Below are 115,343 nucleotides of genomic sequence, written 5' to 3'. Positions count from 1 at the left end.
GGTGCAGCAGCAGCGGCTGGCTTCGTTGGCGCAGGTCGCCGACTCTTGGCTCCTGGTGTGGCCGCTGGCATTTATCCTGTCCGCCGCGCTGGCGGCGCTGGGCTATTACCTGGTGCGGCGCTTTGCGCCTGAGGCGGGCGGCTCGGGCATTCCGGAGATCGAAGGCGCGCTGGAGGAGCTGCGGCCGGTGCGCTGGTGGCGCGTGATCCCGGTGAAATTCATCGGCGGCATGGGCACGCTGGGAGCGGGCATGGTGCTGGGGCGCGAAGGGCCCACGGTGCAAATGGGCGGCAACGTCGGGCGTATGGTATTGGACGTGCTGCGCATTCGCGGCGCCGAGGCGCGTCATACGTTGCTGGCGACCGGGGCCGCCGCCGGGTTGTCCGCCGCGTTCAACGCGCCGCTGGCCGGCATCTTGTTCATCATCGAAGAGATGCGGCCGCAGTTCCGCTACAACCTGATCTCGATTAAAGCGGTGTTTATCGGCGTTATCATGTCGAGCGTGGTGTTCCAGCTGTTTAACGGCCAGGGCTCGGTGATCGCGGTCGACAAACTTTCTTCGGCGCCCATCAACACCCTGTGGCTCTATCTGGTGCTGGGGGCGATATTCGGCGCGGTGGGCGTGGGGTTCAACGCGCTGATCTTCCGCACCCAAGACATGTTCGCGCGCCTGCACGGCGGCAGAATGTGCAATATCTTGTTGATGGGTGGGCTGCTCGGCGGCGTGTGCGGCATTCTGGGGCTGATCCAGCCGGAGGCGGCGGGTGGCGGCTTTGGGCTGATCCCGATCGCCGCGGCGGGCAATTACAGCGTCGGCATGTTGATGTTTATCTTCATTACCCGCATCTTCACCACGCTGCTGTGCTTCGGTTCCGGCGCGCCGGGCGGCATCTTTGCGCCGATGCTGGCGCTGGGCACGCTGTTCGGCACCGCCTTCGGGCTGGCTGGGGCGCATCTGTTCCCGCAATACGGCATCGAAGCGGGCACCTTCGCCATCGCCGGTATGGGGGCGCTGTTCGCCGCCACGGTGCGCGCTCCGTTGACCGGCATCGTGCTGGTGCTGGAAATGACCGACAACTACCAACTCATTTTACCGATGATTATCACCTGCCTCGGCGCCACGGTAGTGGCGCAGCTGCTCGGTGGCAAGCCGCTGTATTCGTCGATCCTGGCTCGCACGCTGCAAAGGCAGGAGGCGCAGCTGGCACGGGAAGCGGCGGAGAAAACAGGTAAGGAAAATACAACAAATGCGGTGAATACTTGAACGCAACACTCAGGTATCGGATAATCGTTAATATTAATCAGGCAGCCATAGTAGCGATCTGATGCTGAACAATGTTGGGAGTAAAGAGTATGAGTGATCAAACGGCACTGCCCCTGCAATTTACCGAGGCAGCAGCAAACAAGGTTAAGTTCCTGATTGCTGACGAAGAAAACCCGAACCTGAAGTTGCGGGTTTACATTACCGGCGGCGGCTGCAGCGGATTCCAGTACGGCTTCACTTTTGACGACAAGGTCAACGATGGCGACATGACCATCGAGAAGCAGGGCGTGGCGCTGGTGGTCGATCCGATGAGCCTGCAGTATCTGGTTGGCGGTTCGGTGGACTACACCGAAGGGCTGGAAGGGTCGCGCTTCGTGGTGACCAACCCGAATGCCAAAACCACCTGCGGTTGCGGTTCGTCGTTCAGCATCTGAGTTTGCCTGTCAGAACATCAACCCGCTCGCCTTACGGCCGGCGGGTTTTTTTTTATGCCTACCATTCCACGAGGATCACTTCCGCACCGTTCTCCTGCGTCGGTGGGGTGCGGATGATGTTCGGCTGCGCCGTCGCGTGGCTACATTCGGCCTGTGGGGCGGTGGCCTCGAGGCGCACGGCGCATTGCGGTTCAATGGTCAGGGTAACGCCGATCTGGCCGCTGACGGCATCGGCATACGCGGCGCCACTCAGCAGGGTGCCACAGCAGGCAAGCAGAATTTTTTTCATCATTGCGGGAATAGTCATCCGTAAGCCATCTTGTGATGACTTATCGGCAAAAAGTTAAAAGTCTTAACAGCGCGGGGAAGGGATTAACCTGCGGATAACAGAATTTTACATCGTCACTACGCTATTTTTTGGTCGAAAATAATACCATTAACCCCGTTAATAGTCTAATAAATCACCTGGTGCGGCGTTGCCAAGCGTCGCCCCGCAGGGCGACGGCTCAGCGTTCGAGAATAAAGGCGGGCAGTTTGAGGTGCCAGCGGATGGCCGCCAGCCGAATGGTCAGGGTGATGATCATGCCCAGCATCATGGCCTGTTGCAGCGGCATGTGGAAGGTGTAAAACGCCGTGGCGTGCACGATGCCGCCGATGATGCAGGCGGTAGCGTAAATTTCGGTGCGCAGGATCATCGGGATCTCGCGCGCCAGCACGTCGCGGATAATGCCGCCGCCGACGCCGGTGATCACTCCCATGCAGATTGCCACCAGCGGGCCGGTGCCGGCCGCGAAGGCCTTGTTGACGCCGATGCCGACGAACACCGCCAGCCCGACGGCGTCCAGCACCGGCAGCACCCACTTCGGCAGCCGGCGCGGCTGGCGCACCAGCAGCAGCGTCAATATGCAGGTGATCATCGCCACCACCAGATCGGTGGGATCCTTGACCCAGAATACCGGACCGTTGGCCAGTGCCATATCGCGGATGGTGCCGCCGCCGACCGCGGTAACCACGCCCAATACCAGCACGCCGAACGGATCCATGCGCAGCTTGCCGGCCAGCAATACACCGGAGACGGCGAACACCGCGGTGCCGAGAATATCCAGCCAGAACACCAGCATCAGCGGATCTCCGCCAGTTGGCGGCACAGCTGCTGCGCCGCCAACAGGATGCGCGGCCCGCCGCGGTTGAACCAGTCTTCGTTCAGCGCGATCACCGGCACCTGCAGCTGCGGGGCCCAGAAGGCTTTCACATTGGCGGCTTCTTTCGCGCCCCCGGTGATGACGATGGCCTGCGGCTGGCGCGCCAACACCTGCTCGCGGCTGATCTGCGGCCAAGGGGTGCGGCTGTCGGCGAAGACGTTCTGCCCGCCGCACAGCGCCAGCACCTGGCTCTGTAATGTGGCGCCGGCGCTGGTGAACAGCGGCTGGGTGCCGAACTGCAGCAACACGCGCCGTGGCGAGTTAGCGGCGTATTGTTGTTTGAGAGCGGCGAACTGGCGGCGAAGGCCTTCCGCCGCCTGATGCGCCTGCTCCGGGTGCGGGCTGTATTGCGCCAGCTTGTCCAGCAAACCGGCGATCCCTTCGAGGGTATCGGCGTCCGCATAGAAAATCGGGATGCCGAACGCGGCGAGCTGATCCAGCACGCGCTGCGGATTGCCGCCGCGCCAGGCGAGGATCAGATCCGGCTTGAGCGCCAGCACCCGCTCCAGGTTGATGCCCTGCCAGGAGGCCACCTGCTCCAGCTTGGCGGCCTGCGGCGGATAATCGGAATAGGCGCTCGCCGCCACCAGCACATCGCCCATGCCGGCGGCATAGGCGAGTTCGGTGGCGTTGGGCGCCAGGCTGATCACCCGCTGGGCGGCGCCGACCGGCAGGGCCAGCCAGAGCGCCAACAGACAGAGCATCGAGGTGAAGCGCAGCCTCACATCAACCGCGCTTGGCCAGGGTTTGCAGCATGGCATTGACCATCAGCGTAGACTGCTTGGCCGCTACCACCAGGAACTCGTCAAAGCTCATGTGCGACTCGCTGTCGGCGACGTCGGAAATGGCGCGCACCACCACGAACGGCGTGCCGAACAGATGACAGACGTGGGCGATCGCCGCGGCTTCCATTTCCACGGCGGCGACGCGCGGGAAAGTGGCGCGGATGCGCGCCAGCGGCTCGGCGCCGTTGATGAAGGCGTCACCGCTGCAGATCAGGCCGCGCACCGCGTGCAGCTCCAGCTGTTTGATGCAGCTTTCCGCCAGCGCGATCAGCGCGTCGTCGGCGACGAACGCCGCCGGGCAGCCGGCCATCTGGCCCGGCTCGTAGCCGAAGGCGGTGACGTCGGCGTCGTGGTAGCGCACTTCTTCCGACACCACGATATCGCCCACGCGCAGGGTGCTGGCCAGGCCGCCGGCGGAACCGGTGTTGATCACCAGATCCGGGCTGCAGTGTTCCAGCAGCAGGGTGGTGCCCATGGCCGCAGAGACTTTGCCGATGCCGGATTTCAGCAGGGCCACGTCAACGCCGCCGATCTGGCCGGTGTAGATTTCGCAGCCCGCGCGCTGGATAGTTTGACGGTTTTCGATTTGATCGCGCAGCAGGGTAACTTCCTGCTCCATTGCGCCGATGATGCCTACTTTCATAAATAACACTCGCTGATTGGCCGTGAGAATTGCGGCATAGTCTATCATGGCTGTGTATCAGAGATAATGCGTTGCATCCGCCGCCGGGAATTGTTATCACGGGGGCAGGGCGCAACGGCGGAGAAACAGATGTCCGGGATCGACTTCAAGCAAAAAATCAGCTTTCAACGGCCTTTCAGCAAACCGATCGAGGCCGAGGAAGAGTACGACATCGTGCGGCAGTTCGAGAGCGATCGCGGGCGCATCGTCAACTCGGCCGCCATTCGCCGTCTGCAGCAAAAAACCCAGGTGTTTCCGCTGGAGCGCAACGCGGCGGTGCGCAGTCGCCTGACGCACTCGATGGAGGTGCAGCAGGTTGGACGCCACATCGCCAAAGAGATCCTCAATCGCTTCAAACAGGCGGGGAGAATTGATGAGCTCGGCCTGACCCGGCTGCTCGATCCGTTTGAAAGCATCGTGGAAATGGCCTGTCTGATGCACGACATCGGCAATCCGCCGTTCGGACACTTCGGCGAGTCGGCGATCAACGACTGGTTCGCCCAGCGGCTCGATCCCGCCAGCTGCGGCAGCGAGCCGGGCAGCCACGATCGCTGCCAGGTGGCGACGCTGCGCCTGCATGAAGGGGAGAGCGATCTGAACCGGCTGCGCAGCCGGATCCGTCAGGATCTCAGCCACTTCGAGGGCAACGCCCAGGCGATCCGCATGGTGTACAGCCTGCTCAAGCTCAACCTGACCTACGCGCAGGTCGGCTGCATTTTGAAATACACCCGCCCGGCCTACTGGGCGAGCGACATCCCTGCCAGCCACAGTTACCTGATGAAAAAGCCCGGCTACTATCTGGCGGAAGAGGCCTTCGTCGATCGGTTGCGGCGCGAGCTGCACATGGGCGAGTTCGATCGTTTCCCGCTGACCTATATTATGGAAGCCGCCGACGATATCTCGTACTGCGTGGCCGATCTGGAAGACGCGGTGGAGAAGAGCATTTTCACCGTCGAGCAGCTGTATCAGCACCTGATTCAGGAGTGGGGCGAGGTGGTGCCGGGCGATCTGTTCGACAAGACCGTCGCCAGCGCGTTTCGCAAGATCGATCGCGGCGGCGCGCGGCGCAGCGCGGAAGATCAGTTCTTCATGTATCTGCGGGTGTTTACCGTGGCGCGGCTGGTGCCGCATGCGGCGCAGCGCTTTATCGACAATCTGGACGCGGTCTATCAAGGCAGTTTCAATCAGGCGCTGCTGGAGGATTCCAGCCCGGCCTATCGGCTGCTGAAGATATTTAAAAATGTGGCGTTCAAGCACGTGTTCAACCACCCTGAGGTCGAGCAGCTCGAGCTGCAAGGCTATCGGGTGATCAGCGGCCTGCTGGACATTTACAGCCCGCTGTTGGCGATGTCGCTGGCGGACTTCAACCAGCTGGTGCGCGAGGACAGCCATCGCGCTTATCCGATTGAAACACGCCTGTTCCACAAGCTGTCCACCAAGCATAGGCTGGCGTATGCGGAGGCGGTAGAAGGGCTGCAGCATTTATCGCCGGAGCAGCAAGCCATTCGGGAATATTATTTCCGCGCGCGTTTATTGCAGGACTATATCAGCGGAATGACCGACCTTTACGCCTATGATGAATATCGTCGATTGATGGCGGCGGAATAATTGAGCTGAAGAATAATTATCAGCAATTCCAACCGGTTGGCTGTCTCGAGTTTTGTAAAGACGGACAATATTTGTTTACTATTGCCAATCATCTGTGCCGGAACTTCGGGCTATTAATTAACTCTGAATAAGCACGCAAGACAGCCATTCTTTTTGAACGACTTTATAAGAGACACACAGATGAAAAAAACCGCATTAGTTCTGAGCGTACTGGCATTCAGTATCGGTATGGCGATGGGTCCGACGACGGCCAGCGCCGCTGAAACCGCCTCTTCCAGCACCCAACAGCTGCCGAGCCTGGCACCGATGCTGGAAAAGGTAATGCCTTCCGTGGTGAGCATTAACGTTGAGGGCAGCACCACGGTTAATACGCCGCGCATGCCGCAGCAATTCCAACAGTTCTTCGGCGAAGATTCGCCGTTCTGCCAGGACGGTTCGCCGTTCCAGGGCTCACCGATGTGTCAGGGCGGCGAACAGCCTGGGCCGGATGGCCAGCCGCAGGGCACGCAGCAGAAATTCCAGGCGCTGGGCGCCGGGGTGGTTATCGATGCCGCCAAGGGCTATGTGGTGACCAATAACCACGTGGTGGACAACGCCAACAAGATCCAGGTGCAGCTGAGCGACGGCCGCCGTTTCGACGCCAAGGTGATCGGCAAGGATCCGCGTTCCGATATCGCCCTGATCCAGCTGAAAGACTTCAAGAATCTGACGGCGATCAAGATGGCGGATTCCGATCAGCTGCGCGTCGGCGATTACACCGTGGCGATCGGTAACCCGTACGGGCTGGGTGAAACCGCCACGTCGGGTATCGTATCCGCCCTGGGGCGCAGCGGCCTGAACATCGAAAACTACGAAAACTTTATCCAGACCGATGCGGCGATTAACCGCGGTAACTCCGGCGGTGCGTTGGTTAACCTGAACGGCGAGCTGATCGGCATCAACACCGCGATCCTGGCGCCGGACGGCGGCAACATCGGTATCGGCTTCGCCATTCCGAGCAACATGGTGAAAAACCTGACGGCGCAAATGGTCGAATATGGCCAGGTGAAACGCGGCGAGCTGGGCATCATGGGTACCGAACTGAACTCCGAGCTGGCCAAGGCGATGAAGGTCGATGCGCAGCGCGGGGCCTTCGTCAGCCAGGTGATGCCGAAGTCTTCCGCGGCGAAGGCGGGCATCAAGGCCGGCGACGTGATCGTCACCATGAACGGCAAGGCCATCTCCAGCTTCGCCTCGTTCCGGGCGGAGATCGGTACATTGCCGGTCGGCAGCAAGATGTCGCTGGGCATTATTCGCGACGGCAAGCCGGTAACGATTGACGTCACGCTGGAGCAAAGCGCGCAGACCCAGGTGGCCTCGGGCAATATCTACACCGGTATTGAAGGCGCCGAGCTGAGCAACACCCAGGTCGGCAACGTGAAGGGTGTCAAGGTTGACAGCGTGAAAGCCGGCAGCGCCGCGGCGCGCATCGGCCTGAAAAAGGGCGACGTGATCCTGGGCGTGAACCAGCAGCCGATCCAGAACCTGGGTGAGCTGCGTAAAATCCTCGACAGCAAGCCGTCGGTGCTGGCGTTGAATATTCAGCGCGGGGAGAGCCAGCTTTACCTGCTGGCACAGTGATAAGCGTCGGGCGTTAAAAAAAACAAAGGCACGCTATGGCGTGCCTTTTTGCGTTATGGCCAGAGGATTCAGGCGGGTTGCGCCAGATGCGCGCGCGCCGCGTGGATCACCAGTTCAATCTCATCCAACAGCTCCAGCCACTCCGGCTCCAGTTCGTCGTTGGTGATGCCCTGGCGCAGCTGCCGCTCGAGGTAGAAACACAGCTGCTTGAGGCGCGGTACGCCGCTGTAGCTGCAACTGCCGTGCAGCTTATGGATCAGATCGAGGATCTCGTCGTCGTGTTGCCCCTCCAATAGCGCCTGTACCCGTTCGCGCACCTGCGGCAGGAAATCGAGCAGCATTTGCAGCAGATCGCGCGCCAGGTCCGGTTTGTTGGCCGCCTGACGCAGCGCCAGTGGCCAGTCGAGCGACAGCGGCGCGTCGTCGGCGACGGCGTTTTCCACGCCGCCGCTGTGGTAACGCGACAGCACGCGGGTCAGCATTTTCTCGTCGATCGGTTTGGCCAGATAGTCGTCCATCCCGGCCTGCAGCAGGTGCTCGCGCTCGCCGCTGGCGGCATGGGCGGTAACGGCGACGATCGGCGTGGAGTTGTGATGCGGCAGCTGGCGGATCAGCTCGCTGGCGTGAATGCCGTCCATCTTCGGCATCTGAATGTCCATCAGGATCAGATCCAGCACGTTGTCGCGCGCCAGCGCCAGCGCTTCCTCACCGCTTTCGCACAGCAGGGTTTTTTCTACCTGTTCCCCCAGCAGCGTGCCGATCAGCTTCAGGTTGGCCGGGTTGTCGTCCACCGCCATCACGGTCAGCGGCAGGCGTTTACGCTCAGGCTGCGCGGTGAGACGTGCCGGCGCTTCCATTCGGAGCAGCGGGAACAGTCGTGTGCTGGTGATCGGCTTGATCAGGCAGCCGAGCGCGCCTTGTTGTTTAAGCAGCTCGGCGTCGATCTGCGCCTGGCACGGCAGCGCCAGAATCACCCGATCGGCCAGCTTCAGCGACGCCAGCAATTTGTCTTCGTGCTGCGCCATGTTGTCGCGGAACGGGATGGGCACGCCGGCCAGCAGGAAGTCATAGTGGCCTGGCGGCAACTGGCCCAGCGTCGGCGAGTGGGTGATCACCAGCTGTGTGATGCTGAGCATGTTGAGCGTCGCCTGCGCCGCCGTCGGGTTGGACTCGATATAGGCGAGCGTTTTGCCGCTCAGATCCGGCAGGCTCGGCGCCAGCGACAGCATGCCCTCGTTCAGATCCAGCGTGATGTGGAACCAGAAGGTCGAGCCGCGGTTCAACTGGCTGTGGAAGCAGATATCGCCCCCCATCTCCTTCACCAGTTTTTGCGTGATCACCAGCCCCAGCCCGGTGCCGCCGTGGCGGCGGGAGATGCTGGCATCCGCCTGACGGAATGCCTGGAACAGCTGTGACTGCTGGCGTTCGGAGATGCCGATGCCGGTGTCGTGGATCTGCACTTCCACTTCAACCCGGCGATCCAGCTGTTTGCGCAGCTCGACGCGAATGTCGATATTGCCGGTTTCGGTGAACTTGATGGCGTTGCCCAGCAGGTTGGTAATGATCTGCTGCAGGCGCAGCGAGTCGCCGATTACCTGCTCCGGCACGTCGTTGTGCACATCCAGCGTCAGCTCCAGCCCTTTGTCGTGGGCGCTGGGCGCCAGCAGCACCACCACTTCGTCCAGCGTTTCACGCAGGGCAAAAGGAATATGCTCCAGCACCAGCTTGCCGGCCTCCAGCTTGGAGAAGTCCAGCACGTCGTTGATGATGGTCAGCAGGTTGTTGGCCGAGCGTTCGATGGTCTGCAAATAATCGGTCTGGGTCACGCTCAGATCGGTTTTCAGCATCTGACGGGTGAAGCCGATCACGCCGTTGAGCGGAGTACGCAGCTCGTGCGACATGTTGGCCAGGAATTCGGACTTGATGCGCGCTGCCTCCTGCGCGCGTTTTTTCGCCAAATCCAGCTCGACGTTCTGGATCTCCATTTGCTCCAGCGTTTCACGCAGGTCGGAGGTGGCCTGATCGATGTTCTGCTGCATCTCTTCGTGATAGGCGGTAAGGGACATCGCCATCGAGTTGATGCCGTTCTTCAGCATGTGCAGCTCGCCGAGCATGTAGCCCTCCACGCGGCTGTCGAGCTGGCCGCGGCGGATGCGGTCGACGGTGTTCACCATGTTGCGGATCGGGCCGGTCACGTCACGCATCAGCCGGTAAGCGAACAGGATGGCGATGCACATGCACAGCAACAGCAGCAGGGTGGAGACGAACACCTCTTTATATTGCTGCAGCCGCACCGACTGCAGATCCAGCTCGATCGCCACATAGCCCAGGTTGTTGTCGGGGTGGCTGCCGCCGTCGGCGGTTTCATCCGGATATTGGTTTTCCGACAGGATCGGCGTGCGCAGGATCAGCGAATCGCCGCGTCGGGTGAGCATCAGCTCGGTGGGCAACGGCACGCCTTTCGGCAGCTGCAGCTGAGCGAAGTTGTGATGATAATTGGAGGTGACGAACAAATTGTTCTGCGCATCGAACACGGTGATCGAACGCACGATGTCCGAATGGCGGCGGTGCAACAGGCTGACCAACTGCCTGACCGATTCGCGGCTGCGGAACGTCATGCCGTACTCGCTGGCCACCGCCAGCGGCTCGATGATGCTGGCGCCGGCGTCGACCAATTGCTCCTGCAGCTCGTTATAGCGGTGCACCACGAAGAAGGTGCTGAGCAGCAAACCAATCAGCAAGGTCGGGGCCAGAATCAGGATCATCATGCGCGCACGCAGGCTGTATTTGGTCATGGGATTCCAATGTGGGAGAATTGACAGCTGACACTAGCTTAATGAACCAGCACACAATCGACAAATATGGCGCAATTCTACTCTCCCAAACGCCGCGTGACGACCCGGCAGAGCTCACAAATCTTCACCGTGACGGTGAGCGATCTCGATCCTTTCGGCCAGGGCGTGGCGCGCCACGACGGCAAAGCGGTGTTCGTGCCGGGCGTATTGCCGGGCGAGCAGGCGGAAATCCAGCTGACCGAAGACAAGCGCCAGTTCGCCAAAGGCAAGCTCAAGCGCCTGCTGAGCCGCAGCCCGCAGCGGGTGGCACCGCGCTGTCCGCATTTCGGCGTGTGCGGCGGCTGCCAGCAGCAGCATGCGGATGAGGCACTGCAGCAGCAGAGCAAGGCGGCGGCGCTGGTGCGCATGATCGCCCGCGAAACCGGGGTGACCCCGCAGCAGGAACCGGTGATCGCCGGCCCGGAATACGGTTATCGCCGCCGCGCCCGCCTGAGCCTGGCGTGGCAGCCGAAGTTGCAGCGCCTGATGATGGGCTTTCGACAGGCGGCCTCGAGTGAGCTGGTGGTGGTGGAGCACTGTCCGGTGCTGCGGCCGGAGCTGGAACAGCTGCTGGCGCCGGTGCGCGCCTGCCTGAGCGGGTTGCAGGCGGTACGGCGGCTGGGGCACGTGGAGCTGGTACTGGCGGATAACGGCCCGCTGCTGGTGCTGCGCCATCTCGACGCGTTGAAAGAGGCGGATCGGCAGGCGCTGTTGGCGTTTGGCGAGCGGGAAAACGTCGCCGTTTATCTGGCGCCGGACAGCGATCGCGTGGAGAAACTGTGCGGTGACACGCCGTATTATCAGGTTGACGGGCTACGCTTAGACTTCAGCCCGCGCGACTTTATTCAGGTCAATGACGCCGTAAACCAACAAATGGTGGCGCAGGCCCTTGAATGGCTCGATATTCAACCCAATGATCGGGTGCTGGATCTGTTCTGCGGCATGGGTAACTTCACCCTGCCGTTGGCGCGCCGGGCCGCTGCGGTGGTGGGCATCGAAGGTGTTGCCACGCTGGTAGCGAATGGGCAATATAATGCACATAAGAATAAGCTGAATAATGCATCGTTCTTCCACGAGAATCTGGAGGACGACGTTGCACGGCAACCTTGGGCAGCACAAGGGTTTGATAAGGTGATGCTGGATCCCGCCCGTGCCGGTGCGGCCGGGGTGATGTCACACATTGTAAAACTGGCGCCGGCGCGGGTGGTGTATGTTTCCTGTAACCCCACCACGCTGGCTCGCGACAGCAAAGTGCTGTTGAGCGCCGGTTATCGTCTTGCGCGCGTGCGGATGTTGGATATGTTTCCGCACACGGGGCATCTTGAATCAATGGCGCTGTTTATCAACGAGCGTGCGCCAGAGGTCGCTGCAAAGTAGGGAGAAGTTATGGTTGCGGTAAGAAGTGCACATCTGAATACGGCGGGTGAGTTCGCTCTTGATGAGTGGATCGCCGGCTTGGGGCTACCTAACCCGCAGTCATGTGAGCGATTGGCCGCAACCTGGCGTTATTGTGAGCAGCAGACCCTGAACCATCCCGACGCCTCGCTGCTGCTGTGGCGCGGCTTGGAGATGGTGGAAATCCTCTCGACGCTGAGCATGGATAACGACAGCATGCGCGCCGCGCTGCTGTTCCCGCTGGTGGACGCCGGCATCGTGCAGGAAGAGACCCTGACCGAAGCGTTCGGTAATGGCATCGTCGCGCTGGTGCACGGCGTGCGCGACATGGACGCCATTCGTCAACTGAAAGCCACCCAAAACGACTCGATGGCCTCCGAACAGGTCGACAACGTGCGCCGCATGCTGTTGGCGATGGTGGAGGATTTCCGCTGCGTGGTCATCAAGCTGGCGGAGCGTATCGCCCACCTGCGCGAGGTGAAGGACGCGCCGGAAGACGAACGCGTGCTGGCGGCGAAAGAGTGTTCCAACATCTACGCCCCGCTGGCCAACCGGCTTGGCATCGGCCAGTTGAAGTGGGAGCTGGAAGATTTCTGCTTCCGCTACCTGCATCCGGAAGAATACAAGCGCATCGCCAAGCTGTTGCACGAGCGCCGCATCGACCGCGAACAGTTCATCGACGATTTCGTCGCCGGGCTGCGCGCCGAGATGGCCAGCGAAGGCATTCGGGTGGAGATTTACGGCCGGCCGAAACACATCTACAGCATCTGGCGCAAGATGCAGAAAAAGCACCTGGCGTTTGACGAACTGTTCGACGTGCGCGCGGTGCGCATCGTGGCGGAGCGTCTGCAGGATTGCTATGCGGCGTTGGGCATCGTGCATACCCACTTCCGCCACCTGCCGGACGAGTTCGATGACTACGTCGCCAACCCGAAACCCAACGGCTACCAGTCTATCCACACCGTGGTGCTGGGGCCGCGCGGCAAAACCGTCGAGATTCAGATCCGCACCCGGCAAATGCATGAAGACGCCGAGCTGGGCGTGGCCGCACACTGGAAGTACAAAGAGGGCGCTGGCGTGACCGTGCGCTCCGGCTACGAAGAACGCATCGCCTGGCTGCGTAAGCTCATCGCCTGGCAGGAAGAAATGGCGGACTCCGGCGAGATGCTCGACGAAGTGCGCAGCCAGGTATTCGACGATCGGGTCTATGTGTTTACCCCGAAAGGCGACGTGGTGGATCTGCCGGCCGGCTCTACGCCGCTTGATTTTGCCTATCACATTCACAGCGACGTCGGTCACCGCTGTATCGGCGCCAAGATCGGCGGCCGCATCGTGCCGTTTACCTATCAGCTGAAGATGGGCGATCAGATTGAGATCATCACCCAGAAACAGCCGAACCCGAGCCGCGACTGGCTGAACCCGAACCTGGGCTACGTCACCACCAGCCGCGGGCGCTCGAAGATCCACAACTGGTTCCGCAAGCAGGACCGCGACAAGAACATTCTGGCCGGCCGCCAGATGTTGGACAACGAACTGGAACACCTCGGCATCAGCCTGAAAGAGGCCGAGAAGCTGCTGATCCCGCGCTACAACATGAACTCGCTGGACGAGGTGCTGGCGGCGATCGGCGGCGGGGACATTCGCCTGAACCAGATGGTGAATTACCTGCAGGGTAAGTTCAACAAGCCGAGCGCCGAAGAGCAGGATCGCGAGGCGCTGCGCCAGCTGGTGCAGCAGAAAGCGCCGCCGCCGACCCGCAACAAGGATAACGGCCGCGTGGTGGTGGAGGGCGTGGGCAACCTGATGCACCACATTGCCCGCTGCTGCCAGCCGATCCCGGGCGACGACATCGTCGGTTTTATCACCCAGGGGCGCGGTATTTCGATCCACCGTGCGGACTGCGATCAGCTGGTCGATTTGCAATCGCACGCGCCGGAGCGCATCGTCGATGCGGTATGGGGCGAAAGCTACTCCAGCGGTTATTCGCTGGTGGTGCGCGTGATGGCCAACGATCGCAGCGGGCTGTTGCGCGACATTACCACCATTCTGGCCAACGAAAAGGTCAATGTGCTGGGCGTCGCCAGCCGCAGCGATACCAAGAAGCAGTTGGCCACCATCGACATGGATATCGAAATTTACAACCAGCAGGTGCTGAGCCGGGTGCTGGCGAAGCTGAACCAACTGCCGGACGTGATAGACGCCAAGCGTTTGCACGGCAACTAAGCCCACATCGCCTTTCGGGCCGTATCGATAGCGGATGCGGCCCGAAATCCATGAATTCTGCGGGCGCTCCCCTGCGCCCCCATTCTTTCTCAGAGATTTTTTATGACCCAATCCACTCCGCTGCAGCGTCTGCTGAATATCATGAAAACGCTGCGCGACCCGCAGCTCGGCTGCTCGTGGGACCGCAAGCAAACCTTCGCCACCATTGCGCCTTATACGTTGGAAGAGACTTACGAAGTGCTGGACGCCATCGAACGGCAGGACTACGCCGATCTGCGCGATGAGCTGGGCGACTTGCTGTTTCAGGTGGTGTTCTACGCCCAGATGGGGCAGGAGCAGGGGCTGTTCGATTTTGATGAGGTGTGCACCGCCATCAGCGACAAGCTGGAGCGCCGACATCCGCACATCTTCGGCGACGCCGAGGGCGGAGACAGCGAAGCCGTGGCGGCGCGCTGGGAGCAACTGAAGGCCGGCGAGCGCGCCGAAAAAGCGCTGCACTCGGTGCTGGACGACATTCCGCAGGCGCTGCCGGCGTTGATGAAAGCGCACAAGATCCAGAAACGCTGCGCCTCGGTCGGCTTCGACTGGAACACCCTGGGGCCGGTACTGGACAAAGTGTACGAAGAGATCGACGAAGTGATGCACGAAGCCCGCCAGGCGGTGGTCGACGAGAGCAAACTGGAAGAGGAGATCGGCGATTTGCTGTTCGCCACGGTGAACCTGTCGCGCCATTTGGGCCACAAGGCGGAGAACGCATTGCAGGCGGCGAACCGCAAGTTCGAGCGCCGCTTCCGCCAGGTGGAAGAGATTGTCCAGCAACGCGGGCTGCGGTTGGAGGACGCCACGCTGGAGCAGATGGAAGAGGCCTGGCAGCAGGTGAAACGCCAGGAAAATTGAATCGCTGCAACGACAATGTTGATCGCCGACAAGGTTCACTCAAGCTGAAACGGTTAAGCTTGCGGTCAGATCGGCGGCGCATGGCTGCCGGCGGCAGCAAAAGGGCAACAAACTGAAATCTAAGGCGTTTTATCGCTCCTGAGGGGCGGTAAAAAGAAATTTTCTCTGCTAACTCTTTGTTTTACCTGGAGGGTTTATGCGGCGCCGGCGGAGTAAACCCTGATGAACACGCGAGGGCGGCCGAGATGATGGACAGCAAAACGATCGTTTGTAGGTCAGGAGAGGTTCGGGTATACTACTTTCCCGTCCTGGTTCTTCCATCGTCTTTAAACCTAAACTCTCAGGTTCAGCATGACAACTAATTATATTTTTGTGACCGGCGGGGTCGTATCCTCTCTGGGTAAAGGCATTGCCGCAGCCTCTCTGGCGGCTATTCTTGAAGCCCGTGGCCTCAACGTTACCATCATGAAACTGGACCCGTACATCAACGTGGATCCGGGCACCATGAGCCCGATTCAGCATGGGGAAGTTTTCGTCACCGAAGACGGCGCAGAAACCGATCTGGATTTGGGTCACTACGAGCGCTTCATCCGCACCAAAATGTCGCGTCGCAACAACTTCACCACCGGCCGCATCTACTCCGACGTGCTGCGTAAAGAACGCCGCGGCGACTATCTGGGCGCGACCGTGCAGGTCATTCCGCACATCACCAACGCGATCAAAGAACGCATCATCGAAGGCGGCGAAGGCCACGATGTGGTGCTGGTGGAAATCGGCGGCACCGTCGGCGATATCGAATCGCTGCCGTTCCTCGAAGCCATCCGTCAGATGGCGGTGGAAGTGGGCCGCGAGCACACCCTGTACATGCACCTGACGCTGGTGCCTTACATGGCGGCGGCGGGCGAAGTGAAAACCAAGCCGACCCAGCATTCCGTAAAAGAGCTGCTTTCCATCGGTATTCAGCCTGATGTGCTGATTTGCCGTTCCGATCGCGCGGTTCCTGCTAACGAACGCGCGAAAATCGCGCTTTTCTGTAACGTGCCGGAAAAAGCGGTTATCTCTCTGAAAGACGTTGATTCTATTTATAAAATCCCAGGCCTATTGAAATCTCAGGGGCTGGACGATTATATTTGTAAACGATTCAGCTTGAACGCACCGGAAGCCAACCTGGCCGAATGGGAACAGGTGATCTACGAAGAAGCCAATCCGGGCGGCGAAGTGACCATCGGAATGGTCGGCAAATACGTTGAGCTGCCGGATGCCTACAAGTCGGTGATCGAAGCGCTGAAACACGGCGGGCTGAAAAACCGTTTGACCGTGAACATCAAGCTGATCGACTCGCAGGACGTAGAAACCCGCGGCGTGGAAGTGCTGAAAGGGCTGGATGCGATCCTGATCCCGGGCGGCTTCGGCTACCGCGGCGTGGAAGGCAAAGTGATGACCGCACGCTATGCGCGCGAGAACAACATTCCTTACCTGGGCATTTGCCTGGGCATGCAGGTGGCGTTGATGGAGTTCGCTCGCAACGTGGCCGGCATGGAAAACGCCAACTCCACCGAGTTTATGCCAGACTGTAAGTACCCGGTGGTGGCGTTGATCACCGAATGGCGCGACGAAGACGGCAACGTCGAAGTGCGCAGCGAAGAAAGCGATTTGGGCGGCACGATGCGCGTAGGTGGCCAACAGTGCAACCTGAGCGACAACAGCCTGGTGCGTCAGCTGTACGGCGAACCGACCATTGTCGAGCGTCATCGTCACCGTTACGAAGTTAACAACATGCTGTTGAAGCAGATCGAAGCCGCAGGGCTGCGTGTCGCCGGTCGTTCCGCCGACAACAAGCTGGTCGAGATCATTGAACTGCCGAATCACCCGTGGTTTGTAGCCTGTCAGTTCCACCCGGAATTTACGTCTACGCCGCGTGATGGGCATCCGCTGTTCGCCGGCTTCGTGAAAGCCGCAGGCGAGCATCAGAAGCGCCAGGTGAAATAAAATATTTGGTGGGCGGCGCGCGGTGAGAACCGCGCGCTGTTTGTCTGGAGTTTTAGTTTAACTTGTACTGAGGAAAACCTAATGTCCAAAATCGTTAAAGTCATCGGTCGTGAAATCATCGACTCCCGCGGTAACCCGACTGTTGAAGCCGAAGTTCATCTGGAAGGCGGTTTCGTCGGCTTGGCTGCTGCGCCGTCAGGTGCTTCTACCGGTTCCCGCGAAGCGCTGGAACTGCGTGACGGTGACAAGTCTCGTTTCCTGGGTAAAGGCGTACTGAAAGCCGTTGCTGCAGTAAACGGTCCGATTGCTCAGGCAGTACTGGGTAAAGATGCCAAAGACCAGGCGAACATCGACAAGATCATGATCGATCTGGACGGCACCGAAAACAAATCCAACTTCGGCGCCAACGCCATTCTGGCGGTTTCCCTGGCAGCAGCGAAAGCGGCCGCAGCCTCTAAAGGCATGCCGCTGTACGAGCACATCGCTGAGCTGAACGGCACCCCAGGCAAATTCTCCATGCCACTGCCGATGATGAACATCATCAACGGCGGCGAGCACGCTGACAACAACGTCGACATTCAGGAATTCATGATTCAGCCGGTTGGCGCGAAAACCCTGAAAGAAGCGGTGCGCATCGGTTCTGAAGTGTTCCACCACCTGGCGAAAGTTCTGAAAGCCAAAGGCATGAACACCGCCGTGGGCGACGAAGGCGGCTATGCGCCAAACCTGGGTTCCAACGCCGAAGCGCTGGCGGTTATCGCTGAAGCGGTAAAAGCGGCGGGCTACGAGCTGGGCAAAGACGTGACGCTGGCGATGGACTGTGCGGCTTCCGAATTCTACAAAGACGGTAAATACGTGCTGGCCGGCGAAGGCAACAAAGCCTTCACTTCCGAAGAGTTCACTCACTTCCTGGAAGAGCTGACCAAACAGTACCCAATCGTGTCTATCGAAGACGGCCTGGATGAATCCGACTGGGCGGGCTTCGCTTACCAGACCAAAGTGCTGGGCGACAAAATCCAGCTGGTGGGCGACGATCTGTTCGTGACCAACACCAAGATCCTGAAAGAAGGCATCGAGAAAGGCATCGCTAACTCCATCCTGATCAAGTTCAACCAGATCGGTTCTCTGACCGAAACGCTGGCGGCTATCAAGATGGCGAAAGACGCCGGTTACACCGCGGTGATCTCTCACCGTTCCGGTGAAACCGAAGACGCGACCATCGCCGACCTGGCGGTAGGGACTGCGGCTGGCCAGATCAAAACCGGTTCCATGAGCCGTTCTGACCGCGTTGCCAAGTACAACCAACTGATCCGTATCGAAGAAGCGCTGGGTGACCGTGCGCCATTCAACGGCCTGAAAGAAGTTAAAGGCCAGTAAGTTCGACCGATTCGGTTGTTAAATAAAAACCCGCTGCGGCGGGTTTTTTTATGGCCGGCGTTCGGCCAAAAGCGCGCAATAAAAAAACCCGCCGCAGCGGGTTTTATCAACAGCAAGCGTTACATCTGTTGCGTTGCCGCGCTCACCGGCGAACCCCCGCCTTTTTTGCGCACCCACAGCCAGTAAGCCACGGTGAGTAAAGCGATCCACACCAGCCCGACGTACAGGGCGATGCGGCTCTCTTCGAAGTAGCCGAGCAGGCCGATGACGAACGCCATAAAGGCGGTCGCCAATGCCGGCGCTACCGGCCACCACGGCACCGGGAAGCTCAACTGACGAGTTTCTTCCGGCGACAGCGTGCGGCGCATGACGATCTGCGACAGCAGGATCATCAGCCACACCCAGACGGTGGCGAAGGTGGCGATCGAGGCGATGATCATGAAGACCTTCTCCGGGATCAGGTAGTTGAGCACCACCGCCAACAGCAGGGCGACCGACATGACCAGCACCGTCATCCACGGCACGCCGCTGGCGGTCAGTTTGGTGAAGCTGCGCGGCGCCTGGCCGTCCTGCGCCATGCCATACATCATGCGGCCGGCGCCGAAGATGTCGCTGTTGATGGCCGAAATGGCGGCGGTGATCACCACCACGTTCAGCACGTTGGCGGCGGAGCTGATGCCGAGGTTGCTGAAAATCTCGACGAACGGGCTGCCATTCTGGCCGATGCTGTTCCACGGATAGATCGCCATCAGCACCGTCAGCGTCAGCACGTAGAACAGCAGGATGCGCACCGGCACGGCGTTAATCGCCTTCGGCAGCACTTTGGCGGGGTCTTTCGCCTCGCTGGCGGTAATGCCGATGATCTCAATGCCGCCGAAGGCGAACATCACCACTGCCAATGACGCGACCACGCCGCCGATGCCGTTAGGCATAAAGCCGCCGTGCTGCCACAGGTTGCTGATACCGGTGGCGTGCTGGGTTTGGCCGAAGCCGAACAGCATCACTGCCGCACCGCCGACGATCATCGCCACGATGGCGGCGACCTTGACCAGCGACAGCCAGAATTCCAGCTCACCGAACACCTTGACGCTGCACAGGTTGAGCGCGCCAATAAACAGGATGATGCTGAGCACCCAGACCCACTGGGCGACCTCCGGGAACCACAGCCCCATATAAATGCCGAAGGCGGTAACGTCCGCCAGGGCGACGATCACCATTTCGAAGGTGTAGGTCCAACCGGTGAGGAACCCGGCCAGCGGGCCGAGATAGTGGCTGGCGTAGTGGCCGAACGAGCCGGAAACCGGCTGGTGCACCGCCATTTCACCCAGCGCGCGCATCACCATGAACACCGCCGCGCCGCCCACCAGGTAGGCCAGCAGCACGGCCGGGCCGGCCAGCTGGATGGCGCCGGCGGAGCCGTAGAACAGGCCGGTGCCGATCGCCGAGCCGAGGGCCATGAAACGGATATGCCGCGCGTTTAGTCCGCGTCTGAGTTGTGTCGTTTCGTTACGCATGTTGCTTCCCGTTAAGTGTTTGCCGAACAGGCACGCGCTGCCCGCGCCGGGTGGAACGCACCCGGCGGGGCAGAACAAACTGCGTGATTCAGTGTGTGATGATTATGCCTGGCTAGGCAGCAGCGCCGCAGGCAGCAGCGATGTCAGGTGACCGGCCGCCAAGAGTTGGCTGGCGGCTTCAATGTCGGGGGCGAAGAAACGATCCTTGTCGTAGAAACTGACATGCTCGCGCAGCAGACGGCGCGCCTGCTCCAGACCTTCCGAGGTCTTCAGGCCGTTGCGGAAATCCAGGCCCTGACAGGCGGCCAGCCATTCGACCGCCAGAATGCCGCGCACATTGTCCGCCATGCTCCACAGGCGGCGACCGGCGGCCGGCGCCATGGAAACGTGGTCTTCCTGGTTGGCGGAGGTCGGAATGCTGTCGACGCTCGACGGGTGCGCCAGCGCTTTGTTTTCGCTGGCCAGCGCCGCGGCGGTCACCTGAGCGATCATGAAGCCGGAGTTCACGCCGCCGTTCTCCACCAGGAACGGTGGCAGCTGCGACATGTGCTTGTCCATCATCAGCGAGATGCGGCGCTCGGACAGCGAACCGATTTCGGCAAACGCCAGCGCCAGGTTATCGGCGGCCATCGCTACCGGTTCAGCGTGGAAGTTGCCGCCGGACAGCACGTCGCCCTGTTCGGCGAACACCAGCGGGTTATCGGAGACGGCGTTAGCTTCGATTTCCAGCACTTCGGCGGCCTGGCGGATCTGCGTCAGGCAGGCACCCATCACCTGTGGCTGGCAGCGCAGGGAGTAAGGATCCTGCACTTTTTCACAGTTGCGGTGCGAGTCGGAGACTTCGCTGCGCGCGCCGAGCAGGTGGCGATAGGCGATGGCGGCGTCGATCTGGCCGCGCTGGCCGCGCACCTCGTGGATACGCGCATCGAACGGGCTGCGAGAGCCCAGCGCCGCTTCCACCGTCAGGCTGCCCGCCACGGTCGCAGCGGCGAACAGATCTTCGGCATCGAACAGGCCGCGCAGCGCGAAGGCGGCGGAGACCTGGGTGCCGTTCAGCAGCGCCAGACCCTCTTTCGCCGCCAGCGTCAGCGGTTTCAGGCCGGCTTTGGCCAGCGCTTCGGTCGCCGGCAGCCATTGGCCCTGATGGCGCGCCTGGCCTTCGCCCAGCAGCACCAGGCTCATGTGCGCCAGTGGCGCCAGGTCGCCGGAGGCGCCGACGGAGCCTTTCAGCGGAATATGCGGATAAACTTCGGCGTTGACCAGCGCGATCAGCGCCTGAATGACTTCCAGACGAATGCCGGAGAAGCCGCGCGACAGGCTGTTGATCTTCAGCACCATGATCAGGCGCACCAGGTTGTCGTCGGTCGGCTCGCCCACGCCGGCGGCGTGTGACAGTACGATCGAACGCTGCAGGTTTTCCAGATCGTCGCGGGCGATGCGCGTCGAAGCCAGCAGGCCAAACCCGGTGTTGATGCCGTAAGTGGTGCGGTTTTCTTCAACGATACGTTCCACGCAGGCCACGCTCTGTTGGATAGGGCCGTAGGCGTTGTCGTCCAGCGTCAGCGTCACCGGATGTTGATAGACGTCGCGTAGCTGGGCCAGCGTCAGTTTGCCTGGGCGAATAGTCAGCGCTTTCATGCTTTTTCTCCTTGGGTCGCGGCAACCATCGGCAGGTTCAGGCCTTGCTCGCGGGCGCAGTCGATAGCGATATCGTAACCGGCGTCGGCGTGACGCATGACCCCGGTAGCCGGGTCATTGTGCAGGACGCGGGCGATGCGCTCGGCGGCCTCGTCGGTGCCGTCGCAGACGATCACCATGCCGGAGTGTTGGGAGAAGCCCATGCCGACGCCGCCGCCGTGGTGCAGGGAAACCCAGGTGGCGCCGCTGGCGGTGTTCAGCAGGGCGTTCAGCAACGGCCAGTCGGAAACCGCATCGGAACCGTCTTTCATCGCTTCGGTTTCACGGTTCGGGCTGGAAACGGAGCCGGAATCCAGGTGGTCGCGGCCGATGACGATCGGGGCGGACAGTTCGCCGCGGCGCACCATCTCGTTGAACGCCAGGCCCAGCTTGGCGCGCTGGCCGAGGCCAACCCAGCAAATGCGCGCCGGCAGGCCCTGGAAGCTGATGCGCTCGCGCGCCATGTCCAGCCAGCGGTGCAGGTGTTCGTCATCCGGGATCAGCTCTTTCACCATGGCGTCGGTTTTGTAGATGTCCTGCGGATCGCCGGACAGCGCCGCCCAGCGGAACGGCCCGATACCGCGGCAGAACAGCGGACGGATGTAGGCCGGCACGAAGCCCGGGAAGTCGAAGGCGTTGTCGACGCCGGTTTCTTTCGCCATCTGGCGAATGTTGTTGCCGTAGTCGAAGGTCGGCACGCCCATCTGCTGGAAGGCCAGCATGGCTTTGACGTGATCGGCCATCGACTGCTTGGCGGCGGCGACCACTTTAGCCGGCTCGGTCTGGGCGCGCTGGCGATACTCTTCCCAGCTCCAGCCCTTCGGCAGGTAGCCGTTCAGCGGATCGTGGGCGCTGGTCTGATCGGTGACCATGTCTGGGCGTACGCCGCGGCGCACCAGCTCTGGCAGGATTTCAGCCGCGTTGCCGCACAGAGCGATGGAGATGGCTTTGCCTTCTGAGGTGTATTTTTTGATGCGGGCCAGCGCGTCGTCCAAATCTTTGGCCTGCTCATCGACGTAGCGGGTTTTCAGACGGAAATCGATGCGGCTCTGCTGACATTCGATGTTCAGCGAGCAGGCGCCCGCCAGCGTCGCGGCCAGCGGCTGTGCGCCGCCCATGCCGCCCAGGCCGGCGGTCAGCACCCAGCGGCCCTGCAGGCTGCCGTCGTAATGCTGGCGGCCCGCTTCGACGAAGGTTTCATAGGTGCCCTGAACGATGCCCTGGCTGCCGATGTAGATCCAGCTGCCGGCGGTCATCTGGCCGTACATGGCCAGGCCTTTGGCGTCCAGTTCGTTGAAGTGTTCCCAGGTGGCCCAGTGCGGTACCAGGTTGGAGTTGGCGATCAGCACGCGTGGCGCGTTGCTGTGGGTTTTGAAGACGCCGACCGGTTTGCCGGACTGCACCAGTAGGGTTTCGTCTTCTTCCAGCGTTTTCAGGGTTTCGACGATCTTGTCGTAGCAATCCCAGTCGCGCGCGGCGCGGCCGATGCCGCCGTACACCACCAGTTCGTGTGGGTTCTCCGCAACTTCAGGATCGAGGTTGTTCATCAGCATGCGTAACGGCGCTTCGGTCAGCCAGCTTTTTGCGTTTAATTGTGTGCCGCGTGGCGCGCGTACATCGACATTGCGAACTTTGTTATTTGTAGTCACAGCAGTTTCCTCAAACAGTATCGGTGCAGATTTCATGCCGCGGTGGGGATGAGTACCACGGCATAACAATGCGTAGGGCTTATTAACATATACTTGTATGTACAAGCATATGCAACACTGACCAGTTGCCGATGAAAAATGGCATAAGAAAAAGTTATTTTCTTTTTATATCAGCTTGATAAGCGTTTTTTTTATCACCGGGCTCATGTGCGATAGGCCGGAGAAAAGTGAGCTGTTCGGCAAAAATGAATTAAAATTGACTCATTTTTGGGCGGCTAGTCACAATATTTTTACAGACTGATTACAGTTGGCGGCGGAGGATAAACAAGCCCTATCACCGCAAGAACAAAGCCCGCCGTGGGCGGGCTTGCAGGGGTCAGGCGGCCGGTTGCAGCATCGGCTTGCGGCTCATCTTGCACACCGTGGCGATGGCGGCGATCAGCGCCGGTACGCACAGGAACATCAGGATGCTCTGCACTTCCCACTGCATCGCCAGCAGTTGGGCGCCCATCATGGTGCCGGCGACGCCGCCGAAGCGACCGATGCCCTGCATCCAGGCGATGCCGGTGGCGCGGCTGTGGGTGGGGTAGAAGGTGGCCGCCAGCGTTTGCAACCCGGACTGCGCGCCGTTCATGGTGACGCCCATCAGGAAGATGAAGGCGCCCAGCAATACGATCTGTTTATCTTCGGTCGCCATCGCCACGATCAGCAGGGCGGTGACGACAAAGCCGCTCGAGACCACCTTATGCGCGTTCCAGCGATCCATCAGCCAGCCGGCTACCAGGATGCCGAGCGTGCCGCCGAAGGTGAACAGCGAGGTAAGCATCGCCGACTGTTCCAACTGGTAGCCCAATCCCTGCATCAGGATCGGCATCCAGCTCAGCAACACGTAGTAGATCACCAGCCCCATGAAGTAGGTCACCCACAGCATCAGCGTGCCGAGCAGGTAAGGGCGGCTGAACAGCAGGCCGACGCTGGTCTTGGCCTGCGTCAGCTTCTCTTCATACAGGTAAAAACGCGTCACGCCGTCAAGGCTCTGGCTGACGAAGCGTTGCGCGATGCGCTTGATCTTCGCCGCATCCTGCCCGCGGTTAACCATATATTTGACCGATTCCGGCAGCAGCAAAATCAGCAAGACCGTCAATACCAGCGGCGCAATGGCGCCGAGCAGCAGCACGCTGTGCCAGCCGTAGCTCGGAATCAGCCACGATGAAATGGCGCCGCCGCCGGCCGCGCCCAGCGGAAAGCCGCAGTACATGGTGTTGATCGCCAGCGAACGGCAGCGCTGCGGCGCGTATTCGGAGATCAGCGTGATGGCGTTGGGCATCGCCGCCCCCAGCCCGAGGCCGGTGAGGAAACGCCACAGCGTCAGGCTATTGAGCGAGCCGGCGTAGGCGGTGGCCAGGCTCGACAGGCCGAAGAACAGGCAGGAAAACACCAGCACGCGCTTGCGGCCGATGCGGTCGGAGATTGGCCCGGCGATCAGCGCGCCGAGCGACAGCCCCAGCAGCGCGGCGCTCAGCACGGGCCCCAGATCCTGTTTGACGATGCCCCAGTCTTTGGCGACCGAGGGGGCGATATAGCCCATGGCGGCGGTATCGAAACCGTCGATGGCGAGGATCAGGAATCCGAGAATGATCAGGGTCCAGTGAAACAGCGAAAACTTGCTGTCGTCGATGGCCTGCTGAATGTTCAACTCGCTGGTGGAATGAGTCATGGCACCCTCTAAACGCAGATGTAGTCGTGATGGATGGAACGTGGCCGAAACTGGCGCTCGGCTTGTGTTTGCTTGTATATACATCTGCGCGTCAGCGCTTTATGTCAAATATAATTATCTTATTTGTTAACTGCGTGTTGTTTTCTGTGGAGCAGGTTGCACCGCCGATGAAAGGCCTAAGGCCGGTTAACAAATTAAATGAAGGCCATTGGCGGTGAGATATGCTGATGGCGGCGCGGAGGATAAAATTTAATACAATTTTGGCCGTTTGGTCGCCGGGCCGGAATCTGCGATAATCGCTTTTTACTTTTCCAGATTGAGAAACCGATGCAGTACCCGATCAATGAGATGTTCCAAACCTTGCAGGGCGAAGGCTTTTTCACCGGCGTGCCGGCCATTTTTATCCGCCTGCAGGGCTGCCCGGTAGGGTGCAGTTGGTGCGATACCAAACATACCTGGGAAAAGGAAGCCAATCGGGAAGTCGACCTGCAACGGATCCTGGTCAAAACAGAGGAAAGCGACGCCTGGGGCAATGCCAGCGCCGAGCAGCTGCTGGCGGTGATGCGTCAACAAGGTTACACCGCGCGCCATGTGGTGATCACCGGCGGCGAACCCTGCATCTACGATCTGACGCCGCTGACAGAGCTGTTCGAACAGCATGGCTACGGCTGCCAGATTGAGACCAGCGGCACCCACGAAATTCGCTGCTCCGCCAACACCTGGGTGACGGTTTCGCCGAAGGTGAATATGCGCGGCGGCATGAAAGTGCTGGATCAGGCGCTGCGGCGCGCCGACGAGGTGAAGCATCCGGTGGCGCGCGAGCGCGATATCGAGGCGCTCGACGCGCTGCTGGCGACGCTGCAGGACGACAAGGCGCGGATTATTGCGCTGCAGCCGATCAGCCAGAAAGAAGAGGCGACCCGCCTGTGCATCGAAACCTGCATTGCGCGCAACTGGCGGCTGTCGATGCAGACCCACAAATATCTGAATATCGCCTGAGTTTATTGGCAGGAAGCGTTAGAACGAGACAGGAGTTGCCGGTGAAGATTTTATCGCGTGCATTCGAGGCGGTGACGGAAGCGGAATTGCGGTCGATTCGCTCACTGTTGTCCGACGCTTTCCCCGAGATAACCGACGGATTTTATCTGCAGCATGCGCCGGTTTGCCTGGTGATCGCCACGGAAGGTGAAGCGATCGTCGGCCAACTGGCGGTGCATGAGCGGCCGGTGCTGATTGACGGTGAGGCCGAGGTGATTGGCATCATCGGGCTGGTGGCCGTGGCACAAACGCATCGCCGCCGCGGCGTGGCCGCAAAAATGCTAGTGCAGGCGCATGACTCTCTGCGCAGTAAAGGGATCGCATATTCCATACTGTTTGCGGTAAGCGAAAAATACTATACCGGCGCCGGCTATCGGGCGATGGAAAACGAGACGGCGTTCATTGAGGATGGCGAGAGCAAAACGTTTGTCTATCGCGGGGGAATGGCGTTGAGCCTGTCGGAAAGGCCCTGGGCGGCGCGGCACCTGGATCTGCAAGGCGAGGTAGTGTGAGGGTATCTGCACATACCCTCACGGCATCAACCTTTATATACGCATCCCGCCGTACAGGTCTCTTTCACCATCACCGCAGTCAGTTCCGGTAACTGGGGCTTGAGCTGCTGCCAAATCCAGGCGGCGAGCACTTCGCTGGTGGGATTTTCCAATCCTGGAATATCGTTCAGATAATGGTGATCCAGCCGCTCCCAGATCGGGGAAAACACAGCCTTGAGCTCGGCGAAATCCATCACCCAACCGGTGTGGGGGTTCACTTCACCGGTCACTTCCAGACGCACCATAAACGAATGCCCATGCAGACGGCCGCATTTGTGGCCCTCCGGTACGTGCGGCAAACGGTGTGCGGCTTCAAACTGAAAATCTTTAAACAGCGTGGTTGCCATTATTACGGCCTCATTGACTCAAAAACCGCCGCATAGTACCGGAAAGCGCGCCTGCTTGCCATTTATACCGTTATGGTCTACCGCCACGGCAAACGCACCCGGTTAACACTTTTTTTGTTTGGTGTTTGCGGCACCTATCGGCTGGGGTAATGAGCCGAAATGTTGAACGGTGAAAAAATGATGAAAAAAAGTGCTTTATTTTCATCTGGATAAAAAACTTTGTTTAACGGTTTAAGCGTTATCCCTTACCAGAAAAACAGCTTAGTCATTTTGGTTATGATTTATTGCTATCCCTTATTTAATCGTTGCTATTCTGCTCGGTAACCTTACAAACTCTCCTGATCTTTTCCGCACACCCGACGCAGCGAAGAGACAGCGACTGGCACTGGCGCGCGCCTGGCAGGAAAGGCGCTAAGTATAGGAAATAAGTACAGCAATGACGACTCAGGCTCCTCCAACATCTTTGCTCCCGCTGACGCCCGAACAGCTGGCGCGCTTGCAGGCAACGATCGGCGACTATTCGCCGACGCAGCTGGCGTGGCTGTCCGGTTATTTTTGGGGCATGGTCAATCAACAGCCCGGAGCCGTGGCCATTGCGCCTGTCGCCCCTGCGGCTGCGGCCGCTATCACCATCATTTCCGCTTCGCAGACCGGCAATGCGCGCCGCCTGGCGGAGCAGCTGCGCGACGATCTGTTGGCCGCCAATCTGAGCGCCACGTTGGTCAGCGCCGGCGACTACAAATTCAAACAGATAGCGCAAGAGCGCCTGCTGGTGATCGTCGCCTCCACGCAGGGGGAAGGCGAACCGGCGGAAGAAGCGGTGGCGCTGCATAAATTCCTGTTCTCGAAGAAGGCGCCGAAGCTGAATGATACCGCTTTTGCGGTGTTCGGGCTGGGGGACACCTCTTATGAGAATTTCTGTCAGTCTGGTAAAGATTTCGACGGCAAGCTGGCCGAACTGGGCGCCGAGCGCCTGGTGGAGCGTGTGGACGCCGACGTGGAGTACCAGGAGCTAGCGGCCGCCTGGCGCAAACAGGTGGTGTCGGTGCTGAAGGCGCGCACGCCGGCGGAAATCGCCGCGCCGGGCGTGTTGGCCAGCGGTGCGGTCGATCTGATCGACAGCAGCCCGTACAGCAAGGAACAGCCGCTCACCGCCCAACTGGCGGTTAAGCAGAAGATTACCGGCCGCGCGTCGGATAAAGACGTGCGCCATATCGAGATCGATCTGGGCGATTCCGGCCTGCGTTATCAACCGGGCGATGCGCTCGGCGTATGGTTCGACAACGATCCCGCGCTGGTGGACGAGCTGGTGCAGTTGTTGTGGCTGAAAGGCGACGAGCCGGTCGAGGTGGAAGGGCAGACCCTGCCGCTGGCGCAGGCGCTGCGCAGCCATTTCGAACTGACGCAGAACACCACCCCGATCGTCGATAAATACGCCGCGCTGTCGCGCGACGAAACGCTGATCGGCCTGTTGGCGGATAAGGCTGCGCTGCAGCAGTACGCACACAATACGCCGATCGTCGATATGGTGCGGCAGGCGCCGGCGGATCTGAGCGCCGAACAGCTGGTTGGCCTGCTGCGCCCGCTGACGCCGCGCCTGTATTCCATCGCCTCTTCGCAGGCGGAGAACGAAAGCGAAGTGCACATCACCGTGGGCGTGGTGCGTTACGACATCGACGGGCGCGCCCGCAGCGGCGGCGCCTCCGGCTTCCTGGCGGATCGCCTGGAGGAGGACGGCGACGTGCGGGTGTTTATCGAACACAACGACAACTTCCGCCTGCCGGCCAATCCGGAAGCGCCGGTGATCATGATCGGCCCGGGCACCGGCATCGCGCCGTTCCGCGCCTTTATGCAGCAGCGCGACGCCGACGGCGCCGGCGGCAAGAACTGGCTGTTCTTCGGCAACCCGCACTTCACCGAAGATTTCCTGTATCAGGTCGAATGGCAGCGCTACGTGAAAGACGGCCTGCTGACCCGCATCGATCTGGCCTGGTCCCGCGACCAGCAACATAAAATATACGTACAAGACAAACTGCGCGAACAGGGCGCGGAAGTGTGGCGCTGGATTCAGGAAGGCGCGCACATTTACGTCTGCGGCGATGCCAATCGCATGGCGAAAGACGTGGAAAACACATTACTGGAACTGGTGGCCGAGCACGGTGGCATGGATACCGAGCAGGCGGATGAATTTTTAAGTGAGCTGCGCCTTGAGCGCCGTTATCAGCGAGATGTTTACTGATGAGTGATAAACACCCCGGGCCTTTGGTAGTCGAAGGCAAACTGGCCGATGCGGAGCGCATGAAGAAGGAGAGCCACTTCCTGCGCGGCACCATCGCCGAAGATTTAAATGACGGCCTGACCGGCGGCTTCAACGGAGACAACTTCCTGCTGATCCGTTTCCACGGCATGTACCAGCAGGATGACCGCGACATTCGCGCCGAACGCGCCGAGCAGAAGCTGGAGCCGCGCCATGCCATGATGCTGCGCTGCCGCCTGCCGGGCGGCATCATCAGCCCGCAGCAGTGGCTGGGCATCGACAAGTTCGCGCAGGAGAGCACGCTGTATGGCAGCATTCGCATCACCAACCGCCAGACGTTCCAGTTTCACGGCATTCTGAAAAGCAACGTCAAACCGGTGCACCAGCTGCTGAACCGTCTGGGGTTGGACGCGCTGGCGACCGCCAACGACGTGAACCGCAACGTGCTGTGTACCTCCAACCCGGTGGAGTCCGAGCTGCATCAGGAAGCCTACGAGTGGGCGAAGAAGATCTCCGAACACCTGCTGCCGCGCACCCGCGCCTACGCCGAGGTGTGGCTGGATCAGGAGAAGGTGGCCACCACCGACGAAGAGCCGATTTTGGGGTCGACCTACCTGCCGCGCAAGTTCAAAACCACGGTGGTGATCCCGCCGCAGAACGACGTCGATCTGCACGCCAACGACATGAACTTTGTGGCGATCGCCGAAAACGGCAAGCTGGTAGGCTTCAACCTGCTGGTGGGCGGCGGATTGTCCATCGAGCACGGCAACAAGAAAACCTACGCGCGCCAGGCCAGCGAGTTCGGCTACATTCCGCTCGAGCATACGCTGGCGGTCGCGGAAGCGGTGGTGACCACGCAGCGCGACTGGGGCAACCGCACCGATCGCAAGAACGCCAAAACCAAATACACGCTGGAGCGCGTCGGGGTGGATGTTTTCCGCGCCGAAGTGGAAAAGCGTGCCGGCATTACCTTCGCACCGATCCGGCCGTATGAATTCACCGGCCGCGGCGATCGCATCGGTTGGGTGAAGGGCATCGACGATCAATGGCACCTGACGCTGTTTATCGAGAACGGTCGCCTGCTGGACTATCCGGGGCGCCCGCTGAAGACCGGCATGGCGGAGATCGCCAAGATCCATAAAGGCGACTTCCGTCTGACGGCGAACCAAAACGTGATCATCGCCGGCGTGCCGGAAAGCGAGAAGGCGAAGATCGAAGCCCTGGCGCGCGATCATGGCCTGATCGACGACGAGATCAGCGAGCAACGCAAGAACTCGATGGCCTGCGTATCGTTCCCGACCTGCCCGCTGGCGATGGCGGAGGCCGAGCGCTTCCTGCCGCAGTTCGTCACCAAGGTGGAAGGGATCATGCATCGGCACGGGGTGGGCGACGAGCATATCGTGCTGCGCATCACCGGTTGCCCGAACGGCTGCGGCCGCGCGCTGCTGGCGGAGCTGGGGCTGGTGGGCAAGGCGGTCGGCCGCTATAACCTGCATTTGGGTGGCAACCGCGAAGGCACGCGCATTCCGCGCATGTACCGCGAAAACATCAACGAAGACGAGATCCTGAGCGAGATCGATCTGTTGGTGGGGCGCTGGGCGAAGGAGCGCAACGCCGGCGAAGGCTTCGGCGACTTCACCGTTCGCGCGGGCATCGTCAAACCGGTGCTGGATCCGGCGCGAGATTTCTGGGAGTGAGGCCGGGCGGCCCCTGGGCAGAGGGGCCGCACAGGTAATTTCAAGTAGCAGGAGAGACAACATGGCTGAATTCGATCTGGCGGCGCTGAACGCGTTGCCCAAATCCGGGCAGGCGCTGGCATTGGCGGTGGTCAACGGCCAACTGGAGACCCTCAGCGCCGAGCAGCGCGTTGCATGGGCGCTGGAGCATCTGCCCGGCGAGTTCGTACTCTCGTCCAGTTTCGGCATTCAGGCGGCGGTATGTCTGCACCTGGTGACACGCATCCGGCCGGATATCCCGGTGATCCTGACCGACACCGGTTACCTGTTCCCGGAAACCTACCGCTTTATCGATCAACTGACCGACCAGCTGAAGCTGAATCTGCAGGTGTTCCGCGCCGAACAGTCTCCCGCCTGGCAAGAGGCGCGCTATGGCAAGCTGTGGGAACAGGGCGTGGAAGGGATTGAAAAGTACAACCAGATCAACAAGGTTGAGCCGATGAACCGTGCGCTGGAGACGCTGGGGGCGCAGAGCTGGTTCGCCGGCCTGCGGCGCGAGCAGTCCGGCAGCCGCGCCAATCTGCCGGTGCTGGCGGTGCAGCGCGGGGTGTTCAAGATCCTGCCGATCATCGACTGGGACAACCGCAAGATTTACCAGTATCTGACCGAGCACGGGCTGAGCTATCACCCGCTGTGGGAGCAGGGCTACCTGTCGGTAGGCGATACCCACACCACCCAGAAATGGGAGCCGGGCATGAGCGAGGAAGAGACGCGTTTCTTCGGGCTGAAGCGCGAGTGCGGCCTGCACGAAGGCTAAACGAGACGAATCACACGACAGGGCTCAGCAATGCTGGGCCCTGTTTTTTTGCGGGCTACTTTTTCTTCTGTGCTTTCGGCGGGTGCGCCTGCGCCAGCTCTTTGATCAGCGGCAGCAGGATCTGCACGCTGTCGCGGCTGCGTTTGTCGATCCGCCCCGGCAGGTAGCGATCCAGGTACTGCAGGTTGTCATACTGCGGGCGGTGCCAGGTGACGCCCTGCGGGAAGTGCGGGCTGACGGCGCGCTGCTGGTAGCCGTCCTTGTCGCCCAGCGACCAGTTGGTGGCCTCCACCGACAGCACCGGGATGCCCGCCGCGTCGAACACCTCTTGATCGGAGCAGCAGCCGGTGCCCTTCGGATGCTGCGCGCTGCCCGGATTGCTGGCGGCGGCGATGCCGTAGCGATGGGCGATATCCAGCGCGCGATCGCGGGAGCGTTTCGCCATCTGCGGCGGCGTGTTGCGCCCGGCGTTGAAGTACAGACGATCGCCGGTGATCAGGCTGTCGAGGTTGATCACCAGCACGGTGTTGTTTTTCTCTTCCGCGCTCATACGCTGCAGGTAGTTCTGCGCCCCCAGCGAACCGATCTCTTCGGCGCTGGTGGCGACGAAGCGCAGGCCGTAGGCGGTGGGGATGCTCTTCAGGCGCTCCGCCAGTTCCAGCATCACGCCGATGCCGGAGGCGTTGTCGTCGACGCCCTGTAGCGTCAGGCCGCCGAGGTTGTTATCCAAATCCTCGTCGCTCTGCGGCGTGTAGGTGTCGAAGTGAGCGACGATCACGATCTGTTTCGGGCTGTCGCCGTTGCGGGCGGCGATCACTGAACTGGCGGTAACGTTATTCCAGTTCTTCTTGCCGTCTTTGCTGGTGTAGAGATAGCGAGTGTTGACGCTGCGAATATCGCTTTGGTAACCCATCTTGCTGAACTGCTGTTTCAGGTAGTCGGCGGTGAGCAATTCTGCCGGGCTGCCCGCCATGCGGCCGGGGAAGTAAGTGGCGATGTGGCGGGTCTGTTCGGCGGCGAAACGGCCCATTGGCGCGTCTTTTGCGGGCTGTGCGGCACACACGCTGAAGACGCCGCCGAGTGCGAGGGCCAGCAGGCTGCTCTTCAGGTAAAAACGGGAAAACATACCGAAAAATCCTTCTTTGCTATCGGCGCTGCCGATCATTTTTCTGCGGCACCCAGTATGAGACGCCGGGCGGCATTACACAATTTCCCTGTCTCTTAATTTTCGCGCGAATGCGCAAACAACCGCTGCAGTTATCACCGTTTGCCTTTGGCGTTGCGGCCTATATTCCATAAAGGAACTAATCATTCCTTTTCGTCATTTCAGAGGCTAAATCTCAGCCCGTATAGTCACACTATCTTTCTGTTATATGAAAAGGCTGTTGTGGACTATCTACCAATATTTGCCGACCTGAAACAACGTCCGGTGCTGGTCGTTGGCGGCGGTGACGTGGCTGCGCGAAAAGTCGATCTGCTTCAGCGCGCCGGGGCTGAAATACGGATAGTTGCGCAGTCGCTCTCACCGGAACTGGAACAACAACGTCAGCAAGGGCAGGTGCTCTGGCTGGGGAAAACCTTTGATCCGCAGCAGTTGGACGATGTGTTTCTGGCTATCGCCGCCACGGACGACAACGCGTTGAACGCCGCGGTATTCGCCGAGGCGGATAAGCGCCGGCTGCTGGCCAACGTGGTGGACGATCAGCCGCGCTGTTCGTTCATCTTCCCATCGATCATCGATCGCTCGCCGCTGGTGGTGGCCGTATCGTCCAGCGGCCAGGCGCCGGTGTTAGCGCGGTTGCTGAGGGAAAAGCTGGAGGCGTTGCTGCCCGCCAGTTTGGGGCAGATGGCGCAGGTGGCGGGCCGCTGGCGCGGCCAGGTCAAACAGCGGCTGGCCTCGATTGGCGAGCGTCGCCGTTTCTGGGAGAAAACCTTTGGCGGCCGTTTCGCCACGCTGGTGGCCAACGGCCAGACGGCGCAGGCGGAACGGCAGCTGGAGCAGGATTTGCACCGCTTCGCCGCAGGCGATGAGGGCGCGCAGGGCGAGATCGCTCTGGTGGGCGCCGGGCCGGGCGACGTGGGGCTGTTGACCCTGCGTGGGCTGCAGGTGATGCAGCAGGCGGACGTGGTGCTGTATGACCATCTGGTCAGTGGCGAAATCCTCGATCTGGTGCGTCGCGACGCCGAACGTATCTGCGTGGGCAAGCGCGCCGGCGCACACTCGGTGATCCAGGAAGAAATCAATCGGCTGTTGGTGGAACTGGCGCAGCAGGGCAAACGCGTGGTGCGCCTCAAGGGAGGCGACCCGTTCATCTTTGGCCGAGGTGGCGAAGAGCTGCAGGTGGCCGCCGCCGCCGGCATCCCGTTCCAGGTGGTGCCGGGCGTCACGGCCGCCGCGGGGGCGACCGCCTACGCCGGCATTCCGCTGACGCACCGCGATCATGCGCAGAGCGTGACCTTTATCACCGGCCATTGCCGCCCCGACGGCGATGGCTTGGACTGGGCCGATCTGGCTCGGGCGCGGCAGACGTTGGCTATCTACATGGGCACCATGAAGGCGGCGGACATCAGCCAGCGCCTGATCGCCCACGGTCGCGCTGCCGCGACGCCGGTGGCGGTGATCAGCCGCGGCACGCGCGCCGATCAGCAGGTGCAGATCGGCACGCTGGAACAACTGGAACATCTGGCCCAACGGGCGCCGCTGCCGGCGCTGTTGGTGATCGGCGAGGTGGTGGAACTGCACCATCAAATCGCCTGGTTCGGGCATCAATCGCAGACGGAAGGGGCAGCGCGCCCGGCCGTCGTGAATTTGGCATAGGCAAGGCTTTTAAGGACCTGTTATGGACGAAAAACGACTCACTCATTTGCGGCAATTGGAGGCGGAGAGTATCCATATCATCCGTGAAGTCGCCGCTGAATTCGCCAACCCGGTGATGCTGTATTCCATCGGCAAAGACTCTTCCGTGATGCTGCATCTGGCGCGCAAGGCGTTCTTCCCCGGCACGCTGCCGTTCCCGCTGCTGCACGTCGATACCGGCTGGAAGTTCCGCGAAATGTACGAATTCCGCGATCGCACCGCGAAGGAGTACGGCTTCGAGCTGCTGGTGCATAAAAACCCGGAAGGGGTGGCGATGGGCATCAACCCGTTCGTGCACGGTAGCGCCAAGCATACCGACATCATGAAGACCGAGGGCCTGAAACAGGCATTGAACAAGTACGGTTTCGACGCTGCCTTCGGCGGTGCGCGGCGCGACGAGGAGAAATCGCGCGCCAAAGAGCGCATCTATTCGTTCCGCGATCGCTTCCACCGCTGGGATCCGAAAAACCAGCGGCCGGAGCTGTGGCACAACTACAACGGTCAGATCAACAAAGGGGAGAGCATCCGCGTCTTCCCGCTGTCGAACTGGACCGAGCTGGATATCTGGCAGTACATCTTCCTGGAAAAGATCGACATCGTGCCGCTGTACCTGGCGAAACCGCGCCCGGTGGTGGAGCGCGACGGCATGCTGATGATGGTGGACGACGATCGCATCGATCTGCAGCCGGGCGAAGTGATCAGCCAGCGCATGGTGCGTTTCCGCACCCTGGGGTGCTGGCCGCTGACCGGCGCGGTGGACTCGCAGGCGCAAACCCTGCCGGAGATCATCGAAGAGATGCTGGTCTCCACCACCAGTGAGCGCCAGGGGCGGATGATCGATCGCGATCAGTCCGGTTCGATGGAGCTGAAAAAGCGTCAAGGGTATTTCTAAGGAGCCGCCGGATGAACAACGCAATTGCACAACAAATCGCTGACCAGGGCGGCGTCGAATCTTACCTGCACGCGCAGCAGCACAAGAGCCTGCTGCGTTTTCTGACCTGCGGCAGCGTCGATGACGGCAAAAGCACCCTGATCGGCCGCCTGCTGCACGATACGCGCCAGATCTACGAGGATCAGCTGTCGACGCTGCACAGCGACAGTAAACGCATCGGCACCCAGGGCGAGAAGCTCGATCTGGCGCTGCTGGTGGACGGCCTGCAGGCCGAGCGCGAGCAGGGCATCACCATCGACGTAGCCTATCGCTATTTCTCGACCGAAAAACGCAAATTTATCATCGCCGATACCCCAGGGCATGAGCAGTACACCCGCAATATGGCCACCGGCGCCTCCACCTGCGATCTGGCGATCCTGTTGATCGACGCGCGCAAAGGGGTGCTGGATCAGACTCGCCGCCACAGTTTTATCGCGACCCTGCTGGGCATTCGCCATCTGGTGGTGGCGGTGAACAAAATGGATCTGGTGGGCTACCAGGAAGCGGTGTTCGAGCAGTTCAAACAGGATTACCTGACCTTCGCCCAGCAGTTGCCAGGCGATCTGGATATCAAGTTCGTACCGCTGTCGGCGCTGGACGGTGACAACGTGGCGAGCGAAAGCGCCCATATGCCGTGGTACAGCGGCCCGACGCTGTTGGAAGTGCTGGAGAGCGTGGACGTGGTCAGCGAGCGAGAAAATCAGCCGCTGCGCTTCCCGGTGCAGTACGTCAACCGCCCGAACCTCGATTTTCGCGGCTATGCCGGCACGCTGTCCGCCGGCGTGGTGCGGGTGGGGCAACGGGTTAAAGTGCTGCCTTCCGGCGTGGAGTCCAGCGTGGCGCGCATCGTGACCTTCGACGGCGATCTGCAAGAAGCGGTGCCGGGCGAGGCGATTACGCTGGTGCTGAAGGATGAAGTGGACATCAGCCGCGGCGATTTGCTGGTCGACGCCGGCGAAAGCCTGCAGGCGGCGCAGAGCGCGCGGGTGGACGTGGTATGGATGGCCGAGCAGCCGCTGGTGCCGGGTCAGAGCTACGACATCAAAATCGCCGGTAAAAAGACCCGCGCACGCGTGGAGAGCATCCGCCATCAGGTGGAGATCAACACGCTGGCGCAACACCCGGCCGACACGTTGCCGCTCAACGGTATCGGCCTGGTGGAGCTGACCTTCGACGAGCCGCTGATGCTGGACAGCTATCAGAGCAATCACGACACCGGCGGGCTGATCTTCATCGATCGTATGAGCAACGTCACGGTGGGCGCCGGGCTGGTGCGTGAAACGCTTCAGGCCGCATCGGCGGCACGCGGCGAATTTAGCGCCTTCGAGCTGGAGCTGAATGCGCTGGTGCGCAAGCACTTCCCGCACTGGGGCGCACGCGATCTGCTCGGTGGCCGATAAGGTGGCCGCTGAACTGAGGGCGACCGGGCCGGATGATGAGAACGTGGTTTGGCATCCGCACGCGGTGACGCGCGCGGATCGCGAAGCGCGCAACGGTCACCGTGGCGCGGTGCTATGGTTTACCGGGCTGTCCGGCTCGGGCAAATCCACCGTCGCCGGCGCGTTGGAGCAGGCGCTGCATGGGCTCGGCGTCAGCACCTATCTGCTGGACGGCGATAACGTGCGCCACGGTCTGTGCCGCGATCTCGGTTTCTCTGACGAGGATCGGCGCGAGAATATTCGCCGGGTGGGGGAAGTGGCCAAACTGATGGTGGATGCCGGGTTGGTGGTGTTGACCGCGTTCATTTCGCCGCACCGCGCCGAGCGGCAAATGGTGCGCGAGATGCTCGGCGACGAGCGCTTTATCGAGGTGTTCGTCGACACGCCGTTGGCGATCTGCGAGGCGCGCGATCCGAAGGGATTGTATAAAAAAGCGCGTGCCGGCGAGCTGCGCAATTTCACCGGCATCGACGCGGTTTACGAGGCGCCGCAGCAGCCGGAAATCCACCTCGATGGCCAACAATTGGTAACAAATTTGATTGCGCAATTGTTAGACGTGTTGCGTGGTCAGGCTATTATCAAACCCTGAATTCAAAAAAAGCGTGTGGCGTTTTTCGCCATGCGCTTTTTACTCTAAGCCGCCGCAGAGCGAGCCGAATAACCAGGGATCACTATGCAAAATGTCACGCCTATCTTGATCGACGCCAAGCAGTCAAAACAGGAGAGAGAGGAGCCTTCTTATTCTTTCCTGGGCGGCGTTAGCGGCTTTGTTTTCTACTGGCTGGCGTTCGCGTTGCCGTTTCTGGTTTACGGTTCCAACACGCTGTTTTTCCTGCTCTATACCTGGCCATTCTTCCTGGCGCTGATGCCGCTGTCGGTGCTGATCGGCATCACCCTCAGCATGCTGTTGCGCGGTCGTCTGATTTTGACGCTGCTGCTGACCGGCACCATTGTGCTGTGCCTGTTCTGGCTGGTGTTCAGCTTCCTGACCGGGTGGTAAGAGAGCGGGCGCCGATGCCGGCGCCCGAAGGATTGCAAAGCGGTGCCGAAGGTTACAAAACTTTGCTTAGAAATGCCTGAGTGCGCGGATTGGTCGGATGGCTGAAGATCTGCTGCGGCACCCCTTCTTCCTGAATGATCCCCTGATCGATAAACAGCACCCGGTCGGCCACCTCGCGGGCAAAGCCCATCTCATGCGTTACCACCACCATGGTCATGCCCTCGTGGGCCAGCGATTTCATCACTGCCAACACTTCGCCCACCAGCTCCGGATCGAGCGCGGAGGTCGGTTCGTCGAACAGCATGATCTTCGGCTCCATCGCCAGCGCGCGGGCGATCGCCACCCGCTGCTGCTGGCCGCCGGACAGGCTGTTGGGATAGGCGTCAATCTTGTCGAGCAGGCCGACCTTGCGCAGCAGCTGTTCAGCTTGCGTAATGGCTTCGGCGCGCGGCAGTTTCTTCACGCTTACCGGCGCCATGATGATGTTTTCTAACACCGTCATGTGCGGGAACAGGTTGAAGCGCTGAAATACCATGCCCACGCTTTCACGCATTTTGTTCAGATCGGTTTTCTGATCGTGGATGGCGAAGCCATTCACCTCGATCTCGCCGCCGGAGAGCGTTTCCAGCGCGTTGATGCAGCGCAGGAAGGTGCTCTTCCCCGAGCCGGAAGGGCCGATGACGCACACCACTTCGTTGGCGGCGATCTGGCAGGAAATACCGCGCAGCACGTGGCTCTCGCCGAACTGTTTTTGCAGGTTATGTACGCGAATCACTTTTACCGAACCTCTTTTCCATGTGTTGCACCAGCAGCGAAAGCAGGAAGGTGATGACCCAATAGACCAGCGAAATGGTCAGGTAGGGCTCCCAATAGGTGGCGTAGGCGCCGGAGACGGTACGGGCGGCATAGGCCAGATCCGCCAGGCCGATGGCGGAGGCCAGCGACGAATCCTTGACGATAGCGATGGCGTTGTTGCCCAGCGGCGGCAGCATGCGGCGGAAGGCCTGCGGCAAGATAACCTGTCGCATGGTCTTGCCGTAGCTCATACCCAGCGAACGCGAAGCCTCCATCTGGCCGCGATCGATCGATTGGATCCCGGCGCGGAAGATCTCCGACACATAGGCTCCGGCGTTGAGCGTGATTGCCACCACGCAGGAAAGAAAGGCACCGTAGTCGGCGCGCAGCGCACGGGCGAAATCGACGCTCATCAGGCCGCTGGTGACGAGCAGGCCGTCGCGCGGATTGATGAACAGCGGCACCAGAGCGAAATGCACGACCATGATTTGTACGAACAGCGGCGTGCCGCGAAAGGCGCTGATGTAAATGCGCACCGGCCACTGAACGCCGTAATGCAGGATGGGTTTCCAGATGCCGTGCGGCGCCTGCGCCAAACGGCCCAGCCCGAGGATCAATCCCCAGGTGGTGCCCAGCAGCACGCAGATAATGGTGCATTTGATGGTCATCCAGGCGCCTTCCATAAACAGCGGCGCGTATTCCTGGATGATCTCCCAGCGGAAGTTCAAAGGGTGTTCCTTCTTGGTAGGCTGAAACGGTGGTGCGCCGGCGGCCTGGTGGGCGCCGGCGACAGGGCATTATTCCGCCGGCAGCGTCGGTACGTTGCTGTCGAACCAGGTTTGGTAGATCTTGGCGTAGATGCCGTCGGCGACGATTTTCTTCAGGCCGGCGTTGATCTTGTTGCGCAGTTCGTCGTTGCCTTTGGCGACGGCGATGCCGAAATACTGGCGCTCGAACTTGGCGTCGGGTACCAGCTTGAAGGCTTTCTCAGGGTGGGTTTTGATGTAGAACTTGGCCACGCCGACGTCGCCGACCGCCGCGCCGATGCCGTCTTCATACAGCTCCTGCAGCATCAGCGGGGTATTGTCGAAGCGCTTGATGGCAGTGCTGTTTTTGCCCAGCACATCGGACACCACGATGTCGCCGGTGCTGGAGTTCACCACGCCGACCTTCAGCGCTTTCAGCGCGGCGATAGAGTCTACCGTCGAGTCTTGCGGCACCACGATAGCCTGCTCGGCCGGGAAGTATGGCGCCGAGAAATCAACCATTTGCTTGCGCTTGTCGGTGATGGTGATGCCGGAAATGATGATATCGCGATCGCCGGAATTCAACGTGGCGAAGATCCCTTCCCATGGCGTATTGATCAGTTTGATCTGGAAACCTTCGGCCTTGGCTACCGCTTTGATGATGTCGATGTCGAAACCTTCCAGCTGCTTTTGGCTGTTTTCAAACTCAAACGGCCGATAGGTGCCGCCGGAGCCGACGACGTAGGTAGGTTCAGCCGCCAATACGGCGGTGGAGAAGGTGGCGGCCAGGCAGGCGCCGATCAGAACTAAACGTTTTAACATCGCGATCCCCGATAATGAATGGTTATATATTGGAATTATTTATGCACTATGAGTGCATAAAAATAAGCCCCAATGAATGAAAGTGCAACCACCGCAGGAGAATTATTCTTTCTATGGTGTTAAATATTCACTTTTGACGTTGTTTTGGCGTAAGCGATGGGTCAGCAAGCGGCGATGCAGTGGTTCTTGCTGCATAATGGGGGAGGGGCAGTGTGTGTCTCATCGGAAAATGCGCCGCGCGTGCCGGGCAAAAGGGGCTTTTTTTGCCGCTTTCACCGCGGAATTAGGCAATAAACTCGGGAACCCTTCATCCGTATTCTGAATTTGGCGTTGAAATGCCGCTCTCAGTGTGGAGTCCAACGAGAAGTTGTGGGATGATTGGTCGGTTTTTCAGGGGGCGGAGATGGGAAAACTTACGCTGCTATTGCTGGCATTGCTCGGTTGGTTACAGTATTCACTGTGGCTGGGCAAAAATGGTATTCACGATTACGTGCGAGTCAATGAAGATGTTGCGGTCCAACAGGGTAGCAACGCCAAGTTGAAAGCGCGTAACGATCAGCTGTTTGCCGAAATCGATGATTTGAACGGCGGTCAGGAAGCGATCGAAGAGCGAGCACGTAATGAGCTGGGCATGATCAAGCCCGGTGAGACTTTCTATCGTCTGGTTCCTGACCAATCCAGACGCAACGCGGCGTCTTCCTCGCAAAATAACGCACAAAAATAACGCATGAATCACTCCGCAGGCACCTTTCCCTCGGTGATTGCCGTCCTGCCCGCTGCCGGTATCGGCAGCCGCATGCAGGCGGAATGCCCGAAGCAATATTTAACCATTGGCCGACACAGTATCGTCGAGCACGCTATCCATGCCCTGTTGCGTCATCCGCGCATCGAGCGGGTGATCGTGGCGATCGGCCCGGAAGATCGCCAGTTCGAACAGTTGCCGATCGCCCAGGATCCGCGGGTGACCGTCACTGAGGGCGGCAAACAGCGCGCCGATTCGGTGATGGCCGGACTTAAACTGGCGGGCGATGCGGACTGGGTGCTGGTGCACGACGCTGCACGCCCCTGCCTGCACGCCGACGATCTCGAGCGCCTGCTGGCGATCACCGCACACAGCAAGGTCGGCGGCATTCTCGCCGCGCCGGTGCGTGACACCATGAAACGCGCCGAACCCGGCCGCGAAACCATCGCCCACACCGTCGAACGGCAGGATCTGTGGCACGCGCTGACGCCGCAGCTGTTTCCGCTGCCGCTGCTCAAGCAGTGCCTGCAGCGCGCGCTGGATGAAGGTGCGAACGTCACCGACGAAGCCTCGGCGCTGGAGCATTGCGGTTATCATCCGCAGCTGATCGCCGGCCGGGCGGACAACATTAAAGTAACGCGGCCGGAGGATTTGGCGCTGGCGGCGTTCTATTTGACTCAGTTAGACAATTAAGGAGCGCATCATGCGTATCGGTCACGGTTTTGACGTACATAAATTCGGCGGCGAAGGCCCGTTGGTGATCGGTGGCGTTCGCATCCCTTACGACAAAGGTTTGCTGGCCCACTCGGACGGTGACGTTGCGCTGCACGCCGCGACCGATGCCCTGTTGGGCGCGGCGGCGCTGGGCGATATCGGCAAACTGTTCCCCGATACCGATCCGGCGTTCAAAGGCGCCGACAGCCGCGAGCTGCTGCGCGAAGCCTGGAAACGCATTCGCGCCAAAGGATACCGCCTCGGTAACCTCGATATCACCATTATCGCTCAGGCGCCGAAAATGGCGCCGCACATCCCGCAGATGCGCGTCTTCCTGGCGGAAGATCTGCAGTGCCATATGGATGACGTCAACGTGAAGGCCACGACCACCGAGCAGCTCGGTTTCACCGGGCGCGGCGAGGGCATCGCCTGCGAAGCGGTCGCCTTGCTGATCAAGGAATAACCGCATGGATATGGCGAATCTGACCTGGCTGCATGGCCGGCCGCAGAGCACCGGGGTGTTGAAAGCCAATCAGGAAGATTTCGTGGTGGTGGAAGACCTGGGCTTTGCGCCGGACGGCGAAGGCGAGCATGTGCTGGTGAACATCCGTAAAAACGGCTGCAATACCCAGTTCGTGGCCGACTATCTGGCGCGCTTCGCCGGTATTCACGCTCGTTCGGTCAGCTATGCGGGGTTGAAAGACCGCCATGCGGTGACCGAACAGTGGTTCTGCCTGCACATGCCGGGCAAGGACACGCCGGATTTCTCCCAGTTTGCGCTGGAAGGCTGCGAGGTGCTTTCGTTCGCCCGCCACCTGCGTAAAATGCGCATCGGTAACCTGAAGGGCAACCACTTTACGCTGGTGCTGCGCCAGATTTCCGATCGTCAGGACGTAGAGCGCCGTCTGCAGGCCATCGCTGCGCATGGTGTGCCGAACTACTTCGGCAGCCAGCGTTTCGGCCGTGGCGGCAACAATCTGGTGATGGCGCGCCGCTGGGCGAACGACGAAATCCGCGTCAAAGAGCGCAGCAAACGCAGTTTCTACCTGTCCGCCAGCCGCAGCGCGCTGTTTAATCAGGTCGCGAGCAGGCGCCTGGCCGATGGCCTGCAGCGCACGGTACTGGAAGGGGACGCCCTGCAGCTGAGCGGCCGCGGCAGTTGGTTCGTCGCCAAGGCCGATGAGCTGGAGACGCTGCAACAGCGGTTGGATGCCGGTGAGCTGGTTATCACCGCGACGTTGCCGGGCGACGGCGAGCCGGGCACCGCCGGCAGCGCGTTGGCATTTGAACAACAATGCTTGGCGGAGCAGCAGGAATTGCTTACGCTTTTAAAGCGCGAGCGTGTCGAACCCGCTCGTCGGGCCCTGCTGTTGCAGCCGCAAAATATGCTGTGGAACTGGTGGGATGAGGTTACCGTGGAACTGCGCTTCTGGCTGCCGGCGGGCAGCTTTGCCACCAGCGTAGTTCGCGAGATCATGCAGCAGGATGACAGTGATGCGGATATTGCTGAGTAACGATGACGGCGTCAGCGCCCCGGGCATTCAGGTGCTGGCGGCGGCGCTGCGGGAGTTCGCCGAGGTGCAGGTCGTGGCGCCGGATCGTAACCGCAGCGGCTCTTCCAATGCCCTGACGCTGGAATCGCCGCTGCGCACGCAGACGCTGGCCAACGGCGATATTGCGGTGCTGCAGGGGACGCCGACCGATTGTGTCTATCTTGGCGTCAACGCACTGATGCACCCGGCACCGGATATCGTGGTCTCCGGCATTAACGCCGGACCGAATTTGGGCGACGACGTCATCTATTCCGGCACCGTCGCGGCGGCGATGGAGGGCCGGCATCTGGGGCTGCCCGCGTTGGCGGTGTCGTTGAACGGCCACCAGCACTATGCGACCGCCGCCGTCATTACCTGCCGTATCCTGCGCGCGTTGCAGCGTGAGCCGTTGCGTACCGGAAAAATACTGAATATCAACGTACCGGATCTGCCGCTGGCGGAGATTAAAGGCCTGCGCGTTACCCGCTGCGGCAGCCGCCATCCCGCCGATAAGGTCTTCTGCCAGCAGGATCCGCGCGGACAAAATCTCTACTGGATCGGGCCGCCTGGTGATAAATTTGATGTCGGGCCGGATACCGACTTTGCGGCGGTGGAACAAGGCTATGTGGCGATCACGCCGCTGCAGGTGGATTTGACCGCCTACGCGGCGCAGGAAGTCGTGAAAACATGGTTAACCAAGGCAGAGGTTAGCGGGGAATGGTGAACAAGCGTATGCAAACATTGCTGACGCAGCTGCGGCAGCAGGGGATCCGGGACGAAAAGCTGCTGCGGGCGATCGAAGCGGTGCCGCGCGAGCGTTTTGTCGACGAAGCGCTGGATCATAAGGCCTACGAAAACACCGCGCTGCCGATCGGCTCCGGCCAGACCATTTCCCAGCCTTATATGGTGGCGCGGATGACCGAGCTGCTGAATTTGAATCCCACTTCACGGGTGCTGGAGATCGGCACCGGTTCCGGTTATCAGACCGCTATCCTGGCGCATCTGGTACAACACGTTTGTTCCGTCGAACGCATCAAGGGGTTGCAGTGGCAGGCCAAGCGCCGCCTGAAGCAGCTCGATCTTCATAATGTTTCCACCCGCCACGGCGACGGCTGGCAGGGCTGGGCGTCGCGTGGCCCGTTCGATGCGATCATCGTCACCGCCGCGCCGCCGGAGATCCCGCAGGCGCTGGTGGAACAATTGGACGACGGCGGCATTTTGGTGTTGCCGGTGGGCGAGCAGGCCCAAACCCTCAAACGCATTCAACGCCATGGCAACGAGTTCGTTGTCGATGCGGTAGAAGCGGTGCGCTTTGTCCCGCTGGTGAAAGGCGAATTGGCCTAGCGATTGTCTGATTTTTCGACCGTCTGCAAAATCTGTTGCACTTTCATCACGTCCGGATAAGGTTTTCTCGTTCCAATCAGGCTAATTTTCACTAGAATTGGCCTTTCTACGTAGTTGTCTTATGGTGCGGCAATGCCAATGTGGTTAGCATTGGCGCGCGTTTTGATGCTCCGGCGGGAGATGACCTGGCGTTCAGGGATCGGCCGGCGGCGCCTTTACATCGCAGGGACTGGGAAGTGGCAAAAGCTCGGCTACGATGTAAAGGGTATTTTGGATATATCACTGATATTGCTGTCATGGGGGAAGCATGAGCACGGGAAGCCCAATGATTACGTTACGCCGGGTAGCGGTGTGTACGATGGTAAGTTTGTGGTTGGCGGGTTGTACGAACAATGCCTCGACGTCAGCCCCTATCAGCAGCGTGGGTGGCGGCGGTGCCGTTCCATCCGGCAATAACAATGGCGGGGTGCAGCAGGCCAGCCCCGAGGGCCGCATTGTCTATAACCGCAGTTATAACGCTATCCCTAAAGGGAGCTACAGCGGCGGTGAAACCTATACGGTCAAGCGCGGCGACACGCTGTTTTACATCGCCTGGATCACCGGCAACGATTTCCGCGACCTGGCGCAGCGCAACAATATCCCTGAGCCATACAGCCTGAATGTTGGCCAAACCATTCAGCTTGGTAATGGTTCTGCCAACGGCGGCGGCGGCATGCTGGCGACGACAGACGCGACCAAAGGCGGCGTTCCGAAGCCACCTTCCAGCACCCAGATCCAGACGGCAACGGTTGATTCTCAATCAACTAACGCGTATTCTGAAAACTCGGGTAAACAGAATGTAGGTAAGATGTTACCTGCAGCGGGTGCTGTAGCGGTTGGGACCGCGACTGCGCCTGTTACCGCACCGGAAGCCGCTCCACCCGTGAGCAGCACCGTCAGCAACAGTTCTCCGGTCAGTACCTGGAGATGGCCGACTGACGGTAAGATTATTGATAACTTTTCCTCATCAGAAGGTGGGAATAAGGGCGTCGATATCGCCGGTTCCCGTGGGCAGCCTATCTTCGCTACCGCCGATGGTCGCGTAGTGTATGCCGGCAACGCTTTACGGGGTTACGGTAATCTAATCATCATCAAACACAATGATGATTACCTGAGCGCCTACGCTCATAACGACACAATGCTGGTCCGGGAACAACAAGAAGTGAAGGCGGGTCAAAAAATAGCCACCATGGGTAGCACCGGTACCAGTTCAGTACGTTTGCATTTTGAAATTCGTTACAAGGGGAAATCCGTAAACCCGCTGCGTTATCTTCCGCAGCGATAGATTGGGCAGAATACGCTGAGATTCTGCTCGCGGTATCACGGGTAGGAGCAGCATATGAGCCAAAATACGCTGAAAGTTAACGAGTTACATGATGATGCGGATTTCGACGAGAATGGAGCTGAGGCTGAGTCGTTTGATGAAAAAGCGCTGGTAGAAGAAGAGGCCAGCGAGAACGATTTAGCGGAAGAAGAGCTGTTGTCTCAAGGCGTTACGCAACGCGTATTGGATGCGACGCAGCTCTATCTGGGTGAGATCGGTTATTCACCTCTGCTGACCGCAGAGGAAGAAGTCTATTTTGCGCGGCGTGCTCTGCGCGGTGACGTGCCGTCCCGCCGCCGCATGATTGAAAGCAACCTGCGGCTGGTGGTGAAAATCGCCCGCCGCTACAGCAACCGCGGTCTGGCGCTGCTGGATCTGATCGAAGAGGGTAACCTCGGTCTGATTCGCGCAGTGGAAAAATTCGACCCGGAACGCGGTTTCCGCTTCTCCACTTATGCAACCTGGTGGATCCGTCAGACGATTGAACGGGCGATCATGAACCAAACCCGTACTATTCGTTTGCCTATCCATATCGTCAAAGAACTGAATGTCTATCTGCGCACCGCGCGCGAGCTTTCCCACAAGCTGGATCATGAACCGAGCGCTGAAGAGATTGCCGAGCAACTCGACAAGCCGGTGGATGACGTCAGCCGCATGCTGCGCCTGAATGAGCGCATCACCTCGGTGGATACGCCGTTGGGCGGGGATTCGGAGAAAGCGCTGCTGGACATTCTGGCCGACGAGAAGGACAACGGGCCTGAAGACACCACGCAAGACGACGATATGAAGCAAAGCATCGTCAAATGGTTGTTCGAACTGAACGCCAAACAGCGTGAAGTGTTGGCGCGTCGTTTCGGCCTGCTGGGCTATGAAGCGGCGACGCTGGAAGACGTAGGCCGGGAGATTGGCCTGACGCGCGAGCGCGTCCGTCAGATTCAGGTTGAAGGTCTGCGCCGTCTGCGTGAGATTCTGCAGATGCAGGGGCTGAGCATTGAGGCGCTGTTCCGCGAATAACGCCGGTTGTTGAACCGCATCAAATAAAAACGGTGAGCATGATGCTCACCGTTTTTTTATGCCCGCGTTTGGCGCCAGGCTACACCATATTTTTCAGCCGGTAGATCCATTCCAGTGCCTGGCGCGGCGACAGGGAATCCGGATCCAGCGCCTCCAGGGCTTCTACCGCCGGCGAGGTCTCTTCCTGCAACAGCGTCATCTGGGTGGCATCGACGCTGCCCGATGCGGTGTGGCTGGAGATAGACTCCAGCTCGCGCAGCTTCTGGCGGGCGCGCTTGATGACGTCGCGCGGCACGCCGGCCAGTGCGGCGACCGCCAGGCCATAGCTTTTGCTGGCGGCACCGTCCTGCACGCTGTGCATGAAGGCGATGGTGTCGCCATGTTCGAGCGCGTCCAGATGCACGTTGACCACGCCTTCCATTTTCTCCGGCAGCGTCGTCAGTTCGAAGTAGTGGGTGGCGAACAGCGTCATCGCTTTGATACGGTTAGCCAGGTTCTCGGCGCAGGCCCAGGCCAGCGACAGGCCGTCGTAGGTGGAGGTGCCGCGGCCGATTTCATCCATCAACACCAGGCTGTGCTCGGTGGCGTTGTGCAGGATGTTGGCGGTTTCGGTCATCTCCACCATGAAGGTGGAGCGGCCGGAAGCCAGATCGTCCGCCGCGCCGACGCGGGTGAAGATGCGATCCACTGGGCCGATAGTGGCCTTGGTGGCGGGGACGTAACTGCCGATGTGCGCCATCAGCACGATCAGTGCCGTTTGCCGCATATAGGTGCTTTTACCGCCCATGTTCGGGCCGGTAATGATCAGCATGCGGCGCTGCGGCGACAGGGTGAGCGGGTTGGAGATAAACGGTTCGCTCAGCACCTGCTCCACCACCGGGTGGCGACCTTCGGTAATGCGGATCCCCGGCTGCTCACTCATGGTCGGGCAAGCGTAGTTCAGGGTATCAGCGCGCTCGGCCAGGTTGGCCAGCACGTCGAGCTCGGCCAGTGCGGCGGCGCTTTGCTGCAGTTCCGCCAGGTGCGGCAGCAGCAGATCGAACAGCTCGTCGTACAGACTTTTCTCGATCGCCAGTGCCTTGCCCTTGGAGGTGAGCACTTTGTCTTCGTACTCTTTCAATTCCGGGATGATGTAGCGCTCGGCGTTTTTCAGCGTCTGGCGGCGTACATAATGAATCGGCACCAGGTGGCTTTGGCCGCGGCTCACCTGAATATAGTAGCCGTGTACGCCGTTAAAACCGACCTTGAGCGTATCCAGCCCCAGCTTTTCACGCTCGCGGATCTCCAGCCGGTCGAGGTAGTCGCTGGCGCCGTCGGCCAGCGCGCGCCACTCGTCCAGCTCGCTGTTGTAACCGGGGGCGATCACGCCGCCGTCGCGCACCAATACCGGCGGCGATTCAATCACCGCGCGTTCCAGCAGCTCGCGCAGCTCGTCGAACTGGCCCACCTGCGACAGCAACTGCTGCACGTGCGGGGTGTCCACGTCTTGCAGCAGCGCGCGGATGTCCGGCAGTTGCTGGAAAGCATGACGCATGCGCGCCAGATCGCGCGGACGCGCGGTACGCAGCGCCAGGCGCGCCAAAATTCGCTCCTGATCGCCCACCTGGCGCAGCGAAGGCTGCAGATCGGCGAACAGCTCCTGCAATGCGCCGATCGCCTGTTGGCGGGCGGTGAGAACCTTGATATCGCGGGTCGGCATGTGCAGCCAGCGTTTCAGCATGCGGCTGCCCATCGGCGTGACCGTGCGATCGAGGATCGCCGCCAGCGTGTTGTCGTTGCCGCCGGACAGGCTCTGCGTCAGTTCCAGGTTGCGGCGGGTTGCGGCGTCCATGATGATGCCGTCCTGCTGGCGCTCCATAGTGATGCCGCGAATATGCGGCAGCGAAGTACGCTGGGTATCTTTGACGTATTGCAGCAGGCAGCCGGCGGCGCGCAGCGCCTGATGTGACTGCTCGACGCCGAAACCGGTCAAGTCGCGGGTGCCGAACTGCAGGTTGAGCTGCTGGCGTGCGGTCTCCAGTTCGAATTCCCACAGCGGGCGGCGGCGCAGGCCGTGGCGTTGTTCGATCAGCGCCATTTGTTCGAAGGTTTCCGGGTAGAGCAGCTCGGCTGGATTGGTACGCTGCAGCTCGGCAGCCATGGTTTCCAAATCCTGCGGCTCGGCGACGCGGAAGCGGCCGGAGCTGACGTCCAGCGTGGCATAACCGAAGCCACGCGCATCCTGCCAGATCGCCGCCAGCAGGTTGTCCTGGCGTTCTTGCAGCAGCGCTTCGTCGGTGATGGTGCCGGGGGTGACGATACGCACCACTTTGCGCTCGACCGGCCCTTTGCTGGTGGCCGGATCGCCGATCTGCTCGCAGATGGCGACGGACTCGCCGAGCTGCACCAGCTTGGCCAGGTAGTTCTCTACCGCGTGGTGCGGCACGCCGGCCATCGGGATCGGTTCACCCGCCGAGGCGCCGCGTTTGGTCAGCGAGATATCCAGCAGTTGGGAAGCGCGCTTGGCGTCGTCGTAAAACAGCTCGTAGAAGTCGCCCATGCGGTAGAACAGCAGGATTTCAGGATGCTGGGCCTTGAGGCGCAGGTACTGCTGCATCATCGGCGTGTGCGAATCGAGTTTATCGGTGCTATTCATGCGATTATTTTTCCAATCCATTGAATGTAAAGGTCATTGTGATTTTCATTGTCGTCATTCGCTATCACATTGTTTCAGCAGGCGCCACCCCTTTTAGCGCTTGCCGGGCGGCGCAAATCAAATCATCAAAACGCCAAACGGCGCGCTCAAACCCAAGGTTTGCACAGACGCTTATACTAGCCCAGCGGGCAATCGGCTGTCACAGGTAAAAATGGGAAGCGCTGCGCAAGGCCGGTTTGTAACGCAGCGAGATTGTCGTTTGCCTGCGGGCAACAACGCAAGTCGCCGCCCGCAGTGGGGGGCGACTTTATTGCGCGGCGGTGAGAGGCAGGGGCAGTTGATAGAGGCGGAAACTGTCGGGCACTTCGGTTTCATGGCCGGGCAGCAGACGGTGGCGGATGCGCGACTCGCTGACGAAGGCGCAGCCTTGTGGGGTGATAGTCAGGTTGACCGGCGACTCCATGCCTTCGCGCAAGACCTCAAGTTGGTGCATCCCTGCCGCCTTGGGTGACGGGATCCGCAGGATCCGCCCTTGGCCGCTCAGGATCCCGTTTTCCAGCACGATCAGCGCGCCGTCTGGCGCCAATCCCATCCCGTCCGGGTTTTCGATGAGGCGCGGCAGCTGCATTTCCGTCAACTGCGGCTTTGGATCGTTATAGCTGAGGGTGTAGAGCTTACCGGTGCCGAAATTGGCGACTGCCATCAGCCGGTCGTCGAGCAGCACGATCCCGGCGGCCCCCAACCCGCTGGGAGCCGCCAATTGCGGATACCGATACAGCGTACTGAATGCCGTTTCGCCCGGCCGCAGGCGCAGGATGCCGCCGCCGCGGGTTTCCGTTACGTACACCGTGCCGTCTGCGCCGAGCACGATATCGTTGCCCATTTCTCCCGCCGGCAGCGCCAGGCTGCGGTTGAGGGTGCCATCCGCGACGTTCAGCGCATAGATGCGGTTGGCGCGCGCTTTGCCGCCGGAGAGAAAGTCCGGCGAATTGCCCCACAGCAGCCCGCGCCGTTCGTCCAGCCGCAGCGCATTTGAGGCGAACACCGTGTCAGCACCGGGGAAAAAGGTTTCCCACGCTTTACCCGGCCGTTTGCGCAGCACGTTGCCGCTGGTGATCAGCCCGACATACAGCGTACCGTCCGCTGCGCGGGCGATGCCGTTGGGGTAAAGCGCGCCGGACGGCAGCGTTATGCTGCTTTCTGCGCAGTCTGCGCTGACGGCTGCCTGCGCCGGTGGGCTAAGAGTGAGTGCGGTAGCGAGGGTGAACAACGCCGCTCGCGCGATAACAGCGTATGACATGTTTCTCTCCGGGAATGGGGGAAAAGGAGCTACCAGCGCTCGGGGCGGGCAGCCTGTGCCATTGGCGCCTCCAGTGCGGCGACGTCTTCCGGCGATAGCCTGAGGGTGAGCGCTGCCAGCGCATCCTGCAGATGATGCGGCTTGGACATGCCCACCAGCGGTGACGTCACGCCGGGTCTGGCCAACAGCCAGGCCAGCGCGATCTGCGCCGGTGGAACGCCGCGCGCGGCCGCCACCTCCGCTACCGCATCGACGGTGCGCTCTACCTCGTTTCTGCCGTTATACCAACGGGGGACCTGTTCGTCGGTGGCGGCGCGCAGCGTGCCGCCACTGCCGGAACCGGCCAGTACGCCGCGGGCCAGCGGCGACCAGGGCGTCAGGCCAAGGCCCTCCTCCAGACACAGCGGGATCAGCTCCTCTTCGTCTTCACGCGTCACCAGGTTGTATTGGCTTTGCAGCGAAATAAACGGCGCCAGGCGGTGTTGACGTTGAAAGGCCAGCATTTTCATCAGGCGCCAGGCGTGCAGCGAAGAGGCGCCGAGATAGCGGATTTTGCCCGCCCGCACCAGGCCGTCGAGGGTGTCGGCAGTTTCTTCGATCGGCGTTTCGGTGTCGAAGCGGTGCAGCACGAACAGATCGAGATAATCCGTCCCCAACCGCTGCAATGAGGCGTCGACGCTGTGCAGCAGGTGCTTGCGCGACAGTCCGCGGCTGTTCGGCTGCGCGTCCATCGGAAAGTAGGCTTTGGTGGCGATCACCACGTCTTCACGGCGGGCGAACGCCTTCAGCGCGCGGCCGAGAATGCGCTCGCTTTCTCCGCCGGAGTAAATGTTGGCGGTATCGAAAAAATTGATGCCCGCTTCCAGCGCCTCGCGGATAAAGGGGCGCGCTTCATCTTCTTTCAGCACCCAGGGCCGCCAGGCCGGATCGCCGTAGGTCATGCAGCCCAGGCAGAGGCGGGACACCTGCAGGCCACTGTCGCCAAGCCGTACGTAGTTCATGGCGTCGTCTCCTCAGCGCATGCCGGCGATGGTGTAACCGCCGTCCACCAGCAGGCTTTGGCCGGTGATGAAGCGGGCTTCGTCCGTCGCCAGCCACAGCGCCACATCGCCGATGTCTTCCGATTCGCCCAGGCGGCCGGCGGGCGTGTGGGCGATAAAGGGCGCGAACGCCGCACTGTCGGCCACGCTGCCGCGCGCCATCGGCGTGTCGATGATGCCGGGGTTGATGTTGTTGACGCGGATGCCCTGGCCGCTGTATTCGAGCGCCACCGCGCGGATCATCGCATCGAGCGCCCCTTTGCTGGCGGAGTAGCTGGATGAGCCGGCCAGCGCGCCGTGGGTCAGCCAGGAGGACGTGTTGATGATCACGCCGCCTGAATGCTGTGCCAGGAAGGTTTCAATCTCGTATTTCATCGCCAGCCAGACGCCACGAAGGTTAATGGCGATCACGCGGTCAAAATCCTCGCTGCTCTGTTCGGTGATGGGGGCGAAGTTGCCGATGATGCCGGCGTTGTTGAAGGCGACGTCGAGCCGGCCGTAGTGGGCGCTCACCGTGGCGAGCAGCCTGCGGATATCGTCTTCCTGGGAGACGTCGGCCACGATGGGCAGGGCGTCGCCGCCGGCCAGCGCGATGTCGCGCGCCGTGGCTTCGATTTCCGCCGCGCGACGGCCGACCAGCGCGACGTTGGCACCTTCGCGGGCATAGGCCAGCGCTGCAGCGCGGCCGATACCGGTACCGCCGCCGCTCACCAGTACGACTTTGTCCGCCAAACGGCGCGGTGTTTCATGAGTTGGAGCTGTAGCATTAATCATCGCTTCGATACCTGGTAATGGGTTCGATCGCAATGCTATGTTGTTAGATGACGGATAACTATCCGCTAAAAATTCATCTCACTATTAGATAATTTATATTAATAGCATGAAGAAACCCGAATTGTCCGGCCTGGCGGCCTTCGTGGCTATCGCCAGTGAACGCAGCTTCCGCCGTGCCGCCGCCCGATTGGGCGTGACGCCGCCGACGCTGACCCACACCCTGCGCGAATTGGAAGCGCAGGTGGGCATTCGCCTGCTGAATCGCACCACCCGCAACGTCTCGCCGACGGAGGCCGGTGAGCATCTGCTGGCACAGTTGGTGCCCGCCTTTACCGACATCGACGCCGCGCTGGAGAGCCTGAATGCGTTTCGCGAAGGGCCACGCGGCCTGGTGCGTATCAACGCGCCGCGTTCGGCGATCGATCTCGCCATCGTGCCGCATCTGGGGCGGTTGGCCAGCGAGTACCCCGGCATTACGCTGGAGGTGGTGGCGGACGAGGGGTTCGCCAACATCGTCGAGCAAGGCTTTGACGCCGGTATTCGGCTCGGCGAGGATCTGCACAACGATATGCGCGCGGTGCGCCTGACGCCGGATCTGCGTTTTGCCATCGTCGCCACGCCGGACTATTTTCAACGGCACGGCGAACCGACGCATCCGCAGGATTTGCTGCAGCACCGCTGCATCGGTTGGCGCAAGGCCTCTTCGGGCGAGCGCTACAAATGGGGATTTCAGCAGGGCGAGCAGCGGTTTTCCGTGGCGGCTAACAGCCCGCTTATCGTGGATGACGCCAGGCTGTTGCTGCAGGCGGCGTTGGCGCACGTCGGCATCGCTTTCGCTATCGAACAGGAGGTGGAAGAACACCTGGCGAGCGGGCGGCTGCGGCGGGTGTTGGCCGACTGGTGTGCGCCGTTTCCCGGTTTTTACCTCTATTACCCCAACCGCAGGAACCATTCCGTGGCGCTGGCCACGGTGATCGAGTTGCTGCGTCTGCCCGTGTAATCCTCCTCGCCTGCCATCGCGTTCGGATGGCAGTAGGCGAATCAAGCTTGAACTATTTTTATTCCCACGCCGTTTGCTCGGGCGCAAATAAATCCTTAAATTCTCAGCGAGTTCATAACCTGCTGTTTATAATTGTTATTTGAGTATTTTTTGCGAATATTCTGAGCTTTTTTCAGTTATTTGAGAGCCCGATCACACTATTTTTTTATGCGAAATGTGAAGGGGGTCAATCCGCCAGGTCAATGAGAGACGGTTGTGTTTCCTCCTGGCTTACCGATCCGTTTTTCATGCTCCGTATACTGTCTGTAACCAGGGCAACGTGACGGAAATTTTCATAAGGAATGTGCGTGAAGCAATCGTGATTGCATCTGGCATACAAATAACACGGGGTTTTTTTGATTATCTGAGGTGCTTGGTATGGAAAAGAAAAAAATCTATCTGTTTTGTTCTGCCGGTATGTCCACTTCCCTGTTGGTATCAAAAATGAAGGCGCAGGCCGAAAAATATGAAGTGCCGGTGATCATCGCCGCCTATCCGGAAGCGCTGGCCGCAGAGAAGGGCATTGAAGCGGATCTGATCCTGTTGGGGCCGCAAATCGCCTACACCTTGCCGGAAGTGCAAAAACAGCTGCCCAATAAACCCGTTGAAGTCATCGATCCGCTGCTGTACGGCAAGGTCGATGGACTGGGCGTACTGAAGGCCGCGGTGGCCGCCATCAAGAAAGCCAATCAATAACAGGAGGCCGCCGTGAATACCCTCATTGCCTCGCTCGAGAAGGTTATCCTGCCTTTCGCCGTAAAAATCGGTAAGCAGCCCCACGTCAACGCCATCAAGAACGGCTTTATCCGCCTGATGCCGCTGACCTTGACCGGGGCGATGTTCGTGTTGATCAACAACGTGTTCCTGAGCTTCGGCGAGGGATCGTTTTTCTATTCGTTGGGCGTAAGGTTGGACGCCTCCACCATAGAGACGCTGAATAGCCTGAAGAGCATTGGCGGCAGCGTTTATAACGGTACGCTGGGGATCATGTCCCTGATGACGCCGTTCTTTATCAGCATGGCGTTGGCCGAAGAGCGCAAGGTCGATCCGCTGGCCTCGGCGCTGCTGGCGGTGGCGGCCTTCATGACCGTCACGCCGTTCAACGTCGGCGAGGCCTATGCGGTGGGCGCCAACTGGCTGGGCGGCGCCAACATCATTTCCGGTATGGTGATCGGGCTGGCGGTGGCTGAGATGTTTGCTTTCATCGTGCGGCGCAACTGGGTGATCAGCTTGCCGGACAGCGTGCCGGCGTCGGTGTCGCGCTCTTTCTCGGCGCTGATCCCCGGTTTCATCATTCTCTCCATCATGGGGCTGGTGGCGTTCGCGTTGGCGCACTGGGGCACCAACTTCCACCAGATCATCATGGACGGCATTTCGGCGCCGCTGGCCAAGATGGGCAGCGTGGTGGGCTGGGTGTACGTGCTGTTCTCCTCGCTGCTGTGGTTCTTCGGGGTGCACGGCTCCATGGCGCTGGCGGCGCTGGACAGCGGCATCATGACGCCGTTCGCGCTGGAAAACGTGGAGCTGTATAACAAATACGGTTCGGTCGAAGCGGCGGTGGCCGCCGGGAAAGAGTTCCATATGTGGGCGAAGCCGTTCGTCGACTCCTACATCTACCTTGGCGGCACCGGCTCGACGCTGGGTCTGATTATCGCCATCTTCATCGCCTCGCGCCGCGAAGATTACCGCCAGGTCGCCAAACTGGCGACGCCATCCGGCATCTTCCAGATCAACGAACCGATTCTGTTCGGCCTGCCGGTGATCATGAACCCGGTGATGTTCATTCCGTTCATCCTGGTGCAGCCGGTATTGACCATTATCACCTCGCTGGCTTATTACTCCGGGCTGATCCCGCCGATCACCAACATCGCGCCCTGGACCATGCCGGTCGGCCTGGGGGCGTTCTTCAACACCAACGGCAGCATCATGGCCATGTTGCTGAGCCTGTTCAACCTGGCAGTCGCCACCGTGATTTATCTGCCGTTCGTGGCGATCTCCAACAAGGCGCAAAGCCAGATCGACGCGGCGACGGAAAGCGAAGAAGACATCGCCAAGGCGCTGAAATTCTAACTGTGGAACGGGGCGGTGCGGCCGCCCCGCGAGGAACGCGAGTATGGAATATCAATTTGCCGACGGGTTTTGGTGGGGCAGCGCCACCTCCGCGCCGCAGTCTGAAGGGGCGGCCGCGCGGGACGGCAAGAGCCGCAATATCTTCGACTATTGGTACGAGATCGCGTCCGAGCGCTTTCACGATCGGGTGGGGCCGGACGAGGCCTCGACCTTTTACGACCATTTCCGCACCGATATCGGGCTGCTCAAAACGCTGGGTCACAATACCTTCAGAACGTCGATTTCGTGGTCGCGGCTGATCCCGGACGGCGACGGCGAGGTGAACCCGCAGGCGGTGGCGTTCTATAACGCGATGATCGACGAGCTGCTGGCGCAGGGCATCACCCCGTTTATCAATCTCTATCACTTCGATATGCCGCTGTGCATGCAGCAGCACGGTGGCTGGGAAAACCGGGCGGTGGTCGAAGCCTATGCGCGTTACGCCGACATCTGCTTTGGTCTGTTTGGCGATCGGGTCACCCACTGGTTCACCTTCAACGAGCCGATCGTGCCGGTGGAGGCCGGTTACCTGAATGACTTGCACTACCCTTGCGTGGTGGACTTCAAACGGGCGGTCACCGTGGCGTATCACAGCGTACTGGCGCATGCCATGGCGGTGCAGCGTTTCAGAGCGCGCGGGCTGCCGGGGAGCATCGGCATCATTCTGAATCTGAGCCCGACCTATCCGCGCTCCGACGCGCCGGAGGATCGGCAGGCCGCACACGACGCCGATCTGTTGCTCAACCGCAGTTTCCTCGACCCGGTCGCCAAAGGGCGTTATCCGGCGGCGTTGCTGCACTTGCTGGAGCGCCATGGGCTGATGCCCTACTGCGAGCCGCAGGATGCGCAACTGATCGAAGGCGGCGTGGTGGATATCCTCGGCGTCAACTACTACCAGCCGCGCAGGGTACAGGCGAAAGAGGGGCGTCGTGCCGAGGGGCCGATCGCATCACCGGAGGATTTGTTCAGTTACTATGCAATGCCGGGCCGTAAAATCAATCCGCACCGCGGCTGGGAGATCTACGAGAAGGGGCTGTACGACATCCTGATGGATCTGAAAGAGAACTACGGCAATCTGCCCTGTTATATTTCGGAAAACGGCATGGGCGTCGAGGGCGAAGAGGCGTTTATCGGCGCCGATGGGCGGGTGGAGGACGATTACCGCATCGACTTTATTCGCGAGCACCTGAAGTGGCTGCACCGCGCGCTGGCAGAAGGTTCGCAGTGCAAGGGCTATCATCTGTGGACCTTTATCGACTGCTGGTCCTGGCTGAACGCCTACAAGAATCGTTATGGTCTGGTGCGGTTGGATCGGGCTGATCAACGCCGCACCATCAAGAAAAGCGGCTACTGGTTTGCCGAGGCGGCCAGACGCAACGGGTTTGACTAACGGGAGGCCGGCGCCGTGTCCGATAACCGAATTTCGCTGAGTGCGAGCGACGTGAAGCTGATTCGCGAGCAGGATTTCTTTAACTGCAAAGATTTTCACCTGTTTATCTATAACAAGGTGGAAAGCGCCACCGGGCTGCATCAGCACGACTATTACGAGTTCACCATCGTGCTGAGCGGCAAATGCTATCAGGAGATCAACGGCAAGCGGGTGCTGCTGGAACGCGGGGATTTCGTCTTTATCCCTATCGGCTCCTACCACCAGAGCTTTTACGAATTCGGCGCGACGAAAATCTTCAACGTGGCGGTCAGCAAGGCGTTCTTTGAAGAGCACTATTTGCAACAGCTGCCGCGTTGCTTTGTCGCCTCGCAGGCCTACAGCCTGAGAAACGAGTTTTTGGCCTATATCGAATCGGTGGTGAGTTCGCCGCAGTTTCACGAGGATGACTTCGCCGAATTTCTCGAAACGCTGACCTTCTATGTGATCAGCCGTATTCGTCATTATAAAGAAGACAATGACGGCGGCGACGATATCCCGCAGTGGCTGAAGAACACCCTGGCCGGCATGCATGACAAGGCGATGTTCGGCGAAAGGGCGTTGGCGAACATGGTGGCGCTGTCGGGGAAAACCCAGGAGTATCTGACCCGGGCGATGCGGCGCTACTACCATAAGACGCCGATGCAGGTGATCAACGAGATCCGCATCAACTTCGCCAAGACGCAGCTGGAGGTCACCAACTATTCGGTTTCCGATATCGCCTTTGATTCCGGCTATGGCGACGTCAGTCTGTTCATTAAAAACTTTAAGCGGCTCACCGACGTGACCCCAGGCAACTACCGAAAAAAGTGTTACGGCCCTCTTTAGGGCCGCTCCCGATCAGTATCAACGCCGATATGCCGATGAGCTTTAGGCCGCCGGCCGGTTAATCATTCGATTTTTACCTTCGAGAAGGGGAATGCCGCGCCGGTCGGTCGGCCTTCCCTTGCCGAAAATTCATCCTGCGGGAGCCATTATGGAAAAACTACTGATCGTGAATGCCGACGACTTCGGCCTGAGCAAAGGACAGAACTACGGCGTCATCGAGGCGTATCAGCATGGCGTCGTTTCCTCCACCACGGCGATGGTGAACGGCGGCGGCGCCCAGCACGCGGCCGCGCTCAGCCGGCAATATCCGGGATTGCCGATCGGGCTGCATTTCGTTTTGACGCATGGCAGGCCGCTGGGCGCCATGCCTTCGCTGGTCAATGAACATGGCGAGCTGGGCAAATGGCTGTGGGGCCGCGCCGAGGCCGGCGAGCTGCAGCTGGACGAGATTCAGGAGGAGCTTCAGCGCCAGTTCGCGCGGTTTGTGACGCTGTTCGGCAGGCCGCCAACGCACATCGACAGCCACCACCATGTGCACATGCAGCCGCAGGTTTACCCGCTGGTGGAGGCGTTTGCGCAGGCGCAGGGTCTGCCGCTGCGCCTCGATCGCGAAGAGGCGCAGCGGCGCGATATTGCGTTGCAGACGCCCTGCAGCACCGACGCGTTTGACGCGGGGTTCTACGGTGAAATGATTTCCGAAGCCTTGTTCCTGCAGCGGTTGGCGCGCGCCGACGAGCAGGGCGCCGAGTCATTGGAAATGATGTGCCACCCGGCGTTCCTCGATGCGACGATCCTGCAGAGCAAATACTGCCACCCGCGCCTCGTCGAGCTGGATGTGTTGACCGCGCCGACGCTGAAAGCGGCGATCGCCGAACGCGGTTTTATGCTGGGCTCCTTCCAGGATCTGTAGCGCTGCCGTTTACAGCATGGCGTGCGCCTTTTTCAGGCCGGTGTCCTCTTGCGGATCGGCCCCCTGAGGCAAGGGTTCCTCCTCCTGTTCTTCGGGCTGCGGCTCCTCGGCATCGGGCGCCGCTTCCGGCGGCGGCATGGTGTCGTGAATGATCTGCTCATCGAAGGTCGGATTGAGCGCCGGCGACAGCGGCGAACTGGCGAGGCTGTCCGGCAGCGCAATGTGCGGCACCGGCGCGTCCTGCGCCAGCTGCGGTTCCTTCGCTTTCGCCGTGCGGCTGAGGGCCGCCAGCAGCACGCCGCACAGGGCGAAGAAGGCATACAGGATATTGCCGCCAAGCGGCTCGATCAGCGCGCCGACCGCCAGCGGCCCGATGCTGGCACCGACGCCGAACGCCATCAGCAGACAGGCGGCCAGCGAGACGCGGCGCTCTGGCTCAATCAGATCGTTGGCCAGCGCCACTACCAACGGGTAGAGCGTAAACTGCAGCATGCTGACGACGAATCCCACCGCCAGCAGCAGCGGGAAATCGATGTGCGGCAGCAGCGCCAGCGGCAGCGCCGCCACGATCAGGAAAATAGCGTTGAGTCGCATCAGCAACGGGCGGCTATAGCGATCCGACAGCCAGCTGAGTGGGAACTGCGCCACCAGCCCGGCGAAGATGGCCAGTGCCATGAACAGGCCGGTTTGTTGAGTGGTTAAGGACTGCAGGCTGGCATAAACTGGCGCCAGCCCGTAAAACGAGCCCACTACCATGCCGATCACCAACGTGGTGGCCAGCACCTTGGGAATGGCGCCGACAAAGTAACGCAGCTCCATCGGCGCCGGCGACATATGGCGCGCATTGGTGCGCGTGGTGAGAGCGATGGGCACCAGACAGAGCGCGAAGCACAGCGCGATCACCAGCAGCGTGGCGATGCCCAGGCTGCTTTGCAGCATCAGCACGATCTGGCCCAGCGACATGCCGAGATAGGTCGCCGCCATATAAAAGCCGAACACCATGCCGCGCTGGTTGGACTCCGCCTGGTCGTTCAACCAGCTTTCCAGCACCATGTACTGACACATCATGCACAGCCCGATCACCAAGCGTAGCGCGACCCAGGCGGGAATGAACTCCGTCAGGCCGTGCCCCAGCACCGCAGCGGTAATGATGCCGGCGCAGGCCACGTAGGCGCGGATATGCCCGACGCGGGCGATAAGGAAGTGGCCGACCTTGCCGCCGATCACTAACCCGATGTAGTTGGCGGCGATGATGGCGCCGATCAGCGCGCTGCTGACGTGGATAGAGGCCAGCCGCAGCGAGACGTAGGTGGTGAGCAGGCCCGAGCCCAACAGCAGCAGCAGGGTGGTGGTGTACAACGGCAAGAATACGCCCAACGTTTTTTTCACGCTATCATCCTAATCTCTTCTGGTGCGCCCTGAGGCCGCTGCCGCAGCGTGCCGCCTCCGTGATGTTCCTTGTGCTGGTGCGCCGCCGCTCAATGGGGCGCTTCTTTTGATACTAGCAGCTTGGCCGGGCGCTTAAAACCGCACCTCCTGCGAGGCGCTGCGCATTTCCACGCGTCGGCCGCCGCGTCGCCTTGATAAATGCTACTATCGGGCGCATATACCTGAATTCGCGAGGGAGGAGTTATGAGTGAAAACCAACTGCGCCGGCTCAGCGCGCTGGTGGGGGAGAAACTGAAGGCCCAGGGCCGCTGGATCACCTGCGCGGAATCCTGCACCGGCGGCGGCATCGCCAAGGCCATTACCGATATTGCCGGCAGCTCCGCCTATTTCGATCGTGGTTTCGTCACCTACAGCAATGCGGCGAAGCATGATCTGCTGGGGGTAAGCGAAGCCACGCTGGCGGCGCACGGCGCGGTCAGCGAAGAGGTAGTGCGCGAGATGGCGATAGGGGCGCTGCGGGCGGCGCAGGCCGATCTGGCGCTGTCGGTGAGCGGCATCGCCGGCCCGGACGGCGGCAGCGCGGAAAAGCCGGTCGGCACCGTGTGGTTCGGCTTCGCCGGCAGCGATGGCCGGGGCCTGTCGCGCAAGATGCAATTCGAGGGCGACCGCGATGCGGTGCGGCTGCAGGCGACGATTTTCGCGCTGCAAACTGCCATCGACGAATTTTTGTAAATTAGGCTTGATACTGTATGACCATACAGTATAATTAGTGACATTTCCTGCACAACATACATTCAGTGGCAGTGTGGGGTAACACCGGCATTGCGAAACGAAGGAGCAAAAATGGCTATTGATGAGAACAAGCAAAAGGCGTTAGCTGCGGCACTGGGCCAGATTGAGAAACAGTTCGGCAAAGGCTCCATCATGCGCCTGGGTGAAGACCGCTCCATGGATGTGGAAACGATCTCCACCGGCTCACTGTCACTCGATATCGCTCTGGGCGCTGGCGGCCTGCCGATGGGCCGCATCGTCGAAATCTACGGCCCGGAATCGTCCGGTAAAACTACCCTGACGCTGCAGGTGATCGCCGCTGCGCAGCGCGAAGGCAAAACCTGTGCGTTCATCGATGCCGAGCATGCGCTGGATCCTATCTATGCGAAAAAGCTGGGCGTCGATATCGACAACCTGCTGTGCTCCCAGCCGGACACCGGCGAGCAGGCGCTGGAAATCTGTGATGCGCTGACCCGCTCCGGCGCGGTTGACGTCATCATCGTCGACTCCGTGGCGGCGCTGACGCCGAAGGCGGAAATCGAAGGTGAAATCGGCGATTCGCACATGGGCCTGGCGGCACGCATGATGAGCCAGGCGATGCGTAAGCTGGCCGGCAACCTGAAAAACGCCAATACCTTGCTGATCTTCATCAACCAGATCCGTATGAAAATTGGTGTGATGTTCGGCAACCCGGAAACCACGACCGGCGGTAACGCCCTGAAGTTCTACGCTTCGGTGCGTCTGGATATCCGCCGCATCGGCGCCATCAAAGAGGGCGACGAAGTGGTGGGCAGCGAAACCCGCGTGAAAGTGGTGAAGAACAAAATCGCTGCGCCGTTCAAGCAGGCTGAGTTCCAAATCATGTACGGCGAAGGCATCAACAGCCGTGGCGAGCTGGTCGATCTGGGCGTGAAGCACAAGATGATCGAAAAAGCCGGCGCCTGGTACAGCTATAACGGCGAGAAAATCGGTCAGGGCAAGGCGAACGCCTGTAACTTCCTGAAAGAAAACCCGGCTATCGCTGCCGAGCTGGATAAGAAGCTGCGCGATCTGCTGCTGCACAGCGGCGGTGAGCTGGTGGCTGCCTCCGGTGACGACTTCGAAGACGATGAAGCGGAAACCAGCGAGCAGTTCTAATCGCTGAAGATGTGCGCCGTCGTTCGTGCGGCGCATATCCCATAAATTCAGGCTTGAATGATGAATGACTTGCTAAGCCGCGCCATGCGCCTGCTGTCGCAACGCGATCATAGTGAAGCTGAACTGCGCCGCAAACTTGCGGCGCAGCCGTTTGTGGCGAAAGCCCGTTTTGGCGGTAAGAAGCCACATGCGCCGGCATCACCGCCGGTGGCTGAAGAACCGGTGGATCCTGCGCTGATCGAGCAGGTTATCGCCTACTGTTATCAGCATAATTGGCTGGACGATAAGCGTTTCGCCCACAGCTACATTGGCAGCCGCAGTCGCAAAGGTTACGGTGCGCAGCGCATCCGCAGCGAACTGATGCAAAAGGGCGTCGACAAAGCGCTGGTGCAGGACGCGCTGGCGGAATGCGACATCGACTGGTGTGAACAGGCGAAACAGGTGGCGCAGCGAAAATTTGGCGATGCGTTGCCAACCGACTGGAAAGAGAAAGCCAAAGTGCAGCGCTATCTGCTCTATCGCGGCTTCTTCCAGGAAGAAATTCAGTCAATTTACCGTGATTTTGCGCAATGAGCGCACACGGGGTTTTACTTCCCTCTGAAGAAAATTTATCTTATCCCCACTTTTTGTTCGTGAGCTGGTTGTCATCGTCGGGATGACGCGTCACCGGCTCACGTGTCGTTATTCTAGCCTTTCCAGGAAAATTATGAGCAAGAGCACCGCTGAGATCCGTCAAGCGTTTCTCGATTTCTTTCATAGTAAGGGTCATCAGGTTGTAGCGAGCAGCTCCCTGGTGCCTAACAATGATCCGACATTGCTGTTTACCAATGCCGGCATGAACCAATTTAAGGATGTTTTCCTGGGGCTGGACAAACGCGCCTATTCCCGTGCCACCACCTCGCAGCGCTGCGTGCGCGCAGGCGGCAAGCATAACGACCTGGAAAACGTCGGTTATACCGCTCGTCACCACACCTTCTTTGAAATGCTGGGCAACTTCAGCTTCGGCGATTACTTCAAGCACGACGCGATCAGCTACGCGTGGGAACTGCTGACCGGTGAAAACTGGTTCAACCTGCCGAAAGAGCGACTGTGGGTCACCGTGTATGAAACCGATGACGAAGCGTTCGACATCTGGCAGAAGCAAATCGGCGTGCCGGCCGAGCGTATTATCCGCATCGGCGACAACAAGGGTGCGCCTTTCGCTTCCGATAACTTCTGGCAGATGGGCGACACCGGCCCATGCGGCCCGTGCACCGAGATTTTCTACGATCACGGCGATCACATCTGGGGCGGCCCTCCAGGCAGCCCGGAAGAAGACGGCGACCGCTACATCGAGATCTGGAACATCGTTTTCATGCAGTTCAACCGCCAGTCCGATGGCACTATGCTGCCGCTGCCGAAACCTTCGGTGGATACCGGTATGGGTCTGGAGCGCATCGCGGCGGTGTTGCAGCATGTGAACTCCAACTATGAAATCGATCTGTTCCGTACCCTGATCGCCGCCGTGGCAAAAGTGACCGGCGCGACCGATCTGGACAACAAATCCCTGCGCGTTATCGCCGACCATATCCGTTCCTGCGCCTTCCTGGTGTCGGACGGCGTGATCCCGTCTAACGAAAACCGCGGCTATGTGCTGCGCCGCATCATTCGCCGCGCGATCCGCCATGGCAACATGCTGGGCGCGAAAGACACCTTCTTCTATAAGCTGGTGGCACCACTGATTGAAGTGATGGGCCCGGCCGCCGACGAATTGAAACGCCAGCAATCGTTGGTGGAGCAGGTGCTGAAAACCGAAGAAGAGCAGTTTGCCCGCACGCTGGAGCGTGGTCTGGCGCTGTTGGACGAAGAGCTGGCCAAGCTGCAGGGCGATACCCTGGACGGCGAAACCGCTTTCCGTCTGTACGATACCTACGGTTTTCCGGTCGATCTGACCGCTGACGTCTGCCGCGAGCGTGGCCTGAAAGTCGATGAAGCGGGCTTTGAAGAAGCGATGGAAGCGCAGCGCCGCCGCGCGCGTGAATCCAGCGGCTTCGGCGCCGACTACAATAGCCTGATCCGCGTGGATGGCAGCAGCCAGTTCAACGGCTACGATCACGACGAGCAGCAGGCGATGGTCATCGCGCTGTTCCGCGACGGCCAGCCGGTCGATCAGATCAATGCCGGCGAAGAGGCGGTGGTGGTATTGGATGAGACGCCGTTCTACGGTGAATCCGGCGGCCAGGTCGGCGATAAAGGTGTACTGAAAGCCGCCGGCATAGAGTTTGTGGTCAACGACACCCAGAAATACGGTCAGGCTATCGGCCATCAAGGCAAGCTGGCGCAGGGCTCGCTGAAGCTGAACGATCGCGTAGATGCGCAGATCGACGCTGAGCGCCGCAACAGCATCCGTCTGAACCACTCCGCGACTCACCTGCTACACGCTGCGCTGCGCCAAACGTTGGGCGATCACGTCGCGCAGAAAGGCTCGCTGGTTAACGACAAGTATCTGCGTTTCGACTTCTCGCATTTTGAAGCGATGAAGCCGGAACAAATCCGTGCGGTGGAAGATCTGGTGAACCAGCAGGTGCGTCGTAACCTGCCGGTGCAGACCGAGCTGATGGCGTTGGAAGATGCCAAAGAGAAGGGCGCGATGGCGCTGTTCGGCGAGAAGTACGATGACAACGTGCGCGTACTGACCATGGGCGACTTCTCCACCGAGCTGTGTGGCGGTACTCATGCCAGCCGCACTGGTGATATCGGTCTGTTCCGCATTCTGAGCGAGTCGGGCACCGCGGCGGGCATCCGTCGTATTGAAGCGGTGACCGGCGCAGGCGCTATCGCTACGCTGCACCAGCAAAGCGATTTGTTGCAAGACGTTGCACAGCTGGTTAAGGGCGACAGCAACACCCTGAGCGATAAAGTGCGCTCGGTGCTCGATCGCACCCGCGCGCTGGAAAAAGAACTGCAGCAGCTGAAAGATCAGCAGGCGGCGCAGGAAAGCGCGTCGTTGTCCAGCCAGGCAAAAGTGGTTAACGGCGTGAAGCTGTTGGTCAGCCAGTTGGACAATGTCGAAGCCAAAATGCTGCGCACCATGGTGGATGACCTGAAAAATCAATTGGGTTCGGCCATCATCGTGTTGGCAACGACGGCTGATGACAAAGTCAGCCTGGTTGCAGGCGTGACCAAGGATCTGACTGACCGCGTGAAAGCCGGCGAGTTGATCGGCAACGTGGCGCAGCAGGTAGGCGGCAAGGGCGGTGGTCGCCCGGATATGGCGATGGCGGGGGGGACGGATATCAACGCCCTGCCAGCGGCGTTAAACAGCGTAGAAGCCTGGGTGGCCTCGAAGCTGTGAACATAAATAAATAGCACGCACAAACGCCATAATACTTTGTTGATTATGGCGTTTTCATACTGTGCTAACACAATTTAGTTACAATTGCGGGAACAAAGTTTTTCAGGTCGGCTAAACTTACCATTATCTGAGGTGGGACCAAGTCTGCTTACACTTATTGTGGGTTGCGCGGCTTACGTTTTCACCACATATGATGGATAATGACGGGGAAACTGAGAGACCCGACTCTTTTAATCTTTCAAGGAGCAAAGAATGTTAATTCTGACTCGTCGAGTTGGTGAAACCCTCATGATTGGCGATGAGGTTACGGTCACTGTGCTAGGGGTAAAAGGCAACCAGGTGCGTATTGGTGTGAACGCCCCCAAAGAGGTTTCGGTTCACCGTGAAGAAATCTATCAGCGCATTCAGGCAGAGAAGTCTCAGCAGACGACTTACTGATTCCGAAGCAGCGTCTCGTTGCCAGACGAGACGCTACTGCATCGTTTTACCCACTTCTTTCGTTCTCCCCTCTCTTTTTCGTGATTATTTTCCCGGTTAGTTCCCTGCTTTGTTGCTACAGATGCTGCGGTTGCCTGTTGATAAAACGCCCTTTTTGCCGTGAAATCGCCCATGTTGGGTGCGAATTGTGCAAACGCGCATGAGTTGGGAAAAATTGTTTGACTTAAAAGTCGGAGAAAGTAATATGTGCGCCACGCAGTGCCGATGAGCTTCTCTAAAGCAAGTTAGGCACAATTCGAAAGAAGCGTATGGTGAGGTGGCCGAGAGGCTGAAGGCGCTCCCCTGCTAAGGGAGTATGCGGTCAAAAGCTGCATCCGGGGTTCGAATCCCCGCCTCACCGCCATTTGCATCCATAGCTCAGCTGGATAGAGTACTCGGCTACGAACCGAGCGGTCGGAGGTTCGAATCCTCCTGGATGCACCATATTTTGCAGTATGGTGGGGTAGTAACAACATACCATACGGTATCAAAAAAGAATTCCTGTGCATCCATAGCTCAGCTGGATAGAGTACTCGGCTACGAACCGAGCGGTCGGAGGTTCGAATCCTCCTGGATGCACCATTCTTTCCGTCATGCTTCGTTAGTGAAGCAGGCAAGCAGTAAAAAATAGACATGCATCCATAGCTCAGCTGGATAGAGTACTCGGCTACGAACCGAGCGGTCGGAGGTTCGAATCCTCCTGGATGCACCATCTAAGAGAAACCCGCTTCGGCGGGTTTTTCGCTTTTCAACCTTTATCCATCTCCCCCCTCTTTCCCCTTTGTGCCCGATTAGGCACAGCACATTCCGCTATGACGCAGTCAGCGACAACCCATCGGCTTTACGCTAAAGTAGTTTTCTTTCCTCAACGATCATGGAGTAACGATGTACGACCGCTATCAGGGTCTTATTTTCGACATGGACGGCACGATTCTGGACACCGAGCCAACGCACCGTAAAGCGTGGCATGAAGTGCTGTCTCGTTATGGCATGACGTTTGATGAAGCGGCCATGGTGGCGCTGAGCGGTTCACCGACCTGGCGTATCGCGCAGGCGATTATTGCCAGCCATCAGGCCGACCTCGATCCCCATCACCTGGCGGCGGAGAAAACCCGCGCGGTGGAAGCGATGCTGCTGGATAGCGTGCGTCCCTTGCCGCTGATCGAGGTGGTGAAGTCCTATCACGGCCGCCGTCCGATGGCGGTCGGTACCGGCAGCGAGCACCGCATGGCGGAAATGCTGCTGCGTCATCTCGGCCTGTTCAACTGCTTCGATGCGATCGTCGGTGCGGACGATGTACAGCGCCATAAACCGGAGCCAGACACCTTCTTGCGCTGTGCCGAACTGATCGGCGTGCCGCCGGAAAAATGCGTGGTGTTTGAAGATGCCGAGTTTGGCATTCAGGCGGCGAAAAGTGCCGGTATGGCTGTGGTAGACGTCCGCACGCTGTGAGTAGTACGCTAGCCGTAATATCGTTATTTGGCAGTAGCTTCCTCAGTGCGACGCTGCTGCCGGGAAATTCAGAAATCGTTCTGGTCGCCTTGCTGACCCAGAGTCGCGTCTCGCCGGAGTTGCTGGTATTGGCCGCGACCTTGGGCAACACGCTGGGTGGCTTGACCAATGTCATTATCGGGCGCCTGTTACCGGCGTTGAAACCACAGCGGGGGCTGGCAACGGCGCTCGGGTGGCTGCAACGCTTCGGCCCGGCTGCGCTGCTGCTCAGCTGGGTGCCGGTGGTGGGCGATTTGTTGTGCGTGTTGGCAGGTTGGCTGCGCATGCCCTGGGGCTCTGTCGCGCTGTTTCTGTGTATCGGAAAAGCGCTGCGTTACATCGTTTTGGCTATGATAACGGTACAGGGCATCGCCTGGTGGCAGTAACCAAGTGAATATAACTCAATATTCTCTCGGGTGCGGATTCAGTATGCTTACGAGTTATTGTTTTTAGAAGCGGGAGGTCAATTTGATCCCGGACGTATCACAGGCGCTTTCTTGGTTGGAAGCCCATCCCCAGGCATTAAAAGGTATTCGTCGCGGCATTGAGCGTGAAACGCTGCGGGTCACGCCGAACGGCACCTTGGCGACCACCGGGCATCCGGAAAAGTTGGGCGCGGCATTGACGCACCACTGGATCACCACGGATTTCGCCGAAGCGCTGTTAGAGTTCATTACGCCGGTTGATGACAATATCGACCACCTGCTAACGTTCCTGCGTGATATTCATCGTTACGTGGCGCGCAATATCGGCGATGAGCGCATGTGGCCGCTCAGCATGCCGTGCTTTATCGAAGCCGAGCAGGATATCGAGCTGGCGCAGTTCGGTTCGTCGAACATCGGCCGCATGAAGACGCTGTACCGCGAAGGGCTGAAGAATCGCTACGGCGCGCTAATGCAGACCATTTCCGGCGTGCACTACAACTTCTCGCTGCCGCTGGAGTTTTGGCAGGCCTGGGCCGGCGTACAGGACGCGGAAAGTGGTAAAGAGCAGATCTCGGCGGGGTATTTCCGCCTGATCCGCAACTATTATCGCTTCGGCTGGGTGATCCCCTTTCTGTTCGGCGCATCGCCGGCCATTTGTTCTTCGTTCCTCAAAGGGCGCGAGACCAATCTGCCGTTCGAGCGCACCGAGCAGGGGATGTGCTACCTGCCGTACGCCACCTCGCTGCGTCTGAGCGACCTGGGTTACACCAACAAGTCGCAGAGCAATTTGGGCATCACCTTCAACGATTTACACAGCTATGTGGCCGGTCTGAAGCGGGCGATCGCGACGCCTTCCGAAGAGTTCGCCAAGCTGGGCGTGAAAGAGGGCGATCGCTACCTGCAACTGAACAGCAACGTGCTGCAAATCGAGAACGAGCTGTATGCGCCGATCCGACCGAAGCGCGTGACCCAAAGCGGCGAGACGCCGTCGGACGCGCTGCTGCGTGGCGGTATCGAATACATCGAAGTGCGTTCGCTGGATATCAACCCGTTCTCGCCGATCGGCGTGGACGCGGTGCAGGCGCGTTTCCTGGATCTGTTCCTGGTATGGTGCGCTCTGGCTGATGCGCCGGAGATGAGCAGCGATGAACTGCTGTGCACGCGCAAGAACTGGAACCGGGTGATTCTGGAAGGGCGTAAGCCGGGCCAGACCATCGGCATCGGCTGTGGCGCCAGCCATGAACCGCTGGAAAAAGTGGGTAAGGCGCTGTTCGCCGATCTGCGGCGGGTGGCGGAAGTGTTGGACGGCGAAGCCGGCAATCGTCAATACCAGCAGGTGTGCGATGAGCTGGTCGCCGCGTTCGACGATCCTGAGCTGACCTTCTCCGCGCGCATTCTGAAGGCGATGAAGGCGGAAGGCACCGGGCGCGTCGGTCTGCAGCTGGCGGAGCAGTATCGCCAGACGTTGCTGGAAGAACCGTTGGAAATCCTGAACGAATCCGAGCTGGATAAAGAGCGGGAAGCCTCGTGGCAGCGCCAACGCGACATAGAAGCCAATGATACGCTAAGCTTTGAAGCGTTCCTGAAGCAAAACGGCGGAAGCTGAAAAAGAAAAAGGCCACATCAATGTGGCCAAATATGCATCTCTGATGACAGGGATGATGATAACAAATGCGCGTCTTTCACATACTCAGACTCGCAGGGTTGGAAAAGGTTTCCCGGTTAGGAAAAAAAGTTTCGAAATAAATGCTCTTTTACGAGGAGGTAGCGAAATGCCATTGCTGGATAGCTTTACCGTCGATCATACCCGTATGGCAGCCCCGGCTGTCCGCGTTGCGAAAACCATGAAAACGCCTCATGGCGATACCATCACGGTGTTTGATCTGCGCTTTTGCCGCCCGAACCTGGAAGTGATGCCTGAGCGCGGCATTCACACGCTGGAGCACCTGTTCGCCGGCTTTATGCGTGACCACCTGAACGGCCAGGGGGTGGAGATTATCGACATCTCCCCGATGGGCTGTCGTACCGGTTTCTACATGAGCCTGATCGGCGTGCCGGAAGAACAGCGCGTAGCCGATGCGTGGAAAGCGGCGATGGCCGACGTGCTGAAAGTGACTGACCAGCGCAAAATCCCTGAGCTGAACGAATACCAGTGCGGCACTTACCATATGCACTCGCTGGAAGAAGCGCAGGAGATCGCCAAGCACATCCTGGATAACGACGTGGTGGTTAACCACAACGACGAGCTGGCGCTGCCGAAAGAGAAGCTGCAGGAACTGCATATCTAGCCGCGAGTTTCCCGCAGAGATAAAAAAAGACGCGATTTCGCGTCTTTTTTACTTTCTGACCGGCGGTCAGTGATGGCCGACGCTGGACTGCAGCGAGGTGATCGGCGTGACCCGTACCTGTTTGATCATATTGCCCTGCACGTCGAGAATGTCGATATCGTAGTGGCCGATACGCACCCGGGTGCCGGTTTCAGGGATCTCTTCCAGCTCTTCGAGCAGCATGCCGTTGACGGTGCGGGCCTCGCTGGCAGGCAGGGTCCAGTTGAAGGCTTTGTTCAGCTCGCGCACGTTGGCGGTACCGTCGATCAAGACCGAGCCGTCGCTCTGCGGCGTGACCTCTTCCGCCAGCGTGGGTGACATCGAGGTGGTGAAGTCGCCGACGATCTCTTCGAGAATGTCTTCTACCGTGACCAGGCCCTGAATGTCGCCGTACTCGTCGACCACGATGCCGACCTTCTCCTTGTTGCGCTGGAACTTCACCAGCTGCACGTTGAGCGGCGTGCCTTCCGGCACGAAGTAGATTTCATCGGCGGCGCGCAGCAGGTTCTCTTTGTTGAACTCTTTTTTCTCGGTCATCAGGCGATAGGCTTCGCGCACGCGCAGCATGCCGATCGCGTCGTCCAGCGAGCTGCGATACAGCACGATGCGGCCGTGCGGCGAGTGGGTCAGCTGGCGCATGATCGACTTCCAGTCGTCGTTGACGTCGATGCCGACGATCTCGGTGCGCGGCACCATGATGTCGTTAACCGTCACCTTTTCCAGGTCCAGCACCGAGATCAGCATGTCCTGATTGCGGCGGGAGATTTGCGACTGGGATTCGCGCACGATGGTGCGCAGCTCATCCTTGCTGACGGCGTCGCTGATGCGCACGTTGGTGCGGATGCCGAACAGGCGCAAGGTCAGGCTGGTGATGCCGTTGAGCAGCCAGACCAGCGGGAACATCACCTTTTGCAATGGGGCCAGCAGGACGCTGCTGGGGAAGGCAATACGTTCCGGATAGAGGGCGGCGAAGGTCTTTGGCAGCACTTCGGCGAACAGCAGCACGGCGAAGGTCAGTATGCCGGTCGCGATCGCCACGCCGAGATCGCCATACAGCCGCATGCCGACGATGGTCGCCAGCGCCGAGGCGAGGATGTTGACCAGGTTGTTGCCGATCAGCACCAGGCCGATCAGCCGATCCGGTTTTTGCAGCAGCTTCTCCACCCGACGCGCCGAGCGGTTGCCCTGTTTGGACAGGTGACGCAGACGATAACGGTTGAGCGTCATCATGCCGGTTTCGGAAGCGGAGAAGTAAGCGGAGACCACGATCATGATCACCAGGATAATGATGAGGGTCCCCGTCGACACATGCTCCAATGCAGTATTCCTTATAGAGAGGGAGAATTGGGCCGGGCTGGCTTAGCGCACCATCACCTGCTGAATCAGACGGCTGCCGAAGTAGGCGAGCGTCAGCAGGAAGGCGCCGGCGAAGCTGAACCAGACGACGCGGCGGCCGCGCCAGCCTTCATGGTAATGGCCCCACAACAGCACGATATACACGAACCAAGCCATGATCGACAGCACGGCTTTGTGCACGTTCTCTTTGCTGAACAGATTATCCATGTACAGCAGGCCGGTGCACAGGGTGAGCGTCAGCAGCACCACGCCGATCTGGGTGATATGGAACATCTTGCGCTCGATGCTCATCAGCGGCGGCATGTCGGCGCTGAAGGTCAGCTTCTTGTTTTTCAACAGGTAGTCGAGCCAGGCGAGCTGCAAGGCGTAGAGCGCGGCGATGATCAGGGTGGCGTAAGAGAATAGCGCCAGGCCGATATGCACCATCAATTCCGGGCTGGCTTCCAGGTGAGTAATGAACTCGCCGGGCATAAAGCTGGCGAAGGCCAGGTTGATCATCGCAAAGCTGTAGACGATCGGCAGCAGGAACCAGCCGCGATCGCGCGAGGCGACGAAGGTCATCACCGAGCAGATGATCAGGCTGACGATGGAACCAATGTTCAGCAGGCTGAGATTCTGCCCGGCGCTGACGTCAAAGATGCGCTGCTGCAGCGCGATGGCGTGGCAAATCAGCGCCACCACCGCCGAGACGAGGGCCAGTCGACGGTATGCGCTGTTCTTCCGCAACAAGCTGGGAATGATCAGTCCAAGGCTGAGCAGGTAGGCCATCAAAGCCACAATGGAGAAAACTGGCATAGCGTTTAATTTTGCTTCGGCGTGGTTAATAGGAGTGTCAGTATAACGTTGCGCGCGTTTCACTCCAACCTATCTCCAACGCTGAGGCAGAGATCCGCCGCGCTTCGTGTTATCATCGGCGCAATTGTGTCGCCGGAGCGGCCTGTCATTACACGTTGAGCATGAGACGATGTTTGAAAATTTAACCGATCGATTGTCGCGCACGTTGCGCAATATCAGCGGCCGCGGGCGGCTGACCGAAGAGAATATCAAGGAAACCCTGCGTGAAGTGCGTATGGCATTGCTGGAAGCGGACGTCGCGCTGCCGGTGGTGCGCGACTTCATCAACCGCGTCAAAGAGAGCGCGGTTGGCCATGAAGTCAACAAGAGCCTGACGCCGGGGCAGGAGTTCGTCAAGATCGTCAAGGGCGAGCTGATCGCCGCGATGGGCGAAGTCAACACTGAGCTGAATCTGGCGGCCCAGCCGCCGGCGGTGGTGCTGATGGCGGGCCTGCAGGGCGCCGGTAAAACCACCAGCGTCGGTAAGCTCGGCAAGTTCCTGAAAGAAAAACAGAAGAAGAAAGTGTTGGTGGTTTCCGCGGACGTTTATCGCCCGGCGGCGATCAAACAGCTGGAAACGCTGGCGGAAGGCGTTGGCATCGATTTCTTCCCGTCTGACGTCAAAGAAAAACCGATCGACATCGTCAATCGCGCGCTGCAACAGGCCAAGCTGAAGTTCTACGACGTACTGATCGTCGATACCGCCGGCCGTTTGCACGTTGACGAAGCGATGATGGATGAGATCAAACAGGTGCACGCGGCGATCAAGCCGGTGGAAACCCTGTTCGTGGTCGACGCCATGACCGGCCAGGACGCCGCCAATACCGCCAAGGCGTTTAACGAAGCGCTGCCGCTGACCGGCGTGGTGCTGACCAAGGTCGACGGCGACGCGCGCGGCGGTGCCGCGCTGTCCATCCGTCATATCACCGGCAAGCCGATCAAATTCCTCGGCGTGGGCGAGAAGACCGAAGCGCTGGAGCCGTTCCACCCGGATCGCGTGGCATCGCGCATCCTGGGCATGGGCGACGTGCTGTCGCTGATCGAAGATATCGAAAGCAAGGTCGACCGCGAGCAGGCGGAGAAACTGGCCAACAAGCTGAAAAAGGGCGACGGTTTCGATCTGACCGACTTTCTGGAGCAGCTCAAGCAGATGCGCAACATGGGCGGCATGGCCAACATGTTGAGCAAGCTGCCGGGCGCGGGCCAGCTGCCGGACAACGTCAAGTCGCAGATGGACGACAAAGTGCTGGTGCGCATGGAGGCGATCATCAACTCGATGACGCTGAAAGAGCGCGCCAAACCGGAAATCATCAAGGGCTCGCGCAAGCGCCGCATCGCGATGGGGGCCGGCATGCAGGTGCAGGACGTCAACCGCTTGCTGAAGCAGTTCGACGAAATGCAGCGTATGATGAAAAAGATGAAGAAAGGCGGTATGGCGAAGATGATGCGCGGCATGAAAGGTATGATGCCGCCGGGCTTCCCAGGCCGCTGATGGGCCTCCGCACGCCGAGTGCGGGCGCTTTCAGCATTCGCCGTTCGCGGTGAAAACCGCCCGAAATTTGACAGGCTGCAAAAGTTGTCCCCTGCGATCGACGCTTTAGATTGCTTTTTGCGCCAAAATGAGTAAAATTTTCGGGCTTTTTATATTGCAACCGGGCCCCGTCCCTCAATGGGGCCCGGCTGTTTTATTAACTAAAGAGGATGTTATGGTAACAATTCGTTTGGCACGTGGCGGCGCTAAAAAGCGTCCGTTCTATCAAGTAGTAGTGACCGACAGCCGCAACGCTCGTGATGGTCGTTTCATCGAGCGCGTAGGTTTCTTCAACCCGATCGCTTCTGGTCAGGCTGAAGCACTGCGTCTGGACCTGGACCGCATCGAGCACTGGGTTGGTCTGGGTGCAACCGTTTCTGATCGCGTTCACGCGCTGATCAAAGACGCTAAGAAAGCAGCTTAATCTGTCGCGGTGGTGGCAATGAGCAAGCAACTCAAACCGGTAGCGCCGATCGCGCCGATTGTACTCGGTAAAATGGGGTCCGCTTACGGCATTCGTGGTTGGCTCAGAGTGTTTTCATCCACCGAAAACGCCGAAAGCATTTTTGACTATCAGCCGTGGTTTATCCAGCAGGCGGGTCAGTGGCAGCATATCGAGTTGGAAGACTGGAAGCGCCACAGTCAGGATCTGATCATCAAGGTCAAAGGCATTGACGATCGGGACGCGGCGAATCTGCTGACTAATCGCGAGATTATGGTGGATTCCGATCAACTTCCTCCGCTGGAGGGTGACGATTACTACTGGAAAGACCTGATGGGCTGCCAGGTAGTCACCACCGCCGGCTACGAGCTGGGTAAAGTCATCGATATGATGGAAACCGGCTCGAACGATGTGATGGTTGTGAAAGCGAACCTGAAAGATGCGTTCGGCATGAAGGAGCGGTTGATTCCGTTTCTTCATGGGCAGGTTATCAAGAAAGTCGATCTCACTGCCCGCGTGATTGAGGCAGATTGGGATCCTGGTTTTTGACCCCCGGATCAAACGGTCGAAGCAAGTGGAATAACGGTAAGGGGATTGGCTTGTGTTCATCGGTATTGTAAGCCTGTTTCCTGAGATGTTCCGCGCTATCACCGATTACGGGGTGACTGGCCGGGCAGTAAAAAATGGCCTGCTGAGCGTGCAGTGTTGGAGTCCTCGCGACTTCACCTACGACCGGCATCGTACCGTGGACGATCGCCCTTACGGCGGCGGCCCGGGAATGCTGATGATGGTGCAACCTTTACGGGAAGCCATTCATGCGGCGAAAGCAGCGGCAGGCGAGGGAGCAAAGGTGATTTATCTGTCACCTCAGGGGCGCAAGCTGGATCAAACCGGCGTGTGCGAACTGGCGGCCAATCAGAAGATGATTCTGGTGTGTGGCCGTTACGAAGGGGTAGACGAGCGCGTAATCCAAACCGAAATTGACGAAGAATGGTCAATCGGCGATTACGTTCTCAGCGGCGGGGAACTGCCGGCAATGACCCTGATTGATTCAGTCGCCCGTTTCATACCGGGTGTGCTGGGCCATCAGGCCTCAGCGGAGGAAGACTCCTTCGCCGACGGATTGCTGGACTGCCCGCACTATACCCGCCCAGAGGTGTTGGAAGGGATGGAAGTACCGCCGGTTCTACTGTCGGGCAACCATGCTGAGATACGTCGCTGGCGCTTAAAGCAGTCGCTGGGCCGAACCTGGCTTAGAAGACCTGAACTTCTAGAAAGCCTAGCTCTGACTGACGAGCAAGCGGTGTTGCTGGCTGAGTTCCAACGGGAACATCAGGCCAGGCAACAGGACTATGAAGGAAACGTCTGACATCAGACGGGACCGATATATCAGTTTACCTAGGGTAAGAGACATATTATGAGCAACATTATTAAGCAACTTGAACAAGAGCAGATGAAACAAGACGTACCTGCATTCCGTCCGGGTGATTCCGTGGAAGTGAAGGTATGGGTCGTTGAAGGTAGCAAAAAACGTCTGCAGGCATTCGAGGGCGTGGTTATCGCTATCCGTAACCGCGGTCTGCACTCTGCATTCACTGTTCGTAAGATTTCCAACGGCGAAGGTGTTGAGCGCGTATTCCAGACTCACTCCCCAGTAATCGACAGCATTACTGTTAAACGTCGTGGTGCCGTTCGTAAAGCTAAACTGTACTACCTGCGTGAACGTACTGGTAAGTCTGCTCGTATCAAAGAGCGTCTGAACCGCGTTAACTAACGCTGCATCCAAAAGTTAATAGTTACCAGGGGTTGGCTTATGCCAACCCCTTTTTTTATCTGAAAATCCAGCTGTGGTGCATTTCGAGATTTGGCCGCGTTGTAGCGACATTAAAAAGCCTGCATCAGCAGGCTTTTTGCATCACAGCGCGGCGGCGCTTTGTTTATGCGGATTCTCCGATGGGTGCGGCTGCGCCGGGACAATGTCATCGCCGGGCTTGACGATCACCCGAGCAACGGATTCGTGCGTGGCAAACGTGCAGCTGCAGTTGATGTTGCGGCATTGATGGTAACGCTCTTTGGTCGACTCGCTCAGATAGCGGCTGGAGCGAGTGTGGGCCACGTGACCGCATAGTGGACAGTGCATCATAAGAACCCCCTTGAACAAATTAAGTGAAATTGTTGTGGCATCACCACTTAGGCGAGCGAGCCCGTCATGATGAGGCAATGCCTTGCAAGCACAGTGCGCGTTCCGTAGCACGTCGCTGTTCCAGCCCTTTGTTTTTCTTTCCGTTTACGTAAATCCAGCGAGGCAACTGATCGCAGGCCTGTCGCCACTGGCGCTGTTGCAGCAGCGCGACCAGCGTAGAGTGGCAGGCTGCGCCGACACCCACGTTGAAGGCGAAGGCGATCACCGCGTCATAGGTTTGTTGCGAGAGCGTATGCGGCAGGCAAGTGGCCATGCCGCGCTCGGTGCGGCGAACATCGTCTATCAAATCCACCGCGGCTTTGCGTTCATCTATCGTCTTGTCTGGGATGACGCCAGCAGTGTGTCCAATGCCCTGTGTCCACACCCCGGCGCTACACTGGTAAGGCGACAGGCGGCAGCCTTCGAGATCGGCGATCAGCCTGAGGCCGGCTTCTGAGGTTTGCAGCTCGCCAAATGACGGCAACAGCACGGCGATGGCCAAAACGGTGGCGACGCTGCAGCGCTTAACGATTGCACTCATCGTAAATGTTCCTCCGTGACGCCGCATTGCGTTCAATAGCCTTTAAGATTTGCAGGCTTTTACGTCGGTAGTACCAGTTCACCAGAAACGTGCCGATTCCTACCGCCGCACCGACTAGAAAGGCAATGTCCTGCGGTGACAGCTTGCCGAGCCAGGCGAGAAACAGCGCCATGGCGTAGGTGATGAATGAGGTGATTTTCTCCATAGCTTATGCTCGCTTTGTTTACAGTATCTCGGGAGCTGTGGTGGCCATCGATACGTTTCTGGCCACACTCTATCGAAATCCATCATGCCCCGAGGCTGTATAATAATTACTGTATATGCATACAGTATTAAGCTATTTGCTAAAGTCGTCAATGGGTGGGATGAATATTTTTAGCAGATTGTGCAAAAGAGGGCGGCAGGCATAAAAAAAGCCCATCGATGATGGGCTTCAAGAGATTCTGGGCGAGGAGATTACAGGCCGTAAACCAGCGTGACCGAGGTGGTCGTGTCGGTATTCTTAGGCGCTGAGGCCGGCGGTTTGCTGTTGTAGGTCACGGTGTAGGCCACGCGCAGTGAGAAGCGATCGTTGATCGCCACGTTCAATGCGCTTTCCGAGTTCAGCGTGGTTTCCTCGTTCGCCAGCGCGGAAACGCCCTGAATGAACTTGGTATTGTCGGTCAGCTGATAGGAATAGTTGGCTGCACCGTAAGCCAGCCCTTTGGTCGAGCGGCCGCCGCCGTGGTATTCATCATGGCGCACGCCGGGACCGAATTCCACCCGCAGATCGCTGAGCGGCCCGTTGAGAAGTTGACGGCCGTAACCGCCGGTCAGCGTGGAGCGTGAGTCATAACCGTTAAAGCGATCGCTTAGCCAGCTGCCCTGGCCAAACAGGTAATTGCGATCGGTCAGGTTATAGCGCGTACGACCACCGGCCTGGTACTTTTCGGACGAGCGCACGTTGGAGGAGGTGGTGTTGTTGGCCGCCCCCCACAGGCTATACGCCGCGTCGGTATTGAACCAGGTCATGTTGGTGTTGGCCAACAGGGTGGAGCTTTGCGAGTTGCCGGACTGGGCGTTGTAGCCCGCCTGCACGTTGCCTTCGAACGGTTTCTTGGCGGTGGCCGGATCGTCCATCGCGGTGAAAAGCGTATTGTCGGCAAGGGCTGAAACACTGGTGAAAGTCGTTAAGCAGCAAATATACAGCGGAAAAGCGCGGCGAGCGCGGGAAGAGAGCATCTTGGATCCAGTTGTTAAGGGTGGTTATTGTTGATGACGGTCACATTATATCGGTTCACTTCGGCGACAAAAATAGCCGCCATTAGCTTAAGTTTTTAATTTTTATTCCTCATTTATTCGCTTTTCTTCTACTTAAATTCATCGCTTTCGGCGGCATTTCGTGCTGAGTCTGACGGTATCCGCGCCTGCCCGTTCGTTGGCGCCGAGACGGGCGGCGTATCTTGCCTGTAAAACAAATTGTACAAATATGTTTACACTCTAGGGTCTTCGCTGGGAAAGCGTACCGGCGCGTTTTGACAATCTTGTTGTTTATATATGTTATTGAATTTGTGTTATTTTATTGTATTTTATTGATGTTTATACGCATGCTTTTTCATAAGATTAAATGCGGTAATTTTTTATTTACAGAAATTGGATTTAAAACTTTACATCTCGTGATAAGGTAGTGCCCTGAAACGCTCAATGTTCCATTTCAACGCATAACGCCAAACGACAGGAATAGCATCATGCAAAAAGACGCGCTCAATAACGTACACATCAGTGCAGAACAGGTTCTCATCACGCCGGAGGAGCTGAAGAACCAGTTCCCGCTTAGTGCCGACGACGAAAATGAAATCGCCACCGCGCGCAACACCATCGCCAACATTTTGCAGGGGCGCGATCACCGTCTGTTGGTCGTGTGCGGACCTTGTTCGATCCATGATCCGGATGCGGCACTGGACTACGCCCGTCGTTTGAAAACCCTGGCGGCTGACTTGAGCGATCAGCTGTATATCGTTATGCGCGTCTATTTTGAAAAACCCAGAACCACTGTCGGCTGGAAAGGTTTGATCAACGATCCGTACATGGACGGTTCGTTTGACGTTGAAGCAGGCTTGCATATCGCGCGTCGCCTGTTGCTGGATCTGGTGGGCATGGGCTTGCCGTTGGCTACCGAAGCGTTGGATCCGAACAGCCCGCAGTACCTGGGGGACTTGTTCAGCTGGTCGGCGATCGGTGCGCGTACCACCGAATCGCAGACCCACCGTGAAATGGCTTCTGGCCTGTCGATGCCGGTCGGGTTCAAAAACGGCACCGACGGCAGCCTGGGTACCGCCATCAATGCCATGCGCGCCGCCGCTATGCCGCACCGCTTCGTCGGCATCAACCAGGCGGGCCAGGTTTGCCTGCTGCAGACTCAGGGCAATCCGGACGGGCACGTGATCCTGCGCGGCGGTAAAACCCCGAACTACAGCGCCGAGCACGTTGCGGCCTGTGAAAAACAGATGCTCGAGGCGGGACTCCATCCGTCCTTGATGATAGATTGCAGCCATGGCAACTCGAATAAAGACTATCGCCGTCAGCCGGCGGTGGCCGAGTCCGTGGTGGAGCAGATCAAAGCGGGTAACCGCTCGATCACCGGCATTATGCTGGAGAGCCATCTGCATGAGGGCAATCAGTCTTCCGAACAGCCGCGTGCAGACATGCGTTACGGCGTATCCGTCACCGACGCCTGCATCGACTGGGAGAGCACGGAAACGCTGCTGCGCCACATGCATCAGGAACTCGGCGCTGCGCTGACGGCACGCACGGGAGAAAAGTAAGTTATGGTGGCAGAACTGACCGCGCTGCGCGATCAAATCGACGAGGTGGACAAAGCGTTGCTGGATCTGCTGGCGAAACGCCTGCATCTGGTAGCGGAAGTGGGGGAGGTGAAAAGCCGCCACGGTTTACCGGTTTATGTGCCGGAGCGCGAGGCGGCGATGCTGGCCTCGCGCCGTCAGGAGGCGGAAAACCTCGGCGTGCCGCCGGATTTGATCGAGGACGTCTTGCGCCGCGTGATGCGCGAATCGTACGTCAGCGAGAACGATAAAGGTTTTAAAACTCTGTGCCCGCAGCTGCGGCCGATCGTCATCATCGGCGGCAACGGCCAGATGGGCCGGCTGTTCAACCGTCTGCTGACGCTGTCGGGTTATCAGGTCAGGGTATTGGATCAGGAAGATTGGCCGCAGGCGGAGCAGCTGTTGGCCGACGCCGGCATGGTGATTGTCAGCGTACCGATCCATGTGACTGAGCAGGTGATAAGCCGCCTGCCGCCGTTGCCCGACGACTGCATTCTGGTGGATCTGGCGTCGGTGAAGAACCGTCCGCTGCATGCGATGTTGGCGGCGCACAGCGGCCCGGTGGTGGGGTTGCATCCGATGTTTGGTCCGGACGTGGGCAGCGTGGCGAAGCAGGTCGTGGTTTACTGCGATGGCCGCCAACCGGAGGCTTACCAATGGTTGCTTGAACAGCTGCAGGTGTGGGGGGCGCGGCTGCATCGCATCAGCGCTGTCGAACACGATCAGAATATGGCGTTTATTCAGGCGCTGCGGCACTTCGCCACCTTCGCCTACGGGCTGCACTTGGCGGAAGAGAACGTGCAACTGGAGCAGCTGCTGGCGCTCTCCTCGCCGATCTACCGGCTGGAGCTGGCGATGGTTGGCCGCCTGTTTGCGCAGGATCCACAGCTGTATGCTGACATCATCATGTCGTCGGAAGAAAACGTGGCGCTGATTAAGCGTTACTACCAGCGCTTCGGCGAGGCGATCAAGCTGTTGGAGCATGGCGACAAACAGGCGTTTATCGATAGCTTCCGCAAGGTAGAGCATTGGTTCGGCGATTACGCCCAGCGCTTCCTGGTGGAGAGCCGCACGCTGTTGCGGCAGGCTAACGACAGCCGGCAGTGAAACGCGGGCAGTAAGCGTAAAGGGTTCGGCCAAGCCGAACCCTTTTTTTATGGTTTCAGGATGGGTTGACCGGCACCACGGTGTCGCTCGGGTAACAGCCCAGCACCTTCAGCGAGCGGGTGATTGGCGTCAGATCGCGCAGCGCTTTTTGCATCGCCTCGGCGCGCAGGTTGGCCTGCACATCGATATAAAACATCTCTTCCCACGGATTGCCGTTGATCGGGCGTGACTCCAGCTTGGTCATGATGATGCCGTTGTCGCGCAGTACCAGCAGCGCTTCGACCAGTGCGCCGGATTGTTGGCCGGTCGCCATGATCAGCGTGGTTTTGGCCGGCACCTGTTCGGAGACGTCGATCGCTTTACGCGCCAGGACGATAAAACGGGTGATGTTCTGCTGCTGGTTGGCGAGGTTGTGTTCCAGCACCTGCAGCCCATACAGTGCGCCGCCGGCTTCGCTGCCCAGAGCAGCCGCCTTCGGCGAATTCAGCTTGGCGACTTTCTCCATCGCGGCGGCGGTGCTTTCGGTGTATTCGATTTTCCAGTGCGGGAAGCGGTTCAGGAACTGGCTGCACTGCTGGAACGGTTGCGGGTGGCTGTAGACGGTTTCAATCTGGCTCAGATCGCTGTCGCCGGCAATCAGAACGCAGTGGTTGATCGGGTTGGTCAGTTCGCCGACGATCGACAGACTGGTGTGCTGCAGCAGATCGTACACCTCGTTAATCGACCCGGAGCTGGTGTTCTCGATAGGCAGAATCGCATAGTCCGCCTGGCCGGTTTCCACCTGGGTGAAGATATCCTGAAACTTCTGGCAGCCGCATTCGATCAGCTGATCGAAGTGGCGGGCAGCGTATTGGCGTGCTGCCAGATGTGAGTAAGAGCCTTTTGGGCCGAGGAAGGCGATGCGGGCGGAATGTTGGCTGACGGGGTTGAGCTGGTGCTGTAGCAACGCCTGCTGGGTCAGGACGGAATCTTCGATGATCAGTTGAAACAGGCGGGTGACGTAAAAGCCGTCCAGGTCGTAAGGCTTGGCGGCGGCGATCAGCGCATCCAGCAGATCGCGCTCGCGTTCTTTATCGCGGATCGGGCGGTGAGAGTGCAGCTTGGTCTTGCCGACTTCGATCGCCAGCTCACGGCGTTCCGCCAGCAGGGCCAACAGTTTCAAGTCCAGTGCGCTGATGCGCTCGCGCAGCACCAATAACGGGTTGTCAGTCATAATCAGCTTCCGCCTTCAGTTCTTATTCGTTGTAAAACAGCCATAAAAAAAGCCTCCTGTTTCCAGGAGGCCTTATTGTTCGTCTTCGCATTCTTTCTCACACGACGAAACGCCTCCCAGTCAGGGGAAGGTAAAAAAGAATGCGAAGAAAAACGGTGTGCGTGGCATGGTCTACCTAAGGTTAATGCGAACAGGTTTTAAAGTAACCGCTGGCTTTTACCCCGTCAACAAAAATACCCGACAAAAAACGCGCCCTCGGGCGCGTTTGATGCGGCAATCGCTGTCGGACGGTTATTCCTGCTCTTGCGTGACTTCCGGCACGATGTCTTTCACGCTGGCATTGCAGCGGCGCGCTTCGCCTTTATGCTGCACCTTGTTCAGTTGGCGTTCCAGCTTGGCGATCAGCTCATTAACGGCGGTGTACATGTCATCATGTTTTGCGCTGGCGACCAGCGGGCCGTTAGGCGTGGTAATGGTAGCGTCGGCGACAAACCCCTGCGGTTCTTTAGATAAGACGATATGCGGGTTTATCAGCTGGGTCTGCCATTTTTCCAGTTTGGTGAGACGGTCTTCGACGTGATTGCGGATTGCGGGAGTGATATCCATTTGTTTGCTGGTAATGTTCAATGTCATATAACTTACCTCTCTGTCTTTCCGTCTTGGTGAATCCAGCATACCCCGCTTTTTGTTTAAATGCGTGATGTAAATCACGATTTTTTGTCACTTTTTGCAAAGTTAGTTCAATCTGTGATTCAGCATCTGAATTGGCTATCTAATGCTTGAGAGTTGCCGCCGGATGGCGCATTATCGATGAGTTGACCGGTGAGGAGCGCTAGCTAACACCGTGTTTTTACTTGTATATTTTTCCAGTAAAAAACCGGTCGACGCCAATGAAAACGGCAGCCGAGGCTGCCGTTTTGTTTTTCTGCCGTTGCCGACGCGCACTTATTGCGGGTTGGCGGCGATCACTTTGGCCACTTTGTCAGCCTGGCCGTTCAGCTGCAGCTGCTTGTAGGCATTTTCCATCAGCGGCAACACGTCGTGCGTCGCTTTGGTATCCGGGAATTCACGCAACATCTGCTCGGCGCGATTAACGACCGCGACGTAAGCACCGCGTTTAGTGTAGTATTCCGCCACCGAAAGCTCATACTTGGCCAAGCGGTCTTTCAGATACACCAAACGCTTGTTGGCGTCGGTCGCGTATTGGCTGTTCGGGTATTGCTGAATCAACTGGCTGAAGTCGCGGAACGCAGCGCGAGCGTGCTGAGGATCGCGGTCAGAACGGTCAACCCCGAAGAAGCCCTGCAGTGCGCTGTCATCGAGCGCCATGTCGGTCAGACCGCGCATGTACATCACGTAATCGATGTTCGGGTGCGTCGGGTTCAGACGCATGAAGCGATCGATGGATGCCTGAGCCATCGGCAAGTCGGCAGCCTTATAGTAGGCGTAAATCAAATCCAGCTGGACCTGCTGGGAATACGGCCCGAAAGGATAGCGGTTATCTAACGCTTCGAGTTGCGTAATCGCGCCCTTGAAGTTACCGTCCTGCAGTTTTTGCTGCGCGGTAGCATAGATTTCCGAAGGTGGGTTGTCGGGAACCGCATCCTTGGATGTGGAGCAACCTGCCAGCGCCAGGCTCAACGTGGCTGCCGCCACCAGATATTTCATACGCGTCATGACGTTTTGATTATCCTCAGGGTGTTATTCCGGGAGACTGTCCGTTAAGCTCCCGACAAAGACCAGGTACAATAGCACATTATATTAAACGGCATCGCCGTGAAAACCCAACGTTAACGAAGAAGCTGCATATGGCACAACAAGTACAACTCACCGCAACGGTGGCCGAATCTCAACTCGGACAACGTTTAGATCAGGCTTTGGCCGAATTGTTCCCTGATTATTCACGATCTCGCATAAAAGAGTGGATCCTGGGCGATCGGGTGAAGGTCAATGGCAAAACGTCAAATAAACCGAAAGAGAAGGTGCTGGGCGGAGAGACAGTCGCCATCGATGCACAGATTGAAGAAGAGGCGCGTTGGGAGCCACAGGATATCGCGCTGGATATCGTCTATGAAGACAGCGACATCCTGGTGATCAACAAGCCGCGCGATTTGGTCGTGCATCCCGGTGCCGGTAACCCAGACGGCACGGTGCTCAATGCGCTCTGTATCATTACCCGGAAATCGCCGACGTACCGCGTGCCGGCATCGTGCACCGTCTGGATAAAGACACCACCGGCCTGATGGTAGTGGCGAAAACCGTGCCGGCGCAAACCCGGCTGGTGGAAGCGCTGCAGGCGCGTGAAATCACCCGTGAATACGAAGCGGTGGCGATCGGCACCATGACCGCCGGCGGCACGGTAGAAGAGCCTATCGCGCGTCACTCCACCAAACGCACCCATATGGCGGTGCACCCGATGGGTAAACCGGCGGTAACGCACTACCGCATCATGGAGCATTTCCGTGCGCACACCCGCCTGCGTCTGCGCCTGGAAACCGGTCGTACTCACCAGATCCGCGTACACATGGCTTACATCAGCCATCCGCTGGTGGGCGATCCGCTGTACGGCGGCCGTCCACGTCCGCCGAAAGGCGCTTCGGAAGCCTTCATCAACACGCTGCGCGGCTTTGACCGTCAGGCGCTGCACGCCACCATGCTGCGTTTGTATCATCCGATCAGCGGTATCCAGATGGAGTGGCATGCGCCGCTGCCGCAGGATATGGTCGATCTGATCAACGCGCTGAAGGCGGACACCGAAGAATTCAAAGATCAGATGGACTGGTAATGAATTCGCTCATTCTGCCCGACTGGCCGTTGCCTCCCGGCGTTAAAGCGTGCAGCACAACGCGCGGCGGCGGCGTCAGCCTGCCGCCTTATGACTCGCTGAATCTCGGCGCTCACGTCGGCGACGAGGTGCAAGCGGTGAAACGCAATCGGGAAAGGGTGGTTACCGCCGCCGGCTTGCCGCAGATGCCGGTGTGGCTCGAGCAAGTGCATGGCACCCGCGTGGTGACGTTGACGGGGCATCCGCCCGCCGATCTGCGGGCGGATGCGGTGTACAGCAACGTGCCTGGGCAGGTGTGTGCCGTGATGACGGCGGATTGTCTGCCGGTGCTGTTCTGCTCGCAGAACGGCGATGAAGTGGCCGCCGCTCATGCCGGTTGGCGTGGGCTATGCCAGGGCGTGCTGGAACAAACCGTGGCGGCGTTCACCGCCGCACCGGGCCAGATCAGCGCCTGGTTGGGGCCGGCGATCGGCCCGCAGCAGTTTGAAGTCGGGCCGGAGGTGCGTGCCGCCTTTATCGCGGAAGACGCCGAAGCCGAGGCTGCCTTTACGCCGCATGGCGATAAGTTTTTGGCTAATATCTACTTACTGGCTCGCCAACGTTTGTTGCGGGCAGGCGTGCAGGCCATCTACGGCGGCGACCGCTGCACGGTTAACGAAAAGAGTCATTTTTTCTCCTATCGACGCGATGGAATAACCGGACGTCTGGCAAGTTTAATCTGGCTGATATAACCTATTGAATTAGGACGATCCAACGACGCATGGCGTTGTACCGAAAATTTAGCGTCGAGATAACCTTGAAAATTTGAGGGATGACCTCATTTAATCTCCAGTAGCAATTTCGACCCATCTTGGAGGTGTTATGCGTCTGGATCGTCTTACCAACAAATTCCAGCTTGCCCTCGCCGATGCCCAGTCACTAGCCCTTGGGCACGACAACCAGTTTATTGAACCGCTACATCTGATGAGCGCCCTGCTCAATCAGGAAGGGGGCACGGTTCGTCCACTATTAACTTCCGCAGGTATCGATGCCGGGCGTGTGCGCACCGAAATCGAACAGGCACTGTCCCGTTTACCGCAGGTAGAAGGCACCGGTGGCGACGTTCAACCGTCCCACGAGCTGGTGCGCGTCTTGAATCTGTGCGACAAGCTGGCGCAGAAGCGCGCGGACAAATTCATTTCTTCCGAGCTGTTTGTGCTTGCGGTGCTGGAAGACCGCGGCTCGTTGACCGACTTGTTGAAAGCGGCCGGCGCGACGGCCGACAAAATCAGCAAAGCCATTGAACAGATGAGAGGCGGTGACAGCGTGGAAGACCAAGGCGCCGAAGACCAACGGCAAGCATTGAAGAAATACACGATCGATCTGACCGAACGCGCCGAGCAGGGCAAACTTGACCCGGTAATCGGCCGTGACGAAGAGATCCGTCGTACCATTCAGGTGCTGCAGCGTCGTACCAAAAACAACCCGGTGCTGATCGGCGAACCCGGCGTGGGTAAAACCGCCATCGTCGAAGGCCTGGCGCAGCGCATCATCAACGGCGAAGTGCCGGAAGGGCTGAAGCACAAGCGCGTACTGTCCCTCGATATGGGCGCCTTGATCGCCGGTGCCAAGTACCGCGGCGAGTTTGAAGAGCGCCTGAAAGGCGTGCTCAACGATCTGGCCAAGCAGGAAGGCAGCGTTATCCTGTTTATCGACGAACTGCACACCATGGTCGGCGCCGGTAAGGCGGATGGTGCCATGGATGCGGGCAACATGCTCAAACCGGCGCTGGCGCGCGGCGAGCTGCACTGCGTTGGCGCGACTACGCTCGACGAGTATCGTCAGTATATAGAGAAGGATGCGGCGCTCGAACGCCGTTTCCAGAAAGTGTATGTGGCGGAGCCGAGCGTGGAAGACACCATCGCTATCCTGCGCGGCTTGAAAGAACGTTACGAACTGCACCACCATGTGCAGATCACCGACCCGGCCATCGTGGCGGCGGCAACGCTTTCGCACCGCTATATCGCCGATCGTCAATTGCCGGACAAGGCTATCGACCTGATCGACGAAGCGGCGTCCAGCATTCGCATGCAGATGGACTCCAAGCCGGAGTCGCTCGACAGGCTTGAGCGCCGCATTATCCAATTGAAGCTGGAACAGCAGGCGCTGAATAAAGAGTCTGACGACGCCAGTAAGAAACGCCTGGACATGCTCAGCGATGAGCTGGGGCAGAAAGAGCGCGAATATTCGGAGCTGGAGGAAGAGTGGAAAGCGGAAAAAGCCTCGCTCTCCGGCACCCAGAACATCAAGGCCGAACTCGAGCAGGCCAAAATCACCCTGGAGCAGGCGCGTCGCGTCGGCGATCTGGGGCGGATGTCAGAACTGCAATACGGCAAAATCCCTGAGCTGGAGAAACAGCTCTCCGCCGCCACGCAGGCCGAAGGCAAGAGCATGAAGCTGCTGCGCAACCGGGTGACCGATGCGGAGATTGCTGAAGTGCTGGCGCGTGCAACCGGGATCCCGGTCGCCAGAATGCTGGAAGGGGAGCGCGACAAGCTGCTGCGCCTGGAGCAAGAGCTGCATTCGCGGGTTATTGGCCAGGACGAAGCGGTCAGCGCGGTCTCCAATGCGATTCGCCGCAGCCGTGCGGGGTTGTCCGATCCTAACCGGCCGATCGGTTCGTTCCTGTTCCTCGGCCCGACCGGGGTGGGGAAAACCGAGCTATGCAAGGCACTGGCTTCGTTCCTGTTCGACAGCGACGACGCCATGGTACGTATCGATATGTCCGAGTTTATGGAGAAACACTCCGTTTCGCGTCTGGTCGGTGCGCCTCCGGGTTATGTCGGTTATGAAGAAGGCGGCTACCTGACGGAAGCCGTACGTCGCCGGCCTTATTCGGTGATTCTGCTGGATGAAGTCGAGAAAGCGCATCCGGACGTGTTCAATATTCTGTTGCAGGTGTTGGATGACGGCCGCCTGACCGATGGCCAGGGCCGTACCGTCGATTTCCGTAATACCGTGGTGATCATGACGTCCAACCTGGGCTCCGATCTGATCCAGGAGCATTTCGGCCAGATGAACTACGCGCAGATGAAAGAGTCGGTGATGGAGATGGTGAGTCACCACTTCCGTCCGGAGTTCATCAACCGTATCGACGAAGTGGTGGTGTTCCACCCACTGGGCGAGAAACACATCGCCGCGATCGCCAAGATTCAGCTGTCGCGTCTGTACAAACGTTTGGAAGAGCGCGGTTACGAAGTGACCATGACCGAACCGGCCCTGGCGCTGTTGAGCAAAACGGGTTACGACCCTGTATATGGTGCGCGTCCGTTGAAACGCGCTATTCAGCAGGAGATCGAGAACCCACTGGCGCAGCAAATACTGTCCGGCAAGCTGATCCCTGGCAAGCTGGTCACGTTGGATGTGGAAAACGACCATATCGTTGCACGCCAATAACGGCAATCTAGCGTAATAAAGATGAAAGGGAGCGGGTGACCGCTCCCTTTTCTTTATCTTCGTTTGTCCCTATTTACAGGGTTTGCCGCTATTACTGTGTTAAAACCGGTATTTTTTGACTAATAAACATCCTAAAAAGGTATTTTTGGTGATTATTTGAACGCTTGAAAAGTTTTTTTCATTTAGGGGTTGCGGCCCGCCGAGAACTCCCTATAATGCGCCTCCACTGACCGGGAACAACGACTGACAAGCCGCCGGGTCAGCGAGAAGAAAGCGAAATAAACGCTTGACTCTCAGGGCGAAAAGCGTAATATACGCAGCCCGCGCCGATGAGTTTCTCGGCACTGCTCTTTAACAATTTATCAGACAATCTGTGTGGGCACTCCACAAGACGATATCCAGCATCTTCGGATGCAAAAAAAATATCAAGTCTTGAAGAGTGACTAACTGAAGTAAAATTCATGCAGTAAATCTTTGAGCATCGCTTCTCGAGTGGAAGCAAATCAAGCTTTTAATTGAAGAGTTTGATCATGGCTCAGATTGAACGCTGGCGGCAGGCTTAACACATGCAAGTCGAGCGGTAGCACAAGAGAGCTTGCTCTCTGGGTGACGAGCGGCGGACGGGTGAGTAATGTCTGGGAAACTGCCTGATGGAGGGGGATAACTACTGGAAACGGTAGCTAATACCGCATAACGTCGCAAGACCAAAGAGGGGGACCTTCGGGCCTCTTGCCATCAGATGTGCCCAGATGGGATTAGCTAGTAGGTGGGGTAATGGCTCACCTAGGCGACGATCCCTAGCTGGTCTGAGAGGATGACCAGCCACACTGGAACTGAGACACGGTCCAGACTCCTACGGGAGGCAGCAGTGGGGAATATTGCACAATGGGCGCAAGCCTGATGCAGCCATGCCGCGTGTGTGAAGAAGGCCTTCGGGTTGTAAAGCACTTTCAGCGAGGAGGAAGGTGGTGAACTTAATACGTTCATCAATTGACGTTACTCGCAGAAGAAGCACCGGCTAACTCCGTGCCAGCAGCCGCGGTAATACGGAGGGTGCAAGCGTTAATCGGAATTACTGGGCGTAAAGCGCACGCAGGCGGTTTGTTAAGTCAGATGTGAAATCCCCGGGCTCAACCTGGGAACTGCATTTGAAACTGGCAAGCTAGAGTCTCGTAGAGGGGGGTAGAATTCCAGGTGTAGCGGTGAAATGCGTAGAGATCTGGAGGAATACCGGTGGCGAAGGCGGCCCCCTGGACGAAGACTGACGCTCAGGTGCGAAAGCGTGGGGAGCAAACAGGATTAGATACCCTGGTAGTCCACGCTGTAAACGATGTCGATTTGGAGGTTGTGCCCTTGAGGCGTGGCTTCCGGAGCTAACGCGTTAAATCGACCGCCTGGGGAGTACGGCCGCAAGGTTAAAACTCAAATGAATTGACGGGGGCCCGCACAAGCGGTGGAGCATGTGGTTTAATTCGATGCAACGCGAAGAACCTTACCTACTCTTGACATCCAGAGAACTTAGCAGAGATGCTTTGGTGCCTTCGGGAACTCTGAGACAGGTGCTGCATGGCTGTCGTCAGCTCGTGTTGTGAAATGTTGGGTTAAGTCCCGCAACGAGCGCAACCCTTATCCTTTGTTGCCAGCGGTTCGGCCGGGAACTCAAAGGAGACTGCCAGTGATAAACTGGAGGAAGGTGGGGATGACGTCAAGTCATCATGGCCCTTACGAGTAGGGCTACACACGTGCTACAATGGCATATACAAAGAGAAGCGACCTCGCGAGAGCAAGCGGACCTCATAAAGTATGTCGTAGTCCGGATTGGAGTCTGCAACTCGACTCCATGAAGTCGGAATCGCTAGTAATCGTAGATCAGAATGCTACGGTGAATACGTTCCCGGGCCTTGTACACACCGCCCGTCACACCATGGGAGTGGGTTGCAAAAGAAGTAGGTAGCTTAACCTTCGGGAGGGCGCTTACCACTTTGTGATTCATGACTGGGGTGAAGTCGTAACAAGGTAACCGTAGGGGAACCTGCGGTTGGATCACCTCCTTACCTAAAGATATTAGTTCGAGTGGCGTGCTCACACAGATTGTCTGATGAAAAGTAACGAGCAAAGCGCTACCTGTTGATGCCATGAGTCATTCATGCTGATACGAACCGATTAAGTTATTCAGTTTAATCGGATTTTCGTGTCCCCATCGTCTAGAGGCCTAGGACACTGCCCTTTCACGGCTGTAACAGGGGTTCGAATCCCCTTGGGGACGCCATTCCGATAATGAGTGAAAGACATTATCACCGGTCACAACAGACCGAAAAAATCTTAAAGATGACTTGCGAGTCATGTTTAAGATATTGCTCTTTAACAATCTGGAACAAGCTGAAAATTGAAACATGACGGCTGAAATTTATCCCTCCGTAGATGTATTGGGATGAAGAGTAACCTGTCATAGAGTCTCTCAAATGTTTGCAGCGCGAACGATGGAAACATCTTCGGGTTGTGAGGTTAAGTGACTAAGCGTACACGGTGGATGCCTAGGCAGTCAGAGGCGATGAAGGGCGTGCTAATCTGCGAAAAGCGTCGGTAAGGTGATATGAACCGTTACAACCGGCGATACCCGAATGGGGAAACCCAGTGTGTTTCGACACACTATCATGTCATGAATACATAGTGGCATGAGGCGAACCGGGGGAACTGAAACATCTAAGTACCCCGAGGAAAAGAAATCAACCGAGATTCCCCCAGTAGCGGCGAGCGAACGGGGAGGAGCCCAGAACCTGAATCGGCTTGTGTGTTAGTGGAAGCGTCTGGAAAGTCGCGCAGCAAAGGGTGATAGCCCCGTACACTAAAATGCACAGGTCGTGAGTTCGATGAGTAGGGCGGGACACGTGACATCCTGTCTGAATATGGGGGGACCATCCTCCAAGGCTAAATACTCCTGACTGACCGATAGTGAACCAGTACCGTGAGGGAAAGGCGAAAAGAACCCCGGCGAGGGGAGTGAAATAGAACCTGAAACCGTGTACGTACAAGCAGTGGGAGCACCTTCGTGGTGTGACTGCGTACCTTTTGTATAATGGGTCAGCGACTTATATTTTGTAGCAAGGTTAACCGTATAGGGGAGCCGTAGGGAAACCGAGTCTTAACTGGGCGAATAGTTGCAAGGTATAGACCCGAAACCCGGTGATCTAGCCATGGGCAGGTTGAAGGTTGGGTAACACTAACTGGAGGACCGAACCGACTAATGTTGAAAAATTAGCGGATGACTTGTGGCTGGGGGTGAAAGGCCAATCAAACCGGGAGATAGCTGGTTCTCCCCGAAAGCTATTTAGGTAGCGCCTCGTGAACTCATCTTCGGGGGTAGAGCACTGTTTCGGCTAGGGGGCCATCCCGGCTTACCAAACCGATGCAAACTCCGAATACCGAAGAATGTTATCACGGGAGACACACGGCGGGTGCTAACGTCCGTCGTGAAGAGGGAAACAACCCAGACCGCCAGCTAAGGTCCCAAAGTCATGGTTAAGTGGGAAACGATGTGGGAAGGCATAGACAGCCAGGATGTTGGCTTAGAAGCAGCCATCATTTAAAGAAAGCGTAATAGCTCACTGGTCGAGTCGGCCTGCGCGGAAGATGTAACGGGGCTAAACCATGCACCGAAGCTGCGGCAGCGACGCTTAGGCGTTGTTGGGTAGGGGAGCGTTCTGTAAGCCGTTGAAGGTGGCCTGTGAGGGTTGCTGGAGGTATCAGAAGTGCGAATGCTGACATAAGTAACGATAAAGCGGGTGAAAAGCCCGCTCGCCGGAAGACCAAGGGTTCCTGTCCAACGTTAATCGGGGCAGGGTGAGTCGACCCCTAAGGCGAGGCTGAAAAGCGTAGTCGATGGGAAACAGGTTAATATTCCTGTACTTGGTGTTACTGCGAAGGGGGGACGGAGAAGGCTAGGCTAGCCGGGCGACGGTTGTCCCGGTTTAAGCGTGTAGGGGGTGTGACCTGGTAAATCCGGTTACATACTAACCCTGAGGCGTGATGACGATGCACTACGGTGCAGAAGTAGTTGATGCCCTGCTTCCAGGAAAAGCCTCTAAGCTCTAGGTAACATTAAATCGTACCCCAAACCGACACAGGTGGTCAGGTAGAGAATACCAAGGCGCTTGAGAGAACTCGGGTGAAGGAACTAGGCAAAATGGTGCCGTAACTTCGGGAGAAGGCACGCTGGCATGTAGGTGAAGTCCTTCGCGGATGGAGCTGAAGCCAGTCGAAGATACCAGCTGGCTGCAACTGTTTAATAAAAACACAGCACTGTGCAAACACGAAAGTGGACGTATACGGTGTGACGCCTGCCCGGTGCTGGAAGGTTAATTGATGGGGTCAGCCGCAAGGCGAAGCTCTTGATCGAAGCCCCAGTAAACGGCGGCCGTAACTATAACGGTCCTAAGGTAGCGAAATTCCTTGTCGGGTAAGTTCCGACCTGCACGAATGGCGTAATGATGGCCAGGCTGTCTCCACCCGAGACTCAGTGAAATTGAACTCGCTGTGAAGATGCAGTGTACCCGCGGCAAGACGGAAAGACCCCGTGAACCTTTACTATAGCTTGACACTGAACATTGAGCCTTGATGTGTAGGATAGGTGGGAGGCTTTGAAGCGTGGACGCCAGTCTGCGTGGAGCCATCCTTGAAATACCACCCTTTAATGTTTGATGTTCTAACTCGGCCCCGTGATCCGGGGTGAGGACAGTGTCTGGTGGGTAGTTTGACTGGGGCGGTCTCCTCCCAAAGAGTAACGGAGGAGCACGAAGGTTAGCTAATCACGGTCGGACATCGTGAGGTTAGTGCAAAGGCATAAGCTAGCTTGACTGCGAGAGTGACGGCTCGAGCAGGTACGAAAGTAGGTCTTAGTGATCCGGTGGTTCTGAATGGAAGGGCCATCGCTCAACGGATAAAAGGTACTCCGGGGATAACAGGCTGATACCGCCCAAGAGTTCATATCGACGGCGGTGTTTGGCACCTCGATGTCGGCTCATCACATCCTGGGGCTGAAGTAGGTCCCAAGGGTATGGCTGTTCGCCATTTAAAGTGGTACGCGAGCTGGGTTTAGAACGTCGTGAGACAGTTCGGTCCCTATCTGCCGTGGGCGTTGGAAGATTGAGAGGGGTTGCTCCTAGTACGAGAGGACCGGAGTGAACGCACCACTGGTGTTCGGGTTGTCATGCCAATGGCATTGCCCGGTAGCTAAGTGCGGAAAAGATAAGCGCTGAAAGCATCTAAGCGCGAAACTTGCCTCAAGATGAGTCTTCCCTGGGCCTTTAAGGCCCCTGAAGGAACGTTTAAGACTAAGACGTTGATAGGCTGGGTGTGTAAGTGCAGCGATGCATTGAGCTAACCAGTACTAATGATCCGTGAGGCTTAACCTTACAACACCGAAGGTGTTTTTAGAGAGATTTTCAGCGAAGTTCCGAGATTGGTTCTGATGGCGGCACGAGAGTGGCGCGGTTGGAATGAAACAGAATTTGCCTGGCGGCAATAGCGCGGTGGTCCCACCTGACCCCATGCCGAACTCAGAAGTGAAACGCCGTAGCGCCGATGGTAGTGTGGGGTCTCCCCATGCGAGAGTAGGACACTGCCAGGCATCAAATAAACGTTATCAGTGTGACGACTGGTAATGCGCAAATCGCAGAGCGCGAATTTGCCGGCATCGAGAGATGCAACGTAAAAGAATCGGTGGAGCGGTAGTTCAGTTGGTTAGAATACCTGCCTGTCACGCAGGGGGTCGCGGGTTCGAGCCCCGTCCGTTCCGCCACTTAATTGATAAGCCCTGAGTCTCTGACTCAGGGCTTTTTCATATCTGAATTTTGCGCTTCTCAGGCTGGAATTGTCCCTCCTGACAGCCTTGCTTTCTCCATATTGTTGCCTTTAGATCAAAAGTCTTATGCCGAACCAGGCGTTTTTGATCAATAAAAAAGTTGCCATAATCTTCCTCATACCGCATCTACCCGTTAATGAGAGAAAACATTATGAGCATCCCTGCATTTGGTTTAGGTACTTTCCGCCTTCAGGATCAGGTTGTTATCGATTCTGTCAGCACCGCACTCGAGCTGGGCTATCGCACTATCGATACCGCACAGATCTATGAAAACGAAGCGGCTGTTGGCCAGGCTATCGCTGCCAGCGGCGTGAAACGTGAAGACCTGTTCATCACCACCAAGATTTGGATCGCGAACCTGGCGAAAGGCACGTTGATCCCAAGCCTGCAAGAAAGCCTGAAAAAACTGCAAACGTCCTACGTTGATCTGACGCTGATCCACTGGCCGTCACCCAACGATGAAGTGTCGGTTGCCGAGTTTATGGCTGAGCTGCTGGAAGCGAAAAAGCTGGGGCTGACTCGCCAAATTGGCGTATCTAACTTCACCATCGATTTGATGCAGCAAGCGATTGACGCGATTGGCGCCGATGAAATCGCCACCAACCAAATCGAGTTGTCACCGTTCTTGCAGAACCGTAAGGTGGTAGCATTCGCGCAGCAGCATGGCATCGCCATCACTTCTTACATGACGTTGGCCTATGGCAAAGCGCTGCAGGATGAAACGATCAAAAGCATCGCCGCACGTCACAATGCGACCCCTGCACAGGTTGTCCTGGCTTGGGCACTGAAGCTGGGCTATGCGGTTATTCCATCCTCGACCAAGCGTGAAAACCTGGCGAGCAACCTGTTGGCGCAGCAACTGACGCTGACTGACGAAGATATGGCGCAGATCGCCGCACTGGAGTGCAACGGCCGTCTGGTTAGCCCGGAAGGCCTGGCGCCAAACTGGGATTAATCATTCCTCGCAGTAGTTAACTTAAGGCGTCCACCGGGGCGCCTTTTTTATCGTTTCAGATATTCACTCACAAAATCAATAAAGCTGCGCAGACGGTTGCTGACGGCGCTGTCGCTGTAATATACCGCGTTGATCGGCATGGCGACCGGCAGCGTTGCTTCTACCAGAACCGGGACTAAATCTCCGCGTTTGATATCTTCGTCGCTCATAAAGTCCGACAGGCAGGCGATGCCGTTGCCATGCAGGCAGAGATGACGCTGGGTTTCTCCGCTATTGGTGGTCAAGCCGGGGGTAATTTCCAACTGGCTGCCATCTGAACAAGCCAGCGGCCAGCGATTCAAGCTGGGCAGGTCGTTGAATCCGATGCAGCAGTGGTGTTCAAGATCTTCTACCGTTAGCGGCGTGCCGTGCTGGGCCAGATAGGCGGGGGAGGCGAGCACATGCCGATAGCTGGTCATGAGTTTACGTGCTTTCAGCGTGGAGTCGGTCAGCTCGCCTACGCGGATTGCGATATCCACTTTTCGCTCGATCAAATTGATAAAGTTTTCCGAAGACACCAGCGATAACGACATTTCAGGATAACGTTCGCGGAACTCCGCCACTAAAGGCGTCAGCATATGCAGCACCACCGGCGTTGCCGCATCGACGCGCAGCAGGCCTTGCGGACGCTGGCGGCTTTCCATCAGCGCATTTTCTGCCGCGGCCATGTCGTTCAGTACCTTCTGCACCTGACGAAAGTAATTCTCTCCTTCCTGAGTCAGGCTGATTTGGCGCGTGGTGCGGTTGAGCAACGTTACCCCCAGTTTACTTTCCAGCTTTTTCACCGTTCGGCTGACTACGGAATTCGCTTGTTCCAGGCGTTCGGCCGCCCGGCTGAAGCTGCCGCTTTCCACGACGGTGACAAAGGTGATCAGCTCGTCTGAGTTTGCTTTCATTTTTGCTCCCGTGGCAAAGTTAATTTGAAATTTTGAGCATTTTTATCATTTAAGCATAGGCCGATAATCGTCGTCATCAACTTGAATGTTATTTCGGAGTAAAAAATGCCTCTCGCATTACTTGCCTTAACCATCAGTGCTTTTGCTATCGGCACGACCGAGTTCGTGATTGTCGGGTTGATCCCGACGATTGCGGAGCAGCTGGGGGTGACCGTACCGTCCGCTGGATTGCTGGTGACTATCTATGCCCTCGGCGTTGCTATCGGCGCGCCGGTACTGACGGCCCTGACCAGTCGCATACCGCGCAAAATGCTGCTGGTTGGTTTGATGGTGCTGTTCACTCTCGGCAACCTGTTGGCCTGGCAATCACCAAGCTATGAATCGTTGGTGATCGCCCGGTTGTTGACCGGCCTGGCGCACGGCGTATTCTTCTCTATCGGTTCCACCATCGCGACGAGCCTGGTGGCGAAAGAGAAGGCGGCTTCCGCCATCGCCATCATGTTTGGCGGCCTGACGGTGGCGCTGGTGACCGGCGTACCGCTGGGAACGTTCATCGGCCAGCAGTTTGGCTGGCGTGAAACCTTCCTGGCCGTTTCTCTGATTGGCGCTGTCGCTACGGTGGCCAGCATTATTCTGGTGCCGAACAATATCAAGAACCAGGGCAGCGCCGGCGTGCGGGAACAGCTGAAAGTACTGACTCATCCTCGTCTGCTGTTGATTTATGCGATTACCGCTTTGGGATACGGCGGGGTCTTCACGACCTTTACCTTCCTTGCGCCGATGATGCAGGAACTGGCGGGTTTCTCTGCTCCAACCGTGAGTTGGATACTGTTGGCTTATGGCGTCGCGGTGGCGGTGGGCAACATCTGGGGGGGGCAAGCTGGCCGACCGTCATGGGGCCGTGCGTGCGTTGAGCTTTATCTTTGCTGCGCTGGCCGTTTTATTGCTGGTATTCCAGTTTACTGCGAGTTATAGCATTGCCGCTCTGCTGACGGTAATTGTGATGGGCGTGTTCGCTTTCGGCAACGTGCCGGGGCTGCAGGTGTATGTGGTGCAGAAAGCCGCGCAATATACGCCAAATGCGGTGGATGTGGCATCCGGTCTCAATATCGCGGCGTTCAACATCGGTATTGCGCTCGGTTCGGTGATTGGCGGTCAGACCGTCGCCTCACTGGGGCTGGCGCAGACTCCCTGGATTGGCGCGCTGATCGTGGTGGTTGCACTGTTGCTGGTTAGCCTCAGCGGCCGCCTGGATAAAAAGTCTCAGTTGCAAACGGCTTGATACACAAAATCATTGCTGTCTGGCCCGCATTTTGCGGGCCTTTTCGCATTTTTCACCTATTACTCCCCGTCTTTACACAGCTATACCGTCAGAAGATTGAAATCGCTGCAGACGGCCCCTATAACTGAAAAGGTAATGCCCGCAAAAGCCATGCCCTCTGTGCAGGGGAGGCGTATAATCATTTCATCGTTGGCGAGTGTTCATCGCCAGTTTTCACGTTAATGGGTAATAGGCGAATCGCGTGCCGAAACGAACTTATGCAATGAGGTATGTTGCAGGTCAGCCAGTTGAGCGAATTTTTCCTGGCGCCGTTAACCAGCCGTTGCCGCCCGGGGCTGCGCTGCCGACGACCGGCGCTCTGCGCGTCATGGTATGGAATATTTTCAAACAGCAACGAGCCGACTGGCTTTCGGTGCTGAAAAATCATGGCAAAGATGCGCAGCTGGTGTTGTTGCAAGAGGCGCAAACCACGCCGGAGCTGGTGAGCTACGCTACCGCCAACTATCTGGCGGCCGATCAGGTGCCGGCCTTTGTGCTGCCGCAACATCCTTCCGGCGTGATGACGCTGGCAGCCGCTCATCCGGTTTACTGCTGCCCGCTGCGCGAGCGTGAGCCGCTGCTGCGGCTGTCCAAGTCGGCCTTGATCACCGTTTATCCGCTGTACAATGGCGAGCTGTTGATGGTGGTGAATATCCATGCGGTTAACTTCAGCCTGGGCGTCGACGTGTACAGCAAGCAGCTGGGACCGATTGGCGAGCAGATCGCCAGCCACCGGGGGCCGGTGATCATGGCGGGGGACTTCAACGCCTGGAGCCGTAAACGTATCAATGCGCTGTATGACTTTGCCGGCGAAATGGCGCTGCGCGAGGTGAGCTTCACCGACGATCACCGCCGCAAGGCCTTTGGCCGCCCGTTGGACTTCGTGTTTTACCGTAACCTGGGGGTCGTGGAAGCCTCGGTGCTGGTGACCAGCGCGTCGGATCACAATCCGTTGTTAGTGGAGTTTCACCCGGAGAAGGACTCGCCGGTTTGGTGAATCGCAGGTAATAAAAAAGCACCCCGAAGGGTGCTTTTTTTGTGCCGAAAATTTAAGTATCCGGCGTCATCTTGTTGCCGACAAACAGGGTCAGCTTCAAACCTGGCTGCAGGCTGCCTTTGGCGAGCGTTGAATTCCAACGCATCACGTCGTTAATATCGACGCCGTGACGACGTGCGATACTGGCAAGCGAATCACCTTTGCGAACCTGGTAGGTGATGCTGCTGTTACTGCCAGTATTGCTGGCCACTTGCAGGGTTTGCCCAACTTTTAAGGCGCTTTTGGCGCGCAAGTTGTTCCAACTCTGCAAATCGCTGGTCTTAACGTTCAGCCGCTTGGCTATGGCCGATAAGGTGTCGCCGGAGCGCACTTTATACGAACTGCCACCGGACAAACCGCTGTTCTTCGCCAACTGCGTCGTTGGCTGAGTCACGGCGATCTGGCCATCGGCCAGCGAGTCTTTCAGCTGATCGGCATGACCTTTGGGAACCATGATGTAATGGGGCCCGTTGGGTGCCGTAACGCCTTTTTTATAGCCTGGGTTATACGCTTTCATCTTGGTGACTGAAAGCCCCGCCATCTCAGCCGCCTGAGTCAGCTGGATCTGCTGCCCGACATCGATACGCGCCAGCGCACGGGTTTCATCCGTTTTCGGGAGTTTCACACCGTACTTCTTGCTGTTCTTGATGATGTCGCTCAGCGCCAGCATTTTCGGGACATAGATTGACGTTTCACGCGGAAGCGACAATGCCCAGAAATTGGTTGGCTTACCCTGGCGTTTGTTTGCCTTCACCGCTTGCATCACGCGGCCTTCACCACTGTTATAGGCGGCTACGGTCAGTAACCAGTCGCCGTTAAACATGCGGTTCAAGCGCTGCATCATGTTAAGCGCAGCGGTTGTCGAGGCGACGACATCGCGCCGACCGTCATACCACTGATTGTTTTTCAAACCATAATTGCGACCCGTTTGCGGCACGATTTGCCATAGCCCTGCGGCGTTGGCACTTGACGTGGCGTGTGGGTCAAAAGCGCTCTCCACTATGGGTAGCAGTACCAGTTCCATCGGCATATTACGTTTCTTAATCTGCCCGACTATCCAGTACATGTACGGCTCTGCCCGTAATGTTACATCGTGGAGATAGCTCTTACTTTTTAAGTACTTTCTTTTCTGATCACGGATCCGGGAATTTTCCGGAACCTCCATCTTCAGCTCGTCGCTAATGAAGTTCCACAGGTCCTGTTGCGCGGCGGGACTGTTGTTATCCAACCACCGCGCCGAGCTCGCTCGGCCATTTGCTGTGTACTCTCCTGCTTCACCATCTTGACCAGCCGAAGACAAACTCTGTGCATGCTGTTCTGGCGCCGGTGCGTCCTGCCTGGACGACTGGCAACCCACTAGCAAGACTGAGGCGAGAAATATCGCTTTAGCCTTCATGTGTGTGTCAATGTAGTTGCTTAAAAGACGAGCAATAATACTTTGCTTCGCCAAATAACACAACTAAAAGCTTAGAAGTTATCTTTCTGCAGGCGTAATTCGGAAAAAACCGAATGAAGGCTTTCCGGTGGTGAATTAAAGCCTAATTTCTTTTGTAAATCAGCGTCATGGCAACGTAAAAACAGGTTAATTTTGCGCTCTAATTGCAACGTGGTCGGCACGCTGGCTTGGCCTTTTGCCCTTAATGCTTCAACATGTTGTTGATATGTTTCAATCTCTCGATCTTCCGGCAAAATAGCTCGCGCAAACTTAAGATTTGAAAGAGTATATTCATGCGCGCAGCAAATTAAGGTGTTATCGGGAAGTTGCGCGAGTTGTTGAAATGAGTCGTACATTTGTTTGGCGGTGCCTTCAAACAGCCTGCCACAGCCGGCGGAGAAAATTGTGTCGCCGCAGAACAGATAAGGGGCACTATAGAATGCCACATGGCCCAACGTATGGCCGGGAACGGCGATAGTCCTGTAATGGTGGCCATCGATGTCAAAGGTGTCGCCGTCGCGGACGATGTGGTTGGCGCCTTTGTCCGCCGTTTCTTGCGGCCCATAGACGGCCAGACCGGGATACTTCGCGACGATTTGCGCCACGCCGCCGACGTGATCGTGATGGTGGTGGGTCAACAGGATCGCCGACGGCGCCAGTTGCAGACGCTGCAGCGCCTCGAGCACCGGTCGCGCTTCACCCGGATCGACGATAATGCAGCGTCCCTGCCGGTCATCCAATAACCAAATGTAATTGTCCTGGAAGGCGGGAATGCTGATAAGATTCATGGTGTACCTCTCGTTGGCAACGGCTTGAAAGAAGATAATAAATCATGAAACCAGCCCATACTCTACAAAAGCTCACCGGCCCGCAGTCATGGGCTGAGCTGCCGTGGGGGGAGTACTATCGTGAAGCGCTCGAGCGGCAGTTGCAACCCTGGTGGCCGAAGCTGTTCGGTTTCCATCTGCTGAAGATGGGCATGCTCAGCGCCGAGCTGGCCACGGACAAATGCGCGATTTCCCATCAGGTCAACGTAGGGCTGGAAGGCGAAGGGCTGCAGGTGATCGCCGATGCCTATCAACTGCCGTTCGCCGCCAAGTCGGTGGATGCCTGCCTGTTGGCGCATACGCTGTCCTATGCGGACGATCCGCACCGCATGCTGCGCGAAGTGGACAGGGTATTGATCGACGACGGCTGGTTGGTTATCAGCAGCTTCAATCCGTTCAGCCTGTTGGGATTGGGCAAGCTGGTGCCCGGATTACGTCATCGCCAGCCCTATGTCAGCCGCATGTTTACCCAGATGCGGCTGTTGGATTGGCTAAGCCTGCTGAATTATGAGGTGCTGCATCAGTCGCGTTTTCACGTGTTGCCGTGGCATCGCAAGGGCGGTAAGTTTTTATGCACCCATTTGCCGGCGCTGGGCTGCATGAGCGTGATTGTGGCGCGCAAACGCACCTTGCCGCTGACGCCTACGCCGATGAAACTGGGGGCGAGAAAGCCTTCTCTCAGCCGCGCGGTGGGCGCGACCAAGAGCTACCGCAAACTGCCTTAGGCTTCCGGTTGGTAACCGACGTCTTCCTGCGTCGGCTTGCCGGCCGCTTCGCGCGCCAGCACGTCACAACGTTCGTTCTCCGGGTGGCCGGCGTGGCCTTTGACCCATTCCCATTTTACCTCGTGGCGCTGAATGGCCAGATCCAACCGCTGCCACAGATCGACATTCTTAACCGGCTTTTTGTCGGCGGTTTTCCAGCCGCGTTTCTTCCAGTTATGGATCCAACTGGTGATGCCCTGGCGCACATACTGGCTGTCGGTGCTGAGCGTCACGGCGCAGGGTACGGTCAGCGCTTCCAGCGCCACGATCGCCGCCATCATTTCCATGCGATTATTGGTGGTCAGACGAAAACCCTCGCTGAAGGTTTTTTCCGTCTGCTTATAGCGTAATATCGCGCCGTAGCCACCGGGGCCGGGATTGCCAAGGCAGGAGCCGTCGGTGAAAATTTCTACCTGTTTGAGCATCTCTGGTAGACTCTTCCTATCAGTTTTATAAAAGCCAAGTCTGACATAAACGAGCGCTGTGAGCACTGCAATATGATCTCTACAACCACCAGACAGATTGTCCTCGATACCGAAACCACCGGTATGAACAAGCTTGGGGTGCACTACGAAGGGCACCGCATCATCGAAATCGGTGCGGTGGAGGTGATTAACCGCCGCCTGACCGGGCGCAACTTCCACGTTTACATCAAGCCGGATCGGCTGGTGGATCCGGAAGCGTACGGCGTACACGGCATCAGCGACGATTTCCTGGCCGACAAGCCGACCTTCGATCAGGTTGCCGACGAATTCCTCGACTTTATCCGCGGCGGCGAGCTGGTGATCCATAACGCGGCGTTCGACATCGGCTTTATGGATCACGAATTCCGCATGTTGCAGCAGGGTATCCCGAAGACCGAGACCTTCTGCACCATCACCGACAGCCTGCTGATGGCGCGTCGCCTGTTCCCGGGCAAGCGCAACAACCTCGATGCCTTGTGCAGCCGTTATGAGATAGACAACAGCAAGCGTACGCTGCACGGCGCATTGCTCGATGCCGAGATCCTGGCGGAAGTCTATCTGGCGATGACCGGCGGTCAGACCTCGATAGCGTTCCAGATGGAAGGTGATACCCAGCAAAACGACGCCGCGCAAGAAATTCAGCGCATTGTCCGCCCGGCGACGGCGATGAAAGTGGTCTACGCCAGCGACGAAGAAGTGAAGGCGCACGAGGCGCGTCTGGATCTGGTGGCGAAAAAGGGCGGCAGCTGCCTGTGGCGCGGTGCGCCGGCCGAGTAACGGCATTTTTGCACGAAAAAAACGCACCGGATGAACCTTCGTTGAAAAACTGTGCAAACGGTTCATTTGGTGAGAAAAAGGCGTTGACGGAACCGAGAGGCGTCCGTAATATGCGCCTCGTTCCCCCGCAAGAGGGAATGGCGCGGAGCGGTAGTTCAGTTGGTTAGAATACCTGCCTGTCACGCAGGGGGTCGCGGGTTCGAGCCCCGTCCGTTCCGCCACTATTCAGAAGCCCTGAGTTAGCGATAACTCAGGGCTTCGTCGTTTCTGCCCTCGGCAAAACGGTACGGCCCAATGAACGGGGCCGGCTGACCGGCCCCTTATTCCTCAGAACAACACCGAGTAGTTCAAACCGAAGGTGCGTCCGCGGCCCTTATAGCTGTACAGCTCAGGCGAGCCGTAGGTCGGGCTGTACAGGATCGGCGCGCGTTGGCCCCAAACGGTGGTGTATTCCTTGTCCAGCAGGTTTTCCACGCTGAAGCTGATTTTCCCTACCGGCAGGGTATAGCTGCCGAGAAAATCGAGGGTGTTGTAGCCATCGATTTTGCGGCCCTGAGTGGAGTTGGCCTTGGTGTAATCGCCATCGTCCGACACGTCGAAGGTTTGCTGCGACTGTAAACGCAGATTCCAGTCGCCCGGCGCCCAGCCGACATAAGCGGTGACTTTCGATGGGCTGGCGGTATCGACCACCAGCTTCTTCCATTCGCCGTTGACCTTGGTTTCGGAACGGATAACGTTGAAGTTGGTGCCGGCGCTCCAGTCGCTGTCTTCAAAGAAATAATCCACCGCGCCTTCCACCCCGTAGATGCGGCGTTTGTCCGCATTGACGTTGATGGTCATGTCGGTTTTGTTGATGGCGATGCTCTTGTCGGACAGCGAGTAGTAGGCGGCGATTTGTGTGCGAAGGTTATCGCCGGTATAGCGCCAACCCAGCTCGTAGGCATTGACCTTAATGCCTTCCAGCTTGGAATCACCGACGTTGACGCTCTTCAGCAACTGGTAATGGCCGCCGTTCAACGCGTAGGTGCCGTTGCCGTAATACTTGCCCGGGTCCGGGATCTCGAAGCCCTGAGAGAAGTTGAACCAGGTTTGCTGGCGCTCGGTCAGGTGCGCCAGCAGGCCGGCATTGAACAGCGCGTTGTTGTAGTCGGTTTTCCCGCCCGGTATCGCGTCGGCGGACGTCGCGGCGCCGGTGGCGATCGCCTGCTGCTGGTTATAACCGACGAAGTCATCAATCTTGTTTTCGGTGTACTGGTAACGCACGCCGCCGCTCAGGGTGAAGATCGGGTTGATGTCGTAGCTGGCCTGCAGGAACGACGCCAGGTTGCTGGTGGTATAGCTCGGGTAGCGGCCGGTGTTGTAAGCGTTCTCCAGCGTCATGCCGCCGGACTGCTGGGCCTTCGCCAGGTTGAAGAATTGCTGGTTGGCGTTGAAGCTTTCATGTTCGGCGTCGATGCCGTAAGTCAGCGTCAGTGCGTCGACAGGTTTGCTGTTTAACGTCAGCTTGCCGCCGTAGAAATCGGTTTTTTGCTGCGAAGCGCCAATGCTGCTGACGTAATAGTTCGGCGCTTTGCCCGCCAGCGTCGGGAACGGGTAGAAGGTCAAGGTTTCGTCGCGGTAGTAGACCTGCGCCACCAAATCCTGGCCGAGGAAATCGGTATTGGAATACTGCAGGTTGATGAGATGGCGTTCGGTGCCTGGGATGCGGTCGGAATTTAAGTTTCCGCTGTTGTACGCCTTGGCGTTGCCGGTCACCGCCGCGAAGTTTTCCCCCAGGAACAGGCCGTGGTCGCCGTCGGATTGGCTTTTATAGTATTGGGTGGTCAGCTGCAGCTGTTGGTGTTCGTCGATGTTGAGGGTACCGGTGCCCATGACGTCGAGGCGATCGGAATACTGCAGACCGGTTTGGGTATTGTCGATCAGTACCTCATTGCCTTTGCCGTCATACCAGCCGCCATAGCGCTGGTAAGAAACGGACAGGCGCCCAGAGGCGTTGTCGTTGCCGCCGCTGACCGCCGCCGCCACGTTCTCGTCGTGATCGTTATGGCCGCCAAAGCCGGTTTTACCGCCGATCTGCAACTCGACCTGTTGTTCCGGTTGCCCCTTTTTGGTGACGATGTTGATCAGGCCGCCGGTGCTGCCGCCGCCATACAGCGAGGTCGCGCCGGAAATCACCTCGATATGATCGATATTGAACGGATCGATCGAATCCAACTGGCGGCTGTCGCTGCGTGATGAATTCAGGCGTACGCCGTCAATCATCACCATCATCGAGCGGCCGCGCATATTCATGCCATAGTTGGTACGGCCCTGGCCGCTGACGTCCATACCGGGGATCAGCTGCGCCAACATGTCCTTGATCTCTTTACCGCCCTGAACCTGCTGTTCGATCTCCTGGCTTTCGATGATCCAGGTCGTCTGTGCCATTTCCGCCGCGCTGCGGTGTGAACGGCTGGCGGAGACTACCATCTGCTCTTCAGTGCCGGCTTTCTGATCTTCAGCCCAAGCCGCCGGCGCAAGCATTGCCAGCAGACAAGGGTTCAATACCCAAAGGTGTTTGCGTTTCATCGTTATTTCCTGGTGATATTGTTATTGTGTTTTTTTTGAGAATGATTCTTTTATCAATAACGTTTCTTGTTATCAATAAAATCATGATATGATTTTTTGCGATACATTAACGTAATTAATTAGTTTTATTAACATTTTACCCGCTGCGCGATCGAGCACCCCACGCCGTCAACACGGCAGCCGATCGGCCATACGCACAAGCGACAGCCGTTGCCGGAGAATCGAGAACATGTCCGCCAGCTACAGAATTTTTGATATCACCTTGAAAAGCAAAACGCTGATTTCACCTTCGCTGGTGCGCTGCGTGTTTGAAGGTGCGGATATTCATCGGATGAAGCTGGAAGCGCCGGATCAGCGCATCAAACTGCTGTTCCCGGCGGCGGACGGCAAGATCCCGCAGTTGGTCAACGGCCCGGACTGGTACGGCGATTACATGGCGATCCCCAAAGAACGGCGCCCGGTGATGCGCACTTATACGCTGCGTGCGCTACGCCGCGAGCAGAATCAGATGGACGTCGAATTCGTGCTGCATGGCGTGAACGGCCCGGCCTCCGCCTGGGCGACCCACGCCGAGCTGGGTGACGCCCTTCAGACGGTCGCCCCCAACGACGAGTTCGACGGCGACAGCGGCGGCTACGAATGGGCACCGCCGGCGCAGCTGCAGCAGGCGCTGCTGATCGCCGATGAAACGGCGGTACCGGCGGCGATGGGCATTCTGGAACAGCTGGCGCAGCAGGCCAGTCCGCCGCGGGTGCAGGCATTCTTCGAGGTGCCGGTGGCGGGGGATTGCCTGGATTTGGCCCGTTTCCCATTCGCCGAGGTTTACTGGCTGCCGCGTGACGTGGGTCACCAACTGACGCATGGCACGCTGCTGGTGGAAGCGGTGCGCCAGCGGGTGGATATCCCCGCGTCGGCGTGTGCGCAGGCGCAGTCCCTGGCGGAAAGCAGCCTGAGCGATGAGGTGTTGTGGGAGCGGGCGGCCGGCGGCAACGCTTTTTATGCCTGGGTGGCGGCTGAGTCTTCCACGGTGAAAACGCTGCGGCGTTACCTGATCGGCGAACGCGATCTGGATCGCGCTACCGTGAACTTCATGGCCTATTGGTGCTGAACGCGCTGTCCTTTTCCGGCATTGACGCTGGAGAAGGGCAGGCCGCTGCCATTTCCCCATCAACCAATAATCGCTTGCCAGCGGGTAGTTCGGCCGTGTTATGTTCCGCTGAAACGAAGGTTACAGCGAGAACGATAATGCAACGGTTCGACGAACGCCTGCGCCGCGACTACCCACAGCTGACGCCGCAGGAGCAGCGGGTGGCCGACTTCATCTTCGATCACTATGACGATTTGATCGGCTACAACAGCGCCGAGCTGGCGCGCCTGAGCGGCGTTTCCAAAGCCACGGTCAGCCGCTTGTTCAAACGGCTGGGCTACCCCAACTACCGCGCCATGCGCGATGAGCTGCGCACCCTGCGCCAGAGCGGCATGCCGTTGACCGACAGCCGCGATGCGGTGCAGGGCGATACGCTGTTGGCGCGGCACTGCAAGCAGGAAATGGCCAATCTCACCCGCTGGGTAAAGCAGATCGATGCGGTGCAGTTCAGCGCGGCGATTGCCGCACTGGCGCAGGCGCGAGGCGTACTGCTGCTGGGGCTGCGCAACAGCTATCCGGTGGCGATGCACCTGCGTCAGCAGCTGATGCAGGTGCGTGAACAGGTGCTGCTGGCGCCGCAGCCGGGACAGACGCTGGCGGAAGATCTGGCGGGGCTGACGCCGCAGGACGTGGCGGTAGTGGTGGCGTTCCGTCGCCGGCCGCGCCAGATAAAGGCGGTGCTGGCGCTGTTGCAAAGCCGCGGGGTACCGACGCTGCTGATCTGTGAACCGCAGGCGCAGGCGCTGTTTTCGTTGGCCAACTGGCACTTGACCGTGCCGCTCGACAGCGTGTCGGCCTTCGACAGCTATGCCGCCGCCATGAGCCTGGCCAGCCTGCTCAGCAACGCGTTGCTGCATGAAAGGCTGGCGCAGGGGCGGCAGCGCATTCATCACGTTGCCGAACTGTTCCAGGCGCTGGACGAGCTGGAGCTGCGTTAAGCGGCATATCATTTCCCTTCCTTCACCCACCGCCGTTTAAGGCGGTTCGGTCACCTCATTGTGTTACTTTGGTTTCATTAATTGATCATAAGAATCTTTTGTTTCAACTGAATCCCTATCGGGAGTAGGCTGTTGGGCAGCAAACAAACGTCATGTCGACGCTGACGGCATAACTCAATAACTTACTAAGCTGACAGGGAATGAACATGTTGGATATCTCGCAATTCGATCAGATTAACCCGCCGGCGCGCCTGCTGATGGGGCCGGGGCCGATCAACGCCGATCCGCGCGTGCTGCGCGCCATGTCGAGTCAGCTGATCGGCCAGTACGATCCGGCGATGACCGGTTACATGAATCAGGTCATGGCGCTGTACCGCGCGCTGTTCCGCACCGAAAACCGCTGGACGATGCTGGTGGACGGCACCTCACGCGCCGGCATCGAAGCGCTGCTGGTTTCCGCCATTCGGCCGGGCGATAAGGTGCTGGTGCCGGTTTTCGGCCGTTTCGGGCATCTGCTGTGCGAGATTGCCCGCCGCTGCCGTGCCGAGGTACACACGATCGAGGTGCCGTGGGGTGAGGTATTCAGCGCCGATCGCATCGAAGACGCGATTAAGCGAGTGCGCCCGCGCCTGCTGCTGACGGTGCAGGGCGACACGTCCACCACCATGCTGCAGCCGTTGCATGAGTTGGGCGATATCTGCCGCCGCCACGGCGTGCTGTTCTACACTGACGCGACCGCTTCCTTCGGCGGCAACCCGCTGGAAACCGATGCCTGGGGGCTGGATGCGGTCTCTGCCGGGCTGCAGAAGTGTCTGGGCGGCCCCTCCGGCAGTTCACCGGTCACCCTCAGCCCGCAGTTTGAAGAAATTGTGCGCCGCCGTAAATGCGTGGAGGAGGGGATCCGTACCGCCGAGCACGCCGACGGCGACGACGAGATGATCTACTCCAACTATTTCGACATCGGCATGATCATGGATTATTGGGGACCGGAGCGCCTGAATCACCACACCGAAGCCACCAGCATGCTGTTCGCGGCGCGGGAATGCGCGCGGGTGATCCTCGAAGAAGGGCTGGATCATGCCATCGCCCGCCACCGGCTGCACGGCGCGGCAATGCTGGCGGGCATCCGCGGCATGGGGCTGGCGGTGTTCGGCGATCTTGAGCACCGCATGAACAACGTGCTCGGCGTTGTGATCCCGCCGCAGGTGCATGGCGAACAGGTTCGGCAGATGATGCTGAACGATTTTGCCATCGAAATCGGCACCTCGTTCGGCCCGCTGCAGGGAAAAATCTGGCGCATCGGCACCATGGGCTATAACGCGCGCAAGGATTGCGTGCTGCAAACGCTGGCGGCGCTGGAGGCGGTGTTGAACCGCCTCGGTTTCGCCAGTAGGCAGGGCGAGGCATTGCAGGCCGCCTGGAATGTTTATGATGCAGGGCATCATGGATGACGCCGCTGGAGGCGCAGCAGGCCGCCGCACGAGTGATGGCGCGCTGCGACGAGCTGGCGGCGATCAGCGCGGAGCCCGATCGGCTGACGCGCCTTTATCTTTCTGCTGAACATCGGCGTGTCAATCGCTTGGTTGGCGAGTGGATGCGCGAGAGTGGCATGCAGGTTTGGCAGGACAGCGTCGGCAATATCTGCGGCCGCTATGAAGGGCCCACGCCCGGCGCACCTGCGCTGCTGCTCGGTTCGCATCTGGACACGGTGCGTAACGCCGGGCGCTATGACGGCATGCTCGGCGTGCTCACGGCGCTGGAGACGGTGGCATATTATCATCGCCAGGGGCGCCGTTTGCCGCTGGCGCTGGAGGTGATCGGTTTTGCGGACGAAGAGGGCGCGCGCTTCGGCGTTACGCTGCTCGGCAGCCGCGGCCTGACCGGCCAGTGGCCCGCAGAGTGGCTGGCGTGCACCGACGCCGATGGCATCAGTGTGGCACAGGCCATGCGCGACTTTGGGCTGGATCCGGCGGCGATCGCGCAGGCACGCCGCGCGCCGCAGGAAATCTGCGCCTATCTCGAGCTGCATATCGAACAGGGCCCGTGTCTCGAGGCGGCCGATTTGGCGCTGGGCGTGGTGACGGCGATCAACGGCGCGCGCCGGCTTACCTGTACTTTCAGCGGTGAGGCGGGCCACGCCGGCACGGTGCCGATGGGGCAGCGCAAAGACGCGTTGGCGGCCGCGGCGGAATGGATGATGGCGGTCGAAACGCTGACCCGCGCCGCCGATCCGCATCTGGTGGCCACCGTGGGGTGTATTGAATGCCTGCCAGGCGCGGTTAACGTCATCCCCGGTGAGGTGAAATTGACGCTCGACGTGCGCGGTCCGCAGGATGCGCCGCTGGCGGCGCTATTGACGGCGTTGTTGGCACAGGCTCAGGCGATCTGCGTACGGCGCGGAGTGGGTTTCGCCAGCGAAGAGTTTTATCGCATTGATGCCACCGCCTGCGATGCGGAGCTGCAGCGCCGCTGGCAGACGGCCGTCGCGCCAGTGCAGGGCCGCAGCCTGGCGCTGCCGAGCGGTGCCGGTCACGACGCCATCGCCGTGGCGGCGCAATGGCCGGTCGGCATGCTGTTCGTGCGTTGCGCCGGCGGCGTCAGCCATCATCCGGACGAAGCGGTGCGGCAGGCGGACGTGGCGCTGGCGATCCAGGCCTATTGCCTGATGATCGCCGGCTGGGAGAAGGGGGAATCAGTCTAAACGCAGAAAGCTGTCGGCATCGCGCCAGGCCGGGAAGGCGCTGCGATAACTCTGCAGGGTTTCCAGCGACAGCTCGGCGTCCAGCCGCGTGGCCGCGCCGGGCTCCGCATCCGCCAGGATCTCGCCTTGAGGGCTGATGATTAAGCTGTCTCCGCTGTAGCTCAGGCCGTTAGGATCTTCGCCCACCCGGTTGCAGCCCGCCACATACACCTGATTTTCAATCGCCCGCGCCGCCAGCAGCGTTTGCCAATGGTGGCTGCGCGGCGCCGGCCAGTTGGCGACGTACAGCGCCAGATCGTAATCCTGCTGATAGCGCGCCCAGACCGGGAAACGTAGGTCGTAGCAGATTTGCGGCAGGATGCGCCAGCCGCGCCACTCGAAGATTTCACGCCGGTTGCCGGCCTGGTAATGCAGGTGTTCGCCGGCCATGCGGAACAGATGGCGTTTGTCATAGGCATGCACCTGGCCGCCCGGCTCCACCAACAGGAAGCGGTTGACCGCGCCCTCGTCGGTTTTCAGCGCGACGCTGCCGCCGATTAACGCGTGGCTTTTCACCGCCCAACCGTGCAGCCAGTCGATCACCTGCTGTTCGGGCAGGGCGCTCTCGCCGGCATCCATGGCGAAACCGGTGGTGAACATTTCCGGCAAGACGATGAGATCGCGCCCGACGATCGGTGCCAGCAACGCGTCGAAGGCGGCCAGGTTAGCGAGGCCGTCGCGCCAGACCAGCGGTTGCTGCAACAGGGTAATTTTTAAAGTCGACATAACCGCTCCGCAGCTGCATCCAGCGTGGCGTCCTGTTTAGCGAAGCACAGCCGGATCAATTTATGGGGGAAAGGATCGGCACAGAAGACCGACAGCGGAATGGCCGCCACGCCCACGTGCTCGGTTAACCAATGGCAGAACGCCACATCGTCCAGATCGGAGATGGCGCTGTAGTCCGCCAGCAAGAAGTATGTACCCGCGCAGGGTAAAATTTCCAGTCGGCTGCTCGCCAGCGCCTGCACAAAGCGATCGCGCTTGGCGCGATAGAACGCCGGCAGCTGTCGCCAGTGCTCCGGCTCGGCGCGCAGGCTATCCGCCAGCGCCAGCTGCGCCGGGGTGTTGACCGAAAAGGTCAGGTATTGATGCACCTTGCGCACCTCGGCGCTCAGCGCGGCGGGCGCCACGCAGTAACCCACTTTCCAGCCGGTCATGTGGAAGGTTTTGCCGAAGGAGGACACCGCAATCGCGCGCTGGCGCAGCTGTGGGTGGGCCAGCACGCTGGCGTGGCCGCCTTTGGCGAAGCAGATGTGTTCGTAAACCTCGTCGCTGAGCACGTAGATTTCGCGTTCGGCAATGGCGTGCCACAGCTGCTGCATGTCTTCCGCCTGCCAGGCGGTGGCGGACGGGTTGTGCGGCGTGTTGACGATCACCAGGCGGGTGCGCGGCGACAGCGCGGCGGCGAACCCTGGCCAATCGACGGCAAACGCGGGCGGCTGCAGGGCGATGCGTTTGAGGATGCCGCCGGCCAGCGTCACCGCCGGCGCATAGCTGTCATAGCTGGGATCGAAACAGACCACCTCATCGCCGGGGCGCACCAGCGCGCTGATGGCGGCGAACAGCGCTTCGGTGGCGCCAGCGGTGACGGTCACTTCGGCGGAGGCGTCCGGTTGCCAGCCATACAGCTCGGCGGTTTTGTCGGCGATGGCTTCGCGCAGCGGCGCCACGCCGGTCATTGGCGCATATTGGTTGGCGCCCTGGGCGACGTGCCAGGCCAAGCGTTCTTTCAGGTAGTCCGGGCCGTCAAAATCAGGGAAGCCCTGCGACAGGTTGATCGCCTGATGCTGCTGCGCCAGCGCGCTCATCTGGGTGAAGATGGTGGTGCCCAGGGCAGGCAGTTTACTTTCGGGAATCAATGCGGAAGTGCTCATAGCAGGTGAATACTCCAGGCGCTTATATTGCCGTCAATATAACACGATGCTAGTATTTGGCAATCAAGACGCTTAGATGGCTAAATGCGAAAAAGTGCTTAGCCCGCCATGCGGCAGGTAAAGTTTCATCTGCCGGCCGCCTTACCGAACGGGAAACGATAATAATGACGGATAATCCGCAACTTACCGCATTGCTGGCGGCCTGCCACTGGATTGGCGACAAAGGCTGGTGCCCGGCGACCGGCGGCAACATGTCGCTGCGCCTGGACGAACGTCAGTGCCTGGTCACCGAGTCCGGCAAAGACAAGGGCAGCCTGAGCGCCGCCGATTTTCTGCGGGTGGATATCGCCGATAATCATGTGCCGAGCGGCCGCACGCCATCGGCGGAGACTGGGCTGCATACGCTGCTCTACCGCCTGTCTGCGCATATCGGCGCGGTGCTGCATACCCATTCCGTCAACGCTACCGTCCTGTCGCGGGTGGAGCGCGGTGATGCGCTGGTGCTGCAGGGGTACGAAATGCAGAAGTCGCTGGCCGGCCAGCGCAGCCACCTGGACAGCGTGGCGATCCCCATTTTTGATAACGATCAGGACATCCCCCGGTTGGCGGCGCGCGTGGCGGCCTATGCCGAGGCCACGCCGCTGCAATACGGCTTTCTGGTGCGCGGCCACGGTCTGTATTGCTGGGGAAGCCAGGTGGCGGAAGCCCGCCGCCATCTCGAAGGGCTGGAATTCCTGTTCCAGTGTGAACTGCAACGCCGCTTACTGGAGGCGAAATGATCCGCGCCATCGTGACCGATATTGAAGGCACCACCAGCGATATTCGCTTTGTGCATCAGGTACTGTTTCCTTATGCCCGCGAACGGCTGGCGGATTTTGTGCGCCGCCATGCCGCTGAGAGCGAAGTCGCCGCGCCGCTGGCGGCGCTGCGCGCTGAAATTGACCAGCCGCAGGCAGATCTCGACGCGCTGATCGCCGCCCTGTACCGCTTTATGGATGAAGATCGCAAATCCACCGCGCTCAAGGCGTTGCAGGGCATCATCTGGCGCAGCGGTTACCGCGAAGGGGATTTTCGCGGGCATCTGTACCCGGAAGTCGCCGGGCAGTTGGCTGCCTGGCAGCGGCAGGGAGTGAAGCTTTACGTCTATTCCTCCGGTTCGGTGGAAGCGCAGAAGCTGCTGTTCGGCCACAGCGACGCCGGCGATCTGCAGCCGCTGTTCAGCGGCTATTTCGATACGCACGTCGGCGCCAAGCGTGAAACCGCGTCGTACCGCAACATCGCGCAGGCTATCGGCATCGCGCCCGACGAGCTGCTGTTCTTGTCCGACATCCACCAGGAGCTGGATGCGGCGCAGGCCGCCGGCTGGCATACCTGCCAGCTGATCCGCGATGAGGCGGACGAGCAGAGCCGGCATCCGCAGGTTAACCGTTTTGATCGTATCGATTTAGGGGAGTTCGTCTCATGAGTGGATTGACCATTTTCAGCGATAAAGCGCCGCAGCAGCCGCTGTGGCAGAGCCGCGACGCGCAGGAGATCCAGCGCCAACTGGCGCAAATCGGCGTGCGCTTTGAACGTTGGCAGGCGGATCGCGAGCTGGGCGATAATCCGCAGCCGGAGGCGGTGATCGCCGCCTACCAGCATGAGATAGACCGGCTGGTGGCGGAAAAGGGCTACCAGAGCTGGGACGTGATCAGCATGCGGCCGGACCACGAGCAGCGTCAGGCGCTGCGCGAAAAATTCCTGTCCGAACACACGCACGGCGAGGATGAAGTGCGCTTTTTCGTTGAAGGGGCGGGGCTGTTTTGCCTGCATCTGGACGGCAAGATCTTCCAGATCCTGTGCGAAAAGAACGATCTGATCTCGGTGCCGGCCAACACTCGCCACTGGTTCGATATGGGATCGGCGCCGCACTTTACCGCGATCCGGGTGTTCGACAACCCGGAAGGCTGGGTGGCGCACTTCACCGGCGACAAGATCGCCGATGCCTACCCGCGTCTGGACTGATCGTCAACCGGCGGGCGTTCCCCCAGCGCCCGCCGGAAAATCCCCGCTTCAACCTGCTGCGGCGTGATCACGCCGCTGTCGAACACCCACCCGCTGATAAGCTTCGCCGGCGTGACGTCGAACGCCGGATTGTAGACCGGCGCGTCGGTTGGCGCCCACTGGCAGGCGCCGAAGCTGCCTGAAACGCCGGTGACTTCGGTCGCTGCGCGCTGCTCGATCGGGATGGCGGCGCCGTCCGGGCAGTGCGGATCGTGGGTGGTATGCGGGGCGGCCACGTAGAACGGAATGCCGTGGTAGTGCGCCAGCACCGCCAGGCTGTAGGTGCCGATTTTGTTGGCGACGTCGCCGTTGGCGGCGATGCGATCCGCGCCGACCCACACCGCATCGACCTGGCCCTGCGCCATCAGGCTGGCAGCCATCGAATCGCAGATCAGGCGATAGGGTATGCCCAGTTCGCCCAGTTCCCAGGCGGTCAGACGGCCGCCCTGCAGCAGCGGCCGGGTTTCATCGACCCATACCTGTTGCACCTTGCCCTGCTGGTGCGCGCGCAGCAGCACCCCGATGGCGGTGCCGACGCCGGCGGTGGCCAATCCGCCGGTATTGCAGTGGGTCAGCAGGCGGCTGCCGGGCTTGACCAGCCCAGCGCCGTGATCGGCGATGCGATCGCACAGCAGGCGATCTTCTTCCACTAACCGCAGCGCTTCGTTCACCATCGTCGGCACCCAATCAGGCTCCGCCAGCGCCAGCTTCATGCGATCCAGATTGTTCATCAGGTTGACCGCCGTCGGGCGGGCGGCGCGCAGCGTGTGCAGCGCCTGCTCCAGCTCGGCACGCGATAGACCGCGTTCCGCGAGCAGCGCCAACAGCAGGCTGGCGGACAGCCCGATCAGCGGCGCGCCACGCACCCGCAGGCTGTGAATGTGCCCGACCAACTCTTCCACGCTGTCGCAGGCGCGCCACCGCTTTTCCTGCGGCAGGGCTTGCTGATCAAGGATCCAAAGGCGGTTGTCCTGCAGGGTCAAACTGGTGGTGTTAAGCGCTTGCATCGGCGGTTAATTCCTTGTTGCGTGGTTATTGCATCTGAAACGCTATTCTGCCAACATGACTTCCAGATGTATAGACGTCCAAATGCTTTTACGTCTAAATAAACAGAATCGCTGGGTCAGTGAAAGAGAACAGAGGGGTT

At 59.0% G+C, this 115,343-nt stretch carries 99 protein-coding genes, 7 tRNA genes, 3 rRNA genes, 2 pseudogenes and 1 other annotated feature (1 of these 112 running past the window's edge); of the genes and pseudogenes, 74 read left to right on the top strand and 37 right to left on the bottom strand.

The features are described 5' to 3' along the window. Both clcA and erpA read left to right on the top strand, forming a co-directional pair. Positions 1–1,264 carry the 3' portion of a H(+)/Cl(-) exchange transporter ClcA gene (clcA, locus tag FHU12_RS17990; RefSeq protein WP_141970943.1) on the top strand. It extends 176 nt beyond the left edge of the window, so 1,264 of the gene's 1,440 nt are visible here — the last part of the coding sequence; the start codon falls outside the window, past its left edge; its stop codon occupies positions 1,262–1,264. A gap of 89 nt (positions 1,265–1,353) precedes the next feature. After that, positions 1,354–1,698 carry an iron-sulfur cluster insertion protein ErpA gene (gene erpA, locus FHU12_RS17985; RefSeq protein ID WP_004932708.1) on the top strand — a complete coding sequence of 115 codons (345 nt, stop codon included), beginning with the start codon at positions 1,354–1,356 and terminating at the stop codon, positions 1,696–1,698. Positions 1,699–1,756: 58 nt separating this feature from the next. Here the strand turns inward: erpA and FHU12_RS17980 are convergent, their stop codons facing one another. The 4 genes from FHU12_RS17980 to mtnN form a co-directional block, all read right to left on the bottom strand. Beyond that, positions 1,757–2,005: a hypothetical protein gene (locus FHU12_RS17980; protein WP_141970941.1), complete on the bottom strand. Its 249-nt coding sequence runs from the start codon at positions 2,003–2,005 to the stop codon at positions 1,757–1,759. A gap of 199 nt (positions 2,006–2,204) precedes the next feature. After that, positions 2,205–2,819: a TRIC cation channel family protein gene (locus FHU12_RS17975; RefSeq protein WP_141970939.1), complete on the bottom strand. Its 615-nt coding sequence runs from the start codon at positions 2,817–2,819 to the stop codon at positions 2,205–2,207. Beyond that, entirely contained in the window at positions 2,819–3,604 is a 786-nt protein-coding gene (gene btuF / locus FHU12_RS17970; protein WP_141973024.1) for a vitamin B12 ABC transporter substrate-binding protein BtuF, read from the bottom strand. The genes FHU12_RS17975 and btuF overlap by 1 nt, the downstream gene beginning before the upstream one ends. Positions 3,605–3,626: 22 nt before the next feature. Continuing rightward, positions 3,627–4,328 carry a 5'-methylthioadenosine/S-adenosylhomocysteine nucleosidase gene (mtnN, locus tag FHU12_RS17965; RefSeq protein WP_025301592.1) on the bottom strand — a complete coding sequence of 234 codons (702 nt, stop codon included), beginning with the start codon at positions 4,326–4,328 and terminating at the stop codon, positions 3,627–3,629. Between the two features lie 129 nt (positions 4,329–4,457). On the opposite strand from mtnN, the gene dgt reads away from it, so the two are divergent. Continuing rightward, a complete protein-coding gene (dgt, locus tag FHU12_RS17960) occupies positions 4,458–5,975 on the top strand; it encodes a dGTPase (protein ID WP_141970937.1) in 1,518 nt (505 codons plus the stop codon). A gap of 180 nt (positions 5,976–6,155) precedes the next feature. Further along, a complete protein-coding gene (gene degP, locus FHU12_RS17955) occupies positions 6,156–7,595 on the top strand; it encodes a serine endoprotease DegP (protein ID WP_141970935.1) in 1,440 nt (479 codons plus the stop codon). 68 nt (positions 7,596–7,663) lie between these two features. Here degP and barA read toward each other — a convergent pair whose 3' ends face one another. Continuing rightward, positions 7,664–10,390 (bottom strand): two-component sensor histidine kinase BarA, encoded by a 2,727-nt coding sequence (gene barA / locus FHU12_RS17950; protein ID WP_141970933.1) that lies wholly within the window; start codon positions 10,388–10,390, stop codon positions 7,664–7,666. A 66-nt stretch (positions 10,391–10,456) separates the two neighbouring features. Here barA and rlmD point away from each other — a divergent pair, with 66 nt between their 5' ends. The 5 genes from rlmD (at position 10,457) to eno (ending at position 18,310) form a co-directional block, all read left to right on the top strand. Then, on the top strand, positions 10,457–11,806 hold the full coding sequence (rlmD, locus tag FHU12_RS17945) for a 23S rRNA (uracil(1939)-C(5))-methyltransferase RlmD (RefSeq protein WP_141970932.1): 1,350 nt from the start codon (positions 10,457–10,459) through the stop codon (positions 11,804–11,806). Between the two features lie 9 nt (positions 11,807–11,815). Continuing rightward, positions 11,816–14,047, top strand: coding sequence for a GTP diphosphokinase (relA, locus tag FHU12_RS17940; protein WP_141970930.1), 2,232 nt, complete (start codon positions 11,816–11,818; stop codon positions 14,045–14,047). A gap of 102 nt (positions 14,048–14,149) precedes the next feature. Next, entirely contained in the window at positions 14,150–14,944 is a 795-nt protein-coding gene (gene mazG, locus FHU12_RS17935) for a nucleoside triphosphate pyrophosphohydrolase (RefSeq protein WP_141970928.1), read from the top strand. 351 nt (positions 14,945–15,295) lie between these two features. Further along, positions 15,296–16,933, top strand: a complete 1,638-nt coding sequence (pyrG, locus tag FHU12_RS17930; RefSeq protein ID WP_004932674.1) for a glutamine hydrolyzing CTP synthase — start codon at positions 15,296–15,298, stop codon at positions 16,931–16,933. Positions 16,934–17,014: 81 nt separating this feature from the next. Continuing rightward, positions 17,015–18,310: a phosphopyruvate hydratase gene (gene eno, locus FHU12_RS17925; protein WP_025301599.1), complete on the top strand. Its 1,296-nt coding sequence runs from the start codon at positions 17,015–17,017 to the stop codon at positions 18,308–18,310. Between the two features lie 119 nt (positions 18,311–18,429). Here eno and hutT read toward each other — a convergent pair whose 3' ends face one another. From hutT to FHU12_RS17905, 4 genes are all read right to left on the bottom strand, one after another. Beyond that, positions 18,430–19,824 carry an L-histidine transporter HutT gene (gene hutT, locus FHU12_RS17920; protein WP_060422516.1) on the bottom strand — a complete coding sequence of 465 codons (1,395 nt, stop codon included), beginning with the start codon at positions 19,822–19,824 and terminating at the stop codon, positions 18,430–18,432. Positions 19,825–19,926: 102 nt separating this feature from the next. Further along, positions 19,927–21,462 (bottom strand): histidine ammonia-lyase, encoded by a 1,536-nt coding sequence (hutH, locus tag FHU12_RS17915; protein WP_043135860.1) that lies wholly within the window; start codon positions 21,460–21,462, stop codon positions 19,927–19,929. Further along, positions 21,459–23,150 (bottom strand): urocanate hydratase, encoded by a 1,692-nt coding sequence (gene hutU / locus FHU12_RS17910; RefSeq protein WP_025159649.1) that lies wholly within the window; start codon positions 23,148–23,150, stop codon positions 21,459–21,461. Before hutU ends, hutH begins: the two co-directional genes overlap by 4 nt. A 376-nt stretch (positions 23,151–23,526) precedes the next feature. Further along, positions 23,527–24,867 carry an MFS transporter gene (locus tag FHU12_RS17905; protein WP_141970926.1) on the bottom strand — a complete coding sequence of 447 codons (1,341 nt, stop codon included), beginning with the start codon at positions 24,865–24,867 and terminating at the stop codon, positions 23,527–23,529. Positions 24,868–25,194: 327 nt separating this feature from the next. On the opposite strand from FHU12_RS17905, the gene queE reads away from it, so the two are divergent. Further along, on the top strand, positions 25,195–25,866 hold the full coding sequence (queE, locus tag FHU12_RS17900) for a 7-carboxy-7-deazaguanine synthase QueE (protein ID WP_141970924.1): 672 nt from the start codon (positions 25,195–25,197) through the stop codon (positions 25,864–25,866). 41 nt (positions 25,867–25,907) lie between these two features. Beyond that, positions 25,908–26,417: a GNAT family N-acetyltransferase gene (locus FHU12_RS17895; protein WP_185742327.1), complete on the top strand. Its 510-nt coding sequence runs from the start codon at positions 25,908–25,910 to the stop codon at positions 26,415–26,417. 26 nt (positions 26,418–26,443) lie between these two features. On the opposite strand, the gene queD is transcribed toward FHU12_RS17895, so the two are convergent. After that, positions 26,444–26,803 (bottom strand): 6-carboxytetrahydropterin synthase QueD, encoded by a 360-nt coding sequence (gene queD / locus FHU12_RS17890; RefSeq protein WP_141970920.1) that lies wholly within the window; start codon positions 26,801–26,803, stop codon positions 26,444–26,446. Positions 26,804–27,239: 436 nt separating this feature from the next. Here queD and cysJ point away from each other — a divergent pair, with 436 nt between their 5' ends. The 3 genes from cysJ (at position 27,240) to FHU12_RS17875 (ending at position 31,553) form a co-directional block, all read left to right on the top strand. Then, positions 27,240–29,042 (top strand): NADPH-dependent assimilatory sulfite reductase flavoprotein subunit, encoded by a 1,803-nt coding sequence (gene cysJ, locus FHU12_RS17885; protein WP_141970918.1) that lies wholly within the window; start codon positions 27,240–27,242, stop codon positions 29,040–29,042. After that, entirely contained in the window at positions 29,042–30,757 is a 1,716-nt protein-coding gene (gene cysI, locus FHU12_RS17880) for an assimilatory sulfite reductase (NADPH) hemoprotein subunit (RefSeq protein WP_141970916.1), read from the top strand. Before cysJ ends, cysI begins: the two co-directional genes overlap by 1 nt. A gap of 61 nt (positions 30,758–30,818) precedes the next feature. Then, positions 30,819–31,553, top strand: coding sequence for a phosphoadenylyl-sulfate reductase (locus FHU12_RS17875; RefSeq protein ID WP_016929052.1), 735 nt, complete (start codon positions 30,819–30,821; stop codon positions 31,551–31,553). Positions 31,554–31,608: 55 nt separating this feature from the next. Here the strand turns inward: FHU12_RS17875 and FHU12_RS17870 are convergent, their stop codons facing one another. After that, the gene (locus FHU12_RS17870) at positions 31,609–32,679 is read right to left on the bottom strand and encodes an aminopeptidase (RefSeq protein WP_141970914.1); all 1,071 of its coding nucleotides are present in this window, start codon (positions 32,677–32,679) and stop codon (positions 31,609–31,611) included. A 261-nt stretch (positions 32,680–32,940) separates the two neighbouring features. Here FHU12_RS17870 and cysG point away from each other — a divergent pair, with 261 nt between their 5' ends. The 5 genes from cysG to FHU12_RS17845 all read left to right on the top strand — a co-directional run bounded on the left by cysG (position 32,941) and on the right by FHU12_RS17845 (position 37,780). After that, on the top strand, positions 32,941–34,371 hold the full coding sequence (cysG, locus tag FHU12_RS17865) for a siroheme synthase CysG (RefSeq protein ID WP_141970912.1): 1,431 nt from the start codon (positions 32,941–32,943) through the stop codon (positions 34,369–34,371). A 22-nt stretch (positions 34,372–34,393) separates the two neighbouring features. Then, positions 34,394–35,302, top strand: coding sequence for a sulfate adenylyltransferase subunit CysD (cysD, locus tag FHU12_RS17860; protein ID WP_004932620.1), 909 nt, complete (start codon positions 34,394–34,396; stop codon positions 35,300–35,302). A gap of 11 nt (positions 35,303–35,313) precedes the next feature. Then, positions 35,314–36,741, top strand: coding sequence for a sulfate adenylyltransferase subunit CysN (gene cysN, locus FHU12_RS17855; RefSeq protein ID WP_141970910.1), 1,428 nt, complete (start codon positions 35,314–35,316; stop codon positions 36,739–36,741). Continuing rightward, entirely contained in the window at positions 36,680–37,369 is a 690-nt protein-coding gene (gene cysC, locus FHU12_RS17850; protein ID WP_141970908.1) for an adenylyl-sulfate kinase, read from the top strand. Before cysN ends, cysC begins: the two co-directional genes overlap by 62 nt. Before the next feature lie 84 nt (positions 37,370–37,453). After that, complete coding sequence (locus FHU12_RS17845) at positions 37,454–37,780, top strand: DUF3561 family protein (protein ID WP_025301616.1); 327 nt, start codon at positions 37,454–37,456, stop codon at positions 37,778–37,780. Positions 37,781–37,832: 52 nt separating this feature from the next. Here FHU12_RS17845 and FHU12_RS17840 read toward each other — a convergent pair whose 3' ends face one another. From FHU12_RS17840 to FHU12_RS17830, 3 genes are all read right to left on the bottom strand, one after another. Then, entirely contained in the window at positions 37,833–38,555 is a 723-nt protein-coding gene (locus FHU12_RS17840; RefSeq protein WP_141970905.1) for an amino acid ABC transporter ATP-binding protein, read from the bottom strand. Further along, positions 38,539–39,258 (bottom strand): amino acid ABC transporter permease, encoded by a 720-nt coding sequence (locus tag FHU12_RS17835; protein WP_042706788.1) that lies wholly within the window; start codon positions 39,256–39,258, stop codon positions 38,539–38,541. The genes FHU12_RS17840 and FHU12_RS17835 overlap by 17 nt, the downstream gene beginning before the upstream one ends. A gap of 114 nt (positions 39,259–39,372) precedes the next feature. Next, positions 39,373–40,143, bottom strand: coding sequence for a basic amino acid ABC transporter substrate-binding protein (locus FHU12_RS17830; protein WP_141970903.1), 771 nt, complete (start codon positions 40,141–40,143; stop codon positions 39,373–39,375). Positions 40,144–40,546: 403 nt separating this feature from the next. Here FHU12_RS17830 and ftsB point away from each other — a divergent pair, with 403 nt between their 5' ends. The 8 genes from ftsB to rpoS all read left to right on the top strand — a co-directional run bounded on the left by ftsB (position 40,547) and on the right by rpoS (position 46,852). Then, entirely contained in the window at positions 40,547–40,867 is a 321-nt protein-coding gene (gene ftsB, locus FHU12_RS17825) for a cell division protein FtsB (RefSeq protein WP_021505314.1), read from the top strand. A gap of 3 nt (positions 40,868–40,870) precedes the next feature. Beyond that, positions 40,871–41,578, top strand: coding sequence for a 2-C-methyl-D-erythritol 4-phosphate cytidylyltransferase (ispD, locus tag FHU12_RS17820; RefSeq protein ID WP_102985439.1), 708 nt, complete (start codon positions 40,871–40,873; stop codon positions 41,576–41,578). A gap of 10 nt (positions 41,579–41,588) precedes the next feature. Beyond that, positions 41,589–42,062: a 2-C-methyl-D-erythritol 2,4-cyclodiphosphate synthase gene (gene ispF / locus FHU12_RS17815; RefSeq protein WP_004932594.1), complete on the top strand. Its 474-nt coding sequence runs from the start codon at positions 41,589–41,591 to the stop codon at positions 42,060–42,062. A 4-nt stretch (positions 42,063–42,066) separates the two neighbouring features. Then, complete coding sequence (gene truD, locus FHU12_RS17810) at positions 42,067–43,113, top strand: tRNA pseudouridine(13) synthase TruD (protein WP_141970901.1); 1,047 nt, start codon at positions 42,067–42,069, stop codon at positions 43,111–43,113. Further along, a complete protein-coding gene (gene surE, locus FHU12_RS17805) occupies positions 43,094–43,855 on the top strand; it encodes a 5'/3'-nucleotidase SurE (RefSeq protein WP_087762916.1) in 762 nt (253 codons plus the stop codon). The genes truD and surE overlap by 20 nt, the downstream gene beginning before the upstream one ends. After that, complete coding sequence (locus FHU12_RS17800) at positions 43,849–44,475, top strand: protein-L-isoaspartate(D-aspartate) O-methyltransferase (protein ID WP_141970897.1); 627 nt, start codon at positions 43,849–43,851, stop codon at positions 44,473–44,475. Before surE ends, FHU12_RS17800 begins: the two co-directional genes overlap by 7 nt. A gap of 325 nt (positions 44,476–44,800) precedes the next feature. Next, positions 44,801–45,799 carry a murein hydrolase activator NlpD gene (gene nlpD, locus FHU12_RS17795; protein ID WP_185742326.1) on the top strand — a complete coding sequence of 333 codons (999 nt, stop codon included), beginning with the start codon at positions 44,801–44,803 and terminating at the stop codon, positions 45,797–45,799. A gap of 54 nt (positions 45,800–45,853) precedes the next feature. Continuing rightward, a complete protein-coding gene (gene rpoS / locus FHU12_RS17790; protein WP_019455119.1) occupies positions 45,854–46,852 on the top strand; it encodes an RNA polymerase sigma factor RpoS in 999 nt (332 codons plus the stop codon). Between the two features lie 79 nt (positions 46,853–46,931). Here rpoS and mutS read toward each other — a convergent pair whose 3' ends face one another. The 4 genes from mutS to FHU12_RS17770 form a co-directional block, all read right to left on the bottom strand. Next, entirely contained in the window at positions 46,932–49,487 is a 2,556-nt protein-coding gene (gene mutS, locus FHU12_RS17785; RefSeq protein WP_141970893.1) for a DNA mismatch repair protein MutS, read from the bottom strand. 307 nt (positions 49,488–49,794) lie between these two features. Continuing rightward, positions 49,795–50,787 carry a Vgb family protein gene (locus FHU12_RS17780; RefSeq protein WP_260440737.1) on the bottom strand — a complete coding sequence of 331 codons (993 nt, stop codon included), beginning with the start codon at positions 50,785–50,787 and terminating at the stop codon, positions 49,795–49,797. 29 nt (positions 50,788–50,816) lie between these two features. Beyond that, on the bottom strand, positions 50,817–51,788 hold the full coding sequence (locus FHU12_RS17775) for an aldo/keto reductase (protein ID WP_141970890.1): 972 nt from the start codon (positions 51,786–51,788) through the stop codon (positions 50,817–50,819). Positions 51,789–51,800: 12 nt separating this feature from the next. Further along, entirely contained in the window at positions 51,801–52,601 is an 801-nt protein-coding gene (locus tag FHU12_RS17770; protein WP_168186778.1) for an SDR family NAD(P)-dependent oxidoreductase, read from the bottom strand. Between the two features lie 106 nt (positions 52,602–52,707). On the opposite strand from FHU12_RS17770, the gene FHU12_RS17765 reads away from it, so the two are divergent. The 6 genes from FHU12_RS17765 to chbG all read left to right on the top strand — a co-directional run bounded on the left by FHU12_RS17765 (position 52,708) and on the right by chbG (position 58,913). Continuing rightward, positions 52,708–53,601 (top strand): LysR family transcriptional regulator, encoded by an 894-nt coding sequence (locus tag FHU12_RS17765; RefSeq protein ID WP_141970888.1) that lies wholly within the window; start codon positions 52,708–52,710, stop codon positions 53,599–53,601. 417 nt (positions 53,602–54,018) lie between these two features. Continuing rightward, on the top strand, positions 54,019–54,336 hold the full coding sequence (locus FHU12_RS17760) for a PTS sugar transporter subunit IIB (RefSeq protein WP_033641898.1): 318 nt from the start codon (positions 54,019–54,021) through the stop codon (positions 54,334–54,336). Between the two features lie 12 nt (positions 54,337–54,348). Then, a complete protein-coding gene (gene chbC, locus FHU12_RS17755) occupies positions 54,349–55,710 on the top strand; it encodes a PTS N,N'-diacetylchitobiose transporter subunit IIC (protein WP_016929034.1) in 1,362 nt (453 codons plus the stop codon). A gap of 43 nt (positions 55,711–55,753) precedes the next feature. Beyond that, complete coding sequence (gene gmuD, locus FHU12_RS17750; RefSeq protein WP_141970886.1) at positions 55,754–57,139, top strand: 6-phospho-beta-glucosidase GmuD; 1,386 nt, start codon at positions 55,754–55,756, stop codon at positions 57,137–57,139. A gap of 15 nt (positions 57,140–57,154) precedes the next feature. Then, positions 57,155–58,003, top strand: coding sequence for a transcriptional regulator ChbR (gene chbR, locus FHU12_RS17745; RefSeq protein WP_141970884.1), 849 nt, complete (start codon positions 57,155–57,157; stop codon positions 58,001–58,003). 148 nt (positions 58,004–58,151) lie between these two features. Further along, on the top strand, positions 58,152–58,913 hold the full coding sequence (gene chbG / locus FHU12_RS17740; RefSeq protein ID WP_141970882.1) for a chitin disaccharide deacetylase: 762 nt from the start codon (positions 58,152–58,154) through the stop codon (positions 58,911–58,913). Between the two features lie 9 nt (positions 58,914–58,922). Here the strand turns inward: chbG and FHU12_RS17735 are convergent, their stop codons facing one another. After that, on the bottom strand, positions 58,923–60,302 hold the full coding sequence (locus FHU12_RS17735; RefSeq protein WP_141970880.1) for an MFS transporter: 1,380 nt from the start codon (positions 60,300–60,302) through the stop codon (positions 58,923–58,925). Positions 60,303–60,545: 243 nt separating this feature from the next. On the opposite strand from FHU12_RS17735, the gene pncC reads away from it, so the two are divergent. The 13 genes from pncC (at position 60,546) to luxS (ending at position 70,225) form a co-directional block, all read left to right on the top strand. Beyond that, positions 60,546–61,034 (top strand): nicotinamide-nucleotide amidase, encoded by a 489-nt coding sequence (pncC, locus tag FHU12_RS17730; protein WP_141970878.1) that lies wholly within the window; start codon positions 60,546–60,548, stop codon positions 61,032–61,034. Between the two features lie 111 nt (positions 61,035–61,145). Beyond that, positions 61,146–62,210, top strand: coding sequence for a recombinase RecA (gene recA / locus FHU12_RS17725; protein ID WP_004932541.1), 1,065 nt, complete (start codon positions 61,146–61,148; stop codon positions 62,208–62,210). 60 nt (positions 62,211–62,270) lie between these two features. Further along, positions 62,271–62,783 (top strand): recombination regulator RecX, encoded by a 513-nt coding sequence (recX, locus tag FHU12_RS17720; RefSeq protein WP_103829943.1) that lies wholly within the window; start codon positions 62,271–62,273, stop codon positions 62,781–62,783. A 133-nt stretch (positions 62,784–62,916) separates the two neighbouring features. Further along, positions 62,917–65,544, top strand: a complete 2,628-nt coding sequence (gene alaS, locus FHU12_RS17715) for an alanine--tRNA ligase (protein WP_141970876.1) — start codon at positions 62,917–62,919, stop codon at positions 65,542–65,544. 252 nt (positions 65,545–65,796) lie between these two features. Next, complete coding sequence (csrA, locus tag FHU12_RS17710; RefSeq protein WP_004091602.1) at positions 65,797–65,982, top strand: carbon storage regulator CsrA; 186 nt, start codon at positions 65,797–65,799, stop codon at positions 65,980–65,982. A gap of 310 nt (positions 65,983–66,292) precedes the next feature. Next, positions 66,293–66,385, top strand: a tRNA-Ser gene (locus FHU12_RS17705). Between the two features lie 3 nt (positions 66,386–66,388). Further along, positions 66,389–66,465 (top strand) — tRNA-Arg (locus FHU12_RS17700). A gap of 61 nt (positions 66,466–66,526) precedes the next feature. Then, positions 66,527–66,603 (top strand) — tRNA-Arg (locus FHU12_RS17695). A 53-nt stretch (positions 66,604–66,656) separates the two neighbouring features. Continuing rightward, positions 66,657–66,733, top strand: a tRNA-Arg gene (locus tag FHU12_RS17690). Positions 66,734–66,906: 173 nt separating this feature from the next. Continuing rightward, positions 66,907–67,473, top strand: coding sequence for a fructose-1-phosphate/6-phosphogluconate phosphatase (gene yqaB / locus FHU12_RS17685; RefSeq protein WP_141970874.1), 567 nt, complete (start codon positions 66,907–66,909; stop codon positions 67,471–67,473). Next, positions 67,470–67,898 (top strand): YqaA family protein, encoded by a 429-nt coding sequence (locus tag FHU12_RS17680; RefSeq protein WP_004932520.1) that lies wholly within the window; start codon positions 67,470–67,472, stop codon positions 67,896–67,898. Before yqaB ends, FHU12_RS17680 begins: the two co-directional genes overlap by 4 nt. Before the next feature lie 82 nt (positions 67,899–67,980). After that, positions 67,981–69,543, top strand: a complete 1,563-nt coding sequence (gene gshA / locus FHU12_RS17675; RefSeq protein ID WP_141970873.1) for a glutamate--cysteine ligase — start codon at positions 67,981–67,983, stop codon at positions 69,541–69,543. Positions 69,544–69,709: 166 nt separating this feature from the next. Continuing rightward, complete coding sequence (gene luxS, locus FHU12_RS17670; RefSeq protein ID WP_019455133.1) at positions 69,710–70,225, top strand: S-ribosylhomocysteine lyase; 516 nt, start codon at positions 69,710–69,712, stop codon at positions 70,223–70,225. Positions 70,226–70,291: 66 nt separating this feature from the next. Here luxS and FHU12_RS17665 read toward each other — a convergent pair whose 3' ends face one another. Together FHU12_RS17665 and FHU12_RS17660 are read right to left on the bottom strand one after the other, a co-directional pair. Then, a complete protein-coding gene (locus FHU12_RS17665; RefSeq protein WP_038871814.1) occupies positions 70,292–71,581 on the bottom strand; it encodes an HlyC/CorC family transporter in 1,290 nt (429 codons plus the stop codon). A gap of 42 nt (positions 71,582–71,623) precedes the next feature. Further along, positions 71,624–72,415 (bottom strand): cytochrome C assembly family protein, encoded by a 792-nt coding sequence (locus tag FHU12_RS17660; RefSeq protein WP_004932506.1) that lies wholly within the window; start codon positions 72,413–72,415, stop codon positions 71,624–71,626. Positions 72,416–72,584: 169 nt separating this feature from the next. Between FHU12_RS17660 and ffh the strand changes: the two genes are divergently transcribed. The 5 genes from ffh (at position 72,585) to rplS (ending at position 76,201) form a co-directional block, all read left to right on the top strand. After that, the gene (ffh, locus tag FHU12_RS17655; RefSeq protein ID WP_141970871.1) at positions 72,585–73,946 is read left to right on the top strand and encodes a signal recognition particle protein; all 1,362 of its coding nucleotides are present in this window, start codon (positions 72,585–72,587) and stop codon (positions 73,944–73,946) included. Positions 73,947–74,160: 214 nt separating this feature from the next. Next, the gene (gene rpsP, locus FHU12_RS17650; protein ID WP_004932501.1) at positions 74,161–74,409 is read left to right on the top strand and encodes a 30S ribosomal protein S16; all 249 of its coding nucleotides are present in this window, start codon (positions 74,161–74,163) and stop codon (positions 74,407–74,409) included. A gap of 18 nt (positions 74,410–74,427) precedes the next feature. After that, entirely contained in the window at positions 74,428–74,976 is a 549-nt protein-coding gene (gene rimM / locus FHU12_RS17645) for a ribosome maturation factor RimM (protein WP_033637182.1), read from the top strand. A 52-nt stretch (positions 74,977–75,028) separates the two neighbouring features. Next, positions 75,029–75,796 carry a tRNA (guanosine(37)-N1)-methyltransferase TrmD gene (gene trmD / locus FHU12_RS17640; RefSeq protein ID WP_033641288.1) on the top strand — a complete coding sequence of 256 codons (768 nt, stop codon included), beginning with the start codon at positions 75,029–75,031 and terminating at the stop codon, positions 75,794–75,796. Between the two features lie 48 nt (positions 75,797–75,844). Continuing rightward, positions 75,845–76,201, top strand: coding sequence for a 50S ribosomal protein L19 (gene rplS, locus FHU12_RS17635; RefSeq protein WP_019455136.1), 357 nt, complete (start codon positions 75,845–75,847; stop codon positions 76,199–76,201). Positions 76,202–76,342: 141 nt separating this feature from the next. On the opposite strand, the gene FHU12_RS17630 is transcribed toward rplS, so the two are convergent. The 4 genes from FHU12_RS17630 to FHU12_RS17615 form a co-directional block, all read right to left on the bottom strand. Next, the gene (locus tag FHU12_RS17630; protein WP_141970869.1) at positions 76,343–76,570 is read right to left on the bottom strand and encodes an ogr/Delta-like zinc finger family protein; all 228 of its coding nucleotides are present in this window, start codon (positions 76,568–76,570) and stop codon (positions 76,343–76,345) included. Positions 76,571–76,634: 64 nt separating this feature from the next. Next, complete coding sequence (locus tag FHU12_RS17625; RefSeq protein WP_141970867.1) at positions 76,635–77,150, bottom strand: lysozyme; 516 nt, start codon at positions 77,148–77,150, stop codon at positions 76,635–76,637. Further along, positions 77,134–77,355, bottom strand: coding sequence for an HP1 family phage holin (locus FHU12_RS17620; protein WP_141970865.1), 222 nt, complete (start codon positions 77,353–77,355; stop codon positions 77,134–77,136). The genes FHU12_RS17625 and FHU12_RS17620 overlap by 17 nt, the downstream gene beginning before the upstream one ends. 251 nt (positions 77,356–77,606) lie before the next feature. Next, on the bottom strand, positions 77,607–78,371 hold the full coding sequence (locus FHU12_RS17615; RefSeq protein WP_141970863.1) for a DUF481 domain-containing protein: 765 nt from the start codon (positions 78,369–78,371) through the stop codon (positions 77,607–77,609). 506 nt (positions 78,372–78,877) lie between these two features. On the opposite strand from FHU12_RS17615, the gene FHU12_RS17610 reads away from it, so the two are divergent. Together FHU12_RS17610 and tyrA are read left to right on the top strand one after the other, a co-directional pair. Then, positions 78,878–79,954, top strand: coding sequence for a 3-deoxy-7-phosphoheptulonate synthase (locus FHU12_RS17610; RefSeq protein WP_038871801.1), 1,077 nt, complete (start codon positions 78,878–78,880; stop codon positions 79,952–79,954). A gap of 3 nt (positions 79,955–79,957) precedes the next feature. Next, positions 79,958–81,079, top strand: coding sequence for a bifunctional chorismate mutase/prephenate dehydrogenase (gene tyrA / locus FHU12_RS17605; protein ID WP_016929015.1), 1,122 nt, complete (start codon positions 79,958–79,960; stop codon positions 81,077–81,079). Between the two features lie 55 nt (positions 81,080–81,134). On the opposite strand, the gene pheA is transcribed toward tyrA, so the two are convergent. The 4 genes from pheA to bamD form a co-directional block, all read right to left on the bottom strand. Then, positions 81,135–82,292 (bottom strand): bifunctional chorismate mutase/prephenate dehydratase, encoded by a 1,158-nt coding sequence (gene pheA / locus FHU12_RS17600; RefSeq protein ID WP_049204228.1) that lies wholly within the window; start codon positions 82,290–82,292, stop codon positions 81,135–81,137. 42 nt (positions 82,293–82,334) lie between these two features. Further along, positions 82,335–82,461 (bottom strand) — a sequence feature (Phe leader region). Then, positions 82,413–82,460: a hypothetical protein gene (locus FHU12_RS17595; RefSeq protein ID WP_101428074.1), complete on the bottom strand. Its 48-nt coding sequence runs from the start codon at positions 82,458–82,460 to the stop codon at positions 82,413–82,415. (Overlaps the previous feature by 48 nt.) A gap of 122 nt (positions 82,462–82,583) precedes the next feature. Next, a complete protein-coding gene (gene raiA / locus FHU12_RS17590; RefSeq protein ID WP_004932457.1) occupies positions 82,584–82,925 on the bottom strand; it encodes a ribosome-associated translation inhibitor RaiA in 342 nt (113 codons plus the stop codon). 312 nt (positions 82,926–83,237) lie between these two features. Then, entirely contained in the window at positions 83,238–83,969 is a 732-nt protein-coding gene (bamD, locus tag FHU12_RS17585; RefSeq protein WP_004932456.1) for an outer membrane protein assembly factor BamD, read from the bottom strand. A gap of 131 nt (positions 83,970–84,100) precedes the next feature. On the opposite strand from bamD, the pseudogene rluD reads away from it, so the two are divergent. The 9 genes and pseudogenes from rluD to dkgB all read left to right on the top strand — a co-directional run bounded on the left by rluD (position 84,101) and on the right by dkgB (position 95,327). Continuing rightward, positions 84,101–85,077: pseudogene (gene rluD, locus FHU12_RS17575) on the top strand (23S rRNA pseudouridine(1911/1915/1917) synthase RluD). Beyond that, positions 85,077–85,808: a purine nucleoside phosphorylase YfiH gene (yfiH, locus tag FHU12_RS17570; RefSeq protein ID WP_141970861.1), complete on the top strand. Its 732-nt coding sequence runs from the start codon at positions 85,077–85,079 to the stop codon at positions 85,806–85,808. The pseudogene rluD and the gene yfiH overlap by 1 nt, the downstream one beginning before the upstream one ends. Before the next feature lie 130 nt (positions 85,809–85,938). After that, positions 85,939–88,512, top strand: coding sequence for an ATP-dependent chaperone ClpB (gene clpB / locus FHU12_RS17565; RefSeq protein ID WP_141970859.1), 2,574 nt, complete (start codon positions 85,939–85,941; stop codon positions 88,510–88,512). A 512-nt stretch (positions 88,513–89,024) separates the two neighbouring features. Continuing rightward, positions 89,025–90,566 (top strand): 16S ribosomal RNA (locus tag FHU12_RS17560). 139 nt (positions 90,567–90,705) lie between these two features. Continuing rightward, positions 90,706–90,781 (top strand) — tRNA-Glu (locus FHU12_RS17555). A 234-nt stretch (positions 90,782–91,015) separates the two neighbouring features. After that, positions 91,016–93,923, top strand: a 23S ribosomal RNA gene (locus tag FHU12_RS17550). 99 nt (positions 93,924–94,022) lie between these two features. Further along, positions 94,023–94,138: ribosomal RNA gene (rrf, locus tag FHU12_RS17545) — 5S ribosomal RNA — on the top strand. Together the 16S, 23S and 5S rRNA genes with 2 tRNA genes alongside form the textbook arrangement of a ribosomal RNA operon. Before the next feature lie 94 nt (positions 94,139–94,232). Next, positions 94,233–94,309, top strand: a tRNA-Asp gene (locus tag FHU12_RS17540). A 214-nt stretch (positions 94,310–94,523) separates the two neighbouring features. Beyond that, positions 94,524–95,327 (top strand): 2,5-didehydrogluconate reductase DkgB, encoded by an 804-nt coding sequence (gene dkgB / locus FHU12_RS17535; protein WP_141970857.1) that lies wholly within the window; start codon positions 94,524–94,526, stop codon positions 95,325–95,327. 47 nt (positions 95,328–95,374) lie between these two features. On the opposite strand, the gene yafC is transcribed toward dkgB, so the two are convergent. Next, positions 95,375–96,262, bottom strand: coding sequence for a DNA-binding transcriptional regulator YafC (gene yafC, locus FHU12_RS17530; RefSeq protein WP_141970855.1), 888 nt, complete (start codon positions 96,260–96,262; stop codon positions 95,375–95,377). 105 nt (positions 96,263–96,367) lie between these two features. Between yafC and FHU12_RS17525 the strand changes: the two are divergent. Continuing rightward, positions 96,368–97,544: pseudogene (locus tag FHU12_RS17525) on the top strand (MFS transporter). 241 nt (positions 97,545–97,785) lie between these two features. After that, positions 97,786–98,580: an endonuclease/exonuclease/phosphatase family protein gene (locus FHU12_RS17520; protein ID WP_025160092.1), complete on the top strand. Its 795-nt coding sequence runs from the start codon at positions 97,786–97,788 to the stop codon at positions 98,578–98,580. A gap of 52 nt (positions 98,581–98,632) precedes the next feature. Here the strand turns inward: FHU12_RS17520 and mltD are convergent, their stop codons facing one another. After that, entirely contained in the window at positions 98,633–100,015 is a 1,383-nt protein-coding gene (gene mltD, locus FHU12_RS17515; protein ID WP_141970853.1) for a murein transglycosylase D, read from the bottom strand. Between the two features lie 71 nt (positions 100,016–100,086). After that, positions 100,087–100,842, bottom strand: a complete 756-nt coding sequence (gene gloB, locus FHU12_RS17510) for a hydroxyacylglutathione hydrolase (protein ID WP_141970851.1) — start codon at positions 100,840–100,842, stop codon at positions 100,087–100,089. Positions 100,843–100,886: 44 nt separating this feature from the next. Between gloB and FHU12_RS17505 the strand changes: the two genes are divergently transcribed. Beyond that, positions 100,887–101,606 (top strand): class I SAM-dependent methyltransferase, encoded by a 720-nt coding sequence (locus tag FHU12_RS17505; protein ID WP_141970849.1) that lies wholly within the window; start codon positions 100,887–100,889, stop codon positions 101,604–101,606. Here FHU12_RS17505 and rnhA read toward each other — a convergent pair. After that, positions 101,603–102,070 carry a ribonuclease HI gene (gene rnhA / locus FHU12_RS17500; RefSeq protein ID WP_033649910.1) on the bottom strand — a complete coding sequence of 156 codons (468 nt, stop codon included), beginning with the start codon at positions 102,068–102,070 and terminating at the stop codon, positions 101,603–101,605. The two genes, FHU12_RS17505 and rnhA, sit on opposite strands and share 4 nt — an antisense overlap. A 72-nt stretch (positions 102,071–102,142) precedes the next feature. On the opposite strand from rnhA, the gene dnaQ reads away from it, so the two are divergent. Together dnaQ and FHU12_RS17490 are read left to right on the top strand one after the other, a co-directional pair. After that, entirely contained in the window at positions 102,143–102,886 is a 744-nt protein-coding gene (gene dnaQ / locus FHU12_RS17495) for a DNA polymerase III subunit epsilon (RefSeq protein WP_038871384.1), read from the top strand. A gap of 144 nt (positions 102,887–103,030) precedes the next feature. Next, a tRNA-Asp gene (locus FHU12_RS17490) sits at positions 103,031–103,107 on the top strand. A 106-nt stretch (positions 103,108–103,213) separates the two neighbouring features. Here FHU12_RS17490 and FHU12_RS17485 read toward each other — a convergent pair. Next, the gene (locus FHU12_RS17485) at positions 103,214–105,454 is read right to left on the bottom strand and encodes a TonB-dependent siderophore receptor (protein ID WP_141970847.1); all 2,241 of its coding nucleotides are present in this window, start codon (positions 105,452–105,454) and stop codon (positions 103,214–103,216) included. 229 nt (positions 105,455–105,683) lie between these two features. Here FHU12_RS17485 and FHU12_RS17480 point away from each other — a divergent pair, with 229 nt between their 5' ends. The 4 genes from FHU12_RS17480 (at position 105,684) to hpxK (ending at position 110,240) form a co-directional block, all read left to right on the top strand. After that, positions 105,684–106,562 carry a siderophore-interacting protein gene (locus FHU12_RS17480; protein WP_141970845.1) on the top strand — a complete coding sequence of 293 codons (879 nt, stop codon included), beginning with the start codon at positions 105,684–105,686 and terminating at the stop codon, positions 106,560–106,562. 137 nt (positions 106,563–106,699) lie between these two features. Then, entirely contained in the window at positions 106,700–107,539 is an 840-nt protein-coding gene (locus FHU12_RS17475; protein WP_141970843.1) for a MurR/RpiR family transcriptional regulator, read from the top strand. Between the two features lie 206 nt (positions 107,540–107,745). Continuing rightward, the gene (pucG, locus tag FHU12_RS17470; RefSeq protein ID WP_049241380.1) at positions 107,746–108,990 is read left to right on the top strand and encodes a (S)-ureidoglycine--glyoxylate transaminase; all 1,245 of its coding nucleotides are present in this window, start codon (positions 107,746–107,748) and stop codon (positions 108,988–108,990) included. Further along, positions 108,987–110,240: an allantoate amidohydrolase gene (hpxK, locus tag FHU12_RS17465; RefSeq protein WP_141970841.1), complete on the top strand. Its 1,254-nt coding sequence runs from the start codon at positions 108,987–108,989 to the stop codon at positions 110,238–110,240. The genes pucG and hpxK overlap by 4 nt, the downstream gene beginning before the upstream one ends. Here the strand turns inward: hpxK and FHU12_RS17460 are convergent. Further along, positions 110,232–111,005: an amidohydrolase gene (locus FHU12_RS17460; RefSeq protein WP_060439054.1), complete on the bottom strand. Its 774-nt coding sequence runs from the start codon at positions 111,003–111,005 to the stop codon at positions 110,232–110,234. The genes hpxK and FHU12_RS17460 overlap by 9 nt on opposite strands. After that, the gene (locus tag FHU12_RS17455) at positions 110,993–112,153 is read right to left on the bottom strand and encodes a pyridoxal phosphate-dependent aminotransferase (RefSeq protein ID WP_141970840.1); all 1,161 of its coding nucleotides are present in this window, start codon (positions 112,151–112,153) and stop codon (positions 110,993–110,995) included. Before FHU12_RS17455 ends, FHU12_RS17460 begins: the two co-directional genes overlap by 13 nt. Positions 112,154–112,317: 164 nt before the next feature. Here FHU12_RS17455 and FHU12_RS17450 point away from each other — a divergent pair, with 164 nt between their 5' ends. The 3 genes from FHU12_RS17450 to FHU12_RS17440 are packed head-to-tail and all read left to right on the top strand — an operon-like array spanning position 112,318 to position 114,157. Continuing rightward, positions 112,318–112,932, top strand: a complete 615-nt coding sequence (locus tag FHU12_RS17450) for a methylthioribulose 1-phosphate dehydratase (protein WP_141970838.1) — start codon at positions 112,318–112,320, stop codon at positions 112,930–112,932. Then, positions 112,929–113,618 (top strand): acireductone synthase, encoded by a 690-nt coding sequence (gene mtnC, locus FHU12_RS17445; protein ID WP_043135516.1) that lies wholly within the window; start codon positions 112,929–112,931, stop codon positions 113,616–113,618. The genes FHU12_RS17450 and mtnC overlap by 4 nt, the downstream gene beginning before the upstream one ends. Further along, positions 113,615–114,157, top strand: coding sequence for a 1,2-dihydroxy-3-keto-5-methylthiopentene dioxygenase (locus FHU12_RS17440; protein ID WP_102984216.1), 543 nt, complete (start codon positions 113,615–113,617; stop codon positions 114,155–114,157). Before mtnC ends, FHU12_RS17440 begins: the two co-directional genes overlap by 4 nt. Here FHU12_RS17440 and mtnA read toward each other — a convergent pair. Beyond that, positions 114,139–115,203 (bottom strand): S-methyl-5-thioribose-1-phosphate isomerase, encoded by a 1,065-nt coding sequence (gene mtnA, locus FHU12_RS17435; RefSeq protein WP_141970836.1) that lies wholly within the window; start codon positions 115,201–115,203, stop codon positions 114,139–114,141. The two genes, FHU12_RS17440 and mtnA, sit on opposite strands and share 19 nt — an antisense overlap. Positions 115,204–115,343: the final 140 nt, after the last annotated feature.

The organism is Serratia marcescens, from assembly GCF_006715005.1.
Taxonomy (GTDB): domain Bacteria; phylum Pseudomonadota; class Gammaproteobacteria; order Enterobacterales; family Enterobacteriaceae; genus Serratia; species Serratia montpellierensis.
The sequence above is the reverse complement of the archived record's forward strand: the minus strand, read 5'-3'. Positions and strand labels throughout refer to the sequence as shown.

What these genes read in the sequence shown, in the direction of transcription:
- FHU12_RS17870 (WP_141970914.1), bottom strand. Translation starts at nt 32,679, where the DNA reads ATGTTTTCCCGTTTTTACCTGAAGAGCAGCCTGCTGGCCCTCGCACTC.
- clpB (WP_141970859.1), top strand. Translation starts at nt 85,939, where the DNA reads ATGCGTCTGGATCGTCTTACCAACAAATTCCAGCTTGCCCTCGCCGAT.
- surE (WP_087762916.1), top strand. Translation starts at nt 43,094, where the DNA reads ATGCGGATATTGCTGAGTAACGATGACGGCGTCAGCGCCCCGGGCATT.
- rimM (WP_033637182.1), top strand. Translation starts at nt 74,428, where the DNA reads ATGAGCAAGCAACTCAAACCGGTAGCGCCGATCGCGCCGATTGTACTC.
- rnhA (WP_033649910.1), bottom strand. Translation starts at nt 102,070, where the DNA reads ATGCTCAAACAGGTAGAAATTTTCACCGACGGCTCCTGCCTTGGCAAT.
- ispF (WP_004932594.1), top strand. Translation starts at nt 41,589, where the DNA reads ATGCGTATCGGTCACGGTTTTGACGTACATAAATTCGGCGGCGAAGGC.
- dgt (WP_141970937.1), top strand. Translation starts at nt 4,458, where the DNA reads ATGTCCGGGATCGACTTCAAGCAAAAAATCAGCTTTCAACGGCCTTTC.
- cysC (WP_141970908.1), top strand. Translation starts at nt 36,680, where the DNA reads ATGCGCTGGTGCGCAAGCACTTCCCGCACTGGGGCGCACGCGATCTGC.
- FHU12_RS17875 (WP_016929052.1), top strand. Translation starts at nt 30,819, where the DNA reads ATGGCTGAATTCGATCTGGCGGCGCTGAACGCGTTGCCCAAATCCGGG.
- gmuD (WP_141970886.1), top strand. Translation starts at nt 55,754, where the DNA reads ATGGAATATCAATTTGCCGACGGGTTTTGGTGGGGCAGCGCCACCTCC.
- raiA (WP_004932457.1), bottom strand. Translation starts at nt 82,925, where the DNA reads ATGACATTGAACATTACCAGCAAACAAATGGATATCACTCCCGCAATC.
- FHU12_RS17610 (WP_038871801.1), top strand. Translation starts at nt 78,878, where the DNA reads ATGCAAAAAGACGCGCTCAATAACGTACACATCAGTGCAGAACAGGTT.
- pncC (WP_141970878.1), top strand. Translation starts at nt 60,546, where the DNA reads ATGAGTGAAAACCAACTGCGCCGGCTCAGCGCGCTGGTGGGGGAGAAA.
- gloB (WP_141970851.1), bottom strand. Translation starts at nt 100,842, where the DNA reads ATGAATCTTATCAGCATTCCCGCCTTCCAGGACAATTACATTTGGTTA.
- mutS (WP_141970893.1), bottom strand. Translation starts at nt 49,487, where the DNA reads ATGAATAGCACCGATAAACTCGATTCGCACACGCCGATGATGCAGCAG.
- ftsB (WP_021505314.1), top strand. Translation starts at nt 40,547, where the DNA reads ATGGGAAAACTTACGCTGCTATTGCTGGCATTGCTCGGTTGGTTACAG.
- mazG (WP_141970928.1), top strand. Translation starts at nt 14,150, where the DNA reads ATGACCCAATCCACTCCGCTGCAGCGTCTGCTGAATATCATGAAAACG.
- FHU12_RS17975 (WP_141970939.1), bottom strand. Translation starts at nt 2,819, where the DNA reads ATGCTGGTGTTCTGGCTGGATATTCTCGGCACCGCGGTGTTCGCCGTC.
- mltD (WP_141970853.1), bottom strand. Translation starts at nt 100,015, where the DNA reads ATGAAGGCTAAAGCGATATTTCTCGCCTCAGTCTTGCTAGTGGGTTGC.
- cysJ (WP_141970918.1), top strand. Translation starts at nt 27,240, where the DNA reads ATGACGACTCAGGCTCCTCCAACATCTTTGCTCCCGCTGACGCCCGAA.
- ispD (WP_102985439.1), top strand. Translation starts at nt 40,871, where the DNA reads ATGAATCACTCCGCAGGCACCTTTCCCTCGGTGATTGCCGTCCTGCCC.
- yfiH (WP_141970861.1), top strand. Translation starts at nt 85,077, where the DNA reads ATGAATTCGCTCATTCTGCCCGACTGGCCGTTGCCTCCCGGCGTTAAA.
- eno (WP_025301599.1), top strand. Translation starts at nt 17,015, where the DNA reads ATGTCCAAAATCGTTAAAGTCATCGGTCGTGAAATCATCGACTCCCGC.
- FHU12_RS17475 (WP_141970843.1), top strand. Translation starts at nt 106,700, where the DNA reads ATGCAACGGTTCGACGAACGCCTGCGCCGCGACTACCCACAGCTGACG.
- queE (WP_141970924.1), top strand. Translation starts at nt 25,195, where the DNA reads ATGCAGTACCCGATCAATGAGATGTTCCAAACCTTGCAGGGCGAAGGC.
- cysI (WP_141970916.1), top strand. Translation starts at nt 29,042, where the DNA reads ATGAGTGATAAACACCCCGGGCCTTTGGTAGTCGAAGGCAAACTGGCC.
- FHU12_RS17905 (WP_141970926.1), bottom strand. Translation starts at nt 24,867, where the DNA reads ATGACTCATTCCACCAGCGAGTTGAACATTCAGCAGGCCATCGACGAC.
- FHU12_RS17620 (WP_141970865.1), bottom strand. Translation starts at nt 77,355, where the DNA reads ATGGAGAAAATCACCTCATTCATCACCTACGCCATGGCGCTGTTTCTC.
- FHU12_RS17780 (WP_260440737.1), bottom strand. Translation starts at nt 50,787, where the DNA reads ATGTCATACGCTGTTATCGCGCGAGCGGCGTTGTTCACCCTCGCTACC.
- luxS (WP_019455133.1), top strand. Translation starts at nt 69,710, where the DNA reads ATGCCATTGCTGGATAGCTTTACCGTCGATCATACCCGTATGGCAGCC.
- cysD (WP_004932620.1), top strand. Translation starts at nt 34,394, where the DNA reads ATGGACGAAAAACGACTCACTCATTTGCGGCAATTGGAGGCGGAGAGT.
- hutT (WP_060422516.1), bottom strand. Translation starts at nt 19,824, where the DNA reads ATGCGTAACGAAACGACACAACTCAGACGCGGACTAAACGCGCGGCAT.
- FHU12_RS17480 (WP_141970845.1), top strand. Translation starts at nt 105,684, where the DNA reads ATGTCCGCCAGCTACAGAATTTTTGATATCACCTTGAAAAGCAAAACG.
- FHU12_RS17800 (WP_141970897.1), top strand. Translation starts at nt 43,849, where the DNA reads ATGGTGAACAAGCGTATGCAAACATTGCTGACGCAGCTGCGGCAGCAG.
- csrA (WP_004091602.1), top strand. Translation starts at nt 65,797, where the DNA reads ATGTTAATTCTGACTCGTCGAGTTGGTGAAACCCTCATGATTGGCGAT.
- hpxK (WP_141970841.1), top strand. Translation starts at nt 108,987, where the DNA reads ATGACGCCGCTGGAGGCGCAGCAGGCCGCCGCACGAGTGATGGCGCGC.
- nlpD (WP_185742326.1), top strand. Translation starts at nt 44,801, where the DNA reads ATGATTACGTTACGCCGGGTAGCGGTGTGTACGATGGTAAGTTTGTGG.
- erpA (WP_004932708.1), top strand. Translation starts at nt 1,354, where the DNA reads ATGAGTGATCAAACGGCACTGCCCCTGCAATTTACCGAGGCAGCAGCA.
- FHU12_RS17450 (WP_141970838.1), top strand. Translation starts at nt 112,318, where the DNA reads ATGACGGATAATCCGCAACTTACCGCATTGCTGGCGGCCTGCCACTGG.
- cysN (WP_141970910.1), top strand. Translation starts at nt 35,314, where the DNA reads ATGAACAACGCAATTGCACAACAAATCGCTGACCAGGGCGGCGTCGAA.
- rplS (WP_019455136.1), top strand. Translation starts at nt 75,845, where the DNA reads ATGAGCAACATTATTAAGCAACTTGAACAAGAGCAGATGAAACAAGAC.
- FHU12_RS17440 (WP_102984216.1), top strand. Translation starts at nt 113,615, where the DNA reads ATGAGTGGATTGACCATTTTCAGCGATAAAGCGCCGCAGCAGCCGCTG.
- mtnC (WP_043135516.1), top strand. Translation starts at nt 112,929, where the DNA reads ATGATCCGCGCCATCGTGACCGATATTGAAGGCACCACCAGCGATATT.
- FHU12_RS17625 (WP_141970867.1), bottom strand. Translation starts at nt 77,150, where the DNA reads ATGAGTGCAATCGTTAAGCGCTGCAGCGTCGCCACCGTTTTGGCCATC.
- pyrG (WP_004932674.1), top strand. Translation starts at nt 15,296, where the DNA reads ATGACAACTAATTATATTTTTGTGACCGGCGGGGTCGTATCCTCTCTG.
- barA (WP_141970933.1), bottom strand. Translation starts at nt 10,390, where the DNA reads ATGACCAAATACAGCCTGCGTGCGCGCATGATGATCCTGATTCTGGCC.
- FHU12_RS17505 (WP_141970849.1), top strand. Translation starts at nt 100,887, where the DNA reads ATGAAACCAGCCCATACTCTACAAAAGCTCACCGGCCCGCAGTCATGG.
- yqaB (WP_141970874.1), top strand. Translation starts at nt 66,907, where the DNA reads ATGTACGACCGCTATCAGGGTCTTATTTTCGACATGGACGGCACGATT.
- degP (WP_141970935.1), top strand. Translation starts at nt 6,156, where the DNA reads ATGAAAAAAACCGCATTAGTTCTGAGCGTACTGGCATTCAGTATCGGT.
- dnaQ (WP_038871384.1), top strand. Translation starts at nt 102,143, where the DNA reads ATGATCTCTACAACCACCAGACAGATTGTCCTCGATACCGAAACCACC.
- btuF (WP_141973024.1), bottom strand. Translation starts at nt 3,604, where the DNA reads ATGCTCTGTCTGTTGGCGCTCTGGCTGGCCCTGCCGGTCGGCGCCGCC.
- relA (WP_141970930.1), top strand. Translation starts at nt 11,816, where the DNA reads ATGGTTGCGGTAAGAAGTGCACATCTGAATACGGCGGGTGAGTTCGCT.
- rpoS (WP_019455119.1), top strand. Translation starts at nt 45,854, where the DNA reads ATGAGCCAAAATACGCTGAAAGTTAACGAGTTACATGATGATGCGGAT.
- FHU12_RS17485 (WP_141970847.1), bottom strand. Translation starts at nt 105,454, where the DNA reads ATGAAACGCAAACACCTTTGGGTATTGAACCCTTGTCTGCTGGCAATG.
- yafC (WP_141970855.1), bottom strand. Translation starts at nt 96,262, where the DNA reads ATGAAAGCAAACTCAGACGAGCTGATCACCTTTGTCACCGTCGTGGAA.
- rpsP (WP_004932501.1), top strand. Translation starts at nt 74,161, where the DNA reads ATGGTAACAATTCGTTTGGCACGTGGCGGCGCTAAAAAGCGTCCGTTC.
- FHU12_RS17660 (WP_004932506.1), bottom strand. Translation starts at nt 72,415, where the DNA reads ATGCCAGTTTTCTCCATTGTGGCTTTGATGGCCTACCTGCTCAGCCTT.
- rlmD (WP_141970932.1), top strand. Translation starts at nt 10,457, where the DNA reads ATGGCGCAATTCTACTCTCCCAAACGCCGCGTGACGACCCGGCAGAGC.
- ffh (WP_141970871.1), top strand. Translation starts at nt 72,585, where the DNA reads ATGTTTGAAAATTTAACCGATCGATTGTCGCGCACGTTGCGCAATATC.
- mtnN (WP_025301592.1), bottom strand. Translation starts at nt 4,328, where the DNA reads ATGAAAGTAGGCATCATCGGCGCAATGGAGCAGGAAGTTACCCTGCTG.
- FHU12_RS17980 (WP_141970941.1), bottom strand. Translation starts at nt 2,005, where the DNA reads ATGACTATTCCCGCAATGATGAAAAAAATTCTGCTTGCCTGCTGTGGC.
- FHU12_RS17765 (WP_141970888.1), top strand. Translation starts at nt 52,708, where the DNA reads ATGAAGAAACCCGAATTGTCCGGCCTGGCGGCCTTCGTGGCTATCGCC.
- recX (WP_103829943.1), top strand. Translation starts at nt 62,271, where the DNA reads ATGAATGACTTGCTAAGCCGCGCCATGCGCCTGCTGTCGCAACGCGAT.
- dkgB (WP_141970857.1), top strand. Translation starts at nt 94,524, where the DNA reads ATGAGCATCCCTGCATTTGGTTTAGGTACTTTCCGCCTTCAGGATCAG.
- recA (WP_004932541.1), top strand. Translation starts at nt 61,146, where the DNA reads ATGGCTATTGATGAGAACAAGCAAAAGGCGTTAGCTGCGGCACTGGGC.
- queD (WP_141970920.1), bottom strand. Translation starts at nt 26,803, where the DNA reads ATGGCAACCACGCTGTTTAAAGATTTTCAGTTTGAAGCCGCACACCGT.
- FHU12_RS17455 (WP_141970840.1), bottom strand. Translation starts at nt 112,153, where the DNA reads ATGAGCACTTCCGCATTGATTCCCGAAAGTAAACTGCCTGCCCTGGGC.
- chbG (WP_141970882.1), top strand. Translation starts at nt 58,152, where the DNA reads ATGGAAAAACTACTGATCGTGAATGCCGACGACTTCGGCCTGAGCAAA.
- FHU12_RS17845 (WP_025301616.1), top strand. Translation starts at nt 37,454, where the DNA reads ATGCAAAATGTCACGCCTATCTTGATCGACGCCAAGCAGTCAAAACAG.
- FHU12_RS17770 (WP_168186778.1), bottom strand. Translation starts at nt 52,601, where the DNA reads ATGATTAATGCTACAGCTCCAACTCATGAAACACCGCGCCGTTTGGCG.
- FHU12_RS17630 (WP_141970869.1), bottom strand. Translation starts at nt 76,570, where the DNA reads ATGATGCACTGTCCACTATGCGGTCACGTGGCCCACACTCGCTCCAGC.
- pucG (WP_049241380.1), top strand. Translation starts at nt 107,746, where the DNA reads ATGTTGGATATCTCGCAATTCGATCAGATTAACCCGCCGGCGCGCCTG.
- pheA (WP_049204228.1), bottom strand. Translation starts at nt 82,292, where the DNA reads ATGACTGACAACCCGTTATTGGTGCTGCGCGAGCGCATCAGCGCACTG.
- hutH (WP_043135860.1), bottom strand. Translation starts at nt 21,462, where the DNA reads ATGAAAGCGCTGACTATTCGCCCAGGCAAACTGACGCTGGCCCAGCTA.
- FHU12_RS17615 (WP_141970863.1), bottom strand. Translation starts at nt 78,371, where the DNA reads ATGCTCTCTTCCCGCGCTCGCCGCGCTTTTCCGCTGTATATTTGCTGC.
- FHU12_RS17760 (WP_033641898.1), top strand. Translation starts at nt 54,019, where the DNA reads ATGGAAAAGAAAAAAATCTATCTGTTTTGTTCTGCCGGTATGTCCACT.
- alaS (WP_141970876.1), top strand. Translation starts at nt 62,917, where the DNA reads ATGAGCAAGAGCACCGCTGAGATCCGTCAAGCGTTTCTCGATTTCTTT.
- mtnA (WP_141970836.1), bottom strand. Translation starts at nt 115,203, where the DNA reads ATGCAAGCGCTTAACACCACCAGTTTGACCCTGCAGGACAACCGCCTT.
- truD (WP_141970901.1), top strand. Translation starts at nt 42,067, where the DNA reads ATGGATATGGCGAATCTGACCTGGCTGCATGGCCGGCCGCAGAGCACC.
- FHU12_RS17830 (WP_141970903.1), bottom strand. Translation starts at nt 40,143, where the DNA reads ATGTTAAAACGTTTAGTTCTGATCGGCGCCTGCCTGGCCGCCACCTTC.
- FHU12_RS17460 (WP_060439054.1), bottom strand. Translation starts at nt 111,005, where the DNA reads ATGTCGACTTTAAAAATTACCCTGTTGCAGCAACCGCTGGTCTGGCGC.
- bamD (WP_004932456.1), bottom strand. Translation starts at nt 83,969, where the DNA reads ATGACGCGTATGAAATATCTGGTGGCGGCAGCCACGTTGAGCCTGGCG.
- FHU12_RS17835 (WP_042706788.1), bottom strand. Translation starts at nt 39,258, where the DNA reads ATGGAAGGCGCCTGGATGACCATCAAATGCACCATTATCTGCGTGCTG.
- FHU12_RS17775 (WP_141970890.1), bottom strand. Translation starts at nt 51,788, where the DNA reads ATGAACTACGTACGGCTTGGCGACAGTGGCCTGCAGGTGTCCCGCCTC.
- tyrA (WP_016929015.1), top strand. Translation starts at nt 79,958, where the DNA reads ATGGTGGCAGAACTGACCGCGCTGCGCGATCAAATCGACGAGGTGGAC.